112 protein-coding genes and 4 tRNA genes (2 of these 116 only partly in view) are annotated in these 113,289 nt (G+C 71.6%); 94 read left to right on the forward strand and 22 right to left on the reverse strand.

Features of this window, described 5'->3' with window-relative positions; genetic code table 11:
* The 16 genes from hutU to BJ958_RS05120 form a co-directional block, all read left to right on the forward strand.
* On the forward strand, nt 1-503 hold the end of the coding sequence (gene hutU / locus BJ958_RS05045; RefSeq protein WP_179725832.1) for a urocanate hydratase. Its footprint begins 1,174 nt before the window's first position; 503 of the gene's 1,677 nt are visible here — the last part of the coding sequence; its start codon lies off the left edge, out of view; the stop codon is at nt 501-503.
* Nucleotides 504-509: 6 nt separating this feature from the next.
* A complete protein-coding gene (locus BJ958_RS05050) occupies nt 510-1,733 on the forward strand; it encodes an allantoate amidohydrolase (protein ID WP_343052571.1) in 1,224 nt (407 codons plus the stop codon).
* The gene (locus BJ958_RS05055; RefSeq protein ID WP_179725833.1) at nt 1,730-3,040 is read left to right on the forward strand and encodes a formimidoylglutamate deiminase; all 1,311 of its coding nucleotides are present in this window, start codon (nt 1,730-1,732) and stop codon (nt 3,038-3,040) included. Before BJ958_RS05050 ends, BJ958_RS05055 begins: the two co-directional genes overlap by 4 nt.
* A complete protein-coding gene (gene hutI / locus BJ958_RS05060) occupies nt 3,037-4,185 on the forward strand; it encodes an imidazolonepropionase (protein ID WP_179725834.1) in 1,149 nt (382 codons plus the stop codon). Before BJ958_RS05055 ends, hutI begins: the two co-directional genes overlap by 4 nt.
* 27 nt (nt 4,186-4,212) lie before the next feature.
* Nucleotides 4,213-4,776 carry a DM13 domain-containing protein gene (locus tag BJ958_RS05065; RefSeq protein WP_179725835.1) on the forward strand — a complete coding sequence of 188 codons (564 nt, stop codon included), beginning with the start codon at nt 4,213-4,215 and terminating at the stop codon, nt 4,774-4,776.
* An 18-nt stretch (nt 4,777-4,794) separates the two neighbouring features.
* Nucleotides 4,795-5,757, forward strand: a complete 963-nt coding sequence (locus BJ958_RS05070) for a DUF389 domain-containing protein (RefSeq protein ID WP_179725836.1) — start codon at nt 4,795-4,797, stop codon at nt 5,755-5,757.
* A 22-nt stretch (nt 5,758-5,779) separates the two neighbouring features.
* The gene (locus BJ958_RS05075; protein ID WP_179725837.1) at nt 5,780-6,040 is read left to right on the forward strand and encodes a hypothetical protein; all 261 of its coding nucleotides are present in this window, start codon (nt 5,780-5,782) and stop codon (nt 6,038-6,040) included.
* Nucleotides 6,041-6,113: 73 nt separating this feature from the next.
* Nucleotides 6,114-6,662, forward strand: coding sequence for a DinB family protein (locus BJ958_RS05080; protein ID WP_179725838.1), 549 nt, complete (start codon nt 6,114-6,116; stop codon nt 6,660-6,662).
* On the forward strand, nt 6,659-6,853 hold the full coding sequence (locus BJ958_RS05085; protein WP_179725839.1) for a DUF3046 domain-containing protein: 195 nt from the start codon (nt 6,659-6,661) through the stop codon (nt 6,851-6,853). Before BJ958_RS05080 ends, BJ958_RS05085 begins: the two co-directional genes overlap by 4 nt.
* Nucleotides 6,850-8,130: an MFS transporter gene (locus tag BJ958_RS05090; protein WP_179725840.1), complete on the forward strand. Its 1,281-nt coding sequence runs from the start codon at nt 6,850-6,852 to the stop codon at nt 8,128-8,130. Before BJ958_RS05085 ends, BJ958_RS05090 begins: the two co-directional genes overlap by 4 nt.
* A gap of 194 nt (nt 8,131-8,324) precedes the next feature.
* Complete coding sequence (recA, locus tag BJ958_RS05095) at nt 8,325-9,377, forward strand: recombinase RecA (protein WP_179725841.1); 1,053 nt, start codon at nt 8,325-8,327, stop codon at nt 9,375-9,377.
* 4 nt (nt 9,378-9,381) lie between these two features.
* Nucleotides 9,382-9,933 (forward strand): regulatory protein RecX, encoded by a 552-nt coding sequence (locus BJ958_RS05100; protein WP_179725842.1) that lies wholly within the window; start codon nt 9,382-9,384, stop codon nt 9,931-9,933.
* Complete coding sequence (locus tag BJ958_RS05105) at nt 9,923-10,435, forward strand: phosphoribosyltransferase family protein (RefSeq protein WP_179725843.1); 513 nt, start codon at nt 9,923-9,925, stop codon at nt 10,433-10,435. Before BJ958_RS05100 ends, BJ958_RS05105 begins: the two co-directional genes overlap by 11 nt.
* 1 nt (nt 10,436) lies before the next feature.
* Nucleotides 10,437-11,294 carry a PPK2 family polyphosphate kinase gene (locus tag BJ958_RS05110; protein WP_179725844.1) on the forward strand — a complete coding sequence of 286 codons (858 nt, stop codon included), beginning with the start codon at nt 10,437-10,439 and terminating at the stop codon, nt 11,292-11,294.
* Complete coding sequence (locus BJ958_RS05115; RefSeq protein ID WP_343052573.1) at nt 11,291-12,073, forward strand: HipA family kinase; 783 nt, start codon at nt 11,291-11,293, stop codon at nt 12,071-12,073. The genes BJ958_RS05110 and BJ958_RS05115 overlap by 4 nt, the downstream gene beginning before the upstream one ends.
* Nucleotides 12,070-12,480 carry a DUF3037 domain-containing protein gene (locus BJ958_RS05120; RefSeq protein WP_343052574.1) on the forward strand — a complete coding sequence of 137 codons (411 nt, stop codon included), beginning with the start codon at nt 12,070-12,072 and terminating at the stop codon, nt 12,478-12,480. Before BJ958_RS05115 ends, BJ958_RS05120 begins: the two co-directional genes overlap by 4 nt.
* Before the next feature lie 104 nt (nt 12,481-12,584).
* Here BJ958_RS05120 and BJ958_RS05125 read toward each other — a convergent pair whose 3' ends face one another.
* From BJ958_RS05125 to BJ958_RS05135, 3 genes are all read right to left on the reverse strand, one after another.
* On the reverse strand, nt 12,585-13,328 hold the full coding sequence (locus BJ958_RS05125) for a sirohydrochlorin chelatase (protein WP_179725846.1): 744 nt from the start codon (nt 13,326-13,328) through the stop codon (nt 12,585-12,587).
* Nucleotides 13,329-13,359: 31 nt separating this feature from the next.
* Entirely contained in the window at nt 13,360-14,106 is a 747-nt protein-coding gene (locus tag BJ958_RS05130; RefSeq protein ID WP_179725847.1) for a phosphoadenylyl-sulfate reductase, read from the reverse strand.
* A gap of 199 nt (nt 14,107-14,305) precedes the next feature.
* Nucleotides 14,306-16,024 (reverse strand): nitrite/sulfite reductase, encoded by a 1,719-nt coding sequence (locus BJ958_RS05135; RefSeq protein WP_179725848.1) that lies wholly within the window; start codon nt 16,022-16,024, stop codon nt 14,306-14,308.
* A gap of 424 nt (nt 16,025-16,448) precedes the next feature.
* Here BJ958_RS05135 and BJ958_RS05140 point away from each other — a divergent pair, with 424 nt between their 5' ends.
* A complete protein-coding gene (locus tag BJ958_RS05140) occupies nt 16,449-17,900 on the forward strand; it encodes a glycine hydroxymethyltransferase (protein ID WP_179725849.1) in 1,452 nt (483 codons plus the stop codon).
* Between the two features lies 1 nt (nt 17,901).
* Here the strand turns inward: BJ958_RS05140 and BJ958_RS05145 are convergent, their stop codons facing one another.
* Entirely contained in the window at nt 17,902-18,594 is a 693-nt protein-coding gene (locus BJ958_RS05145; protein WP_179725850.1) for a response regulator, read from the reverse strand.
* A complete protein-coding gene (locus BJ958_RS05150; RefSeq protein WP_343052575.1) occupies nt 18,591-20,180 on the reverse strand; it encodes a sensor histidine kinase in 1,590 nt (529 codons plus the stop codon). Before BJ958_RS05150 ends, BJ958_RS05145 begins: the two co-directional genes overlap by 4 nt.
* 136 nt (nt 20,181-20,316) lie before the next feature.
* Here BJ958_RS05150 and BJ958_RS05155 point away from each other — a divergent pair, with 136 nt between their 5' ends.
* A complete protein-coding gene (locus tag BJ958_RS05155; protein WP_179725852.1) occupies nt 20,317-21,651 on the forward strand; it encodes a cation:dicarboxylate symporter family transporter in 1,335 nt (444 codons plus the stop codon).
* On the opposite strand, the gene BJ958_RS05160 is transcribed toward BJ958_RS05155, so the two are convergent.
* Entirely contained in the window at nt 21,639-22,769 is a 1,131-nt protein-coding gene (locus BJ958_RS05160; protein ID WP_179725853.1) for a phosphotransferase, read from the reverse strand. The genes BJ958_RS05155 and BJ958_RS05160 overlap by 13 nt on opposite strands.
* An 88-nt stretch (nt 22,770-22,857) precedes the next feature.
* On the opposite strand from BJ958_RS05160, the gene BJ958_RS05165 reads away from it, so the two are divergent.
* The 7 genes from BJ958_RS05165 to BJ958_RS05195 all read left to right on the forward strand — a co-directional run bounded on the left by BJ958_RS05165 (nt 22,858) and on the right by BJ958_RS05195 (nt 27,407).
* Entirely contained in the window at nt 22,858-23,811 is a 954-nt protein-coding gene (locus tag BJ958_RS05165; RefSeq protein ID WP_179725854.1) for a YihY/virulence factor BrkB family protein, read from the forward strand.
* A 9-nt stretch (nt 23,812-23,820) separates the two neighbouring features.
* The gene (locus tag BJ958_RS05170; RefSeq protein WP_343052576.1) at nt 23,821-24,936 is read left to right on the forward strand and encodes a potassium channel family protein; all 1,116 of its coding nucleotides are present in this window, start codon (nt 23,821-23,823) and stop codon (nt 24,934-24,936) included.
* Between the two features lie 146 nt (nt 24,937-25,082).
* Nucleotides 25,083-25,256: a hypothetical protein gene (locus tag BJ958_RS05175; RefSeq protein ID WP_179725855.1), complete on the forward strand. Its 174-nt coding sequence runs from the start codon at nt 25,083-25,085 to the stop codon at nt 25,254-25,256.
* A gap of 83 nt (nt 25,257-25,339) precedes the next feature.
* Nucleotides 25,340-25,723 (forward strand): hypothetical protein, encoded by a 384-nt coding sequence (locus BJ958_RS05180; RefSeq protein ID WP_179725856.1) that lies wholly within the window; start codon nt 25,340-25,342, stop codon nt 25,721-25,723.
* 31 nt (nt 25,724-25,754) lie between these two features.
* Nucleotides 25,755-25,964 (forward strand): hypothetical protein, encoded by a 210-nt coding sequence (locus tag BJ958_RS05185; RefSeq protein ID WP_179725857.1) that lies wholly within the window; start codon nt 25,755-25,757, stop codon nt 25,962-25,964.
* 608 nt (nt 25,965-26,572) lie between these two features.
* On the forward strand, nt 26,573-26,977 hold the full coding sequence (locus BJ958_RS05190; RefSeq protein ID WP_179725858.1) for a YjbQ family protein: 405 nt from the start codon (nt 26,573-26,575) through the stop codon (nt 26,975-26,977).
* Nucleotides 26,978-26,999: 22 nt separating this feature from the next.
* Entirely contained in the window at nt 27,000-27,407 is a 408-nt protein-coding gene (locus tag BJ958_RS05195) for a YccF domain-containing protein (protein ID WP_179725859.1), read from the forward strand.
* Between the two features lie 225 nt (nt 27,408-27,632).
* Here BJ958_RS05195 and BJ958_RS05200 read toward each other — a convergent pair whose 3' ends face one another.
* Complete coding sequence (locus tag BJ958_RS05200) at nt 27,633-28,853, reverse strand: alanine racemase (protein ID WP_179725860.1); 1,221 nt, start codon at nt 28,851-28,853, stop codon at nt 27,633-27,635.
* On the reverse strand, nt 28,850-30,127 hold the full coding sequence (locus BJ958_RS05205) for a D-arabinono-1,4-lactone oxidase (protein WP_179725861.1): 1,278 nt from the start codon (nt 30,125-30,127) through the stop codon (nt 28,850-28,852). Before BJ958_RS05205 ends, BJ958_RS05200 begins: the two co-directional genes overlap by 4 nt.
* A 131-nt stretch (nt 30,128-30,258) precedes the next feature.
* Here BJ958_RS05205 and BJ958_RS27620 point away from each other — a divergent pair, with 131 nt between their 5' ends.
* The gene (locus tag BJ958_RS27620; protein WP_246319009.1) at nt 30,259-31,461 is read left to right on the forward strand and encodes an MFS transporter; all 1,203 of its coding nucleotides are present in this window, start codon (nt 30,259-30,261) and stop codon (nt 31,459-31,461) included.
* Entirely contained in the window at nt 31,419-32,354 is a 936-nt protein-coding gene (locus BJ958_RS27630; protein WP_343052822.1) for a LysR family transcriptional regulator, read from the forward strand. Before BJ958_RS27620 ends, BJ958_RS27630 begins: the two co-directional genes overlap by 43 nt.
* Before the next feature lies 1 nt (nt 32,355).
* Here BJ958_RS27630 and BJ958_RS05215 read toward each other — a convergent pair whose 3' ends face one another.
* Genes BJ958_RS05215 through BJ958_RS05225 form a run of 3 tightly spaced genes read right to left on the reverse strand, consistent with a single transcriptional unit; the run spans nt 32,356 to nt 36,082 of the window.
* Complete coding sequence (locus tag BJ958_RS05215; protein WP_179725863.1) at nt 32,356-33,237, reverse strand: intradiol ring-cleavage dioxygenase; 882 nt, start codon at nt 33,235-33,237, stop codon at nt 32,356-32,358.
* Entirely contained in the window at nt 33,234-34,289 is a 1,056-nt protein-coding gene (locus BJ958_RS05220) for an iron-containing alcohol dehydrogenase (protein ID WP_179725864.1), read from the reverse strand. Before BJ958_RS05220 ends, BJ958_RS05215 begins: the two co-directional genes overlap by 4 nt.
* On the reverse strand, nt 34,286-36,082 hold the full coding sequence (locus BJ958_RS05225) for an FAD-dependent oxidoreductase (protein ID WP_179725865.1): 1,797 nt from the start codon (nt 36,080-36,082) through the stop codon (nt 34,286-34,288). The genes BJ958_RS05220 and BJ958_RS05225 overlap by 4 nt, the downstream gene beginning before the upstream one ends.
* Nucleotides 36,083-36,188: 106 nt before the next feature.
* Between BJ958_RS05225 and BJ958_RS05230 the strand changes: the two genes are divergently transcribed.
* Entirely contained in the window at nt 36,189-37,115 is a 927-nt protein-coding gene (locus BJ958_RS05230; RefSeq protein WP_179725866.1) for a helix-turn-helix domain-containing protein, read from the forward strand.
* Nucleotides 37,116-37,130: 15 nt separating this feature from the next.
* Nucleotides 37,131-37,730 carry a TMEM175 family protein gene (locus BJ958_RS05235; RefSeq protein WP_179725867.1) on the forward strand — a complete coding sequence of 200 codons (600 nt, stop codon included), beginning with the start codon at nt 37,131-37,133 and terminating at the stop codon, nt 37,728-37,730.
* 3 nt (nt 37,731-37,733) lie between these two features.
* Here the strand turns inward: BJ958_RS05235 and BJ958_RS05240 are convergent, their stop codons facing one another.
* Genes BJ958_RS05240 through BJ958_RS05255 form a run of 4 tightly spaced genes read right to left on the reverse strand, consistent with a single transcriptional unit; the run spans nt 37,734 to nt 41,599 of the window.
* Nucleotides 37,734-38,129, reverse strand: a complete 396-nt coding sequence (locus tag BJ958_RS05240; protein WP_179725868.1) for a response regulator — start codon at nt 38,127-38,129, stop codon at nt 37,734-37,736.
* Nucleotides 38,126-39,670 (reverse strand): AMP-binding protein, encoded by a 1,545-nt coding sequence (locus tag BJ958_RS05245; protein WP_179725869.1) that lies wholly within the window; start codon nt 39,668-39,670, stop codon nt 38,126-38,128. The genes BJ958_RS05240 and BJ958_RS05245 overlap by 4 nt, the downstream gene beginning before the upstream one ends.
* Before the next feature lie 10 nt (nt 39,671-39,680).
* Complete coding sequence (locus tag BJ958_RS05250) at nt 39,681-40,805, reverse strand: DUF5938 domain-containing protein (RefSeq protein WP_179725870.1); 1,125 nt, start codon at nt 40,803-40,805, stop codon at nt 39,681-39,683.
* 5 nt (nt 40,806-40,810) lie between these two features.
* On the reverse strand, nt 40,811-41,599 hold the full coding sequence (locus BJ958_RS05255; RefSeq protein WP_179725871.1) for an SDR family NAD(P)-dependent oxidoreductase: 789 nt from the start codon (nt 41,597-41,599) through the stop codon (nt 40,811-40,813).
* 164 nt (nt 41,600-41,763) lie between these two features.
* Here BJ958_RS05255 and BJ958_RS05260 point away from each other — a divergent pair, with 164 nt between their 5' ends.
* On the forward strand, nt 41,764-42,402 hold the full coding sequence (locus BJ958_RS05260) for a TetR/AcrR family transcriptional regulator (protein ID WP_179725872.1): 639 nt from the start codon (nt 41,764-41,766) through the stop codon (nt 42,400-42,402).
* Nucleotides 42,403-42,488: 86 nt separating this feature from the next.
* Here the strand turns inward: BJ958_RS05260 and BJ958_RS05265 are convergent.
* The 3 genes from BJ958_RS05265 to BJ958_RS05275 all read right to left on the reverse strand — a co-directional run bounded on the left by BJ958_RS05265 (nt 42,489) and on the right by BJ958_RS05275 (nt 42,774).
* A tRNA-Val gene (locus BJ958_RS05265) sits at nt 42,489-42,563 on the reverse strand.
* Between the two features lie 17 nt (nt 42,564-42,580).
* A tRNA-Cys gene (locus BJ958_RS05270) sits at nt 42,581-42,651 on the reverse strand.
* 50 nt (nt 42,652-42,701) lie between these two features.
* Nucleotides 42,702-42,774, reverse strand: a tRNA-Gly gene (locus BJ958_RS05275).
* A 145-nt stretch (nt 42,775-42,919) separates the two neighbouring features.
* On the opposite strand from BJ958_RS05275, the gene BJ958_RS05280 reads away from it, so the two are divergent.
* Nucleotides 42,920-43,747, forward strand: coding sequence for an aminotransferase class IV (locus tag BJ958_RS05280; RefSeq protein WP_179725873.1), 828 nt, complete (start codon nt 42,920-42,922; stop codon nt 43,745-43,747).
* 3 nt (nt 43,748-43,750) lie between these two features.
* Here the strand turns inward: BJ958_RS05280 and BJ958_RS05285 are convergent, their stop codons facing one another.
* Together BJ958_RS05285 and BJ958_RS05290 are read right to left on the reverse strand one after the other, a co-directional pair.
* A complete protein-coding gene (locus tag BJ958_RS05285) occupies nt 43,751-44,236 on the reverse strand; it encodes an anthrone oxygenase family protein (protein WP_179725874.1) in 486 nt (161 codons plus the stop codon).
* On the reverse strand, nt 44,233-45,411 hold the full coding sequence (locus BJ958_RS05290) for a GAF domain-containing protein (RefSeq protein WP_179725875.1): 1,179 nt from the start codon (nt 45,409-45,411) through the stop codon (nt 44,233-44,235). The genes BJ958_RS05285 and BJ958_RS05290 overlap by 4 nt, the downstream gene beginning before the upstream one ends.
* 93 nt (nt 45,412-45,504) lie before the next feature.
* Between BJ958_RS05290 and BJ958_RS05295 the strand changes: the two genes are divergently transcribed.
* The 4 genes from BJ958_RS05295 to BJ958_RS05310 all read left to right on the forward strand — a co-directional run bounded on the left by BJ958_RS05295 (nt 45,505) and on the right by BJ958_RS05310 (nt 50,581).
* The gene (locus BJ958_RS05295; protein WP_179725876.1) at nt 45,505-47,328 is read left to right on the forward strand and encodes a flavin-containing monooxygenase; all 1,824 of its coding nucleotides are present in this window, start codon (nt 45,505-45,507) and stop codon (nt 47,326-47,328) included.
* Between the two features lie 83 nt (nt 47,329-47,411).
* A tRNA-Val gene (locus BJ958_RS05300) sits at nt 47,412-47,483 on the forward strand.
* 125 nt (nt 47,484-47,608) lie between these two features.
* Complete coding sequence (locus BJ958_RS05305; RefSeq protein WP_179725877.1) at nt 47,609-50,227, forward strand: PKD domain-containing protein; 2,619 nt, start codon at nt 47,609-47,611, stop codon at nt 50,225-50,227.
* A 78-nt stretch (nt 50,228-50,305) separates the two neighbouring features.
* On the forward strand, nt 50,306-50,581 hold the full coding sequence (locus tag BJ958_RS05310) for an excalibur calcium-binding domain-containing protein (RefSeq protein WP_179725878.1): 276 nt from the start codon (nt 50,306-50,308) through the stop codon (nt 50,579-50,581).
* Here BJ958_RS05310 and BJ958_RS05315 read toward each other — a convergent pair.
* Nucleotides 50,578-51,111, reverse strand: coding sequence for a Dps family protein (locus tag BJ958_RS05315; RefSeq protein ID WP_179725879.1), 534 nt, complete (start codon nt 51,109-51,111; stop codon nt 50,578-50,580). The two genes, BJ958_RS05310 and BJ958_RS05315, sit on opposite strands and share 4 nt — an antisense overlap.
* Before the next feature lie 151 nt (nt 51,112-51,262).
* Between BJ958_RS05315 and thrS the strand changes: the two genes are divergently transcribed.
* The 26 genes from thrS to BJ958_RS05445 all read left to right on the forward strand — a co-directional run bounded on the left by thrS (nt 51,263) and on the right by BJ958_RS05445 (nt 75,716).
* Nucleotides 51,263-53,245, forward strand: coding sequence for a threonine--tRNA ligase (thrS, locus tag BJ958_RS05320; RefSeq protein ID WP_179725880.1), 1,983 nt, complete (start codon nt 51,263-51,265; stop codon nt 53,243-53,245).
* 3 nt (nt 53,246-53,248) lie between these two features.
* Nucleotides 53,249-54,244, forward strand: coding sequence for a glycoside hydrolase family 25 domain-containing protein (locus BJ958_RS05325; protein WP_179725881.1), 996 nt, complete (start codon nt 53,249-53,251; stop codon nt 54,242-54,244).
* Nucleotides 54,245-54,284: 40 nt separating this feature from the next.
* Nucleotides 54,285-55,031, forward strand: a complete 747-nt coding sequence (locus BJ958_RS05330) for a TetR/AcrR family transcriptional regulator (protein ID WP_179725882.1) — start codon at nt 54,285-54,287, stop codon at nt 55,029-55,031.
* Nucleotides 55,028-55,576: an HIT family protein gene (locus BJ958_RS05335; RefSeq protein ID WP_179725883.1), complete on the forward strand. Its 549-nt coding sequence runs from the start codon at nt 55,028-55,030 to the stop codon at nt 55,574-55,576. The genes BJ958_RS05330 and BJ958_RS05335 overlap by 4 nt, the downstream gene beginning before the upstream one ends.
* A 53-nt stretch (nt 55,577-55,629) precedes the next feature.
* Nucleotides 55,630-56,271 (forward strand): phosphatidylinositol phosphate synthase, encoded by a 642-nt coding sequence (gene pgsA, locus BJ958_RS05340; RefSeq protein WP_179725884.1) that lies wholly within the window; start codon nt 55,630-55,632, stop codon nt 56,269-56,271.
* A gap of 132 nt (nt 56,272-56,403) precedes the next feature.
* Nucleotides 56,404-57,297 (forward strand): pyridoxal 5'-phosphate synthase lyase subunit PdxS, encoded by an 894-nt coding sequence (gene pdxS / locus BJ958_RS05345; RefSeq protein WP_179725885.1) that lies wholly within the window; start codon nt 56,404-56,406, stop codon nt 57,295-57,297.
* 220 nt (nt 57,298-57,517) lie between these two features.
* Nucleotides 57,518-58,063: an alternate-type signal peptide domain-containing protein gene (locus tag BJ958_RS05350; RefSeq protein ID WP_179725886.1), complete on the forward strand. Its 546-nt coding sequence runs from the start codon at nt 57,518-57,520 to the stop codon at nt 58,061-58,063.
* Nucleotides 58,064-58,076: 13 nt separating this feature from the next.
* The gene (locus BJ958_RS05355) at nt 58,077-58,805 is read left to right on the forward strand and encodes a signal peptidase I (protein WP_179725887.1); all 729 of its coding nucleotides are present in this window, start codon (nt 58,077-58,079) and stop codon (nt 58,803-58,805) included.
* 19 nt (nt 58,806-58,824) lie between these two features.
* Complete coding sequence (locus BJ958_RS05360) at nt 58,825-59,484, forward strand: hypothetical protein (protein WP_179725888.1); 660 nt, start codon at nt 58,825-58,827, stop codon at nt 59,482-59,484.
* On the forward strand, nt 59,477-60,079 hold the full coding sequence (locus BJ958_RS05365; RefSeq protein WP_179725889.1) for a SipW-dependent-type signal peptide-containing protein: 603 nt from the start codon (nt 59,477-59,479) through the stop codon (nt 60,077-60,079). Before BJ958_RS05360 ends, BJ958_RS05365 begins: the two co-directional genes overlap by 8 nt.
* Nucleotides 60,079-61,086: a signal peptidase I gene (locus BJ958_RS05370; RefSeq protein ID WP_179725890.1), complete on the forward strand. Its 1,008-nt coding sequence runs from the start codon at nt 60,079-60,081 to the stop codon at nt 61,084-61,086. The genes BJ958_RS05365 and BJ958_RS05370 overlap by 1 nt, the downstream gene beginning before the upstream one ends.
* 67 nt (nt 61,087-61,153) lie before the next feature.
* Nucleotides 61,154-61,789: a hypothetical protein gene (locus tag BJ958_RS05375; RefSeq protein ID WP_179725891.1), complete on the forward strand. Its 636-nt coding sequence runs from the start codon at nt 61,154-61,156 to the stop codon at nt 61,787-61,789.
* 10 nt (nt 61,790-61,799) lie between these two features.
* On the forward strand, nt 61,800-62,498 hold the full coding sequence (locus BJ958_RS05380) for a hypothetical protein (protein ID WP_179725892.1): 699 nt from the start codon (nt 61,800-61,802) through the stop codon (nt 62,496-62,498).
* Nucleotides 62,495-63,874 carry a LamG-like jellyroll fold domain-containing protein gene (locus tag BJ958_RS05385; protein WP_179725893.1) on the forward strand — a complete coding sequence of 460 codons (1,380 nt, stop codon included), beginning with the start codon at nt 62,495-62,497 and terminating at the stop codon, nt 63,872-63,874. Before BJ958_RS05380 ends, BJ958_RS05385 begins: the two co-directional genes overlap by 4 nt.
* Nucleotides 63,871-64,719 carry a S24/S26 family peptidase gene (locus BJ958_RS05390; protein ID WP_179725894.1) on the forward strand — a complete coding sequence of 283 codons (849 nt, stop codon included), beginning with the start codon at nt 63,871-63,873 and terminating at the stop codon, nt 64,717-64,719. The genes BJ958_RS05385 and BJ958_RS05390 overlap by 4 nt, the downstream gene beginning before the upstream one ends.
* Complete coding sequence (gene pdxT / locus BJ958_RS05395) at nt 64,685-65,257, forward strand: pyridoxal 5'-phosphate synthase glutaminase subunit PdxT (protein ID WP_179725895.1); 573 nt, start codon at nt 64,685-64,687, stop codon at nt 65,255-65,257. The genes BJ958_RS05390 and pdxT overlap by 35 nt, the downstream gene beginning before the upstream one ends.
* 60 nt (nt 65,258-65,317) lie before the next feature.
* Entirely contained in the window at nt 65,318-66,178 is an 861-nt protein-coding gene (locus tag BJ958_RS05400) for an acyltransferase family protein (RefSeq protein WP_179725896.1), read from the forward strand.
* A gap of 16 nt (nt 66,179-66,194) precedes the next feature.
* Nucleotides 66,195-66,962 (forward strand): YebC/PmpR family DNA-binding transcriptional regulator, encoded by a 768-nt coding sequence (locus tag BJ958_RS05405; RefSeq protein WP_179725897.1) that lies wholly within the window; start codon nt 66,195-66,197, stop codon nt 66,960-66,962.
* Nucleotides 66,963-67,041: 79 nt separating this feature from the next.
* On the forward strand, nt 67,042-67,566 hold the full coding sequence (ruvC, locus tag BJ958_RS05410; RefSeq protein WP_179725898.1) for a crossover junction endodeoxyribonuclease RuvC: 525 nt from the start codon (nt 67,042-67,044) through the stop codon (nt 67,564-67,566).
* A complete protein-coding gene (gene ruvA, locus BJ958_RS05415) occupies nt 67,563-68,156 on the forward strand; it encodes a Holliday junction branch migration protein RuvA (protein ID WP_179725899.1) in 594 nt (197 codons plus the stop codon). Before ruvC ends, ruvA begins: the two co-directional genes overlap by 4 nt.
* Nucleotides 68,157-68,167: 11 nt before the next feature.
* Nucleotides 68,168-69,247 (forward strand): Holliday junction branch migration DNA helicase RuvB, encoded by a 1,080-nt coding sequence (ruvB, locus tag BJ958_RS05420; RefSeq protein WP_179725900.1) that lies wholly within the window; start codon nt 68,168-68,170, stop codon nt 69,245-69,247.
* A gap of 119 nt (nt 69,248-69,366) precedes the next feature.
* Nucleotides 69,367-69,702, forward strand: coding sequence for a preprotein translocase subunit YajC (gene yajC, locus BJ958_RS05425; RefSeq protein WP_273517124.1), 336 nt, complete (start codon nt 69,367-69,369; stop codon nt 69,700-69,702).
* Nucleotides 69,703-69,704: 2 nt separating this feature from the next.
* Nucleotides 69,705-71,552, forward strand: a complete 1,848-nt coding sequence (gene secD / locus BJ958_RS05430; protein ID WP_179725902.1) for a protein translocase subunit SecD — start codon at nt 69,705-69,707, stop codon at nt 71,550-71,552.
* The gene (gene secF, locus BJ958_RS05435; protein WP_179725903.1) at nt 71,552-72,820 is read left to right on the forward strand and encodes a protein translocase subunit SecF; all 1,269 of its coding nucleotides are present in this window, start codon (nt 71,552-71,554) and stop codon (nt 72,818-72,820) included. Before secD ends, secF begins: the two co-directional genes overlap by 1 nt.
* Before the next feature lie 4 nt (nt 72,821-72,824).
* The gene (locus BJ958_RS05440) at nt 72,825-73,385 is read left to right on the forward strand and encodes an adenine phosphoribosyltransferase (protein WP_179725904.1); all 561 of its coding nucleotides are present in this window, start codon (nt 72,825-72,827) and stop codon (nt 73,383-73,385) included.
* Between the two features lie 21 nt (nt 73,386-73,406).
* Entirely contained in the window at nt 73,407-75,716 is a 2,310-nt protein-coding gene (locus BJ958_RS05445) for a RelA/SpoT family protein (protein ID WP_179725905.1), read from the forward strand.
* 53 nt (nt 75,717-75,769) lie between these two features.
* Here the strand turns inward: BJ958_RS05445 and BJ958_RS05450 are convergent, their stop codons facing one another.
* Complete coding sequence (locus tag BJ958_RS05450; RefSeq protein ID WP_343052578.1) at nt 75,770-77,008, reverse strand: DUF349 domain-containing protein; 1,239 nt, start codon at nt 77,006-77,008, stop codon at nt 75,770-75,772.
* 46 nt (nt 77,009-77,054) lie between these two features.
* Between BJ958_RS05450 and BJ958_RS05455 the strand changes: the two genes are divergently transcribed.
* The 33 genes from BJ958_RS05455 to pyrF form a co-directional block, all read left to right on the forward strand.
* Nucleotides 77,055-77,777: an MBL fold metallo-hydrolase gene (locus BJ958_RS05455; protein ID WP_179725906.1), complete on the forward strand. Its 723-nt coding sequence runs from the start codon at nt 77,055-77,057 to the stop codon at nt 77,775-77,777.
* A gap of 7 nt (nt 77,778-77,784) precedes the next feature.
* Nucleotides 77,785-79,146, forward strand: a complete 1,362-nt coding sequence (gene hisS / locus BJ958_RS05460; protein WP_179725907.1) for a histidine--tRNA ligase — start codon at nt 77,785-77,787, stop codon at nt 79,144-79,146.
* Nucleotides 79,143-80,912 carry an aspartate--tRNA ligase gene (aspS, locus tag BJ958_RS05465; protein WP_179725908.1) on the forward strand — a complete coding sequence of 590 codons (1,770 nt, stop codon included), beginning with the start codon at nt 79,143-79,145 and terminating at the stop codon, nt 80,910-80,912. The genes hisS and aspS overlap by 4 nt, the downstream gene beginning before the upstream one ends.
* A 147-nt stretch (nt 80,913-81,059) precedes the next feature.
* On the forward strand, nt 81,060-82,085 hold the full coding sequence (locus BJ958_RS05470) for an ABC transporter permease (protein WP_179729995.1): 1,026 nt from the start codon (nt 81,060-81,062) through the stop codon (nt 82,083-82,085).
* 91 nt (nt 82,086-82,176) lie between these two features.
* Nucleotides 82,177-83,919 (forward strand): ABC transporter substrate-binding protein, encoded by a 1,743-nt coding sequence (locus tag BJ958_RS05475; RefSeq protein WP_179725909.1) that lies wholly within the window; start codon nt 82,177-82,179, stop codon nt 83,917-83,919.
* Between the two features lie 99 nt (nt 83,920-84,018).
* On the forward strand, nt 84,019-85,035 hold the full coding sequence (locus BJ958_RS05480; protein WP_179725910.1) for an ABC transporter permease subunit: 1,017 nt from the start codon (nt 84,019-84,021) through the stop codon (nt 85,033-85,035).
* Nucleotides 85,036-85,049: 14 nt separating this feature from the next.
* Nucleotides 85,050-86,141: an ABC transporter ATP-binding protein gene (locus BJ958_RS05485; RefSeq protein ID WP_179725911.1), complete on the forward strand. Its 1,092-nt coding sequence runs from the start codon at nt 85,050-85,052 to the stop codon at nt 86,139-86,141.
* A gap of 41 nt (nt 86,142-86,182) precedes the next feature.
* Nucleotides 86,183-87,373 carry an ABC transporter ATP-binding protein gene (locus BJ958_RS05490; RefSeq protein ID WP_179729996.1) on the forward strand — a complete coding sequence of 397 codons (1,191 nt, stop codon included), beginning with the start codon at nt 86,183-86,185 and terminating at the stop codon, nt 87,371-87,373.
* A gap of 120 nt (nt 87,374-87,493) precedes the next feature.
* On the forward strand, nt 87,494-88,810 hold the full coding sequence (locus BJ958_RS05495) for a replication-associated recombination protein A (protein ID WP_179729997.1): 1,317 nt from the start codon (nt 87,494-87,496) through the stop codon (nt 88,808-88,810).
* Between the two features lie 11 nt (nt 88,811-88,821).
* Nucleotides 88,822-89,376, forward strand: a complete 555-nt coding sequence (locus tag BJ958_RS28955; protein ID WP_179725912.1) for a hypothetical protein — start codon at nt 88,822-88,824, stop codon at nt 89,374-89,376.
* Nucleotides 89,373-89,636, forward strand: a complete 264-nt coding sequence (locus BJ958_RS28960) for a DUF6167 family protein (protein WP_179725913.1) — start codon at nt 89,373-89,375, stop codon at nt 89,634-89,636. Before BJ958_RS28955 ends, BJ958_RS28960 begins: the two co-directional genes overlap by 4 nt.
* Nucleotides 89,637-89,721: 85 nt before the next feature.
* The gene (gene alaS, locus BJ958_RS05510; RefSeq protein ID WP_179729998.1) at nt 89,722-92,403 is read left to right on the forward strand and encodes an alanine--tRNA ligase; all 2,682 of its coding nucleotides are present in this window, start codon (nt 89,722-89,724) and stop codon (nt 92,401-92,403) included.
* On the forward strand, nt 92,403-92,873 hold the full coding sequence (ruvX, locus tag BJ958_RS05515) for a Holliday junction resolvase RuvX (protein WP_179725914.1): 471 nt from the start codon (nt 92,403-92,405) through the stop codon (nt 92,871-92,873). Before alaS ends, ruvX begins: the two co-directional genes overlap by 1 nt.
* Nucleotides 92,866-94,017 carry an endolytic transglycosylase MltG gene (gene mltG, locus BJ958_RS05520; RefSeq protein WP_179725915.1) on the forward strand — a complete coding sequence of 384 codons (1,152 nt, stop codon included), beginning with the start codon at nt 92,866-92,868 and terminating at the stop codon, nt 94,015-94,017. The genes ruvX and mltG overlap by 8 nt, the downstream gene beginning before the upstream one ends.
* A gap of 10 nt (nt 94,018-94,027) precedes the next feature.
* Nucleotides 94,028-94,843 (forward strand): shikimate dehydrogenase, encoded by an 816-nt coding sequence (locus BJ958_RS05525; protein WP_179725916.1) that lies wholly within the window; start codon nt 94,028-94,030, stop codon nt 94,841-94,843.
* A gap of 10 nt (nt 94,844-94,853) precedes the next feature.
* Complete coding sequence (locus BJ958_RS05530) at nt 94,854-95,552, forward strand: A24 family peptidase (protein WP_179725917.1); 699 nt, start codon at nt 94,854-94,856, stop codon at nt 95,550-95,552.
* 24 nt (nt 95,553-95,576) lie between these two features.
* Entirely contained in the window at nt 95,577-96,755 is a 1,179-nt protein-coding gene (gene aroC, locus BJ958_RS05535; RefSeq protein WP_218865614.1) for a chorismate synthase, read from the forward strand.
* Entirely contained in the window at nt 96,752-97,276 is a 525-nt protein-coding gene (locus BJ958_RS05540) for a shikimate kinase (RefSeq protein ID WP_273517144.1), read from the forward strand. The genes aroC and BJ958_RS05540 overlap by 4 nt, the downstream gene beginning before the upstream one ends.
* On the forward strand, nt 97,273-98,388 hold the full coding sequence (gene aroB, locus BJ958_RS05545) for a 3-dehydroquinate synthase (protein WP_179725919.1): 1,116 nt from the start codon (nt 97,273-97,275) through the stop codon (nt 98,386-98,388). The genes BJ958_RS05540 and aroB overlap by 4 nt, the downstream gene beginning before the upstream one ends.
* Nucleotides 98,389-98,390: 2 nt before the next feature.
* A complete protein-coding gene (locus tag BJ958_RS05550; RefSeq protein ID WP_179725920.1) occupies nt 98,391-98,837 on the forward strand; it encodes a type II 3-dehydroquinate dehydratase in 447 nt (148 codons plus the stop codon).
* Nucleotides 98,838-98,908: 71 nt separating this feature from the next.
* Nucleotides 98,909-99,475, forward strand: a complete 567-nt coding sequence (gene efp, locus BJ958_RS05555; protein ID WP_179725921.1) for an elongation factor P — start codon at nt 98,909-98,911, stop codon at nt 99,473-99,475.
* 8 nt (nt 99,476-99,483) lie between these two features.
* Complete coding sequence (gene nusB / locus BJ958_RS05560; protein ID WP_179725922.1) at nt 99,484-99,891, forward strand: transcription antitermination factor NusB; 408 nt, start codon at nt 99,484-99,486, stop codon at nt 99,889-99,891.
* Between the two features lie 128 nt (nt 99,892-100,019).
* Nucleotides 100,020-101,399, forward strand: a complete 1,380-nt coding sequence (locus BJ958_RS05565) for a dihydrolipoyl dehydrogenase family protein (protein WP_179725923.1) — start codon at nt 100,020-100,022, stop codon at nt 101,397-101,399.
* A gap of 53 nt (nt 101,400-101,452) precedes the next feature.
* Nucleotides 101,453-102,622, forward strand: coding sequence for a MinD/ParA family ATP-binding protein (locus BJ958_RS05570; RefSeq protein WP_343052579.1), 1,170 nt, complete (start codon nt 101,453-101,455; stop codon nt 102,620-102,622).
* A 176-nt stretch (nt 102,623-102,798) separates the two neighbouring features.
* Nucleotides 102,799-102,969, forward strand: coding sequence for a CsbD family protein (locus BJ958_RS05575; RefSeq protein WP_179725924.1), 171 nt, complete (start codon nt 102,799-102,801; stop codon nt 102,967-102,969).
* 247 nt (nt 102,970-103,216) lie between these two features.
* Entirely contained in the window at nt 103,217-103,783 is a 567-nt protein-coding gene (gene pyrR, locus BJ958_RS05580) for a bifunctional pyr operon transcriptional regulator/uracil phosphoribosyltransferase PyrR (RefSeq protein WP_179725925.1), read from the forward strand.
* Nucleotides 103,780-104,712: an aspartate carbamoyltransferase catalytic subunit gene (locus tag BJ958_RS05585; protein ID WP_179725926.1), complete on the forward strand. Its 933-nt coding sequence runs from the start codon at nt 103,780-103,782 to the stop codon at nt 104,710-104,712. The genes pyrR and BJ958_RS05585 overlap by 4 nt, the downstream gene beginning before the upstream one ends.
* Nucleotides 104,709-105,995: a dihydroorotase gene (locus tag BJ958_RS05590; protein WP_179725927.1), complete on the forward strand. Its 1,287-nt coding sequence runs from the start codon at nt 104,709-104,711 to the stop codon at nt 105,993-105,995. Before BJ958_RS05585 ends, BJ958_RS05590 begins: the two co-directional genes overlap by 4 nt.
* Nucleotides 105,992-107,122 carry a glutamine-hydrolyzing carbamoyl-phosphate synthase small subunit gene (carA, locus tag BJ958_RS05595; RefSeq protein WP_179725928.1) on the forward strand — a complete coding sequence of 377 codons (1,131 nt, stop codon included), beginning with the start codon at nt 105,992-105,994 and terminating at the stop codon, nt 107,120-107,122. The genes BJ958_RS05590 and carA overlap by 4 nt, the downstream gene beginning before the upstream one ends.
* Entirely contained in the window at nt 107,122-110,421 is a 3,300-nt protein-coding gene (gene carB / locus BJ958_RS05600) for a carbamoyl-phosphate synthase large subunit (RefSeq protein WP_179725929.1), read from the forward strand. The genes carA and carB overlap by 1 nt, the downstream gene beginning before the upstream one ends.
* Complete coding sequence (locus BJ958_RS05605) at nt 110,418-111,443, forward strand: quinone-dependent dihydroorotate dehydrogenase (RefSeq protein WP_343052580.1); 1,026 nt, start codon at nt 110,418-110,420, stop codon at nt 111,441-111,443. Before carB ends, BJ958_RS05605 begins: the two co-directional genes overlap by 4 nt.
* Nucleotides 111,444-111,525: 82 nt before the next feature.
* Nucleotides 111,526-112,686, forward strand: coding sequence for an alpha-hydroxy-acid oxidizing protein (locus tag BJ958_RS05610; RefSeq protein WP_179725930.1), 1,161 nt, complete (start codon nt 111,526-111,528; stop codon nt 112,684-112,686).
* Nucleotides 112,683-113,289, forward strand: partial view of an orotidine-5'-phosphate decarboxylase gene (gene pyrF / locus BJ958_RS05615; RefSeq protein WP_179725931.1) — the 5' portion only. The gene runs 218 nt beyond the window's last position; 607 of the gene's 825 nt are visible here — the first part of the coding sequence; the start codon lies at nt 112,683-112,685; its stop codon lies off the right edge, out of view. The genes BJ958_RS05610 and pyrF overlap by 4 nt, the downstream gene beginning before the upstream one ends.

The raw sequence follows: 113,289 nt of genomic DNA on the forward strand, positions 1-113,289 counted from the left end.
ACAAGTGGATCGGCATGGCCCAGGAGCGGGTCCACTACCAGGGCCTCCCGGCGCGCATCTGCTGGCTGGGATACAAGGAGCGCCACCTGGCGGGCCTGAAGTTCAACGAGATGGTCAAGAGCGGCGAGCTCAAGGCCCCGATCGTGATCGGCCGCGACCACCTCGACTGCGGCTCGGTCGCCTCGCCGTACCGCGAGACCGAGTCCATGCTCGACGGCTCCGACGCCATCGCCGACTGGCCGTTGCTCAACGCCATGACCGCGGTCGCCTCGGGTGCCACCTGGGTGTCGCTGCACCACGGCGGCGGCGTCGGCATGGGTCGCTCGATCCACTCCGGCCAGGTCTGCGTCGCCGACGGCACCGAGCTCGCTGCGGCGAAGATCGAGGCCGTGCTGACCAACGACCCCGGCATGGGCGTCATCCGCCACGTCGACGCGGGCTACGACCGCGCCATCGAGGTCGCTGCCGAGCGCGGCGTCCGGATCCCGATGCAGGAGGGCTGATCCACCGTGGACCAGGTTGCTGACTTCGAGCAGATGTGGCGTGACCTCACGCCCATCGGACGCTCGGCGTCCTCCGGCGGCTACTTCCGCCAGCCGTGGCACGCGGCCGAGCTCGAGCTCCGTGCGTGGTTCCGCGAAGCGGCCACCGCACGTGGCCTCGAGGTCGAGGAGGACCCGTTCGGCAACCTGGTCGCGTGGTGGGGGCCGGCGGCCGACTTCGCCGCCACCGGCAAGATCCTGACCGGCTCCCACCTCGACTCCGTCCTCGACGGGGGCGCCTACGACGGCCCGCTCGGTGTCGCGTCCTCCTTCGCCGCGCTCGACCTGATGCGCGAGCGCGGCGTCCGGCCGACCCGGCGCCTCGGCGTCGCGGCGTTCGTCGAGGAGGAGGGCTCGCGCTTCGGCCGGGCCTGCCTCGGCTCCCGGCTCGCGGTCGGCGCCACGACGTGGGCCGACGCAGCTGAGCTCACCGACCGCGAGGGCGTCCGCCTCGGCGACGTCATCGAGGGACCCGCCGACGGCGCAGGGTCGACCATGCTCGACGGCGTCGCCACCTACGTCGAGCTCCACGTCGAGCAGGGCCGCGGCCTGATCGACCTCGACGCGCCGGTCGGCGTCCACGACGCGATCTGGCCGCACGGCCGCTACCGCTACGACATCGCCGGTCGCGCCGACCACGCGGGCACCACCCGGATGGAGGACCGCGTCGACCCGATGCTCACCTACGCGATGACCGCGCTCGCCGCCAACAAGCAGGCGCGCGTGCAGGGCCAGCGCGCCACCTTCGGCCGCATCGACGTACGGCCCAACGGCACCAACGCGGTGCCCTCGCACGTCACCGGCTGGCTCGACGCCCGCGCCGAGTCCGACGCAGCCCTCGCCGCCCTGGTGGGCGAGATCGAGCGCCAGGCCACCGAGCGCGCCGAGCGCGACGGCACCACCGTCACGGTCACGGCCGAGTCGGTGAGCGGCGAGGTCGCCTTCGACGTCGCGCTGCGCGACGAGCTCGCGGGACGCCTGGGGGGCGTTCCGATCCTGCCGACCCAGGCGGGGCACGACGCCGGCATCCTGCAGGACGCGGGCATCCCCACCGCCATGCTGTTCGTCCGCAACCCGTCGGGCGTCTCGCACTCGCCGTACGAGAGCGCCGAGATGGCGGACTGCCTCGCCGGCGTCACCGCCCTCGCGGACTCCTTGACGGGCCTGGTGACCGCGCAGGTGACGGCATGACCGCCTTCCTGCTCGAGCACGCGTGGGTCGACGGCCGCGTGCAGGACACCGTCCGGGTCGAGGTCGAGCACGGCCGGATCACCTCGGTCGTGCCCGACGCGACCGAGACCGGCCTACCGCTGCGGGGACTGACCCTGCCCGGCTTCGCCAACACCCACAGCCACGCCTTCCACCGGGCGCTGCGCGGTCGCACCCAGACCGACCGCGGCACCTTCTGGACGTGGCGCGAGCAGATGTACGCCGTGGCCGGGCGCCTCGACCCCGACACCTACTACGAGCTCGCCAGGGCGACCTACGCCGAGATGGTGGCCGCGGGCTACACGTCCGTGGGGGAGTTCCACTACCTGCACCACCAGCCCGACGGGACGCCGTACGACGACCCGAACGCGATGGGCAACGCCCTGCTCGCCGCGGCCCGTGACGCCGGCATCCGGATCACGCTGCTCGACACGCTCTACCTCTCGAGCGGCTTCGGCGCCGCGCCGGAGGGCGTCCAGCAGCGCTTCTCCGACGGCACCGCCGAAGCCTGGCAGGAGCGGGTCTCCGCGCTCGCGCCGCTGACCGGTGCCGACGCGATGATCGGCGTCGCCGCCCACTCGGTGCGCGCGGTGCCGGCCGAGTCGCTCAAGGCCTTCGCGCCGTACGTCGAGGGTGGGGTGCCGGTCCACGTGCACCTGTCCGAGCAGGTCAAGGAGAACGCCGACTGCGTCGCCGCGCACGGCGTGACCCCGACCCGCCTGCTCGCCGACCACGGCTTCCTGGGCCCGATGACCAGCGCGGTCCACGCCACGCACCTGAGCGACGAGGACATCCGGCTGCTGGGCGAGGCGCGTGCGTTCGCGTCCTTCTGCCCGACCACCGAGCGCGACCTCGGCGACGGCATCGGACCGGCGCGCCCGCTGCAGCAGGCCGGCTCGATCCTGACCCTCGGCTCCGACAGCCACGCGATCATCGACGCGTTCGAGGAGATGCGTGCGGTCGAGATGAACGAGCGCCTGGCCAGCCAGGCACGCGGCCACTGGACCGCGGCCGAGCTGCTCCTCGCCGGCACCGCCGACGGGCACCGCAGCCTCGGCTTCGCCGACGCCGGCGAGATCGCGGTCGGCCAGCGCGCCGACCTCGTCACCATCGACCTCGCCTCACCGCGCACCGCAGGAACGGGCGGCGACGAGCACACCGCCGTCTTCGCCGCCGGCGGGGCCGACGTCACCCATGTCGTCGTCGACGGCACGGTGGTCTTCGACGGCAACCACGACCAGGTGGGCCGCTCGCTCGCCGACGCGATCGGAAAGGTCTGGAACGCATGAGCCTGCTCATCACCAACATCGGCGAGCTGGTCACCAACGACCCGGGTGCCGACGACCTGCTCGGCGTGCGCACCGACGCCGCCGTCGTCGTCGCCGACGGCGTCGTGTCGTGGGTCGGCCCCGCGGCCGAGGCACCCGCCGCCGACGAGGTCTTCGACGCCCAGGGCCGCGCGGTGATCCCCGGCTTCGTCGACAGCCACAGCCACCTCGTGTTCGCCGGCGACCGGGCCCTGGAGTTCCAGGCCCGGATGGCGGGCGAGTCGTACGCCGCCGGCGGCATCCGAACCACCGTCGCCGCGACCCGCGCCGCCAGCGACGACCAGCTCGCTGCCGGGGTCGCGCGTCACGTCGCCGAGATGCGCCGTCAGGGCACCACCACGCTGGAGATCAAGTCGGGCTACGGCCTCTCGGTCGACGACGAGGCCCGCTCGCTCGAGGTCGCGCGCCGGTTCACCGACGAGACGACGTTCCTCGGTGCCCACGTCGTCGCACCCGAGTACGCCGACGACCCCGCGGCGTACGTCGACCTGGTCACCGGCCCGATGCTCGAGGCCGCCGCCCCGCACGCGTCGTGGATCGACGTCTTCTGCGAGCGCGGCGCGTTCGACGAGGACCAGGCCCGCACCATCCTGGCCGCCGGTGCGGCCGCGGGCCTGCGCGGCCGGCTCCACGCCAACCAGCTCGGCGAAGGCCCCGGCGTCCGGCTCGCCGCCGAGCTCGGCCTGACCGCGGTCGACCACTGCACCTACCTCACCGACGACGACGTCCACGCGCTGCGCGACGCAGGCACGGTCGCGACCCTGCTGCCGGGCGTCGAGTTCAGCACGCGGCACCCCTACCCGTCGGGTCGCCGGCTGATCGACGCCGGCGTCACCGTCGCGATCGCCAGCGACTGCAACCCGGGCTCGTGCTACACCAGCTCGCTGCCGTTCTGCATCGCGCTGGCCGTGCGGGAGATGGGCATGACGCCGGGCGAGGCCGTGTGGGCCGCGACCGCCGGTGGCGCCGCCGCCCTCGGCCGCACCGACGTCGGGGTGCTGGTGCCCGGCGCCCGCGCCGACCTGGTCCTGCTCGACGCGCCGACCCACGTGCACCTGGCCTACCGGCCCGGCGTGCCGCTCGTCGCGCGCACCTGGAGCGCCTGACCCGGCCGCTCATCTAGGGTGGGCGCCATGAGCCGCCGACGCGCGACCTGGCTGGCGATCGCGGGTGTCCTGGTCGTCGTGCTGGTCGCCGCGCTCGCGGTCTTCGAGCCCTGGCTGCTCGTCGTCGACCGCACCGCGGACGACGGCGACGAGCCCGCCGCGGTCGTCGGCACGGCGACCGGCGGGATCGCCGACACCGCCGTGCCGTCGGCGCCCGGGGAGGAGCTGACCCGGGTCGTGCTCGCCTCGGCGGAGTTCATCGACGGCGAACACGGCACCACCGGCCGGGCCACCGTCTACCGCCGCAGTGACGGCAGCCGCTACCTGCGCATCGAGGACCTCGCCACCTCCAACGGCCCGGACCTCCACGTCTGGCTCACCGACAAGCCGAGCGGCGGCTCGTGCGACGGGTGCCGCGACTCGTGGGGCATCTACGACGACGACGCGTACGTCCGGCTCGGCGAGCTCAAGGGCAACCGCGGCAGCCAGAACTACGAGATCCCCGCCTCCGCGGACCTGGCCGCGATGCGCTCGGTCGTGATCTGGTGCGACCGCTTCAACGTGGCCTTCGGCACCGCCCCTCTGGCCTGAGTTCTCTAGCCTGACCCCGTGCAGCACCTGCGGATCACCTCGCCCCGTGACCTGACCCCGGCCGTCGTCGACGCACTGAGGGCCGACCCCGCGGTCACCAGCCTCACCTGCGTGCACGGCGCGTCCCTGGTGCCCGAGGGCGACGTGGTCGAGGCCGACGTCCCCCGGGAGGCGGTCAACGACGTCGTCGACGCGCTCCGCGGGATCGGCGTGCCACGGGAGGGCTCGATCCACGTCGTGCCCGTGGCCACCTGGCTCTCGCAGCCCGCGCTGGATGCGGAACGTCGTACGCCGGGCTCCTCGGCCGACTCCGTCGTCTGGGCCGACGTCACCCAGCGCGCGTTCGACGAGTCCGAGCTGAACTGGACGTTCCTGACCTTCATGAGCCTGGCGACGCTGATCGCGAGCATCGCGATCGTCCTCGACTCGCAGATCCTGGTGATCGGCGCGATGGTGCTCGGGCCGGAGTTCGTGCCGGTGGCGGCCCTCGGGCTCGCCCTCGTCCGGCGCCGCCCCACGCTGTTCCGGTACGCCGCCCGCTCGCTCCTCGTCGGGTTCACGGTCGCGATCCTGGTCACGATGCTGGCAGCGTTCGCCGCGCGTGGCCTCGGCTGGATCACCGTCGACCAGGTGACCGCGCCCCGGCCCGGCACCGCCTTCGTCTACACCCCCGACAAGTGGTCCTTCATCGTCGCCGTCATCGCGGCGGCGGCGGGTGCGCTCTCCCTGACCTCCGCCAAGGTCGGCGGCCTGTCGGGCGTGTTCATCTCGGTGACCACCATCCCGGCCGCCGGAAATGTCGCGTTGGGACTGGCGTTCGGGCTCCCGGACGAGATCCGCGGCAGCCTGCTCCAGCTGCTCCTCAACATCGCGGGCATGGCCGCCGCGGGCTGGTTGACGCTCGCCTTCCAGCAGGCCGTGTGGAGCAGGATGTCCGCGCGACGCGCCCACCTCGTCGCCCGGATCCGCAGGCACGGCTGACGACTCCCGCTAGCGTGCCTGCATGGAGCGGGACGAGGAGCAGGACGAGCACCGCGCGCAGCTGGACCGGCTGCGGTTCGTGCAGGCCGTCGCGGAGCACGCGACCCAGGTGGTCGCACTGATCACCCGCGCCCGCAGCGTGGACGAGGCGGTCGTGACGGTCGCGCGCCTCCTCGACGTCGACGAGGTGACCGTCATGTCGGGGCTCGCGCAGTTCAACCTGCTCGCCCTGACCCGGCCCGCCACCGAGCGACGCGCGGCGCTGCTGGCCGAGCCGTCCTGAACTGGCAGGCCTTCGACGGGCGGTGGCGGGATATCCCTCGCCCGGTGGGCGCCGCGGCCGGGAGGATGGGGCCATGACGACTGAGCAGGCCGCCGAGATCACCCCGGACACCAAGGACTGGACCTGGGTGCTCGACCGCCCGTGCCCCGACTGCGGGTTCGACCCCGCCGCGGTCGACCGGGTCGCCTTCGGTGACGCGATCCGCGACAACACCGACTTCTGGGTGGCCGTGCTCGCCGACCCCCGCGCCGGGGAGCGGCCCGAGCCGACGGTCTGGTCGCCGACCGAGTACGCCTGCCACGTCCGCGACGTGCACCGCGTCTTCCTCGGCCGGGTCGAGCAGATGCTCGCCGAGGACGACCCGCGCTTCGCCAACTGGGACCAGGACGAGACCGCCGTCGCGGAGCGGTACGACGAGCAGCGGGCCGCGGACGTCGTCCCCGACCTGGTGGCGGCCGCCGACGCCGTCGCCGACGCCTACGACCGGGTCGCCGAGGACGCCTGGGGGCGTCCGGGACGGCGCAGCAACGGCAGCCTCTTCACCGTCGAGACCCTCGGCAGCTACCACCTGCACGACCTGGTGCACCACCGCTGGGACGTCCGGTGGATCATGGGCGAGTGAGGCACACCGAGTTCTGGGCACGCATGGAGCGCAACCTCGGTGAGGCCTACGCCCACGTGTGGGCCGACAGCTTCGTGATCGGGACGCTCGACCACCGCACCCCGAGCGAGGCGCTGGCCGCCGGCGTCTCGCCCAAGGAGGTCTGGCGCGCGGTCTGGGAGGTCCGCGAGCTGCCGGACAGCGAGCGATGACCGACGTCGCCGAGCCCGACCTGGTCCTGGGCGGCGTGCAGCGGCGCACCGTTCGCGTCCTCGTGCTCACCCAGGCCGTCGGGGCCGTCGGCATCACCATCGGCATCGCCACCGCCTCCCTGCTCGCGCGCGACCTGTCGGGAGCGGAGTCGATGGCCGGACTGGCCCAGACGGCCCAGGTCCTCGGCGCCGCGGTCATCTCCTTCCTGCTGGCGCCGCTGATGGCACGGCGGGGCCGCCGTACCGGGCTGATGACGGGGTACGTCGTCGGCTCGGCCGGTGCGCTGACCGCGGTGCTCGCCGGGGTGGCCGGCTCGATGGTGCTGCTGCTCGTCGGGGCGATGATGCTCGGCGCGACCACCTCGGCCAACAACGCCGCGCGGTACGCCGCCACCGACCTCGCCACCGACGACAACCGCGCCCGCTCGCTGTCGCTGGTCGTGTGGGCCACCACGATCGGCGCCGTCGCCGGACCGAACCTCACCGGACCGGCCGGGTCCTTCGCCGACGCGGTCGGCATCCCCGAGCTGACCGGCCCGTTCGCGATCGGCGCGATCGGCATGCTCACCGCGGCCGTCCTCGTCGGCCTGCTCCTGCGGCCCGACCCGCTGCTCACCGCCCAGCAGGCCGCGTCGCGGACCGCACCGGGCGTCGTACGGACGGGCTCGTCGTGGAGCCGTGCCGCCGCGACCGTGCGCGAGCGCCCGGTCCTCGGCTACGCGATCGCCGGGCTGGCGCTCACCCACGCCACGATGATCGGCGTGATGACGATGACGCCGCTGCACATGGAGCACGGCGGCTCGGGGCTCGAGGTCATCGGCATCGTCATCAGCGTCCACGTGCTCGGCATGTTCGCCTTCTCGCCGTTCGTCGGCATGCTCGCCGACCGGGTCGGTCGCCCGCCCGTGCTGGCCGCCGGGGGAGTCGTCCTGCTTGCCGCGCTCGTGCTCTGCGCGTCCTCGCCGGCCGGCATGTCCTGGGAGGTGACGGCCGGGCTGTTCCTGCTCGGCGTCGGGTGGTCGCTCGCGATGGTGTCGGCGTCCACGCTCGTCGCCGAGCACGCGCCGCTCGACGTGCGCACCGACGTGCAGGGCGTCTCCGACCTCGTCATGGGCCTGACCGCCGCCGCAGCCGGCGCGGTCGCCGGCGTGGTCGTCGGTGGCGCCGGCTATCCCGCCCTGGCGCTGGGGAGCCTGCTGCTGGTCGTCGGCGTCCTCGGCTGCGCGGCCCGGGCGATCGCGGAGTCGCGCGGCGCCGCGACACGCCGGCTCGCCTGACGCGACTTCGAACACGTGTTCGGCTAGGTTGGTACCACGGCAGCGGCCGGACCGATCGAGTCCTTCGGCTGTCCACAGGTACGACGTCCGGGCGGGTTGTCCACACCCACGGCACGACTGATCAGGTTGTGTCGGGACCTCGCCCTAGCGTCGCCGACGTACCTGGCTCACCACGACACGAAGGACTGAGGACCATGGCTGGAGACGACCGGCAGAAGGCGCTCGAGACCGCCCTGCTCAACATCGAGAAGCAGTACGGCAAGGGATCGGTGATGCGGCTCGGCGACGACTCGCGGGCCCCCCTCGACGTGATCCCGACCGGCTCGATCGCGCTCGACGTCGCGCTCGGCATCGGTGGCCTCCCGCGTGGCCGCGTGGTGGAGATCTACGGCCCGGAGTCCAGCGGTAAGACCACCGTCTCGCTGCACGCCGTCGCCAGCGCCCAGGCCGCCGGCGGCATCGTGGCCTTCATCGACGCCGAGCACGCGCTCGACCCCGAGTACGCCAAGGCCCTCGGCGTCGACACCGACGCCCTCCTCGTGTCGCAGCCCGACTCCGGTGAGCAGGCCCTCGAGATCGCCGACATGCTGATCCGCTCCGGCGCCCTCGACCTGATCGTCATCGACTCGGTCGCCGCGCTCGTGCCCCGCGCCGAGATCGAGGGCGAGATGGGCGACAGCCACGTCGGCCTGCAGGCCCGCCTGATGAGCCAGGCGCTGCGCAAGATGACCGGTGCCCTCAACCAGTCCAAGACGACCGCCATCTTCATCAACCAGCTGCGCGAGAAGATCGGCGTCATGTTCGGCTCGCCCGAGACCACCACCGGTGGTCGCGCGCTGAAGTTCTACTCCTCCGTGCGCCTCGACGTCCGCCGCATCGAGACCCTCAAGGACGGCACCGACATGGTCGGCAACCGCACCCGGGTCAAGGTCGTCAAGAACAAGGTCGCCCCGCCGTTCAAGCAGGCCGAGTTCGACATCATGTACGGCAAGGGCATCTCCCGCGAGGGCAGCCTGATCGACGTCGGCGTCGAGGCCGGCCTGATCCGCAAGGCCGGCGCCTGGTACACCTACGAGGGCGACCAGCTCGGCCAGGGCAAGGAGAACGCCCGCACCTTCCTCAAGGACAACCCCGACCTGGCCAACGAGCTGGAGAAGAAGATCCTCGAGAAGCTCGGCGTCACCCCCACCGTCGACGGCGACTTCAACGACCTCTCCGACGAGCCGATCGGCGTGGATTCGTTCTGATCGCATGCGCGACGAGGAACCCCCCGAGGACGACGGCTGGACCGAGGACGCCGACCCCGAGTCGGTGGCCCGCAAGATCCTCCTCGACCAGCTGAGCATCAAGGCCCGCAGCCGCAAGGAGCTCGAGGACCGACTCGCCCGCCGCAACGTCCCGGTCGACGTGACCGCCCGCCTCCTCGACCGCTTCGAGGAGGTCGGGCTGGTCGACGACGAGGCCTTCGCCCGCGCCTGGGTCGAGGGCCGGCAGCGCAGCCGCGGCCTCGCCACGAAGGCCCTGGCCGCCGAGCTGCGTCGCAAGGGCGTCGACGACGACACCACGAAGACGGTGCTGGCCGAGGTCGACCCGGCGCACGAGGAGGAGACCGCCGCGGTCCTGGTCCGCAAGAAGCTGCGCAGCATGCGCGGCCTCGAGCCCCAGGTCGCCACGCGCCGCCTGGTCGGGATGCTGGCCCGCAAGGGCTACTCACCGGGTGTCGCGTACGCCGTGGTCCGCCGCGAGATCGGGGCCGCAGCGGAGTCGCTGGACGCCGGTGCAGAATGGGCGGGTGACGACTGACGCGGCGCCGGCGCCCGAGCGCGAGATCTTGACCTACGACCTCTTCGGCACCGCCGTGCGCGACCTCGCGCAGCAGGTCGTCGACGACGGCTTCGAGCCGGACATCGTGCTGGCGATCGCCCGCGGCGGGCTGGGCCTCGCGATGGGCCTGGGCTACGCGCTCGACGTGAAGAACCTGTCGGCGGTCAACGTCGAGTTCTACACCGGCGTCAACGAGCGGCTCGACGTACCGATGATGCTGCCGCCGACGCCGGCCGCGATCGACCTGACGGGCATGAAGGTGCTCATCGCCGACGACGTCGCCGACACCGGCAAGACCCTCGAGGTGGTCCGCGACTTCTTCGTCGACCACGTGGCCGAGGCCCGCACCGCGGTGATCTACGAGAAGCCGTGGACGGTGATCCGACCGGAGTACGTCTGGCGCCGTACCGACGCCTGGATCGACTTCCCCTGGTCCTCGACCCCACCCCTGGTCGACCGGCGCGGCGGCCAGGCCCACTGACATGGCCTTCCCCCTCTCGGACCTGACGTCCACGCTGCGCGTCGCACCCGGCCCGATCGACCTGGGCAAGATCGAGACCGATGCCGCCCCCGGCTTCGACGGCGACAAGAAGGACGGCGAGGCCGCGCTCGCCGAGCTCGGCCCCCAGCTCGCGGAGCTGCAGGAGCGGTTGTTCGCCGACGGGAAGTCCGGCGGTCGCCGCTCGGTCCTGCTCGTGCTGCAGGGCATGGACACCTCCGGCAAGGGCGGCACGCTGCGCTCGACCGTCGGCCTGGTCGACCCGCAAGGCGTGCGGATCACCTCGTTCAAGGCGCCCAGCGAGGACGAGCGTGCCCATGACTTCCTGTGGCGGATCACCAAGGCGCTGCCACCGGTCGGCCTGATCGGCGTCTTCGACCGCTCGCACTACGAGGACGTGCTCATCGCGCGCGTGCGCGAACTGGCGCCGCCGGAGGAGATCGAGCGGCGCTACGACGCCATCAACGCCTGGGAGGCCGAGCTCGCGGCCGAGGGCACGACGATCATCAAGTGCATGCTGCACATCTCCGCGGCCGAGCAGCAGGCACGGCTGCTGGCGCGGCTCGACGACCCGACCAAGCACTGGAAGTACAACCCGGGCGACGTCGACGAGCGCGAGCTGTGGCCGGCCTACCAGGAGGCGTACGAGATCGCGATCGCGCGCACCAACACCGAGGTCGCACCCTGGCACGTGATCCCGGCCGACAAGAAGTGGTACCGCAACCTGGCGATCGGCACGCTGCTCCACGACGCACTGCGGGCCTTCGGCCTGGACTGGCCGGAGGCCGACTTCGACGTCGAGCACGAGAAGCAACGCCTGCTCGACGAGAAGCCGCTGTGAGCGGCCGGATGGAGCAGGTCAAGGTCACCCGGTACGTCACGCCGCTGCGCGAGGGCGGCAGCCTGCCCGGCATCGTCGAGGCCGACGACCTCGGGACCTACGTGTGCAAGTTCCGTGGCGCCGGCCAGGGCACCCGGGTGCTGGTCGCCGAGGTCGTGGTGGCGGGCATCGCCCGGCTGCTCGACGTACCCACGCCCGACCAGGTCGTGCTCGAGCTCGACCCGGAGATCGCGCGCTACGAGGCCGACGAGGAGGTGCAGGACCTGATCAACGCCAGCACCGGGCTCAACCTCGGCATCGACTTCCTGCCGGGCTCGTTCGGCTACGACCCGACGAGCACCCCGGACGCCGAGCTGGCCGGCCGCGTGCTCTGGCTCGACGCGTTCACCGCCAACGTCGACCGCAGCTGGCGCAACCCCAACCTGCTGGTCTGGCGCGGCACCCTGCAGGCCATCGACCACGGCGCGTCGCTCTACTTCCACCACTCCTGGTCCGGCGGCCCGGGTGACCCGGCCCGCTTCGCGGCGCAGCCGTACGACGCCTCCGAGCACATCCTGCGCGGATTCGCCGAGCAGGCGCTCGCCCAGGACGCCGACCTCGCGGCCCGGCTGACTGACGACGCGCTGACCCAGGTGCTGGCCGACGTGTGCGACGACTGGCTGGAGCCGGTGCCCGGCGCGGAGACACCCGACGCCCTGCGGGAGCGGTACGTCGCCTTCCTCGCCGCGCGGCGCGACGGCGGCCGGGCATGGCTGCCCGCGGCGGAGATGGCCTCGTGAAGCCGTACCAGTACGTCACCCTGCGCTGCGTCCCGCGGGTCGAGCGCGAGGAGTTCGTCAACGTGGGCGTGGTGCTCTACTGCCCGGCCGAGGACTACCTCGGCGTCCGCTCGTCGGTCGACGCCGACCGGATCCGGGCCCTCGACGTCGACGTCGACGTCGCCTCGGTGCAGGCCGCGCTCGACGCGGTCGACCGGGTCTGCCGCGGCGAGGCGCACGCGGGCTTCGGCGTGGGCGTGCGCGCGACGGCGTACGGCTCCCGCGCCGAGAAGGACGACGCCAGCACCCGCTTCGGGTTCCTCAAGGCGCCGAAGAGCACCGTGCTGCAACCCGGCCCGGTCCACGGCGGCGTCACGTCCGACCCGGCCCGCACCCTCGAGCACCTGCTGGAGCAGCTCGTCCTGTAGCGAGGCCGACATAACGCGAACCTGGACGACAGAACTCGCGCTTGGACGAGGATGCTTCCTCGTCCAAGCGCGAGTTTCACCGGCCGGCCGGTGAAACTGACCTGTCAGACAGGAACGAGCTCGACCGCCCCGACGGCGTAGCGGGCGAGGATGGTGCGGGCGATCTCCGGGTGGGCACCGAGCGGCTCGGAGACAGCGACGGCGCCGGCCTCGAGGGCGAGCTCGGTGGCCCGGTCGACCAGGTTGCCGGGGGCCAGGAACAGCGAGGCGACGGCGATGTGGCGACGGCCCTCGGCGCGGAAGGCCCGCACCGCCTCGCCGGTCGCCGGCGGAGCGCTGGTGGCGTACGCCGCCGTGACGGGCAGCTTGTGGTGCGCACCCCACAGCCGGGCGAGCCGGGCGACGGCCTGGTTGGCCAGCGGGTCCGACGTGCCGGCGGCGGCGAGCACGAGCGCGTCGAGCTCGCGCACCCGGGCGTCCTTGAGGGCGTCGCGCAGACGCTCGTCGAGCACCTCGAGGAAGCGCGCCTCGAGGCCGAGCACGGCCGTGGCGCGGATCTGCAGGCCGGGGTGGCGCGTCGTCGCCTCGGCGATCACCTCGGGCACGTCGACCCGGGCGTGGAAGGCCTCCACCAGCAGCAGCGGTACGACGACGATCTCGTCGTACCCCGCCTTCACCAGCCGGTCCACCACGGTGTGGAAGCTCGGCTTGGCGAGGTCGAGGAACGCCTTCTCGATGCGCAGGTCGGGACGCAACGCCTTCGTCGCGTCGACGAGCGCAGAAACGGTGGCGGCCGAGCGCGGGTCGCGGCTGCCGTGGGCAAGGGCGATGAGTGCCGGAGCGGTCATCGGGTCCCCCTTTCCTCCGGGATGCGGGCGGTCATGAGTGGATCCCGCATTCGGTCTTGTTGGTGCCGGCCCAGCGACCGCTGCGCGGGTCCTCGCCGGGGGCGACCCGGCGGGTGCACGGCGCGCAGCCGATCGACGGGTAGCCGTCGTAGACGAGCGGGTTGACGAGCACGCCGTTCTCGGCGATGTAGCGCTCGACCTGCTCGTCGCTCCACCGGGCGATGGGGGAGACCTTGACCTTCTGCTTCTTGGCGTCCCAGCCGATCACCGGTGCGATCACCCGGTTGTGCGTCTCCGCGCGGCGCAGGCCGGTGGCCCACGCGTCGTACTGCGCGAGGGAGTCGGCCAGCGGCTTGACCTTGCGCAGGGCGCAGCACAGGTCGGGGTCGCGCTTGTAGAGCTCGGGTCCGTACTCGGCGTCCTGCTCGGCGACGGTCTGGACCGGAGTGATCGAGATCAGGTTGACGTTCATCGTGGCCGCGACGGCGTCGCGGGTGCCGATGGTCTCGACGAAGTGGTAGCCGGTGTCGAGGAAGACGACGTCGACGCCGGGCACGACCTTTTCGGCCAGGTGCGCCAGCACGGCGTCACCCATCGAGGAGGTGATGCAGAAGCGCTCGCCGAAGGTCGCCGCGGCCCACTCGATGATGACCTCGGCGGGGGCGAGCTCGAGCTCTGCGCCCCAGTGGGACACGAGCTCGCGGAGCTCCTCAGGGGACCGGCCGGCGGTGTGCGACCCGCGGAACTCGCGGGCGGCACGCGTGGTGGCGGTGGTCATGAGGCACCTCCTTCTTCGTTGGCTGTGGAGTGAGTTCGGGTGTCGGACGCCCGGTTGATGAGGCCGAGCAGCTCGACCTTGAAGGCTCGGCGGCACCCCCGGCATTCCCAGCCGGTGGGCTCGTGCGGCCACAGGTCGGTCTCGCCGCAGTACGGGCAGTGGTACGGCACCGCCCGCGACGACACCGACTCCTCGGACATCAGACGGACTCCAGCGCCTTCTCGCCGCGCAGCAGGTCCTCGTCGGCACGGTGGACCCAGGCGTCGAACGCCTCGCCCTCGGTGCGGTCGGCGAGGTAGTTGCCGACGACCGTCGAGATGTAGTCGTCGAGGCCCTTGCTGGTGACCTTGTGGGCGCGCAGCTTCCGGCCGAAGTTGGCCCGCAGCCCGATCGCGCCGCCGAGGTGCACCTGGAAGCCCTCGACCTGCTCGCCGTTCTCGTCGACGACGAGCTGGCCCTTGAGGCCGAAGTCGGCGACCTGGGTCCGGGCGCAGGCGTTCGGGCAGCCGTTGACGTTGATGGTGATCGGGGTGTCGAGGTCCGGGAACCGCTTCTCGAGCTCGTCGACCAGGTCGCGGGCGCGGTTCTTGGTGTCGACGATGGCGAGCTTGCAGAACTCGATGCCGGTGCAGGCCATCGTGTTGCGGCGCCAGGCCGACGGACGCGCGGACAGGCCGATCTCGTCGAGCCGGTCGAGCAGTGCGTCGACGACGTCGCCGGCCACACCGATGAGCACGATCTTCTGGTACGGCGTGAGGCGGGCCCCGGCGACGCCGTACTCGTCGAGCAGGTCGGCGAGCTGCACCAGCAGCGTGCCGGAGACGCGGCCCGCGGTGGGCGCGACGCCGACGTAGAAGTTGCCGTCCTTCTGCTCGTGCACGCCGATGTGGTCGCGGTGACCGACGGGCGACTCGGGGGAGGCGAGGGTCTCGAGCTTCTTGCCGAGGTACTCGTTCTCCAGGACCTCGCGGAACTTCTCGACACCCCAGTCGGCGACGAGGAACTTCAGCCGGGCCCGCGAGCGCAGGCGGCGGTAGCCGTAGTCGCGGAAGATGCCGGCCACGCCGGACCAGACGTCCGGGACCTCGTCGAGCGGGATCCACACGCCGAGCTTCTGGGCGAGCATGGGGTTGGTGGACAGCCCGCCGCCGACCCACACGTCGAAGCCCGGGCCGTGCTCGGGGTGGACGGTGCCGACGAACGAGACGTCGTTGGTCTCCGGCGAGACGTCGTGGCTCGGGTGCCCGGTGAGCGCGGTCTTGAACTTGCGGGGGAAGTTCGAGAAGTCCTTGTTGCCGATGAACCGGCGCTCGATCTCCTCCAGCGCCGTGGTGCCGTCGATGATCTCGTCCTTGGCGACGCCGGCGACCGGCGAGCCGAGGAACGGTCGGGGCGAGTCGCCGCACGCCTCCAGCGAGTGCAGTCCGACCGCCTCGAGGCGCTCCCAGATCTCGGGCACGTTCTCGATCTCGATCCAGTGGTACTGGATGTTCTCGCGGTCGGTGACGTCCGCGGTGTCGCGGGCGAAGTCGACGCCGATCTGGCCCAGCGCGCGCACGGCGGCGGGGGAGAGCAGCTTGCCGTCGGAGCGGACCCGCATCATGAAGTAGCGGTCGTCCAGCTCCTCCTCTTCGAGCGCGCCGGTCCTGCCGCCGTCGATCCCGGGCTTGCGCTGGGTGTAGAGGCCCATCCAGCGGAACCGCCCGCGCAGGTCGGCGGGGTCGATGGAGTCGAAGCCCCGCTTAGAGTAGGTGTAGAGGATCCGGTCCAGCACGTTGAGCGGGTCGTCGTCCTTCTTGGACTGCTCGTTCTTGTTGAGCGGCTCGGTGTAGCCGAGGGCCCACTGGCCCTCCGCGCGCTTCGGGCGCGGGATCTCGGTGAACTTGGCTCGCTCGGGCTTGAAGCGCAGGTCAGGCATGCGGAGAGGAGGTCCTTCGCTGATGGGTACGCCCGGATGTGTGGGCGTGCGGCTCGGGTGGATGCGGCGGCGACGTCAGCGAGGCCAACACATCATGCTGCGCGTGCGCCCGAAGTCCACGTGGCGTCGAACCACGAGGTGCGCATGGGTGGCAGCAGTGACCATGTCAATGAGTCTCATCCCTCGGACGGCCGGTCCACAAATCCGAATCTCATTATCTGGATGGCGGTCCCAGAATGTGGACGGAATGCCCGCCTGCACCGCCCGTTCAGGCGGGACCTGCGATGCACGTCACACCAGGTGCCGCCTGCCAGCGCGCCAGCACACCGGCAGCACCCGGGCGCGCCGGCGCCCTGCCGTCGCACGGCCCGGGGCGACCCGGCCGTCCGCCGAGCAGGACCCGGCACGCCCTAGGCTGTGCGCCATGAGCGACAACTCCCTCAACGGCGCCCTCGTCAGCAGCGCGTACAACCAGGCCCTCGAGGTCATCGCCTCCGTCGAGCCGCGCATCGCGGACGCGACGCGCCAGGAGCTCGCCGACCAGCGAGCGTCGCTCAAGCTGATCGCGAGCGAGAACTACGCATCGCCGGCCGTGCTGCTCACCATGGGCACCTGGTTCAGCGACAAGTACGCCGAGGGCACGGTCGGCCACCGCTTCTACGCCGGCTGCCAGAACGTCGACACCGTCGAGGCGCTCGCGGCCGAGCACGCCCGCGAGCTGTTCGGTGCCGAGTACGCCTACGTCCAGCCGCACTCCGGCATCGACGCCAACCTGACGGCGTACTGGGCGATCCTGGCCCACCGGGTCGAGGGCCCGTGGCTGGAGAACGCCGGCGTGAAGAACATGAACGACCTCTCCGACGCCGACTGGGAGAAGCTGCGCCACGAGCTCGGCAACCAGCGCCTGCTCGGCATGAGCCTCGACACCGGCGGCCACCTCACCCACGGCTTCCGCCCGAACATCAGCGGCAAGATGTTCCACCAGCAGCAGTACGGCACCGACCCCGAGACCGGGCTCATCGACTACGACGCCCTGCGGGCCAAGGCCAAGGAGTTCAAGCCGCTCATCCTGGTCGCCGGCTACTCGGCGTACCCGCGCCGCGTCAACTTCGCCAAGATGCGTGAGATCGCCGACGAGGTCGGCGCCACCTTGATGGTCGACATGGCCCACTTCGCCGGCCTGGTGGCCGGCAAGGTGTTCACCGGCGACGAGGACCCGGTCCCGCACGCCCACGTCGTCACCAGCACCTCGCACAAGTCGCTGCGCGGCCCGCGCGGTGGCTTCATCCTCGCGACCGAGGAGTACGCGCCGAGCGTCGACCGCGGCTGCCCGATGGTGCTCGGCGGTCCGCTCTCGCACGTGATGGCCGCCAAGGCCGTCGCCTTCGCGGAGGCCCGCACGCCCGCCTTCCAGACCTACGCCCAGGCCGTCGCCGACAACGCCAAGTCGCTGGCCGAGGGCCTGCAGAAGCGCGGCACCAAGCTGGTCACCGACGGCACCGACAACCACATCGTGCTCCTCGACGTGTCGTCCTTCGGCCTCACCGGTCGTCAGGCCGAGTCGGCACTGCTCGACGCGGGCGTCGTCACCAACCGCAACTCGGTCCCGTCCGACCCGAACGGCGCCTGGTACACCTCCGGCATCCGGATCGGCACCCCGGCGCTGACCAGCCGCGGCTTCGGTGGCGCCGAGTTCGACGCGGTCGCCGAGCTGATCGTCGAGGTCCTCAAGAACACCACGCCGGGCACGACGTCCGCCGGTGCGCCCTCCAAGGCCTCCTACGTCCTCGCGGACGGCGTGGCCGACAAGGTCCGCTCGGCGTCGGCCGAGCTGCTCGACAAGCACCCGCTGTACCCGGGCCTCGACCTGGCGTGACTCACCTCCACGAGTAGCTGACCTCGGGCCGCCCGCCGCTCGCGCCGTACCTCAGGCCGCGGGCGGCGAGGCCCTGGTCGGCGAGGTGCTCGAGGTAGCGACGCGCGGTGACGCGTGAGCTGCCGACGGCGGTGGCGACCTCGCTCGCCGACAGGTCGCCGTCGGCATCGCGCAGCGCGGCCGTGACGGCGCGCAGCGTCTCGGTGCTCATCCCCTTGGGGAGCGGGGCGGTGGCGCTGGGGCGCAACGACCCGAGCAGCCGGTCGACCTCGTCCTGCACCACCTCGGCCGGGGCAGCCTCGAGCTCGGCGCGGTAGGCGGCGTACTGCTCGAGCTTGGCGCGGAAGGTCGCGAACGTGAACGGCTTGAGCAGGTAGAGCACGACGCCCTGGCCCACGGCCTGGCGCACCACCTGGGTGTCGCGCGCGGCGGTCACCGCGATCACGTCGCACAGGTGCCCGGCGCCGCGCAGCCCGGCCAGCAGGCCGAGCCCGTGGGTGTCGGGCAGGTTCATGTCGAGCAGCACCAGGTCGACCGGCGCGCCGGCGTCGCGGGCGGCGTCCAGGGCCCGCGCGGCCTCGCGGGCCGAGCGGGCGATGCCGGCCAGTGTGAAGCCCGGCACCCGCCCGACGTACGACGCGTGCGCCTCGGCCGCCAGCTCCTCGTCCTCGACGACGAGCACTCGCACGCTCACGATGCCGCTCCCGCGCGCAGGGTGACCGTGAACTCCGCGCCTCCGAGGGTGGAGCGGGCGACGGTGACGTCGCCGTCGTGCTTGCGGGCGACCTGGACGACGAGCGCGAGGCCCAGGCCGCGGCCGGTGCCGGGCTCCGCCTTCGTGGTCCAGCCCCGGTCGAGCACCCGCTCGGCTGCGTCCGCGTCGAGGCCGGGGCCGCTGTCGCCCACGCGCACGACGAGTGTCCCGGCGTCGCCCTCGAGGGCGACCGCGACCCGGCGCGGGTCGGCGAGGGCGACGGCGTCGAAGGCGTTGTCGACCAGGTTGCCGACGACGGTGACCAGGTCGCGGGCCGAGATGCTGGTGCCCGCCGGGACGGTGCCGGTGATCGCGAGGTCGATGCCACGCTCGGCGCCCTCGGCGGTCTTGCCGAGCAGCAGCGCCGCCAGCACCGGGTCCTCGACGGCGCCGACGACCTGGTCGGTCAGCAGCTGGGCGACGTGCAGCTCGGACGTCGCGAACTCGACCGCGTCGTCGGGGCGACCCATCTCGATGAGGGACACCACGGTGTGCAGCCGGTTGGCGGACTCGTGGTTCTGCGAGCGCAGCGACTCGGTGAGGCGTCGTACGACCTCGAGCTCGCCGGTCACCGAGCGCAGCTCGGTGTGGTCGCGCAGCGTGACGACGGACCCGACGTCACGGCCGTCCCAGCGAGCCGGCGCGGCCGACACGACGAGCATCCGCTCGCCGGCGAGGTAGAGGTCGTCGGACTCCGCGGTGCGCCCACGCGCGGCGGCGACCAGGCCGGGTGCCAGGCCGAGGTCCTCGACCGGCCGGCCGACGACGTCCTCGGGCAGCGCCAGCAGCCGACGCGCCTCGTCGTTGACGAGCTGGACGCGGCCGGCTCCGTCGAGGAGCAGCAGCCCCTCGCGCACGGAGTGCAGGACCGCGGAGTAGTACTCGTACATCCGCGCGAGCTCCTGCTCGCCCATCCCGTGGGTGACCCGGTGCAGCCGTCGGCCCAGCAGCCACGCGCCGGCGAGGCCGAGCAGCAGCACCAGCAGCCCGCACAGCACCACGACCGTCACGTCGCGCCGCAGCCCGCGGTCGATGTCGCTGACCGTGATCCCGACCGACACCAGCGCCACGACCCTGCCACCGTCCTCCACCGGTACGACGGAGCGCACCGACGGTCCGAGCGTGCCGGTGTACTGCTGGGTGAAGACCTCGCCACGGGGCGCGCCGCCGAGGTCGCCGACGAACCTCCCGCCGATCTTCGTCGGGTCGGGGTGCGTGAAGCGGGTGCGGTCCAGGCCCATGACCACGACGAAGTCGGTGTCGGTGTCGCGGCGGACCTGCTCGGCCCAGGGCTGCAGCTCGGCGGTCGGGTCGGTGCTGCGCAGCGCCTCGCGGACGGCGGGGGAGTCGGCCACGGTCTGGGCCACGGCGACCGCGCGCTGGGTCGCCCGGCTGCGGGAGTCGCGCCGGGCGTCGTAGGACGCCATCAGGATGCCGACCACGACGAGCAGCAGCACCGTGCCGACCTGCAGCACCAGCACCTGGCGGGCGACCGGGCGGTCGCGGAGCAGGCGGGGTCGGGGCACGTCGCCATTCTCGCCCAGCCGGGGGCCGTCGGTGTGACGTGCGCCACGAACACAACGAACACAACGGTGACGGTCGTCACGACCGGTCGCAGAGTGGCGTCGTACCCCAGCCAGACCAGGCGATACCGGAGGAACCATGACCACCACGGCGCGCGGCGCGCGGACGCACTACCTCTATCTCGCGGTGATCGGCGCGGTGCTGCTCGGCATCGCGACCGGCCTGCTGTTCCCCGGCTTCGCCGTCGAGCTCAAGCCGCTCGGCGAGGGCTTCGTGAACCTCATCAAGATGATGATCCAGCCGGTCATCTTCTGCACGATCGTCCTCGGCGTCGGGTCCGTCGCCAGTGCGGCCAAGGTCGGCCGCGTCGGCGGCCTGGCGCTCGGCTACTTCCTGGTGATGTCGACCGTCGCGCTGTCGATCGGCATGCTGGTCGGCAACCTGCTGCAGCCCGGCGACGGCCTGCACCTGAGCGCCGAGGCGGCGGCCACGGCGCACGAGAAGGCGGCCGAGGGCCACGCCGACACCACGGCGTTCCTGCTCGGGATCATCCCGACCTCGCTGTTCAGCGCGCTCACCAGCGGCAGTGTCCTGCAGACCCTGCTGGTCGCCCTGCTCGTCGGCTTCGCGCTCCAGCGGATGGGTGCGACGAGCGCCCCGATCATCACCGCGGTCGGTCACCTGCAGCGACTCGTGTTCCGGCTGCTGGCCATGATCATGTGGGCGGCGCCGGTCGGTGCGTTCGGCGCCATGGCCGCGGTGACCGGCCAGGGCGGCGTCGACGCGCTGAAGAGCCTGGCGGTGCTGATGGTCGGCTTCTACATCACCTGCGTGCTGTTCGTGGTCGTCGTGCTCGGCACGCTGCTCAAGGTCACCACCGGGATCAACATCTTCGCGCTGCTGCGCTACCTGGGCCGCGAGTTCCTCCTCATCCTCGCCACGTCGTCCTCGGAGTCCGCGCTGCCCCGGGCGATCGCCAAGCTGGAGCACGCCGGTGTCGACAAGACCACGGTCGGCGTCGTCGTCCCGACCGGCTACTCGTTCAACCTCGACGGCACCGCGATCTACCTGACGATGGCCTCGATCTTCATCGCCGAGGCGATGGGCACGCCGCTCGCCCTGGGCGAGCAGGTCTCGCTGCTGCTGTTCATGATGATCGCCGCCAAGGGCGCCGCGGGCGTCACCGGCTCCGGCATGGCCGTGCTGGCCGGCGGGCTGCAGTCGCACCGCCCGGAGCTGGTCGACGGCGTCGGCCTGATCGTCGGCATCGACCGGTTCATGTCCGAGGCCCGCGCGCTGACCAACTTCGCCGGCAACGCCGTCGGCACCGTCCTGGTCGGCCACTGGACCGGCGGCATCGACCGGGCCCGGCTGGACCGCGTGCTCGCCGGCGAGGAGCCGTTCGACGAGACCACGATGCTCGACGACCACGCCCCGCAGGCCGAGCCCGAGCGGGTGCCTCAGCCGGTCTGATCGACCAGGTCCAGGCTGTGGCGGGCGATGGCTGCTCTCGTGGCGGCCATCGCCCGCAGTGCGTCCGTGGGCTCCTGGTCGAGCACCTCGAACGGGATCGCGGACAGCCCGCTGAAGATCAGCAGGTGCAACGCGTGAGCCCGGCGGACCGCCTCGATGCCGAGGTCGACGCCCTCGGCGACCAGGCCGTCGACGTACGCCGCCAGGCAGGCCTCGTCGCGCTCGGCGAGCCCGTCCGCGGAGCCGCGCCCGAGCTGGACCTCGCCGACGAGCAGCTGGCCGAGGTCGAACCCGACGGGCAGCGCCATGAAGAAGCCGAAGTCGATCAGGGTGAAGCCGTCGCGGTCCGGTCGGACCAGCAGGTTGTTGGGGCAGGCGTCGCCGTGGCCGACCAGCTCCGGCTGCGCGAGCAGCTCCTCGGTGAGGCGGGGGAGGTCGTCGACAGCGGCCAGCAGCCGGGGACGGAGGTCGGTGAACGCGCCGGCGACCAGCGGGTGGCGCCACACGCCCTCGTCGGCGAGGATCGGCAGCACCTGGTGGCCCACACGTCCGTCGACGTAGCTGCGGACGTCCCACTCGTCGCTCCCGATCCGGGCCAGCGCCCGGATGCCGGGGCGTGCCGCGAACCGGCCGAGCAGGTGGGCGGCGTGCCGGTAGCGGTCGAGGTCCCAGACCGCGTCGACGGTCGGCACCACCTCGAGCCACACGCTGTAGGAGCAGCTGTCGATGTCGTGGACGCCGAGGGCGCGGGGCATCGCCAGCCCGGGCGGCAGGTGGTCCGCGAGGTCGGAGGCGTAGACCCTGCCCTCGGTGCGCCACGGGACCACGCCGGCCGCCCACTCCCGCACCTCGGGCGGCACGCTCTCGAAGAGCGGCGAGCGCGACCACTCGTGGACCTGCTTCACGAAGAGCCGGAAGTCGTGGGCGTGGCCGTCGACGGCGGCGGTGCCGCGCACCCACCAGCGGCCACCGGTGGTGATCGCGGGCAACGCGTAGTCGACCACCTCGGCGTACGACGAGACGAGCTCGACGTCGTCCACCCCGAGGAGCTCGGCGAGCATCGCAGCGAGCAGGTCGTCGCCGACGTCGGCGGCACCGAGAGCGGATCGGTCGTGCACGGTGGCCTCCTACAGCGACGCAGATCACCCGATCGTAGGGCCGTGCGGGTCCCCGGGGCACCGGCTCCGGGCCGCTAGCGTGAAGCCCATGGCGGACGACTCGGGCACCCAGGTCGTGCTGCCCTGGCACCGTCGCCTCGCCCGCCTGGTGTGGCGCCTGGTCGTCACGACGGCGAGCTCGTGCCTGAAGTACCGCGTCACCGGCCTCGCCGCCGAGGCAGCCTTCTTCGCCGTCGTCTCCGTGCCGCCGCTGATCTTCGCGCTCGCCGGCGGCGTCGGCTACGTCACCGAGCACTTCACCGCCGCCCAGGTCGAGGAGGTGCGACGCGCAGTCGTCGACCTGTTCTCGCGCTTCCTCACCGACACGGCGGTCAACAAGGTGATCAAGCCGACCATGGACGACGTGCTGCGCGGCGGCCGCTTCGACGTGATCTCGCTCGGGTTCGTGCTCGCGCTGTGGTCCGGGTCGCGCGCGCTCAACGTCTTCGTCGAGACCATCACGATCATGCACGGGCTCGGCGGGCACCGGGGGATCGTGCGGACCCGCGCCCTGTCGTTCGTGCTCTACATCCTCGCGGTCGTCACCGGCGCGATCACGCTGCCGCTGGTCGTCGCCGGCCCCAGGCTGGTGCGCTCCTGGCTGCCGAACCGGGCCGAGTTCCTGATGCAGTTCTACTGGCCGCTGATCATCGTGCTGTGCGTGTGCTTCCTCGCCACGCTCTACCACGTGTCCGTGCCGGTGCGGACCAGCTGGAGCTTCAACCTGCCGGGCGCGGTGTTCTCGATGACCAGCTGGATCGTCGGGTCCTACCTGCTGCGCTGGGTGCTCACCGTGACCGCCGAGGACTCGCACTCGATCTACGGTCCGCTGGCCGCGCCGATCGCGATCCTGGTGTGGCTCTACATCGCCGCGCTGGCCGTGCTGATCGGTGCGGGCGTCAACGCATCCTTCGACGAGGTGTTCCCCCAGGAGGCCACGCAGCGGGCGCGCCGGGAGCTGCTGGACCGCCTGCTGCGTCGTACCCCGGACCCGGTGGAGTAGGTTCCCGCCGTGGGCGTGCTGAGCGGAGGACCGGCCGAGACCCCCCTGACGGGGCAGGTCGCGCTGCCGGAGCGGATCCGGTCGCCGTGGTGGCAGCTGGGACGCCGCCTGCTGCTGGCGTTCGCGATCCTCGCCGGCACCGTGCTGCTGGTCTACCTCGACCGCGAGGGGTACCGCGACACCGGCGACGCGACCGCGGCCGACCCGAACGGCACCATCTCGCTGATCGACTCGGTCTACTACACGACGGTCACGCTGAGCACGACCGGCTACGGCGACATCTCGCCGATCAGCGACGGCGCCCGCCTGGTCAACGCCTTCATCATCACGCCGGCCCGCATCGGGTTCCTGGTCCTGTTGATCGGCACCACGCTCGAGGTGCTCGCGCAGCGCAGCCGCGAGCTCTTCCGCATCTCTCGTTGGAGGAAGCAGATGGGACACCACGTCGTGGTGATCGGCTACGGCACCAAGGGCCGCAGTGCCGTCGAGACGCTGGTCGGCAACGGGCTCGACCGCGAGCACGTCGTGGTCGTTGACCCGAGCCCGGTCGCCCTTGCCGACGCGCACGCCGACCAGCTCGCCGTCGTCACCGGCGACGCGACCCGCCGCGGCGTCCTGCAGCGCGCGGGCGTCGCGGAGGCCGACCAGGTCATCATCACGACCGGTCGCGACGACTCCAACGTGCTCGCCGCCCTGACGGTGCGCCAGCTCAACCCCGACGCCTGGATCGTCGCGGCCGTGAGCGAGCAGGAGAACGCCCCGCTGATGCGCCAGTCCGGCGCCGACTCGGTCATCACCTCCTCCGACGCCGTCGGCCGGCTCCTCGGCCTCTCGACGCTCTCGCCGACGCTGGGCACGGTGATGGAGGACCTGCTGACCTACGGCGAGGGTCTCGAGGTCGCCGAGCGCGAGCTGCTCGTCAACGAGGTCGGCATGCCGCCCCAGTCGCTGCCCGACCAGGTGATCGCGGTGATCCGTGACGAGAAGGTCTACCGCTACTTCGACCCGGTCGTGACCCTGCTCGCGCGTGGCGACCGGCTGGTCGTCGTGCGCCCGGCCAAGGAGCTGCCGTGGGCGCCGCGTCCCGGCACCCACGACGAGGACTTCGCCACCGACGAGGACTGACCCGGGCCCGGTCGGGACCCTCGCCGGGACCACTGGTCCTCCCGGACTACACGGGTCGCCGACGACCGTCCTGACCTGCGGGTCGATCGGTCCGAACCCCGTGGCGCCGCGCGACATCGGGTGGGCGAACCGGCAGTGTTGGCCGCATGGGGAAGGACTTCGGACCGTGGGTGCGCCACGACTGGTGCCCACGCTGCTACCGGCTGACGGAGCAGACGCGCTGGTACCGCCGGCTGCTGGGGGAACCGCCCGACCAGCACGAGCGGCGGGTGCGCTGCAACGAGTGCTCGGCCGACCTCGACCACGCCGCGGCCAGCTGATCCCGGGCGGCTGAGGCCGCAGGGTTGCGCTCGGGGGATCGGGTACTGCGCGTGCGTAGCCCGTATCCGAGGAGGAGGCACCCATGCACCGCAAGAGCACGGCCGAACTGCTGAGGGACGACCTGCGCGACCTCGTCGACGCCGTCGTGCCCGACGTCGAGTCCGCGGTCCACAACGTGGCGGAGAAGGCCCCGCCCCTGATCCACCACGGCCGTGCGGCGGCCATGGAGAAGGGCGCGCTCGCGGCGACCTCGCTCGCGCGACGGATCCCCGACCCGGTCCTCGACCGGCTGCCGGACACCGTCTCGGACCGCATCCCGCAACCGCACCGCCGCCGCGGCCGGGCGCTGGTGGTGCTCGGCGTGCTCGGCGTCCTGGGGGCGGCCGCCGCCGTGGTCGCGCGTCGTCGGCAGGCCCCGCCGGAGCGTCCGGTCGCGACCGGGATCGAGGAGCAGAGCCCGTCCTGACGTATTCGAACATGTGTTCTATTCTGGCCTCATGGCGGGGGTTCGACACGTGTGGGTCCGGCTGGCGTTCGTGCCGGTCGAGCTGCCCGGACTGGTCCTCCACTGGCGCTCCACCGACCACGGCTGGGAGGGCCTGGTGGCGTACGTCGACCGGGAGGGCCGGACCGTGACCGACTGGCTGGCGGCCACTGCCCTGCGGCCCGTCCCGCTCGAGCAGAAGGGCGGCGCGCCGGCTCCGTGACCGCGCCCGGACCGACCACGGAAGTCGTGCGGCGTCATCTCGCCGATTTCGCCCCGCGTGGCGGTTCGGGCCACTACTCTCGGTCCCGGTTCCCCAACCACAGCGTGCCCGACGAACCCCACACTCGCCGGGCACCAGGCGCCCTGCCCGGCCATGCCGGGCAGGGCGTTCCCCTTGCCGGCCGATGGCCAGCCGATCGTCGGCATGGTTGCCGGCCTGCTAGTCGGCACGGTTGTCGGCATGGGCACTTCGTGACGCGGCGGGTAAAGCCTTCGAGAAGTTCGCTCCCGGCCTCCCGTCGCAGACCTATGGTGAGCGAGGACCAGACGAGTCTCGGGACCGGTCCGGTCGCGACGATGAAGGGATCCCGCGCATGGCGATCGTGCGACGTACACCGCCCGGTGCGGCTCCCTGCATCCCTCCTTCCCCGGCTCGTGGTTGTTCCCTGCGACGAGCCGGCCGTGGTGAGGCGTCCCCACTCAGCCTGACCATGGGCGGGTGCTCTCCGGGAGACCACTGAGTGCCTGTCGGACCCGGGAGATCCGGGTGTCTGCTCCGTCGCAGGAAGAGCGCACCTGTGACGGAGCAGACGACGACATGATGGTCCCGTGGACACCGAGACCCGCACCTATCGCACGGGCGACCGCGACGTCGTCCTCGACCTGACCCGCGACTGCGCGAGGTTCGCGGCCGGCCGTGGCGACGGCCTGCTCCACGTCTTCGTCCCGCACGCCACCTGCGGCCTCGCGATCCTCGAGACCGGCGCCGGCAGTGACGACGACCTGCTCTCCGTGCTCGGCGAGCTGCTGCCCGCCGACGACCGCTGGCTGCACCGTCACGGCACCCGCGGCCACGGCCGTTCGCACGTGCTTCCGGCCCTGGTGCCGCCGTACGCCACGGTCCCGGTGCTCGACGGTCGCCTGGCGCTCGGCACCTGGCAGAGCATCTGCCTGGTCGACCTCAACGTCGACAACCACGAGCGCGAGGTGCGGTTCAGCTTCCTCGCGGGCTGAGCGCCTCCGTAGGCTCGCCACCATGAAGGTGCTGCTCAACGTGATCTGGCTGGTCCTGTGCGGGTTCTGGATGTTCCTCGGCTACCTGACCGCCGGCGCGCTGTGGTGCATCACCATCATCGGCATCCCGTTCGGGCTGGCGTCCTTCCGGATCGGCTTCTTCGCGCTGTGGCCGTTCGGGCGCACGGTCGTGGTCAAGCAGAGCGCTGGCATCGCGAGCGGGATCGGCAACGTGCTGTGGCTGGTGCTCTCCGGGATCTGGCTGGCCATCGGCCACGTCGTCACGGGTGTGCTGCTGTGCCTCACGGTGATCGGCATCCCGCTCGGGGTGGCCAACTTCAAGATGATCCCGGTCAGCCTGCTGCCGCTCGGGCGCGAGATCGTGCCGACCGACCGGGCCGGCGCCGTGCTGGCGGGGGCCCGCTTCTGAGCGGGCCCGGCCGGTCGGGAATGCCCGCGCCGGTCACGTGGTTGTGGACATCAGCTGGTCCGAGATCATGCCCCCGGGCCTCACCCTTCGCCGCTGAGAGCGGCCACTCGCCGAGAGGCGGCTGACGGGGCCAGCCGGCAGCACCGCGCAGCCACCCGCCGGGCAGTCCCCGGTCCGGGTGGCTGCGCGCGTCTGCGACGCAACCGACACGCGTTCCTCCTCGACTCAGAGGAACGCGTGTCCCTCTCCGCGGTACGTCGCGACGCTGGCGACGAGCTTCCCGTCGTCGACCAGGTGCAGCTCGTTGACCCGCTCGCACACCTCGCCCGCCTTCGCGTGCCGGAACCAGACCCGGTCGCCGACCCGGAAGTCGGCGGCGTTGGTGAGCGGGGTCTGCGCCTCGCCGGCACCCTCCATCGACGTCAGCCGCAGCCCGGGCGGCCACACCGGCGTGGGGAGCCGGTCCGGGCCGGGGACGCCGCTGGCGACCCAGCCACCGCCGAGCACGGTGGCGATGTCGGGTGCCGGACGTCGTACGACACTGGTGACGAAGTACGCCGCGGGCCGGGGCTGGAAGCGGCGGTACCCGTCGAACAGGGTGGGGCAGTAGAGCCCCGACCCGGCGGCCACCTCGGTGACTGCGTCCTCGGCGACGGTCGTCTCGATGCTGCCGGTGCCGCCGCCGTTGACGAACTCAAGGTCGACGACCTCACGCACCGCAGCCACCGCGGCGCCCCGGCGGCGGGCCAGCTCGGCGATCGAGGTCGCCTGGATCGCCCGGACCTGTGCGCGGTGCAGCAGGGAGCCGGTGTTGTCGCCCAGGCCGGCGACCTGTCCCTCGTAGGCCATCATGCCGACCAGCCGGACCCTCGGGCGGGCGGCGATCGCGAGAGCGGTGCGGCGGGCGGACTCGGGAGCGTGGACGGGGGAGCGGCGGGTGCCGAGGTGCAGCCGGCCCTGCAGCAGTCGCAGCGACGCGTCGAGGTCGAGGCAGACCCGGATCGGCGGCGCGCCCGCAGGCAGGGCGCTCTCGATCAGGTCGACCTGCTCCGTCGAGTCGACCATCAGGGTCACCCTGGCGGCCAGCCGCTCGTCGCTCGCGAGCTCCTGGATCGCGTGCACGTCGGCGGTGGGATAGCCGACCACGACGTCGTCGCAGGTCCGTGCCAGCCAGAGCGCCTCCGGCAGGGTGAGGGCGAGGATGCCCGCGTAGCCGTCGAGGTCGAGCACCGCGTCGCTGATCGCACGGCAGCGCACCGACTTGGTCGCGAGCCGCACCGGCTTGCCGGCGGCCCTGCTCACCAGGGAGCGGGCGTTGGTGGCGAGCGCGCCGAGGTCGACGACGGCGTACGGCGGCTCGAGGTGGGCCGTCGCCGCGGCGAGCGCGGCGACGCTGGCCGCGGGCGTGGTGACGGCCGCGAGGTCGAGGACCCGGGTGGTGGTCATCCGAAGATCCGCTCGACGTGGGCGTTGGTGAACACGCCGTCGGGGTCGAAGCGCTTGCGGACGTCGAGGAAGGCGTCGAACTCGGGGTAGAGCCCACGCAGGGCCTCCGCGCCCAGGGTGTGCCGCTTGCCCCAGTGCGGGCGTGCGCCGTACGCCGCCGCGATCTCCTCGATCGCCGAGAAGTACTCCTGCCAGGCCATGCCGGCGTACGCGTGGGCGGCGATGTACGCCGTCGGGCGGCCGTACGACGGGCTCAGCATCGACTCCGTGTCGGCGGCGACGAAGCGCACCTCGAGCGGGAAGTTCACCTCGAACCTGCGGCGCTCGATCATCGCGAGGACGTCGGTGAGCGCCTCGGTGACGGCCTCGCGCGGGAACGCCCACTCCGTCTCGGTGAACCGGACCAGCCGCGGGCTGGAGAACACGCGGTGGCTGACGTCGACCCGGCTGGAGGAGCCGGCGAGCCGGGTGACGGCGCGGTTGAGCCGCGGGATCGCCGACGGGTAGCGGCGCCCGGCGCGGCACACCAGGTCGAGCACACGGTTCTCGACGATCACCTCGTCGAGGTAGGCCCCGACCCTGCCGCGGGTGCTGATCGGCTCGTCGGTGCGGTTGAGCTCCTTGGTGAGCGCGTCGTCGGCGTGCGGGAAGACGAAGAGCTCGAAGTGGTCATTGCCGTCGGCGTACGCGTCGAGCTCGGCGAGGACCTGGCTCAGCGGGAGCCGGTCACGTCGCTCGTGGAGGCGGAAGGACGGCACCGTGCGCAGGGTGTACGCCGTCACGACGCCCAGGGCACCGACGCTGACCCGGGCCGCGCGCAGGTCGTCGCCGGCGACCTCGACGACCGTGCCGTCGGCGGTGACCAGCTCGGCCGACTCGACCAGCGTGGCGAGGTTGCCCAGCTTCGCGCCGGTGCCGTGGGTCGCGGTCGAGATGGCGCCGGCCGTGCTCTGCACGTTGATGTCGCCGAGGTTGGCGAGGGCCAGGCCGTGGTCGTCGAGCAGGTCGTTGAGGTCGTGCAGCCGGGTGCCGGCGGCGACCCGGACCAGGCCGGTCACGCGGTCGACGTGGTGCAGTCCGGTCAGCCTGTCGAGGGAGACGAGGGTCCCGTCGGTGACGACGTTGTCGCCGAAGGCGTGCCCGGCGCCGACGACGCGGACGACCTGGCGGCGCTCGGCAGCGCTGCGGACGGTCGAGACGACCTCGTCGACGGACGACGGCAGGGCGCGCCGAGCCGGGGTGCAGCTCTGGTCGCCGGTCCAGTTCTTCCACATGGCCACCACCCTGCCCCGGCCCGCCGTACCGGTGAAGCACGGGAATCCGCACCCACTCACACCATCGCGGTTGTCAATCCGGGATGGGTGGTTGTTTCCGCGCCAGGGGTGGGCGGGGTCACGCTCCTCCCATGGCCGCGACCGAACCGCACCCCCGCTCGAGCTGGGCCGTCCTCGCGGCGTTCGCCGTCGTCGGCGCCGTGACCCAGCTGCTCTGGCTCACCTACGCGCCGGTCACGACCGTGGCCGCCGACCACTACGGTGTCTCCGAGGGGGCGATCGGCTGGCTCGCGAACGTCTTCCCGCTCTTCTACGTCGTCCTCGCGATCCCCACCGGCCTGGCCCTCGACCGCTGGCTGCGCCCGACCCTGGCGCTCGGCGCGGTGCTCACCGCGCTCGGTGCGTGCGTGCGCCTGGCCGGCGACGACTTCGGTACGGCCCTCGCGGGCCAGACCCTGATCGCCGTCGCCCAGCCCCTCGTGGTGACCGCCACCTCGGCCGTCCCGGCGCGCTACCTGCGCGCCGACGACCGCCCGCGCGGCATCGCAGCCGCCTCCGCCAGCACCTTCGCCGGCATGATCCTGGCCTTCCTGCTCGGCACCGTGGTCAGCCTGCACGCCGCGCTGGTGATCGGCGCGGTGGCCGCGGTGGCTGCTGCGTTCGTGCTGCTCGTCGTGCTCCGCGAGGCGCCCGGGTTCGTGCCCGAGCAGCCGGCGACCGGCTTGGCGGACTTCCGCGCGGCCTGGCGCAACCCGGTGGTGCGCCGGATGTGCGTGCTGGTGCCGGTCCCGTTCGGCACCTTCACCGCCCTCACCACCTGGGGCCAGCCGCTGCTCGAGCCGGCCGGCGTCAGCAGCGACCGGGCGGGTCTGCTCCTGCTGCTCAACGTCACCGCGGGCGTGATCGGCTGCGCCGTCGTACCGGTGTGGGCGGCGGACCGGGGCCGCCAGCGCGAGGCCGTCCTCGCCGGCGTGCTGGCGGCCGTCGCCGGGTGTCTCGTCCTCGCGGGCCTCCCGGGGATGGGCACGGGGCTCGGTGCGTTCGTCGTGGTCGGCGTGCTCCTGCTGCCCGCCCTGCCGATCGTGCTGGAGCTGAGCGAGCGTGCGTCCGGACCGTCCGCCGGTGCCGCAGCGGGGCTGGTCTGGATGGCGGGCCAGCTCGGCGCGCTCGTCGTCACCGGTCTCGCCGGCCTGCTGGTCGACGCCCCGGCCGCGGCGTTCGCGTTCCTGGCTGCCGTCACGCTCCTCGCGCTGCCGGCTCTGCCGACAGGACATGCCCTAGCATCACGGACATCGACCTCCAGACACGCAAGCTCCGCTACTTCCTCGCGGTAGCCGACGAGCTCCACTTCAGCCGCGCGGCCGCCCGCGTGTTCCTCACGCAGCAGGCGCTGAGCCGCCAGATCAAGGAGCTCGAGGAGGAGCTGGGCGTCCAGCTCTTCGAGCGGACCACGCGCAGCGTCGCGCTGACGCCGGCCGGGGAGTCCTTCCTCGTCGCGGTCCGCGACGTCCTGGAGCGCCTCGACGACGCGGTCGCCGCAGCTCGTCGTACCGACCGGTTGCTGAGCGGGCGGATCCGGCTCGGCTTCATCCCCGGCGCCGCGCTCGAGCTGACCGCCCCGATCATGACGGCCTTCCGCGCGGCGTACCCGGACGTCGAGGTGCAGATGCGGGAGTTCCCCGCCAACGACCCGTCGGCCGGCCTGGCCTCCGGCGTCACCGACGTCGCGTTCATCCGGCTGCCGCAGGGGACCCAGCGGATCGAGACCGAGGTGCTCTTCACCGACCCGGTCGTCGCGATGGTCGCCGAGACCCACCCGCTCGCGACCCGCACCTCGGTCTCGGCACGTGACCTGGTCGCCCATCCGCTGACGCTGTCCGACACGACCGACGAGGTCTACCGCGCCTTCTGGGGCCTGTACGACGCCCGCTCGAGCCCGGGGGCCTTCGTCGCCGTCTCCTCGGTCACCGAGGAGACGTCCCTGGTCTCCGCGGGCGCGGCGATCGGGGTCACCGGCGCCGCGGTGATGACCTACGCGCCGCTGCCCGGCGTCCGGTTCCTCCCGGTCGAGGACTGGCCGGGCTCGCAGGTCGCCGTCGCCTGGCACGTGGGCGAGCGCTCGGCTGCCGTCGCGCGCTTCGTCGACACCGTGTGCGCCGTGCGGGACCGCGAGCGGGAGGTGGTCGAGCGGATCGAGGCGCGCGGCCGGATCGAGCCGAGCACCTGATCTAGGCCGGGGCCAGCACGATGTCGAAGCGCACCCGCGACCAGGCGCCGTCGACCACCCGGTCACCGGGAGCCGGGGTGCCGGCCGGCTGCTGCTCGAACCTCTTCACCAGCGATTCCTTCACGCCGAAGACCGAGTCGCTCTCGAGCAGCTCGTCGCCCTCGACGAAGATGTGCGTGACCAGCGTGCGCTGTCCGGGCGCGGTGACCATGAAGTGCAGGTGCGAGGCGCGCATCGGTGATCGGCCGGTGGCGGCGAGCATCCGGCCGACCGGGCCGTCGTCCGGGATCGGGTACGGCGTGGGCCTGATCGCCCAGAACGCATAGCTCCCGTCTTGCCCGCTGAACAGGTGGGCGCGGGCGGCCGTCCGGTCGTCGTCGTACTGGACGTCGTAGAAGCCGTTGTCGTCGGCCTCCCACACCTCGATCCGCGCACCCGCGACGGGACGGCCGTCGGTGTCGGTGACGGTGCCCTCGACCCAGCACGGCTCACCGGCGGCGTCGCCGGCGATGTCGCCGCCGGACTCGATGCGCGGCGAGCCGTCGACGAAGAACGGCCCGAAGACGGTGGCCTCGGTGGCGTCGCCGTGAGCCTCGTTGTTCATCGCGATGGTCTGCATCGAGGCGCCGAGGACGTCGGAGAGCAGGATGAACTCCTGCCGCTTGTCGTCGGTGATGTGGCCGGCGTCGGTGAGGAAGCCGATGCCGGCCTCCCACTCGGCCTCGGTGAGCCGCACCTCGCGCAGGAAGGCGTGCAGGTGCCGGGTGAGCGCCTGCACGACCTCCTTGAGCCGCGGGTCGGCCGTGGCGTCGAAGGAGCGCAGGACGCGCTCGACCAGGTCCTGCTCGCGGGCCTGCTGCTCGGCGGAGACGGGCGTGCTCATGCGGGATCGGCTCCTTCCCAGACCGCGCGCAGGAGCGCGGTGAGGTTCTCGGTGGTGACCGGTGTCGGGTTCGATGGTGGTACGACGGGCAGGACGGCCGCCACCGCGTCGGCGACCTGGTCCTCGCGGAATCCGTGGTCGCGCAGCGCCCTGGGCGCACCGACCTTGGTGCGCAGCCGCTCCAGGCCAGCCAGGGCGGTGGGTGCGCCGAAGGCCGCAGCGAGCCGGGCGTCGGCCCGGGGCGCGTTCGGCACGTTGAGCGCGAGCACGTGCGGCAGCACGGCTGCGTGGGTCTGGGCATGCGGGAGGTCGTAGCGACCGCCGAGCACGTGGCAGATCTTGTGGTGCAGGCCGGACCCGGCGGACGCGAAGGCGACGGCAGCGAGGTAGGCGCCGTGGATGGTCTGCTCCCGCCCCTCGAGCGAGCGCGGGTCGGCGACGACCGCGGGCAGCCCGGCACACAGGGCCCGGGCGCCCTCGGTGGCCAGCGCCGCGTTGATCGGGTCGGCGCGCGGTGCCCACAGTGAGTCGACGCAGTGGGCAAGGGCGTTGAGGCCGCTGGCCACCGACAGGTCCACGGACAGGCCGGTCATCAGCGTGGCGTCGTACACCACGGCGCGAGGGAGCACCCGCCGGTCGACCCCGGTCGTCTTCACCGAGCCCTCGGTGAGGCCCCAGACGTCGGTGGCCTCGGAGCCGGCGTAGGTCGTCGGCACCGCGATCACCGGGAGGCCCGTGGTGAGCGCGACCGCCTTGCCGAGCCCGGTCGTCGAGCCGCCTCCGACGGTGACCACCACGTCGACCTGCGCGTCGGCCGCAGCGGCGCGGGCGCGCTCGGCGACCTCGACGGGGACGTGCATCACCACCTCGTCGAACGTCAGCACCACGGGCAGTCCGGCGGTGACCGTGGCGGCGAGGGCGGCCTCCCGGTCGGAGGCGATCACCATGACCCGGGTGGCGCCGAGCGCGGCGACCTCCTCGGCGACGGCGGCTGCGGCCTCGCCGGACGCGAGCCGCACCCGCTGCGGCAGGGTGTCGTGGACGTACTTCACGCGTCCCTCCCCAGCACCGTGCTGAGCGCGGCGTGGAGCGCGGCCTCGGGGTCGTCGGCGAGGGTGTGGGCGCGCCAGGCGACGTGCTTGTCGGGGCGGACCAGCAGCGCTCCGCTCTCCTCGACCTCGCGCAGCTTGGACCAGTCGTAGTAGAGGTCGGTGACCGCGCGGCCGGGGCCGATCACCACGCTCGTCAGCGCCACGCCGAGCGCTGCCGCCACCTTCTCCGCCGCCGGTGCCCAGTCCTCGCCGGCGACGCCGGTGATCAGGGTCCAGCGGTCGTACGGCGCGAGGTCCATCATCGCGCGCTTCGCGACGTTGTCGCCGACCCACGCGTGCGGCAGGTGGGCGCCGGGCGAGGTGGACATGACGTGGTAGAGGTCCTCGTCCGGGCTCGGTGCCGGCCGGGTGCCGTCGGAGACGATCGCCCGCGACTCGTAGAACTGCCCGAGTTCCACGCCGTGGGCGTTGAACTCGTAGTTCTTGCGGTCCATCGCCGAGACCAGGGCGGCCCGCCGGGCCGCGCCCTCGGGGGTGTTCTCCTTGCGCTGCTCGATCATCGCGGCCATCGCGGCCGGATCGGTGAGCCCGGTGATGCCGAGCGCATCGAAGATCTCCGCGAACTCGCGGGCGCTCCGGTTGGCACGGGTGACGATCCGCTTCGCGACCGGTGCCCGCTCCTCGGAGTAGCTCTCCAGCAGGCTCGGGTCGGCCTCGCCCCTGAGGACCGCGGCCAGCTTCCAGGCCAGGTTGTAGGAGTCCTGGACCGAGGTGTTCGAGCCGAGGCCGTTGCTCGGCGGGTGCCGGTGGATCGCGTCGCCGACGCAGAACACCCGTCCGCGCTGCAGGTGCGTCGCGTACATCTCGTTGACGCCCCACAGCGAGTAGCCGGTGATCTCAGGCTCCAGGTCGGGCATCCCGAGCAGGTCGCGGACGATGCGCGCCGCCTCGGCGTCGTCGAGGTGGGGCGGCTCCTCGTTGATGTCGTAGCCCCAGACGATCAGCCACTCGTCCCACGGCCGGACCATGCGGACCAGTCCGGTGCCGATGCCGCCGACGTTGGAGCCGGGCTGGATGACCCAGTAGAGGACGGAGGGCCGGTGGTCGACGTACTGGCTGATGTCGGCCTTGAAGGTGATGTTCATCGACCCGGCGATGTCCATCGCGCCCTCGAAGGGCAGGTCGATGTCGGCGGCGACCTTGGACCGTGCGCCGTCCGCGCCGACCAGGTAGCGGCAGCGGATCGTGTACTCGTGGCCGGTGAGCCGGTCGCGGACCCGGACGTCGACCTTGTCGTGGTCCTGCACGTGGGAGAGGTACTCGGTCGAGAAGCGAGCCTGGGTGCCGCGCTCGGTCGCGTTGCGGACCAGGATCGGCTCCAGGTAGGTCTGCGGGATGTCGACGGTCAGGCACGGCGAGGCGAGCTGGTAGTCGGCCTCGCGGTCGGGACGGGTGCCCCAGGTGTGGATCCGGCCGATCTCCTCGCCGGCGATGCTCGTGCAGAACACGGTGTCGCCGCACAGCTCGTGCGGCGTCGCGTCGGCGAGCACCTGCTGCTCGATGCCGAGGTCGCGGAAGACCTCCATCGCGCGCTGGTTGGTGATGTGGGCGCGCGGGGTGTTCGCGGTCCAGCGGTACTTGGTGATCATGATGTTCGCGACGCCGAGGGTGCTCAGGAAGAGCGCCGCCGCGGCGCCGCCGGGGCCGGAACCGACGACCAGCACATCGGTCTCGACCACGTCCTCGACCGCGGGCAGCTCGGTGTCGGCGATCCCGTCGTTGAACTCAGCCATGTCCCGAGGGTGGGGCCGCTGCTGTGGCGGCCGCCACAGCAGCGGGCGGCGATGGCGGAAATGCGCACCCCTGGCGCATTGATGGTTGACGTGTCATCCTTTCTGCATGCGAGTGGTTCCGGAGGCTCGGACGTTCGAGGTCGGCGACGCGGCCGACGTCGGTGCCTGGGAGCGCCACAATGCCGAGGCGCTGGTCGAGCTCGCCTGCGTGATCCCCGCCGGTTCGTTCCGAGCGCGGGAGGTCAACGTCCAGGTCGACCGGCTCCGCCTGGCGCACGTGACCGGTACGCCGCACACGGTGGCTCGCGACGCCGCCCTCGTGGAGTCGCGGCCGGTCGACGCGATCGCGGTGTACGCGGCGCTGCGCGGTGAGGCGCTGCTCGAGTCGGGCGGGCGCCGCCGGGTCGTCCGCCCCGGCCAGCTGCTGGTCTGCGACGCCGACCGCCCGTTCCTGCGGGGGTTCGGGCACGGGCTGGAGGAGCTCGCGGTGACCGTCCCGCGGGCGGCCTTCGCCGAGCTCACCGGTCTCGACTCCGTTGCCGAGCCGCTGGTGGTCGACGCGGCCGGCGCCGGCGCGGACCCGCACGCCCGGGCGCTGGTCCGGCTGGTCGGCCGCTCGGTGGCGGCCGACGTACGGGTCCCGGCGGACGAGCGCGCCGTCCTCGAGCTGGTCTCGGTCCTCGCCACCGGATCCCGCGGACCCTTGGCGCTCGCCCACCGCGCCGCCGCCCGCGCGTACATCGACGACCACCTCACCGACCCGACCCTGTCCGCAGCCTCCGTCGCCGCCGGCGCCGGCATCAGCGAGCGCCAGCTTTCCCGCGTCTTCGCCGACGCCGACACGTCGCTCCCTCGCCAGATCCTCGCCCGCCGCCTCGACCTGGCCCACGCCCTGCTCGCCTCCGGTGCCGCCGCCCGGACCGTCGACGTGGCTGCGCGCTGCGGGTTCGCCTCCCCGTCGTACTTCTCCCAGGCGTTCCGCCGGCGCTTCGGCCTGAGCGCGGGCGAGGTGCGGCGCAACGCGGCCTCGTGAACCTAGGCTCCGTGCATGCACACCGGTCGTCTCGAGGCGTTCAGCGACGGCGTCCTCGCCATCGCCATCACCGTCATGGTCCTGGAGCTCCGGCCGCCGGACGGCGATGACTGGCACGCACTGCTGCACTCGACGGGGCTCGGGCTGCTCACCTACATCCTCAGCTTCGTCTACATCGGCATCTACTGGAGCAACCACCACCACCTGTTCCAGCTGGTCGAGCACGTCGACGGCGCGGTGCTCTGGGCCAACCTGCACCTGCTGTTCTGGCTCAGCCTCTACCCGTTCACCACCGCCTGGCTCGACGAGAGCCGGATCGCGGAGGTCCCGACGATCGTCTACGGCATCAACCTGCTCGGCGCCGCCCTCGCCTACTACGTGCTGCAGCTCGTCGTCGAGCGCACGCCCTCCGGTCAGCGCACGAAGGAGGCGCTGGGCAACGACCTCAAGGGCAAGCTCTCGCCCGTCCTCTACGTCACCGGCATCCTGCTCGCGCTGTGGGAGCCGGTCGTCGGGCTCGTGCCGATGGTCGTGGTCGCCGCGATGTGGTTGGTGCCGGACCGGCGGGTCGAGCGGTTCCTGGCGGGGGAGCGGGGAGAGGGCTCGGGAGCCTGACCCTCAGGGGTGGCCGGCGAGCCGGTTCGCGAGCGCGTCGACGACGTCGCCGGGGTGGTGGATCTTGTCGAACGACCGGTGGATGCCGACCTCGACGAGGACGGCGGGGTCGATCTCGGCGGAGCTGTAGGTGATGACGACCAGCTCGGGGTGGTGGGCGCGGAGCCGGGGGATGAGGTCCAGCCCGCTCATGTCGGGAAGGTGGATGTCGCAGATGGCGGCGTCGAGCCGGCCCTCGGTGCTGAGCTGCAGCGCCGTCAGGGCGTCCCCGGCGGCTCCCGCGAGCGAGAGGGCCGCCGTCGAGCCGACGAGCTCGGACAGGACGAGGAGGAGCAGCGGGTTGTCCTCGACCACGAGGACGGAGGACGTGCGGTCCACGACCACGTCGGGCGTGCTCATGCCAGCTGCTTCTTGATCTCGGTCTTGAGCACCTTGCCGACCTTCGACCGGGGCAGGTCCTCCCACACCTCCACCTGCTTGGGGGTCTTGACGCTGCCGATCCGCTCCTTCACGAACGCCTGCACCTCGGCGGCGAGGACCGACTGCCCGGGCCGCAGCTGCAGGACGGCGGTGAGGCGCTCGCCCCACTTGTCGTCGGGAAGCCCGACCACCGCGCAGTCGGCGACGGCCGGGTGGGCCATCAGGGCCTGCTCGACCTCGGTCGAGTAGACGTTGAAGCCGCCCGTGATCACCATGTCCTTCGCCCGGTCGACGATGTGCAGGAAGCCCTCGTCGCCGGGGTCGGTGCTCAGGTAGCCGATGTCACCCGTGTGGTGCCAGCCGTACGCCGACGCCTCCGCCGTCGCCGCCGGGTTCTTGTAGTAGCCGCGCATCACCAGCGAGCCACGCACCACGATCTCGCCGCGCTCGCCGTCGGGCAGGAGGCGGCCCTCGTCGTCCATGACGGCGACCGTCACCAGCGGCGCCGGTCGCCCGGCCGACGACAGCCGCTCGACCGCGATCGAACCGTCGTCGCGGAAGTGGTCGCTCGGTGCCATGGTCGAGATCATCATCGGTGCCTCCGTCTGGCCGAAGAGCTGCGCCATCACCGGGCCGACCCGGGTCAGCGCCTCCTCGAGGCGCCGCGCGGACATCGGCGCCGCGCCGTACCAGAAGCACTGCAGGCTGCTCAGGTCCGTGGCGTCGAGGTCCGGGTGGTCGAGCACCATGTAGACCAGCGTCGGCGGCAGGAACGTGTGCGTCACCCGGTGCTCGGCGATCGCGGCGAGGAAGCCGCCGACGTCGGGGGCCCTCATCACCACGATCGAGCCACCCGAGGCCAGCACGGGGAAGCACAGGACGCCGGCGGCGTGGGTGAGCGGCGCGAGGGCGAGGTATGTCGGCCGGGCGGGTCGGGCGGGCCACGGGTAGCCGATCAGGGTCAGTGCGGTCATCGTCTCGAGGTTGGTGCCGGTGAGCATCACGCCCTTGGGGCGACCGGTGGTGCCGCCGGTGCCGACGATCATCGCCAGGTCGTCGTCGGCCGGCCGGTCCACCGGTTCGACGCCGCAGGCGAGGAACTCCTCCCAGCCGAGGGCCCAGTCGACGGCGCCGTCGAGGCAGACCAGGGTCGTCACGGCCGGCAGGTCGCCGCGGATCTGGTCGACCAGGCCGGCGTACGACGCCTGGAAGACCAGCGTGGTGCACTCGAACAGGTCGAGCAGCTCGCGGTTCTCCGCTGCCTCGTTGCGCGGGTTGATGGGGCACCACACGGCGCCGGCGCGGCTGATCCCGAACACGCAGGTGAACGCGACCGGGTCGTTGGAGGCGAGCACCGCCACCTTGTCGCCGGGCGCCACGCCCCGCCCTGCGAGGGCGGACGCGATCCGGTCGGCGAGCCCTCTCACCTCGCCGTACGTCAAGGTCCGCCCGTCGCAGACCAGGCAGGGGGCGTCCCCTCCCAGCGACGCCCCCTTGTCCAGGTAGTCGACCAGCCGCACCGGTGGCTCCTCAGCCCTCGACGGTGAGCACCGGCTCGGAGACCAGGCCGAACGCACGCAGCTGGCCCAGGAGCGCGCGGTGACCGAAGGCCTTGCAGCCCGACGCGAACCCGACCCGCAGCGGCGGCTGCTGGAGCAGCGAGTACGCCGCGTAGGCCTGCAGCAGGCCGGTCTGCTTGTAGTTCTGGTTGCCGTGGATCACGCAGTGGGCCCGGCCGAGCGGGCCGGAGGCGTGCACGGAGTCGAGTGACTTGTTGAGCCGCGGGTTCTCCCGCGGCGGCATCTGGTTCATCACCTGCGCGGCGGTCGCGGTGAGGGCGGCGTCGCGGTCGGCCTCGTTCATGTCCTTGGTCGCCTCCAACGCCCCGGCCACGATCTGCGGGACGCCGTTCATCAGGGCAGCGTTGAAGACGCCGCCCTGGGCCTTGCAGTTCGCGACCCGCGGGTCCTTGCGGTACCAGACCGGGTGCGAGGTGCCGCCCCACGGCAGGGACAGGGCGAGCTCGTGCTGGCCGGGCACGACGAGCGGGACCAGGCCCTGGGTCGGGTCGAACTCGACGTACTGGTTCTGCTGGAGGTAGTGGGCCCTCGACGTCGCGGCGTTGACCAGGATCGTCTGGGTCGAGGCGATCGTGGGGGATCCACCCCAGAACACCGCGATGTCGAGGGAGTCGAGGCCCGGCTTCTCGAGGCACAGCTCGGCGGCGATCTCGCCGGTCGTGTACATCTGAGCGATGCCGGGGGAGAGCAGCAGGCCGGCACCCGCGAAGTCCGAGCCCCAGCGCTCGTCGCAGGTGATCAGCCAGTCCTGCTCGCCCGTGGTGTCGAGGTAGTGGGTGCCCGCCGCGAGGCAGGCCTCGACGACCTCGGGTCCGTGCTTGCTGAACGGGCCGACCGTGTTGCACACGACCGAGGCACCGCGGAACAGGTCGCTCAGTGCGTCGACCGAGTGGGCGACCTCGACGATCTCGTAGTCGGCCGTCTCGATCCCGGGGACGTTGGCCTCCATGGAGGCCTTGAGCTTGCCGCCGTCACGACCGGCGGCCACGAACGGGACGCCGAACTCACGCAGGTACTCGCAGATCAGGCGGCCGGTGTAGCCGGACGCGCCGTAGACGATCACGGGCTTGGTCATCGCGCTCACATCCCCATTCCGCCGTCGACCGGGAGGCCGATGCCGTTGACGAACCGTGCCCGGTCGGAGGCGAGGAAGACGACCGCGTCGGCGATCTCGTCCTCGGTGGCCAGCCGACCCGACGGGGTCAGGGCGACCACCCCGGCCACGGCCTCCTCGGGCGAGGGGAACAGGCCGAGCGTGGTCATCTCGTTGGCCAGGCCGGCGCCCATCTCGTTGGGCACCAGGCCGGGGTAGACGCAGTTGACCCGGATGCCGAGCCCGAGCTTGCCGCTCTCCATCGCCGCGATCCGGGTGATCCGGTCGACCGCGGACTTGGAGGCGGAGTACGCCGACAGCGCGGGGAAGGCGATGGTCGCAGCGACCGAGGCGATGTTGATGACGACGCCGCCCTTGCCGGCCGCGCCGCCGGGGCCCATGGTGCGGAAGGCGTGCTTGACGCCGAGCGAGGTGCCCACGACGTTGACGTCGAAGATCCTTCGCACGACGTCCGGGTCCAGGTCGACGAAGAGTCCGGCGATCTCGATGCCGGCGTTGTTGACGAGGATGTCGAGCCCGCCCGTCTCGCGCACGGCCTGGGCGACCGCCGCCTCCCAGGAGGCGTCGTCGGTGACGTCGAGGTGGACGAAGGCGCCGCCGATCGACGAGGCGACCTCCTTGCCCTTCTCGTCCTGCAGGTCGGCGACCACGACGGTCGCGCCCGCCTCGGTCAGGAACTCGGCGAACTTCCGGCCGAGGCCTTGGGCTCCGCCGGTCACCAGGGCGGTTCGCCCGGCCAGCTCGGATGTGGTCATGGGAGTGACTCCTTCATCGGGTTCGTCGGCCTCGTCGGTGCCGCGTGTGATGCAGGACACACAACTCCCGATGCTTGACGACTGTCAAGACTTTTCTGGTCATCTGCCCAGAGAAATCTGGTCACCTGTCAAGGAGGGCCGGGGATCGGGTAGTGTCCGGCGACATGACGACTGCCACGGCGCGTCGTACGCCCGCCGACAAGCACGACGAACGCCGTCGCGCCCTGGCCGACTCCGCCCTGCGGACCCTCGGCGAGCTCGGCTACGCGCGTGCCAGCCTGCGGGAGATCGCGAACAACTCCGAGTTCTCCCACGGCGTCGTCCACTACTACTTCCACGACAAGCTCGAGCTGATCGTCTACTGCGTGCGCCAGTACAAGGCGACCTGCGTGCACCGCTACGACGGCGTCGTCGCCGACGCGACCACCCCCGAGGGCCTGGTCGAGGGCTTCGCCGAGAAGCTGGTGGAGACGATCGTCGACGAGGCCCCGATGCACCGCCTCTGGTACGACCTGCGCTCCCAGAGCATGTTCGAGGAGAGCCTGCGCGAGGCCGTCCTCCAGATCGACCAGACCCTCGAGGACATGGTCTGGCGGGTGGTGTCGACCTACGCCGAGCTCGCCGGCCGAGCCGTCGCGATGACGCCCCATGTCACCTACGGCCTGCTCGACGGCCTGTTCCAGCAGGCCCTGCTCGCTCACCTGTGCGGACGCGAGGCAGCGCTCGACGACCTCCGTGCGCAGGTCGTGGAGCTCATGCCGGTGTTGCTGGCCCCGGAGGGCCCGACCGCCACGGGTGCGTGAGCGCCGCCGCGCGTGCGGAGGTCGTGCGGCCAAATGAAGAAACCGGCCGATCCGTGGGATCGAGCCGGTTCTTAGCCTGGAAAGGCTGGTGGGCGATACTGGGTTTGAACCAGTGACCTCTTCCGTGTCAAGGAAGCGCGCTACCGCTGCGCCAATCGCCCCTGTGGAGTTGTCTGTGAGGTGGGTACGGGATTTGAACCCGTGTACACGGATTTGCAGTCCGTTGCCTCGCCTCTCGGCCAACCCACCGCGGCGGCCCTACGCACTGGCCTGGTCAGGCAGTGGGTCTGACCACTCCGAGCGGACGACGAGGCTCGAACTCGCGACCTCAACCTTGGCAAGGTTGCGCTCTACCAACTGAGCTACGTCCGCATCGCACCGCCTTGCTTGCCTTTCGGCCCGCCCTGCGGTGCGTTGAGAACATTAGCCGATCCGGTGAACCGCGCCAAAACGGGGGTCCACTTCCGGCATGTCGCCGGTTCCTCGGGGGTGGATCGGGGCCTTCTACGCTGGCTCCATGCGCGTGTGGATCAACGGCCGAGTCCTGTCCGACCCGATGGCCCCGGCGGTGCCGGTGACCGATCACGGGCTCACCGTCGGCGACGCGGTGTTCGAGGCGGTCAAGGTCGTCGACAGCCAGCCGTTCGCTCTGCAGCGTCACCTCGAGCGCCTCGAGCGGTCGGCGGCGGGGCTGGGGCTCGTGGGCCTCGACACCGACGCCGTACGACGGGGAGTGGCCTCCGTGCTCGACGGCGACGCCATGCCGCTGGGCCGGCTGCGGATCACGGTCACGGGCGGCAATGCGCCGCTCGGCAGCGGGCGCGGTGACGACCCGCTGACGACGATCGTGGTGGCGGCACCGATGGATCCCGCGCCCGAGACGACCGCGGTGATCACGGTGCCGTGGCCGCGCAACGAGCGGGGACCTCTGGCCGGGCTGAAGACGACGTCGTACGCCGAGAACGTGGTCGCGCTGGCCGCCGCCCGCGAGAAGGGCGCGAGCGAGGCGGTCTTCGCCAACCTCGCCGGCCACCTGTGCGAGGGGACCGGCACCAACGTCTTCTACGTGGTCGACGGCGAGGTGCGGACGCCGACGCTGGCGAGCGGCTGCCTGGCCGGGGTCACCCGGGCGCTGGTGCTCGAGTGGTTCGGTGCGACGGAGGTCGACGAGCCGATCGACGTCGCCGCGAACGCCGACGAGGTCTTCCTGGTCTCGACGACCCGCGACGTGCAGGGCGTGCACCGCTGGGACGACCGCACCCTCGAGGCGCCCGGCCCCGTCACGAAGCAGGCCGCAGCACTCTGGCGGGAGCGGGAGGGGGAGCTGCTCGGCCTCGACCGCTGAGGCTCAGCGACCTGCGAGCAGGGCCACGCACGACGCCACGAAGGCCGCGACGTCCAGCACCACCCGGACGTTGTTGGCCCGCACCCACCGCGCCTCCGAGAACTCGGACCGAGCCGCGGCCACGTCGATCGTCGCCGGGGCGCCGGCAGCCTTGAGCCGGTCGTTGAGCGGCAGGTGCACGGCGAACGTGATCGCCACGACCACCAGGTGCAGGAACAACGCGGCGAGCAGCCAGCCGAGCGCCGAGCGCCAGGGGGCCGACAGACTCAGCAGCGCGGCGACGGCGAGCAGCACGGGCGCGCCGATGAAGCTGCCCAGCAGGAACACCGGGTTGATGATCGCCCGGTCCAGGGCCTGGAAGGCGCCGACGAACGTGCGGTCGTCGGTACGGCGCAACCCCGGCATCACCGTGTGCGCGTAGAGCAGGAACACACCCGCGGACAGGCCGGTGCTCACGGTCGCCAGCACCAGGACGACGTCGCGGGTCATCGGGTCCCGGTGCCGACCACGCTGAGGGACACGCCCTCGCCGAGCCGGTAGGGGTTGGTCGCAAGAAGCGCACCGAGGACCCGGCGCATCCGCGAGATCTCGGCGCGGACGGTCACCTGGCGCCCGCTGTCGCCGTAGAGCACCTGGCTCAGCCGGCCGGCGGACACACCGCCCGCGCCGGCCGCGGCGATGGCGGCGAGCAGCTCGGCGTGCCGCGGTGTGAGCGCGACCCGCCACGGCGAGTCGCCCCCGCGCACCTCGAGGGTGGCGGGGGTGGCGCCGAGGTCGAGCACCGCCGAGAGCATGTGCGCAGACGCGGACGGACGGATCAGCCACCCGCCACGCAGCCGCTCGGGCAGGCACAACCCGAGACCGGGGACGGCGAGCGCCCGGTCGGGCTGCGGCGCCTCGACCCGGTCGCGCACGGCGACCCCCTGGTGCGCGGCCACCCAGCCGTGGTCGTCGACCACGAGCAGCGGGCCGTTGGCGCCGGAGAGCAGCGGCTCCGCCGTACGCCTCAGCTGGTCGAGTCGCTCCTCGTGGTGGCGCCACAGCCGGGCCTCGGCGAGCCGGACCGACGCGGTGACCAGGGCCTCGATCGCGGGATGCAGCGTGAGGGCGGGGCCGCTGACGTCGACGATGCCGAGCAGCGAACCGTCGATCGGGTCGTGGATGGGGGAGGCCGTGCAGTACCAGGGCACCTGGGCGTTCTCGAAGTGCTCGGCCGAGAACAGCTGCACCGGCGCGGCCTCCGCGAGCGCGGTGCCGATCGCGTTGGTGCCGACCGCGGCCTCGGTCCAGGTCGCGCCGTCGGTGAAGCCGAGCCCGTCTGCCTGCCGCTTCACCCGCGGCGACCCGCTGCGCCAGAGCACCACGCCGTCGGCGTCGGTGACGACCACCAGGTAGTTGGATGCGTCGGCGGCGCTGAGCAGCAGCTCGCGGATCTCGTCGATGACCAGCGAGAGACGCGACGTGCGACGGCGCTCCTCGACCTCCGAGGGCGGCAGTGGGTCACGCCCGTTGCGGCCGTCGGGGTCGATGCCGAGGCTCAGCACGCGGGTCCACGAGCGCGCCACGACCGCCCGCGGCCGCTCGGGCGGCGCGGACCCGGAGAGCACCGCGTCGTGGATCCGGACCAGGTCGCGGGCCCGCATCGCGAGGTCGTGCGTGGCCATGCCACCACCGTAGGCGGTGCGGTGTGATCGGGGCCACATGCAACAACGTGCAACGGTTCCCGGCGACGGCCCGCCGGAGGTCGACTTCTCCGCATGACCCAGCTCGACGACCGGCCCGTCACCACGGCCGACACCGACCCCGCCACCGCCTGGTTCGCGGCCTTCGAGGACGCCCTCGAGGCCCGCGACATCGACCGCGCCGCCGGCCTGTTCGCCGCGACCAGCTTCTGGCGCGACCTGATCGCCTTCTCCTGGAACCTGACCACCGTCGAGAACCCCGACGGCGTCGCCGACCTGCTCGCGCACACCCTCGACCGGGTCGACCCGCGCGGCTTCCGGCTCACCGAGCCGGCCGACACCGCCGACGGCGTCACCACCGCCTGGTTCGAGTTCGAGACGTCCGTGGGCCGTGGCCGCGGCCTGGTCCGGGTGGTCGACGAGGACGGGCCCAAGGCGTGGACCTTCCTCACCACCCTGTACGAGCTCAAGGGTCACGAGGAGCCGAAGGGCGTACGCCGCCCGATGGGTGCGGTGCACGGAGCCACCAAGGAGCGGGTGACCTGGCTGGAGAAGCGCCAGGCCGAGGACGCCGCGCTCGGCGTCGACACCCAGCCCTACGTCCTCGTCGTCGGCGGCGGCCAGGGCGGGATCGCCCTCGGAGCGCGGCTGCGCCAGCTCGGCGTACCCGCCCTCGTCATCGACAAGCACCCGCGCCCGGGCGACCAGTGGCGCAACCGCTACAAGTCGCTGTGCCTGCACGACCCGGTCTGGTACGACCACCTGCCGTACCTCAAGTTCCCCGACAACTGGCCGGTCTTCGCGCCCAAGGACAAGGTCGGCGACTGGCTGGAGTTCTACACCCGGGTGATGGAGGTGCCGTACTGGTCGAACACGGTCGCCACCAAGGCGTCGTACGACGAGGCCACGGGGGAGTGGACCGTCCACCTCGAGCGCGAGGGCAGGCCGCTCGTCCTCAAGCCCACCCACCTGGTGATGGCGACCGGCATGTCCGGCAAGCCCAACATCCCCGTCGTCCCCGGCGCGGACGTCTTCCAGGGCGAGCAGCACCACTCCTCGCAGCACCCCGGACCGGACGCGTACTCCGGCAAGAAGGTCGTCGTGATCGGCAGCAACAACTCGGCCTTCGACATCTGCGGTGCGCTGTGGGAGACCGGGGCCGACGTGACGATGGTGCAGCGCTCGTCCACGCACATCGTCAAGAGCGACACCCTCATGGACATCGGCCTCGGCGACCTCTACTCGGAGCGTGCGGTCGAGAACGGCGTCACCACCGAGAAGGCCGACCTGATCTTCGCGTCGCTGCCGTACAAGATCATGCACGAGTTCCAGATCCCGCTCTACGACAAGATGCGCGAGCGCGACCAGGACTTCTACGATCGGATGGCCGCCGCCGGCTTCGACCTCGACTGGGGCGACGACGGGTCCGGCCTGTTCATGAAGTACCTGCGCCGCGGCTCGGGCTACTACATCGACGTCGGTGCCGCCGAGCTGGTGGCCAACGGCGACGTCAAGCTCGCCCACGGCCAGGTCGACCACCTGACCGAGACCTCCGTCGTGCTGGAGGACGGGACGGAGCTCCCCGCCGACCTGGTCGTCTACGCCACCGGCTACGGCTCGATGAACGGGTGGGCGGCGGACCTGATCAGCCAGGAGGTCGCCGACAGGGTCGGCAAGGTCTGGGGCCTCGGCTCGGACACCACCAAGGACCCGGGCCCCTGGGAGGGCGAGCAGCGCAACATGTGGAAGCCGACCCAGCAGGAGAACCTCTGGTTCCACGGCGGCAACCTGCACCAGTCGCGCCACTACTCGCTCTACCTGGCCCTGCAGCTCAAGGCCCGGCACGTCGGCATCGACACCCCGGTTCACCGGTTGCAGGAGGTGCATCACCTCGGCTGACACGTCCTGATGCGATCCCGATGTGAACCGCGGTCGTGAGATGCGTTAGAGTCTCCGACCGCGGTTCCTTCGGGTCCGCGTCCGGGCGATTGGCGCAGTGGTAGCGCGCTTCGTTCACACCGAAGAGGTCACTGGTTCGAACCCAGTATCGCCCACCGGAGATCCACCAGAGCCGCACTCGCCGAGTGCGGCTCTGGTGCATTTCACCGGCTCACCCGGCCTCCCGCTTCACCGAATCGGGGTATGCGCGAGCCGCGGCGGCGTTCCTAGTGTCGAAGCCATGAAGCTCCCAGCCGCGGCGGCTGTCGTGCTCGGCGCGACCAGCCTTGCCCTCGTCCCCACGCCACCGTCTGCCACGGCCGCGGTGCCGACCGTGGTGGCGAGCCTGGTGCAGAACATCTCGACGGCGGGCTGGTCGACCCCGCTGCCCGACCCGGCGGGCATCACCTACCTGCCGGGGCGTGACCACCTGCTGCTCTCGGACTCCGAGGTCGACGAGACGCCGGTCTTCCAGAACGCGAACATCGTGGAGATCACCCGGACCGGCACGATCGTGGACCGCGGCGTCACCACGGCGTACAGCAAGGAGGCCGCGGGAATAGGTCACAACCCGTCGAACGGCCACGTCTTCGTGTCCGACGACGACCAGTTCCGGGTGCACGAGATCACCGTCGGGGCCGACGGCCGCTACGGCACCGCCGACGACGGGCACACCTTCATCAACACGGCCGCGTTCGGGAGCACCGACCCGGAGGACGTGACCTACTTCCCGCCGACCGGCGAGCTGTTCGTGCTCGACGGGGCCGACAACGACGTGCACCGTGTCTCACCGGGCCCCAACGGCGTCTTCGACGGCGTCGCGCCGACGGGTGACGACACCGCGACGGAGTTCGACATCCAGCGGTACGGCGCCGAGGACCCCGAGGGCATCGGCTACCACCCGGGGCGGGGCACGCTCGTGGTGGTCGACAGCACCTCGGACCGGATCTACGAGCTCAACCGAGACCTGGTCCTGGTCTCCCAGATCGACATCGGCGCCTCCAACCAGGTGTTCGCGGCCGGGGTGGCCGTGGCCCCGGCGAGCAACGACCCGAGCCGCTACGACTACTACGTGGTCGACCGTGGCATCGACAACGACGTGGCGCCCAACGAGAACGACGGCCGGCTCTACGAGCTGCGCGCCGACCTGCCGCCGATCGGCAACCTGGCGCCGGTGGTCGACGCCAGCCCGGACGCGCCCGTCGAGGTCGGCACGCCGATCGACCTGAGCGCCACGGTCCGCGACGACGGCGTGCCGGCGGCCGCGACCCTGCAGTGGAGCACCGTGTCCGGCCCGGGCGCCGTGGGCTTCTCGGCACCCACCCAGCCACAGACCAGCGCCACCTTCACCACCCCGGGCAGCTACGTCCTGCGGGCCACGGCGACCGACGGCCAGCTCACCGGCTCCGACGACGTCACGATCACCGTCGTCGCCCGCGGGGCACCGCGCCCGCTTGACACCCCGGTCGCCAAGGCCTTCGACGACGTCGAGCAGAGACCGACCGGCTTCGCCGACTGGCTGGGTGCGACGTTGAACATCCCCAACGCGGGCACCACCAGCCAGACCATCGGCCTGCGGTTCGCGGACCTCGCCGTGCCGGTCGGCGCGACGATCACCGAGGCGTGGATCCAGTTCGCGGCCAGCGGCTCGACCAGCACTGCCACGTCGGTCCAGGTGCGGGGCATCGCGGCCGACGACACCCCGACCTTCACCACCTCGTCCACCACCGTGTCGTCCAAGCCGAAGACCACGGCGCAGGTCGCGTGGAGCCCAGCGGCGTGGACGTCCGGGCAGCGCGGCGCGGCACAGCGCACGACCGACCTGAAGAGCATCGTCCAGGAGGTCGTCAGCCGACCCGGGTGGCGGCAGGGCAACGCCCTGGCCTTCGCGATGACCGGGTCCGGCGAGCGCCGGGCGTCCTCGCACGACGGTCCGACCCCGCCCGTGCTGCACCTCGCCTACACGGTGCCCCAGCAGCAGGACACGCCACCGACGGCGGCCTTCACCTCGAGCTGCAGCGCGCTCAGCTGCAGCTTCGACGGATCGGGCTCGTTCGACGCCCAGGGCCCGCTGGCCTCGCTGCAGTGGTCCTTCGGGGACGGAGGCACCGCCACGGGCGCGCTGACCAACCGCACCTACGCCGCCCCCGGGACCTACGACGTCTCGCTGGTCGTGACCGACTCGGCCGGGCAGACCGGCACCGTGACGCACCAGGTGAGCGTCGGCGACAGCACGCCGATCGGCTTCCGGGCCGTCACCCGGACCAACGTCAACAGCACCGCCCCGTCGGTGACGGTGCCGGCCGCCGTACGCGACGGGGACGCGATGCTGCTCTTCGCGACCATCAACGTCACGACACTCACGGTGACCCCGCCCGCCGGGTGGACCCAGCTGGCCGACTTCGTGACGGGCTCGCAACGGACCCTGCTCTGGCGGCGGGTCGCGACTGCCGGCGACGCGGGCACGCCGGTGGGCGTGCAGCTCAGCGGCTACGCGAAGGTCGCCCTCCAGCTCGCCGCGTACGCCGGCGCCTCGCGCACGACGCCCGTCGCCCTCGTCGCCACCCGCGGCGACCCGGCCAACACCCTCGACCACCCGACCCCCGCGGTCGCGGTGAACGGCGCCGGTCGCTGGGTGGTCTCGTACTGGGCCGACAAGTCGTCCGCGACGACCGACTGGCGCCCACCGGCCGGCGTCGCCGTCCGCGACGAGACGATCGGCACCAGCGGCGGTCACGTCGACGCCCTTCTCGCCGACGGCGGGGGAGCGGCACCCGAGGGGACCTCACCCGCGCTGACCGCCTCGACCGACGCGTCGAGCCGGGCGGCGATGATCACGGTGGTGCTGCAGCCGGGATGACCGGGAGCAGCACAGGGACCGTCCCGATCTGCCGCGTTCGCCGGACAGGGCGGCGTCGCCGACCTACGCTCCAGCGCCATGAAGAGCCACCGTCTCGCCGCTGTCCTCGCCACCGCCGCCCTGCTGGCTCCCGCCTCGCTGGTCCTCGCCGGCCCGGCCGACGCGGCCGGACCGAAGACCTACCGGAACTGCACGGCGCTCAACAAGGACTACCCGCACGGCGTCGGCAAGCCGGGCGCGGTCGACAAGACCTCGGGGACGAGGGTCACGAGCTTCACCCGCAACGCCAAGCTCTACCGGGCCAACGCCAAGAGCGATCGCGACAAGGACGGGATCGCCTGCGAGAAGGCCTAGCCCCGGCCCTCGCCCCGGTCCGTGCTGAGCCGCCCGCCGGTGTCCTCCAGGTGTGCGCGGACGAACCAGTGGAACAGCTCCAGCTGCTCGGTCTGCCCGATGAACATGTCCTGGGTGACCAGGTCGAGGTCGTCGAGCTCCTTGATCCCGTCGCGGTACGACGAGATCACGCCCGCGTAGACGGCGTCGAGCGCGGCGAGGTGCTGCTGGGTGGTGCCGCGACCGACGTCGTAGTCGTCCCACGGCCGGCGGCCGACCAGGCCGCCGGGCGTGCCCTGGGGTGAGCCGCCGAGCGTGGCGATCCGCTCGGCGAGGGCGTCGGCGAAGCCGCGCACGGTGTCGACCTGCGGGTCGAGCATCTCGTGGACGGCGATGAAGTGCGGGCCGACGACGTTCCAGTGCACGTGCTTGAGCGTGAGGTGCAGGTCGGTGCAGGCGTCGAGACGGCTCTGCAGGAGCTCGACGACGCGTGCGGCAGTCTTCTCGTCGAGGCCGGGAGCGGTGAAGTGCAGGGTCGGGGTGGAAGCCATGGCCCATCGGTACGCGCTCGGCGCGGGTTCACACGGTCGCCGCGACGGGTCGCCGAACTGCCGCGCGGGGCACCCGGTCGGCTCGGTACGATCGTGACCCGGTGCGTCGTCCGGTCGCGCCGCCATCCACGTCTCACCGAGGAGTCCTTCCGTGCCCGACATCAAGGTCGCCGTACTCAGTCCTGACGCGCGCCAGGAGGAGACGGTCACCACGGGCACCAAGGCCTGGGAGCTGTTCCGCGACGACGCCGACGTCATCGCCGCCCGTGTCGGCGGTCAGCTCAAGGACCTCTCCTACGAGCTCGCCGACGGCGACGAGGTCGAGGGCGTGCTGATCGGGAGCCCCGACGGCCTCGACATCCTGCGGCACTCCACCGCCCACGTGCTGGCGCAGGCGGTGCAGCAGGTGTTCCCGGAGGCCAAGCTCGGGATCGGTCCGCCGATCCAGGACGGCTTCTACTACGACTTCGACGTCGAGACCCCGTTCGTGCCCGAGGACCTGGTCAAGCTCGAGACCGCGATGCGCAAGATCGTCAAGGAGAACCAGCGCTTCGACCGCCGGGTCACCACCGACGAGGACGCGCTGGTCGAGCTCGCCGACGAGCCCTACAAGGTCGAGCTGATCGGTCTCAAGGGCAGCGCCGGCGAGGCGGCCGAGGGCGCGAGCGCCGAGGTCGGGGCCGGCGAGCTGACCATCTACGACAACATCAACCGCAACGGCGAGGTCGCCTGGAAGGACCTCTGCCGGGGCCCGCACCTGCCGACCACGAAGCGGATCCCTGCGTTCAAGCTGATGCGCAGCGCCGCGGCGTACTGGCGCGGGGACGAGAAGAACAAGCAGCTCCAGCGCATCTACGGCACCGCCTGGCCCAGCAAGGAGGAGCTCGAGGCCCACCTGCACCGCCTCGAGGAGGCCGAGCGCCGCGACCACCGCAAGCTCGGCCGCGAGCTGGACCTGTTCTCCTTCCCCGACGAGATCGGCTCCGGCCTGCCGGTGTTCCACCCCAAGGGTGGTGTGATCAAGCGGGAGATGGAGGACTACGTCCGCCGCCGGCACATCGAGGAGGGCTTCTCGTACGTCGGCACGCCCCACATCTCCAAGGACGGCCTGTTCCACACCTCCGGCCACCTGCCGCACTACGCCGACACGATGTTCCCGCCGATGGAGTTCGAGGGCGCGAACTACCAGCTGAAGGCGATGAACTGCCCGATGCACAACCTGATCTTCAGCAGCCGCGGGCGCTCCTACCGCGAGCTGCCGCTGCGGCTGTTCGAGTTCGGCAGCGTCTACCGCTACGAGAAGTCCGGCGTGATCCACGGCCTGACCCGGGTGCGCGGCTTCGCCCAGGACGACTCGCACTCCTACTGCACTCCCGAGCAGGCCCCGGCCGAGGTCAAGCACCTGCTCGACTTCATGCTGAGCGTGCTGCGCGACTTCGGCCTCGACGACTTCTACCTCGAGCTGTCGACGCGCGACGACAGCAAGGCCGACAAGTTCATCGGCAGCGACGAGGACTGGGCGACCGCCACCGCGATCCTCGAGCAGGTCGCCACCGAGTCGGGCCTCGAGCTCGTCCCCGACCCGGGAGGCGCGGCCTTCTACGGCCCGAAGATCTCGGTCCAGGCCAAGGACGCCATCGGTCGCACCTGGCAGATGGGCACGGTCCAGTACGACTTCAACCAGCCCGCGCGGTTCGGCCTGGAGTACACCACCTCCGACGGCTCCAAGCAGCAGCCGGTCATGATCCACTCGGCGAAGTTCGGCTCGATCGAGCGCTTCCTCGGCGTCCTCGTCGAGCACTACGCGGGCGCGTTCCCTCCGTGGCTGGCCCCGGTGCAGGTCGTCGGCATCCCCGTGGCCGATGCGTTCACCGACTACCTCTACGAGGTGACCGACCAGCTCAAGGCGCGAGGGATCCGGGTCGAGGTCGACGAGTCGGACGACCGGTTCCAGAAGAAGATCCGCAACGCGCAGCTGCAGAAGGTCCCGTTCATGCTCATCGCCGGCGGCGAGGACGTGGAGAAGGGCGCGGTCAGCTTCCGCTACCGCGACGGGCGCCAGGACAACGGCGTGCCGATCGACGAGGCCATCGCCCGCGTCGTCGCCGTGGTCGAGTCCCGCGAGCAGGTCTGAGCGATGGTCGCCGGCGGTCGTCGTACGGCGCTCGCCTGCGCCACCGCGGCGCTCGCCGCCGTGCTGACGGGATGCGGCGGGTCCACGCCCTCGGGTGCCCCGCCGCTCCCGCCGACCAGCACGCCGACCGCCACCGACACCGCCGTCGACGGTGCGCCGGGCGGTGACGCCGGCGACCCGGGCGCGGACGCGAGCGACCTCGCCAAGCTGGCCGAGGAGGCCGCGCGCAACGCCGGCAAGGGCCCCCCGAGCGACATCGCACCCCGCGACGGCGAGGTGCTCGGCGGCGACGTCAGCTGGCCCCAGTGCCCGCCCGGCACGGGCATCCCCGAGAAGCAGGGCAAGGGCCTGCCGATGCCGCTGCCCGAGGCGGAGTTCGTCGTCCTCGGCCTCACCAACGGCCCCGGCTTCACGCCCAACCCCTGCCTGGCCGACCAGGTCGCCTGGGCCAAGGCCAACGACGTCCTCGTCTCGGTCTACGCCGTGTCGAGCTACCCCAGCGCCGAGACGGTCAAGAAGTACGGCGCCGACGGACCGTACGACGCCACCGACCGACTCGGGAAGCTGCGCAACGTGGGCTACCAGCAGGCGCGCTTCAACATCGGCACCATGGGCCAGGTCGGGGTGGTCAGCCCGATCGTGTGGATCGACGTCGAGCCGGTGCCGAACTTCGACTGGAGCACCGACCTGAAGGCGAACGCCGCGGTGATCGAGGGCGTGGCGCGGGGCTACGCCGACGCCGGCTTCGCGATCGGCGTCTACTCCACGCCCCACCTGTACCGCCGCGTCGTCGGCGACCTCAGCCTCGGCGGGGTGCCGGAGTGGCGGGCCGCCGGCCAGACGTCACGCGACGAGGCGCTTAACCGGTGCGGACCCGACTGGTCCATCCAGGGCGGCACCGCCGTCATGGGACAGTGGGTGGAGCAGCAGCGCGACCTGAACCTCACCTGCCCGGGGATCGCGGCCGACCTCGGCCGCTGGTTCCACCGGTTCTCGTGACCGGGCTCGTGCACGTGGGGCGACGTGAGAGGGTTTCGTCATGACCTCGGAGGGTGTGGACACCGAGCCGCTCGACGGGCGTCGGCGGCGCTGGCAGGAGCACAACCAGGTGCGCCGCCAGGTGATCATCGACGCGGCGATCGCCGTGCTCGAGCGCCAGGCGCCGGGCGAGGAGGTCCAGGTCCAGGCGGTCGCCGACGAGGCGGGCATGAGCCGCACGGTCATCTACCGCCACTTCGAGGACCGCTCCGACCTCGACCGCGCCGTGCAGCGGGAGATCTGCGACCAGGTCGGCGGTGAGCTGCTGCCCGCGCTGTCCTACGACGGGACGCCGGACCAGATCATCCACCGCATCGTCGGCAGCTTCATCCGCTGGGCCGAGGCCCACCCCACGCTGTACTGGTTCGCCGAGCGGGACCTCGCCGGCTGGGGCCCGAGCCCGCTCAGCCAGGCGGTCGAGCAGGTCGCCGAGGGCATCGAGGGGATCATGGCCATCGTCGTCGCGGCGTTGGGCGTCGAGCTCACCGACGACGACCGAGCCGCCCTCGACCCGTGGGTGTTCGGCATGATCGGCGCCGTGTTCGCCGCGGTCCGCCGCTGGCTCGAGCGCCCCGTCCGCGAGCCCGGCATCGAGGCCTGCATCAGCATCCTGTCCGAGTCGATCTGGCTGCAGATCAACGGGATGGCTCTCTCCCGCGGCCTCAACCTGCCCGACCTGCCGGTGGCCGAGCTGCTCCAGGCACTCGGCCCGGCCGACGGGGAGTCCGGCTCCGAGGGCGGCGCATGAGCCCCACCACCGGGCCCGACGGGCTCGACCGGCTCTGGACGCCGCACCGGATGGCCTACGTCCGCGGCGAGGCCGACGACCAGGCGGAGGCGCAGCCGGCGCACGCCGACCCGCGGCCGGCCTGCCCGTTCTGCCGGATCACCGCCGACCCGGCGACCTCCACCGACGACGAGCTGGTGGTGGTGCGGGGGCGCACGGCGTACGTCGTGCTCAACCTGTACCCCTACAACCCCGGCCACCTGATGGTGCTGCCCTACCGCCACGTCGCCGACTACCTCGACCTCGACGACGAGGAGACCGACGAGGTGACGGCGCTGACCAAGGCGGCGCTGCGCACCATCCGCTCGGTCTCGCAGCCGCACGCCTTCAACGTCGGGCTCAACCTCGGCGGCGCCGCGGGCGGGTCGCTGTCGGGACACCTGCACCAGCACGTCGTACCGCGCTGGTCGGGCGACGCGAACTTCATGACCGTCATCGGCGGCACCAAGACCCTGCCGCAGCTGCTGGGGGAGACCCGCGACCTGCTGGCCGCGGCCTGGCACTGAGCCGGTGGTGACGATGGGGTCCACCAAGTGACCATCGAGTAGGTTCCTGACCCGTGTTGGAGCGCTTCAAGGAGTTCTGGGCCGGGACCGTGCTGCACCCCGTGGTGCGGCTGTTCATCCGGCTGGGCATCAGTCCCGACGCGGTCACCCTCGTGGGCACCATCGGTGTCAGCGCCGGTGCCCTGATCTTCTTCCCGCAGGGCGAGCTGCTCGTCGGCGTCCTGTTCATCACGGCGTTCGTCTTCAGCGACCTGATCGACGGCCGGATGGCCCGTGAGACCGGCCGGGTCTCGAAGTTCGGCGCCTTCTGGGACTCCACCCTCGACCGGATCGGCGACGGCGCGATCTTCGGCGGCCTCGCCCTCTACTTCGCCGGCACCGGCAAGGACCAGGGCGACAGCTACCTCTACCTGTGCGTGACGCTGTGGTGCCTGGTGATGGGCTCGGTCACCTCCTACGCCCGCGCCCGTGCCGAGTCCCTCGGCATGGACGCCAAGGGCGGCATCGCCGAGCGCGCCGACCGGCTCGTCTCGATCCTCGTGATGACCGGTCTGGGAGCGCTGCTCGACCTGCCGATCCTGATGTACGTCACGCTCTGGGCGCTCGCCCTCGCGAGCACCTACACGGTGGTCTTCCGGGTGCTGAAGGTGCGCCGCCAGGCGCTCGCCGCCGAGGCCGGCCCCTCCGGCTCCTGAACCCTCCGGCGCGCCCGAGGCCGCGGCGCACGAACATGTGGTGAAGCCTCTCTCGCGGCGCTGCCGGAAGGCGGTGTCCGCGCCGCCTCCCCGGCGTCGGGAGGACGCACCTCGCGCCGTACGATTGGTCACATGAGCGAGCAGCAGGAGCACGGCACCACCCGAGTCAAGCGCGGCATGGCCGAGATGCTCAAGGGTGGCGTCATCATGGACGTCGTCACCCCGGAGCAGGCGAAGATCGCCGAGGACGCCGGCGCGGTGGCCGTCATGGCGCTGGAGCGGGTCCCCGCGGACATCCGCGCCCAGGGCGGCGTGTCGCGGATGAGCGACCCCGACATGATCGACGGCATCATCGAGGCCGTCTCGATCCCGGTGATGGCGAAGGCCCGGATCGGCCACTTCGCCGAGGCCCAGGTGCTGCAGTCCCTCGGCGTCGACTACATCGACGAGTCCGAGGTCCTCACGCCGGCCGACTACGCCAACCACATCGACAAGTGGGCCTTCACGGTTCCCTTCGTCTGCGGTGCGACCAACCTGGGTGAGGCGCTGCGCCGGATCACCGAGGGCGCCGCCATGATCCGCTCGAAGGGCGAGGCCGGCACCGGCGACGTCTCCAACGCGGTCACCCACATGCGGACCATCCGTGCGGAGATCCGTCGTCTCGGGTCGCTGGCCGACGACGAGCTGTACGTCGCCGCGAAGGAGCTCCAGGCGCCGTACGACCTGGTCGTCGAGGTCGCCCGCACCGGCACGCTGCCGGTCGTGCTGTTCACCGCCGGCGGCATCGCCACCCCGGCGGACGCGGCGATGATGATGCAGCTCGGTGCCGAGGGCGTCTTCGTCGGCTCGGGCATCTTCAAGTCGGGCAACCCCGCCCAGCGTGCCGAGGCGATCGTGAAGGCCACGACCTTCTTCGACGACCCCGACGTGGTCGCGAAGGTCTCGCGCGGCCTGGGCGAGGCCATGGTCGGCATCAACGTCGAGGAGATCCCGCAGCCCCACCGCCTGGCCGAGCGCGGCTGGTGACCCCGGGCGGGCCCTGCCCGCCCCGTGCATGACACCCCGAGGGTGTGGCGACGCGTGAGCGTTGCCACACCCTCGGTAAAATTCTGGGCCTTTCGTCCCGATTCCCACCCGCCGACGCGCCCACCCGTGCTTGCCTTCGTCCTGGATCGCGGGGCGCTCCCTGCGCCGCGACCATGACGAACCAGACCTGGGGACAACAGGCATGGGGACTGGAGATTCGATGAAGAAGACGACGAAGGGCGCGCTCGCGGCAGGAACCGCAGCCGTCCTGCTCATGGGTGGTGCGGGCACCCTGGCCTACTGGACCGACAGCGACACCGTCACCGGGTCGAGCATCACGAGCGGCCACCTGAGCCTCGACGCCTCGGCGTGCCAGGGCACCACCGGCTGGCTGCTCGAGGGCGCTCCCTTCGACCCCTCGACCGGGACGCTGATCCCCGGCGACACGCTGAGCAAGACCTGCAACGCCGTGGTCAACGTGAAGGGCACCCACTTCACCCAGGTCGACATCCAGGCGACCGCGCCGAACGGCCCCGCCGCCGCCGCTCCGTGGGACGAGCTGACGGTCGCTGCGACGGTCAACGGCTCGACGACCGGCGCCAACAACGTCGCCGTCAGCCAGGGCGCCAACAACATCCCGGTCTCGATCACGGTCACCTGGCCGTACGGCCCCAGCGCCGACAACGACCTGAACGGCGACCTGACGACCGCGCTGGGCAACATCGCGATCACCGCTGTCCAGGACCACAAGGCCGACCCCAACTGATCCACGCCGGCCGTTGTTCTCGTGGATCCGGCAGGTCGTCGCCTGGCTGGTGATCATCGGTGTGGTCGTCGTCCTGGCCGCCGCGGTCGTCGTACCGCGGCTCGCCGGGGCGACGCCCTACACAGTGCTCACCGGCTCGATGCGGCCGGACCGTCCGCCGGGAACGCTGGTCGTCGTCAGGCCGGTCGATCCCGACGACCTTGCGGTGGGGGACGTCGTCACCTACCAGCTCGAGTCCGGGGAGGCGACGGTGGTCACCCACCGGATCGTCGCCATCGGGAACCAGCTGGACGGAGACCTGGTGCTCACCACGCAGGGCGACGCCAACGACGTGCCCGACCGGGAGCCGGTCAAGCCGGTCCAGGTCCGGGGACGGCTGTGGTACTCGATCCCGTACCTCGGCTACGTCAACAACGCCCTGAGCGGGAAGCAGCGTCAGGTCGCCGTGCTGGTCGTCTCGACCGGCCTCGTCGGCTACGCCGCATTCATGTTCGTCGGTGCGGTCAGGGACCGGAGGCGGGGGCGGCTCGCTCCGGCATCCGGCGACGCAGCCGCCGACACCCCTGACGACATCGAGATCACCGACAACACCGACGACATCACCGAGCCAGACGCGGTACCGGTCGCACGACCCGAACCGCACCAGCAGCGGGGCCTGCGTGGTCCGCTGCTCGCCGCGATCCTCGTCGTGGCGGCCGTGCTCCTCCTGCTCCGCCGCCACACCGGGCGCGGACGCGACTGACAATCCAGGAAAGGTCCTCATGATCCGCCGATTCGCCTCGCTGGTCGCCGCAGCCGTGCTGGCTGTCTGCGCGTCGGCTGCGCCGGCACGTGCGGACGGTGAGATCGGCCTGAGCAGCGACGGGGTCACCTGGGTACGCCAGCTGACCACGCCGCTGTACGACGCCGGCTTCGCCTGGGTCCCGGGTGACGTCGAGGAGCGCAGCTTCCGGGTCCGCAACGACGGCCCTTCGGCGGGTGAGCTCACCGTCGACGTCGTCGCCGGCGATCCCCAGGCGTTCCTCGCCTCGCCCGACCTCCTGCTCGAGGCCCGGGTCGGCTCGGGCCCGTGGGTCGAGGTCGTGCCAGGCACGACGCACCTCCAGCCGGCTGTCCTGGACATCGCGAAGGGTGCCGACACCAGCGTCACCGTGCGCGGCACCCTCCGCGCCGAGACGACGGGCCACATGGACGAGATCGCGCCGTTCGAGGTCCGCGTGACGATGTCCGAGGACGGCGACGTCGGTGGCCAGGAGGAGGGGGAGGACGACGGTGAGGTCAACGGCTCCGCGGCCCTGCCCGACACCGGAGGTCCCTTCGGCGTCGGCGTCATCTGGCTGGCCGCCGGTCTCGTCGGCGCCGGCATCGCCCTGGTGCGGCCCGGTCGCCGCCAGCGGACGGAGGTGGCCGACCGTGGCTAGGCACGACGCGCGGCACCGCGCGGACCGCGCAGGATGGTTCGGTCAGGGCCGGACCAGGGCGTTGCTGTCCGCCGGCCTGCTGCTGGGGACGGGGGCGGTCGCGACCTCGGCGTACTGGACCGACCACGAGACCGTGACCGGCGCGCCGCTGCACAGCGGGTCCCTGCACGTCGACCTCGAGTCGAACTTCCGCGTGAAGCCCGAGACGATCAGCAACTGGGCGGACCTCAGCCTGGCCAACCTGGTCGACGGCACCAGCCGCGCCGGGATCATGACGGTCAAGAACAACAGCCGTGGTCACGCGAAGCTGTCCTACCGGGTCCAGGCCGGCGCGACCAACGCCCTCGGCGGGGCGCTCAAGCTCACCGTGCGGCGTGGCGGCACCGTCAGCAGCGGCACCTGCACCGGGGGCACCCTCATCGGCAGCGCCGGGGCGACGCTCAACGGCTTCAACCAGGCCATGGACCTCACGCTCACCCCCGGGCAGTCGCACGACCTCTGCCTCCAGGTCAGCCTGCCGGCCGGCTCGAACATCGCCCCCAGCGCGACCTCCACGGTGACCTTCACCTTCCCCGCCAAGCAGGAGCCGTCGTGATGTCCGGTACGAAGCGGGTCGCGCGCGAAGCGCTGCTGTGGGTCGGAGGAGCGCTCGGCGCGCTGTGCCTGCTCTCCCTCGTGGCCGGGTGGGCGCTCAGCATGACGCCCCTGGTCTTCTCCTCCGGCTCGATGAGCCCGGCGTACGACGCCGGCGCGCTCGGCATCGCGCGCCAGGTCGACGCGGCCGACCTCGCCGTCGGCGACGTCGTCAGCGTCCACGACGACGCCGGCACCCGGGTCACGCACCGCATCGTCGCGATCGAGGACCAGGGTGGGCGCGCCGTGCTCACCCTGCGCGGCGACGCGAACACCGTCCCGGACGTCCAGACCTACGCGGTCGCCTCGGCCGATCGGGTCGTCCTCGGCGTCCCCTACGCCGGCTACGTGCTCAATGCCGCCGCGAGCCCGTTCGGCCTCGCTGCCGCCGCCGTGCTGGCAGCGGGGGCGCTGCTGGCCGGGTTCGGCCGCGGGCGGCGCCTGGTCCCGGTCGGGCTCGTGGCGACGGTCGTCGCCGGCGTCGGGCTCGGTCTCACCGGGGTGACGCCGTGGGCGTTCACGTCGGCGTACTGGACCGACTCGGCCAGCGCCACCGTCGCCGCCTCCACCCCGGCGGCGGTCACGCACCAGCAGCCGACCTGCACCTCGAACGAGGGGAGCGGACAGAACAAGCAGCAGGCGACGCTGACGTGGCCGTCGGTCGGGACGCAGTACGAGTACTACTGGGAGCTGTGGAAGGGGACGAGCCCCGGCGGCGCGCTGTACGCCACGAGTGCTCCGACCGGCTCCTCGAACCCGATCGGTCCGTCGAGCAGCGGCAGCACGGTCACCTTGACCTTCGGCGAGGTGATCGCCTCCGGCGGTGGCGGGAACGACAACTTCTACGTGAAGGTGTGGACCCGCCTGGCGAGCAACCACACCAACGTCGGCTCGCCGACGACGACCCTGCTGCACTCCGGACCGCGCCCCAACGGCCCGAACTGGTGGATGTACTGCGGCAGCGCCTGAGCGCCCGGGGACAAGCGCCCGGGGACAAAAGTCCTCAACCGGACTCCAGCGGGGCCGATGAACCGGCATGACCACCCCGCGTCCCCGTGACCGGCGGCGTCGCCGGAGCCTCGTGCTCGCCGCCGCGGGAGCGACGGCTGCGGTCATCCTGGTCCTCGGCATCAGCGGCACCCTGTCCAGCTGGACCAGTGCGATCATCACCAACGACGACAACACCGTCGAGGCGGCGCAGTCGCTGGTCCTGCAGGAGACCGGGCCCGGCAACGTCGTGTGCACCTCCACCGACGGAGGCGGGTCGGGCAACAGCGCCACGTGCTCGACGATCGACAAGTACGGCGGCACCGCCGTCCCGCTCGGTCCCGGTGACCACCAGACGGTGACCGTCAGCCTCGAGAACACCGGCACCGGGAGCGGCGCGCTGACGCTGGCGCCCGGCTCCTGCGTCACCTCGGCCGGCAGCCCGTCCGCGTCGGCCGACCTGTGCGACGTCGCCACGGTGACCGTCGCATGCACCACCCCGAGCACCGTCGACACGACGGCCACCCCGGTCGCGTTGTCCGCGCTCGCCCAGCTGTCGGTCGTGACGACGCTGGCCGCGGGGGAGTCCACCGACTGCACCTTCGACGTCGCGCTGCCCGCCTCCGCCTCACCGCAGGTCGGTGGCCAGGTGGCGACCCAGCCGCTGGTCTGGACGCTGAGCTGAGGAGGCTCGCATGGCATCGCACGCATCTCGCAGGCACGCCGACCGTCGACGTCTCCGTCCCGGCCCGAGGGGCCTCGTGCTCGGTGCCTGTGCGCTGGCCGCCGCGTTGCTCGGCCTGAGCGTCAGCGGCACGCTGTCCGACTGGACCAGCGCGATCATCTCCAACAGCACGAACACCGTCGCGAGCAGCACGGCGGTGATCCTGCAGGAGGTCGGTCCCGACGGGACCGTCGCGCACGCCTCGCAGACCTGCCGCTCGAGCGACGGCGCAGCGAACAGCGCGACCTGCACCACGATCAACAAGTACGGCGGCACCACCTCTCCGCTGAGCCCCGGCGGCAGCCAGGTCACCGACGTCGTGTTCACCAACCTCGGGGCGGCCAACGCGTCCAGCTTCGTGCTGACGCCCGGCACCTGCACGTCCACCCCGGCGACCGGTACGCCGACGCCCAACAACCTCTGCACCACGGACCTCACGGTCGCGGTGAGCTGCTCGAACGGGTCGACGTACGCCGGCGGCTCGGCCTGGACCGACCTCGTCTACCCGGCCGGAGCGGCCGCGAGCATGCCGACGCTGACCCACGCCGCAGGACTCGCCTCCGGCGCGTCCGCGACCTGCCGGTTCACCGTCGCGCTGCCCGCCAACGCCTCGGTGCTCGACCAGGGGCTGACAGTGAGCCACCCCTTGAGCTGGACGCTGAACAAGTGACCCGGCCGGGCCGGTGGACGCTCCTCGTCGGGGGAGTCGCGCTGCTCGGCCTGGTCGCAGGGACGTCGGGCACCCTGTCCGGCTGGACCGTCGGGTCGGTCGCCAACGACACGGACACCACCGCCGTCGGCTCCCTGTCGGTCACCCACGCCTACGGCGCGACGACCTGCACGGGTGGGCCGCGGACGGCCTCCGTGACCTGCAGCCCGACCCTCACCCCGGCAGCGGGCGCCCCGGCCAGCAGCACCGACGCGATCACCAACAGCAGCGGCCGCGCGATCACGCAGAGCCTGACCGCCGCGTCCTGCGCGCCCGTGCGCCACACCAACACCCAGCAGGCGAGCGACCCGATGCTGCCCCGCAACAGCGTCGCCTTCCGGCAGGCCGACCCGTGGGGGACGACGGCGGCTGCGACATTCAGCGGCTCCGGGTACGCGACCGACATCGTCGGCACCAACGGCTCGGGACTGCTCGGGCTGCTGTCCAACAGCTACAGCATCGGCGTCTGGTTCAAGGCCGCGGACAGCCAGGGGGGCGGCCTGTTCAGCCTCGACGCCAGCCTGTCGAACGCGACCTCCGCGACCGGCAACCCGATGGTCTGGCTCGACACCACCGGGCACGTGGGCTTCTCGGCCAACGGCACCCTCGGCCTCAACATCACCGGGTCCAGCCCGGCGTCGTACGGCTCCGGCTGGCACCTCGCCGTCCTCACCGTCGACACCACCGGCGTGATCACGCTGACCAAGACCGTGAAGCTGTACGTCGACGGGGCCCTCGTGGCATCGGGCTCCGGCCTCACCCTGCTGACCAGCACGACCGGCTACTGGCACCTGGGCTGGGCCGACTTCACCGGCCTCACCGCGCCGACCTCGACCTACTTCCACGGCTCGCTCGCCGGCGCCTTCGTCAACCAGAGCACCGCACTCAGCGCGGCGACCGTGTCGTCCCTGCACACGGCCGCATCGGCGAACGCGTACCGCACCACCGCGTCGGGGCTCAGCGGGACCGCGTCGCTGTGGATGCTGGACGACGACGGCGTCACGACGTACGCCGGCGCCCTGCCGGGCGTCATGGCGAACCCGTGCAGCCAGGTCAACGTCGGCCTCACCTTCACCAACCCGGCGGCCAGCGTCGCGTCGACCAGCCTCACCAACCTGGTCGCGCCCGGCAACAACCCCCGCACCGTCGCGGCGCCCGCGGCCGGCCAGACCCAGGGGCTGACACTCAGCACCACCCGCGGCGCGGGCTACAGCACCGACATCACCGGGCTGAGGCTCTACGTCCCGCTGACCTTCACCTACGGCACCAGCCCCGCCACCGGGTGGACGATGGCGCTGCAGTGGAGCGGGGACCCGGGGGACGTGTTCCTGGCATGAACGCCCGCCGCCTGCTCCTCGCGCTGCACTGGTCGCTGCTGGCCGTGCTGGTGGCAGGGGTGGTCGTGGCCGGGGCCTGGCGGCTGGGCGGCGGACGGTGGGAGCGGGTCGAGACCGCGTCGATGGGCACCGTCGCGCCGGTCAACACGCTGCTGTGGGTCGAGCCCGTCGACGCTGCCTCGCTGCGGGTGGGGGACTTCGTCACCTTCCACCCGCCCGGGCACGACGAGGTCAGCTACAGCCACCGGATCGCCGCGGTCCACCCGGACGGCACCTTCGAGACCCAGGGCGAGATCACCGCCCCCGACCCGTGGCGGCTCAGTGCCGACGACCTGGTCGGACGGGTCGTGATGCGCTGGTACGGCGTCGGCTGGCTGGTCGTCGCCGCTCCCGTGCTCCTCGCCGGCGGGCTGCTGGTCTGGCTCGTCGTGGCCTCGCTCCGCGACCGCTCGTGGCGCCTGCCCGTCGCCATCGTCGGCACCGCGCTCGTCCTGAGCGTCGCGATCGTCGTGCACCGGCCGCTGGTGCGGGCCCAGCAGCTCGGGTTCGGCGAGGTGCCGGGCGGTGCGCGGGCGACGTACGTCTCCACCGGGCTGGCCCCGGTCCGGCTCCAGGCCCACCGCGGCCCCCACGTCGACCTGCGCGACGGCGAGGTGGGATCCGTGCTCATCACGCACCGCGACCACGAGGGCCGCTACGGCATCTCGATGAGCCCGCGGATCCCGCCGTGGTGGTGGATCGTGCTCGTCGCGGCCTGCTTCCTGCCCTCGCTGGCGAGCCTCGCGAGGCCCGGCCCTAGGATCGGTGCCCATGCCCTCGATCGGAGTCTTCGCGCTGCAAGGTGACGTGCGCGAGCACCTCCAGACCCTCACCGCCCTCGGCGCCGACGCCTTCTCCGTGCGCCGCCCGAGCGAGCTCGAGCGCTGCGACGGCCTGGTGCTCCCGGGAGGCGAGTCGACCACCATGGCCAAGCTGGCCCGGACCTTCGAGCTGCTCGAGCCGCTGCGCGCCCGGGTGCGCGAGGGCATGCCGACCTTCGGCACCTGCGCCGGGATGATCATGCTGGCCGACCGGATCGAGGGCGGTACCGCCGACCAGGAGACCATCGGCGGGCTCGACGTCACCGTGCGCCGCAACGCGTTCGGCCGCCAGGTCGACTCCTTCGAGGCCGACCTGCCCTTCGCCGGCCTCGCCGACCCGGTCCACGCGGTGTTCATCCGCGCCCCCTGGGTCGAGCGGACCGGTCCCGACGTCGAGGTCCTCGCGCAGTCGCAGGGCCACCCGGTCGCCGTACGCCAGGGACACCTGATGGCGACCTCCTTCCACCCGGAGGTCGACGGCGACGGACGGGTGCACCGCTACTTCCTCGACATCGTCGGTTAGTTCTCCCGGCGTTCCCGGTGCCGTCGCCGGGACGACGTCGTGACAGGCCATCGTCGGCGGGTGCGCCAGCAGTGGGTCGACGGAGTGCGTGGACTCTGCGTCGTGGCCGTGGTCCTCTTCCACGCCGAGCTGGTGGCCGGCCCGCTGCTGTGGCTGTCCGCGATCAACCAGGACCTCGCCCACGTCCGGATGCCGCTGCTGATGGGCCTGTCCGGGCTGCTCCTGGCCCGCTCGCTCGCGAAGGGCCCGCGGCGTCACCTGGTCGGCAAGGCGCGCGCGGTCCTGTGGCCGTACGCCGTGTGGGCGAGCCTCGACCTCGCCCAGGTCTGCGTCCACCTGCTCGCCACCGGCGAACCGCTGCCTTCCGACCTGGCCCGGCTGGCCCTCTACAACCCGTCCGGCTACCTGTGGTTCCTGGCCTTCCTCTTCTGCTACCACGTGCTCGCCACACCGCTGCCGCCCTGGCTGCGCAGCATCGGTGGGCCTGCACTGGTGCTCCTCGGCGGCACCCTGGCGCCGGGCGACCTGCACCGGTTCGTCACCCTCGCCGGCTGGTTCCTCGTCGGCGACCTGCTCGGCCGCGTCGTGGGGCCGCGGGTGCCGGGTGTCGTGACCGACCTCGTCGGACGGATCCGGTGGGGGATCCTGGCCGCCGTCGGGCGACAGTCGGTCGTCTACTACGCCTGCCACCTGGTCGTCATGGTGCACGCCGTCCGCCTGGTCCACCAGGCCGGGGTGACCGAGCCTCGGCTGGCCGTTCCCGTGGCGGTCGTCGTACCGCTGGCGGTGGGGGCGCTGCTCGTCCGCCTGCGCCGTCACCGCTGGGCGGACGCGCTGTTCGTGTGGCCACGGGTAGACTCCACGGCCGGCACCGAGCAGAGCGGTGCGGCGGTCGCCCCAGCGGCGCCGAGTCGCACCTAGACCAAGAGGGACGGGTATGTCTGGCCACTCCAAGTGGGCGACCACGAAGCACAAGAAGGCCGCGATCGACGCCAAGCGCGGCAAGCTCTTCGCGAAGCTGATCAAGAACATCGAGATCGCCGCGAAGATGGGTGGCCCCGACCCCTCCGGCAACCCCACGCTCTTCGACGCCATCCAGAAGGCGAAGAAGCAGTCGGTGCCCAACAAGAACATCGACTCCGCGGTCAAGCGCGGCGGCGGCCTCGAGGGCGGCGGCGTCGACTACGAGACGATCATGTACGAGGTCTACGGGCCGCAGGGCGTCGCGCTCCTCGTCGAGTGCCTCACCGACAACCGCAACCGCGCCGCGATGGAGGTCCGCACCGCGGTCACCCGCAACGGCGGCACCATGGCCGACCCCGGCTCGGTCTCGCGACTGTTCACCCGCAAGGGCGTCGTCGTGGTCGCCAAGAGCCAGGAGGCCAAGGAGGTCTCCGAGGACGACCTGCTCGAGGCCACCCTCGACGCGGGCGCCGAGGAGGTCGCCGACCTCGGCGACAGCTTCGAGGTCCAGTCCGAGGCCACCGACGTGGTCGCGGTCCGCACCGCGCTGCAGGACGCCGGCATCGACTACGACTCCGCCGAGGTCCAGTTCGTCGCGACCATGGACATCCCGGTCGCGGACCCGACCGCCGCCGGCAAGGTCTTCAAGCTGGTCGACGCGGTCGACGACCTCGACGACGTGCAGAACGTCTTCACCAACGCCGACATCCCCGACGACGTCCTCGACCAGCTCGAGGACTGACCCGGCGTGTCCCGCCTCCGTGGCGGGACCCGGTCGTCTACCTTGGTTCCGAACACATGTTCGGACGGAAGGTGACGACGTGCGCGTGCTCGGGATCGACCCGGGGCTGACCCGCTGCGGCCTCGGCGTGGTCGAGGGCTCGATCGGGCGCCCGCTGGCGCTGGTCGACGTCAGCGTGGTGCGTACGTCGGCCCAGCTGGCCGTGCCCGAACGACTGGTGACCATCGAGCGGGGCATCGACGCCCGCCTCGACGAGTACCAGCCCGACGCGGTCGCGATCGAGCGGATCTTCGCCCGCTCCGACGTCAGCACGATCATGGGCACCGCCCAGGCCGCCGGCATCGCGATGGTGTGCGCGGCCCGGCGCGGGCTGCCCGTCGCGCTGCACACGCCCAGCGAGGTGAAGGCCGCGGTGTCCGGCAACGGCCGTGCCGACAAGGCCCAGGTGGGCGCGATGGTCGCCCGGATCCTGCGGCTCGACGCGGCCCCGAAGCCGGCCGACGCCGCCGACGCGCTCGCCCTCGCGATCACCCACATCTGGCGCGGCGGGTCGCAGGCCCGCATCGACGCGGCCTTGGCTGCCGCAGGAAGGAAGGCTCGATGATCGCCTTCGTCCGCGGCCAGGTGGCCGCCCTCACCCTCACCAGCGCCGTCGTCGAGGTCGGGGGAGTCGGCCTCGAACTGATGTGCACCCCGGGCACGCTCGCCCAGCTGCGCACCGGCTCCACGGCGACGCTGCCCACCAGCATGATCGTGCGCGAGGACTCACTGACCCTCTACGGCTTCGCCGACGAGGAGGAGAAGACGATCTTCGAGCTCGTCCAGACCGCCTCGGGCGTGGGACCGAAGCTGGCCCAGGCCATCGTCGCGGTGCTCTCGCCCGACGGCGTGCGCAACGCGATCGCCTCCGACGACGTCCGGACCCTGACCAAGGTGCCCGGCATCGGGCAGAAGGGCGCCCAGCGGATCATCCTCGAGCTCAAGGACCGCATCGGCGTCGCGCCCGGCACCACCACCGGGAGCACGCTCGCCGACGCGGCCTGGCGCGACCAGGTGCACCAGGGCCTGGTCGGCCTGGGCTACAACGCCAAGGACGCCGACAAGGCCGTCGACGCGGTCGCCGGCGAGGCCGGCGCTGCTCCCGACGTACGAGCGCTGCTGCGGGCCGCCCTCCGTTCCCTCTCCAAGGCCTGAGAGGCTGAGGGATGCCCTTCCACGAGGACGAACTCGAGGCGGCGGAGGACGTCCACCTCCGCTCGCTCACCGCTGCCGAGGCCGAGGGCGACGAGCGCGCGGTCGAGGCCGCCCTGCGCCCGCGCAGCCTGGACGAGGTGGTCGGCCAGGCGCGGGTGCGCGACCAGCTCGGCCTGGTCCTCGAGGCGGCCCGGCAGCGCGGGCGGGCGCCCGACCACGTGCTGCTCTCCGGGCCGCCCGGACTCGGCAAGACCACGCTGGCGATGATCATCTCCCACGAGATGAACGCGCCCCTGCGGATCACCAGCGGCCCCGCGATCACCCACGCCGGCGACCTCGCCGCGATCCTCTCGGGCCTCAACGAGGGCGAGGTGCTCTTCGTCGACGAGATCCACCGGATGTCGCGCCCGGCCGAGGAGATGCTCTACCTCGCCATGGAGGACTTCCGGGTCGACGTCGTGATCGGCAAGGGACCCGGCGCGACGGCGATCCCGCTCGAGCTGCCGCCGTTCACCCTGGTCGGCGCCACCACCCGGGCCGGCCTGCTGCCCGGCCCGCTGCGCGACCGGTTCGGCTTCACCGCCCACCTGGAGTTCTACGAGCCCGACGAGCTCGACCGGATCGTGCGCCGCTCGGCCGACCTGCTCGGCGTCGACCTCGCGTCCGAGGGCTCCGCCGAGATCGCCGGCCGCTCCCGCGGCACGCCGCGCATCGCCAACCGGCTGCTGCGCCGGGTCCGCGACTACGCCCAGGTGCGTGCCGACGGGGTCGTCACCCGACCGGTCGCCCAGGCTGCCCTCGACCTCTACGAGGTCGACGAGCTGGGACTGGACCGTCTCGACCGGGCCGTGCTCGAGGCGCTGTGCCGGCGCTTCGGCGGGGGACCGGTCGGCGTGTCCACCCTGGCCGTCGCGGTCGGCGAGGAGCGCGAGACGGTCGAGGAGGTCGCCGAGCCCTTCCTGGTCCGCAACGGCTTCCTCGCCCGCACCCCGCGCGGGCGGATCGCGACCCCCTCCGCCTGGCTCCACCTCGGGCTGACCCCGCCCGCGCTGCCCTACGACGAGGCAGGGCCGACCCTCTTCGAGGACTGAGCCGCGCGGATTCCGTTGTCGATCCGTGCGGTGCAAGGGTCCGTGGCTACACTGACCGGCGGTCCCGGGGACGGCTTCGTCCTGCGGTGTCCGTCCGTGCCCTTTGGAGAGGTTTGTCTGTGAAAGACGCTGCGTCCCTGCTGCCGATCGTGGCGATCGCGGCCATCTTCTGGCTGCTGATCATCCGCCCCGCCTCGCGCCAGCGCAAGGAGGCCGCCTCCCTGCAGGCGGCCCTCACCGTCGGTGACGACGTGATGCTGACGTCCGGCATCTTCGGCACCGTCACGGCGGAGGCGGACGACCACCTCGAGCTCGAGATCGCCCCCGGAGTCGTGATCCGGGTGGTGCGCGGTGCGGTCGCCTCCGTGCGCCGCGACGCCGAGTCGGCACCGGACGCCTCCGAGACCGACTCCCACGACCTGACCGACCGTCCCGACGACGAAGAGGAGCGCTGAGCATGGCGTCCCGCCGTCCGCGCCCTGGGCGCCACCTGATCGTCTTCTTCCTGGGCCTGGCCGTGCTCTACGGCCTCACTGCGCTCTCGCAGGCGGGGGTCAAGGACCCCGACACGCCGTGGCGGCCCGCGCTGGGCCTCGACCTGCAGGGCGGTACCCGGATCACGCTGACCGCCGAGAAGGCTCCGACCAAGGAGAACCTCGACGAGGCGCGCCGGATCATCGACCAGCGCGTCAACGGCTCCGGTGTCGCCGAGGCCGCGGTCACCACCCAGGGCGGCCGCAACATCGTGGTCGAGGTGCCCGGCAAGACCAAGAACCGCAACCAGCTCGAGGAGACGGTCAAGCGCCAGGCGCAGCTCCGCTTCCGACTGGTCGCCTGCTCCGACCAGCGCCCCGCCTCCTGCGACACCTCCGGTGCCAGCACGAGCGGCATGGGCCTGGGCCGCGCACCGCTCTCGCTCGCCGAGGACGACCCGACCGACACGCCGTCGGACGCCGCCACCGACACCGCCACCGGCACCGACACCGCGTCGGGCACGCCCGCCACGGACGCCCCGGCGACCGACGCGCCGAGCGGTACGCCGACCGACGGCGCCACCGGTGCCCCGACCGCCGACGACCCGGGCGGCGACGGCAAGGCGTGGACCGTGAAGGACGACATCGCCTGGTCCCGCAGCCCCGACCAGGCCGCGATCGCCCTGTTCAACAGCTACACCTGTGACGCCAAGGGCGTCGTGGTCGACGCCGACGGCAAGCCCGCCGACCAGGCTGACGACCCGGACAAGCCGCTCGTGGCCTGCTCGGAGCCCGAGAAGGACGCCAAGGGCGAGCTGAAGACCCCGCCGATCAAGTTCCTGCTCAGCCGGTCCGTGGTCGAGGGCACCGAGCTCGACAACGCCAGCGCGCAGACCCCGCAGAACGGTGTCGGCTGGGTCGTCGCCATCGAGATGGGCAACAGCAAGGACCGCGCGCACCCCAAGGGCTCCGCCGGTGCCTCCTCGGACTTCGAGGCCGTCTCGCGTGCCTTCGCCGGGACCGACGAGCAGTTCGCCGTCGTCCTCGACGGCACGGTGCTCACCTACCCGGTGATGAACAGCGTGATCACCGACGGTCGCTCGCAGATCGAGGGTGACTTCACCGAGCAGGAGGCGCTCGACCTCGCCAACAGCCTCAAGTTCGGTGCGCTGCCGATCAAGTTCAACGACAAGCAGACCTCCGTCGAGGAGATCGGCCCGTCGCTGGCCGGCAACCAGCTCTCCGCCGGCCTGACCGCGGGCGCGATCGGCCTCATCCTGGTGATGCTCTACTGCCTCTTCTACTACCGCGGCCTCGGCCTGGTGGTCGTGAGCTCGCTGTTCGTGGCGGCGTCGATCACCTACGCGCTGGTGCTGCTGCTGAGCAAGACGGCCGGCTTCACGCTGACCCTGCCCGGCATCGCCGGTCTCGTCATCGCCGTCGGCATCACCGCCGACTCGTTCGTCATCTTCTTCGAGCGCATCCGTGACGAGATGCGTGAGGGCAAGTCGATGCGGGTCGCGGTCGAGACCGGGTGGGCCCGCGCCCGGGTCACCCGGGTCGCGGCCAACACGGTCCAGATCCTCTCGGCGCTGGTGCTCTACATCTTCGCCACCGGTGCGGTGAAGGGCTTCGGCTTCGCGCTCGGCCTCACCACGCTCATCGACCTCGCGGTGCTGTTCTGGTTCACCAAGCCGATGGTGTCCTGGCTCGCGCAGTTCAAGGCGTTCAACTCCGGGCACAAGCTGTCCGGCCTCAGCAAGGAGACGCTGGGCATGGACATCACGCCCTCGCGCCCCCGTCGTACCGCCGTCACTGGAGGTGACGCCTGATGGGCAAGATGTCCCAGCTCGGAAACGAGCTGTACCAGGGCCGCAAGTCGATCAACTTCGTCGGCAGGCCGTGGCTGTTCTACGCCATCTCCGGTGCGCTGGTCGCGCTCGCCGTCCTGGTGCTCTTCGTCAAGCCGCTCAACATGGGCGTCGAGTTCACCGGCGGCACGACGGTCTCCGTCCCGGTCGGCGCGGGCAAGGCCACCCAGTCGGCGGCCGACGACCTGCGCTCGCAGGTCGCGGACTCCGGGATCCAGAACGCCGAGAACCCGACGGTCACGACCGAGGGCGACTCGGCGCTGGTGATCCAGGTCGAGAACCTCAGCGAGAAGCAGCGCAGCGAGATCGCGGCACTGGTCCACAAGGAGTTCCCGAGCGTCGCCGAGAACGACCTGTCCGTCCAGGACATCGGCCCGAGCTGGGGGCAGGAGGTCGCCAAGCGGGCCGCCATCGGCGTCGGCATCTTCCTGCTGCTCGTCGTGCTCTTCATCTGGGGCTACTTCCGCGAGTGGCGGATGTCGGTCGCGGCGCTCATCGCGCTGATCCACGACGTCATGCTGACCGTCGGCGTCTACGCGCTCTCGGGCTTCCAGGTGACGCCCGCGGCGGTCACCGGTGTGCTCGCGATCCTCGGCTTCTCCCTCTACGACACCGTCGTCGTGTTCGACAAGATCAAGGAGAACACCACCGTCCTCCGCAAGAACACGCAGTCGTACGCCGACGCGGCCAACCTCGCGGTCAACCAGACCCTGGTGCGCTCGATCAACACCTCGATCGTCGCGCTCATCCCGATCGGCGCGATCCTCTACGTCTCCGCGGTCCAGCTCGGTGCGAGCTCGCTGCAGGACCTCGCGCTCGCGCAGTTCGTCGGCATGGGCGTCGGTGTCTACTCGTCGGTCATGCTCGCCCCGCGCGTCCTGGTCCACCTGAAGATGCAGGAGACCGAGATGCAGGTCCAGGCGCGCCGCGCCAAGGCCAAGCAGCGAGCGCTCGCCGACCGGTACGCCTCGGTCCCCGTCGCCACCGACGACGCGCCGGTCGCCGGCCGCCGCATCGACGACCCGGACGCGATCCCGGACGAGCTGCTCGACGAGGAGCTCGAGATCGAGGTCGACGACACGCCGGTCGCCCGCCGCGCAGGCGCCAGCACGGACGCCGTCGGCAAGGGCCGCGTGGTCCCGACCAGCACCCGTCCGGTCAACGAGAGCGGGAGCTCCGGTCGCAAGCAGCCGGTGCGCCAGGCGCGGTCCAAGCGCGGCAAGAAGTAGCGCGGTGACCGTTCGCGACGACGTCCGCGAACGCGCGGTCGAGGCCCTCACCCGGCTGGTCCGCGACATCGAGGACTTCCCCGAGCCCGGCATCGTCTTCAAGGACATCACGCCGCTGCTGGCCGACCCCGCCGGTTTCGGTGCGGTCGTCGAGGCGATGGCCGCGGCCGGCCGCGACGAGAACGGCGCCGTCGTCGTCGACAAGGTCGTCGGCATGGAGGCCCGCGGGTTCATCCTCGCGGCCCCCGTGGCGCTCGCCCTCGGCGTCGGCTTCGCGCCGGTCCGCAAGGCCGGCAAGCTGCCGCACGACACGCACCAGGTCGACTACGCCCTCGAGTACGGCGAGGCGGTGCTCGAGCTCCACCGGGACGCCGTCGCGCCGGGGGAGCGGGTGCTGCTCGTCGACGACGTGCTCGCCACCGGCGGCACCGCGGGAGCCACCTGCGACCTGGTCCGTCGTTGCGGCGCGGATCCGGTCGGGTTCGCCGTCCTGATGGAGCTGGGGTTCCTCGACGGTCGGGCCGCGCTCGGTGAGGTTCCCGTGCATGCGCTGCAGCGGATCTGAGGCCAGCACTAGACTGGCGCCATGACCGAGGAGCGCACGACGCCACGGGTGCCGACGGCGCCGACCCCGGTCCCCAGCGAGACCGGCGGCGGACGCGGTGTCCGCGCCCGGCTGGCCCGGATGGGCAGCCGCAGCCAGGTCGGGAACCCGGTCCTCGAACCGCTGTTCCGCGCGGTCCGGGCCAACCACCCCAAGGCCGACCTCCAGCTGCTCGAGCGCGCCTACCTGACCGCCGAGCGGCTGCACGCCGACCAGAAGCGCAAGAGCGGCGACCCCTACATCACCCACCCGCTCGCGGTGACGACCATCCTCGCCGGCATCGGCATGACCGAGCCGACCCTGGTGGCCGCGCTGCTGCACGACACGGTCGAGGACACGCCGTACACCCTCGAGGAGTGCCGCCGCGACTTCGGTGACGAGGTCGCCCTGCTCGTCGACGGCGTCACCAAGCTCGACAAGGTCGTCTACGGCGAGTCCGCCAACGCCGAGACGATCCGCAAGATGATCGTCGCGATGTCGCGCGACATCCGGGTGCTGGTCATCAAGCTCGCCGACCGGCTCCACAACATGCGGACCCTGCGCTTCGTCAAGCAGTCCACGCAGGAGCGCAAGGCCCGCGAGACGCTCGACATCTATGCGCCGCTGGCCCACCGGCTCGGCATGAACACCATCAAGTGGGAGCTCGAGGACCTCGCCTTCGCGACCCTCCACCCGAAGATCTACGACGAGATCGTGCGGCTGGTCGCCGAGCGCGCGCCCTCGCGCGACTCGTTCCTCGCCGAGGTCATCTCCCAGGTCGAGAAGGACCTGCGCGAGGCCAAGATCAAGGCGACCGTCACCGGCCGGCCGAAGCACTACTACTCGATCTACCAGAAGATGATCGTCGGCGGCCGCGACTTCTCCGACATCTACGACCTCGTCGGCATCCGCATCCTCGTCGAGGAGGACCGCGACTGCTACGGCGTCCTCGGTGTCCTCCACTCGCGGTGGAACCCGGTCCTGGGCCGGTTCAAGGACTACGTCGCGATGCCGAAGTTCAACATGTACCAGTCGCTGCACACGACGGTCATCGGTCCGCAGGGCAAGCCCGTCGAGATGCAGATCCGCACCTTCGCCATGCACCGACGGGCCGAGTACGGCGTCGCGGCGCACTGGAAGTACAAGGAGGACGGCCGGGCCGGCAACGACACCGACAAGCCCGGCGACCTCGACGACATGAGCTGGGTGCGTCAGCTCCTCGACTGGCAGAGCGAGGTCGAGGACCCGGGCGAGTTCCTCGAGTCCCTGCGCTTCGAGATCAACCAGGCCGAGACCTACGTCTTCACGCCGCGCGGCGACGTGATCGCGCTGCCGTCGGGCTCGACACCCGTGGACTTCGCGTACGCCGTGCACACCGAGGTCGGCAACCGCACCATCGGCGCCCGGGTCAACGGCCGCCTGGTGCCGCTCGAGTCGACCCTCGAGAACGGCGACGTGGTCGAGGTGTTCACCTCCAAGGCCGAGGGTGCGGGCCCGTCCCGCGACTGGCTGAACTTCGTCAAGTCGCAGCGCGCGCGCTCCAAGATCCGCCAGTGGTTCACCAAGGAGCGGCGCGAGGAGGCGATCGAGCGCGGGAAAGACGAGATCGCCAAGCTGATGCGCAAGGAGGGCCTGCCCCTCAAGCGGCTGCTGTCCCACGACTCGCTCACCCTGGTCGCCTCGGCGTTCCGGCTCACGGACGTCAGCGCGCTCTACGCCGCCGTCGGCGAGGGCAACCTCGGCGCGCAGACCGTCGTACGCAAGGTCATCGAGCTCCACGGCGGCGACGAGGGGGCCCAGGAGGACCTCGCCGAGGCCGTCACCATCACCGGTCGCCGCGGCCGCCCCCGCCGTCCGACGAGCGGCGACGCCGGCGTCATCGTGACCGGATCACCCGACGTCTGGGTCAAGCTCGCCAAGTGCTGCACCCCGGTCCCGCCCGACGCGATCCTCGGGTTCGTCACCAAGGGCGGGGGAGTCTCGGTGCACCGCAAGGACTGCACCAACGCCGCCAGCCTGCTCGCCCAGCCCGAGAAGCTGGTCGACGTCGAGTGGGCCCCCACCGGCCAGTCGACCTTCCTGGTCAACATCCAGGTCGAGGCCCTGGACCGCTCCCGGCTGCTCTCCGACATCACGATGGTGCTCTCGGACGCCCACGTGAACATCCTCTCGGCGAACCTGACCACCTCGCGCGACCGCACCGCCAAGTCCCGCTTCACCTTCGAGATGGCCGACGCCAAGCACCTCGACACGGTCCTCAACGCCGTCCGCTCCGTCCCCGGCGTGTTCGACGCCTACCGCGTCACCCAGTAGCGCGATTGCTGCATGGATCCCCGGATGTCCGGGGACCCATGCAGCCAGCGGGCTCAGCTGAAGTCGGCGGACGCCTTCTTGGCCATCTCGAGGAACGACCGGCGCCCCTCGAGGTTCTCCTCCAGCTCCCGGACCTTCTTCTCGTCACCACGGGCGCGGGCGGCGTCGAGCTTGGCCTCGGCCTCGGCGATGGCGGCCTCGAGCTTGGAGACCATGTCGTCGGCGCGGGCCGACTTCTCGGGGTCCGTACGACGCCACTGGTCGTCCTCGGCACGGCGGATGACCTGCTCGACGGCGCGCATGCGGCCCTCGAGGTCCTTGATCCGGTCGCGCGGGACCTTGCCCGCCTCGTCCCACTTCTCGGCGACGGCGCGGAACGCGGTCTTGGCGGCGGCCAGGTCCCCGGAGGCCTCGAGCTGAGCAGCGATCGCCTCGGCCTCCACCAGCAGCTCCTCCTTGACCACGGCGTTCGCGGCGAACTCCGTGTCGAGGGCGGCGTTGGCCGCGTCGCGGGCGCCGAAGAAGGTGTCCTGTGCGCCGCGGAAGCGGCGCCAGAGCTCGTCGTCGACGGCCTTGGGAGCGGGGCCGGCTGCCTTCCAGTCGCGCATCAGGTCGCGGTAGCGGCCCGACGTCGGTCCCCAGTCGGTCGACGACGCGAGAGCCTCGGCCTCGGCGACCAGGCGCTCCTTGACGACCCGGGCGCCCTCGCGCTTCTCGTCCTGCTCGGCGAAGTGCGACTTGCGTGCCTTCGTGTACGCCGAGCGCGCGGAGGAGAAGCGGCGCCACAACTCGTCGTCGGCGGCCTTGTCGATGCGGGGGAGCTTCTTCCACTCCTCGAGCAGCTCGCGCAGCCGGTTCGCGCCGTTGCGCCAGTCCCGTCCGGAGGCGATCTTCTCGGCCTCGCCGGCGAGTCGCTCCTTCTCGGCTCGCGCGTCGGCGACGCGCTGCGCCTTGGCGGCGCGCCGGGCGTCGCGCTGGGTGGCGATGACCGGGCCGAGCTCGTCGAGCTTGCGCACCAGGGCGGCGATGTCTCCGACGGCGTGGACGTCGACGAGCTGCTCGCGCACGAGCTTGACCGATGAGGTCGCCTCCTCGGGCGACAGCACGCCGGTCAGCACCCGTTGGTGGAGCAGGTCCACCTCGAGCGCGAGGTTCTCGTACCGCTTGGTGTAGAAGGCCAGGGCCTCCTCGGGTGTCGCGTCAGGCATCTGCCCGACCGCTCGCTCGCCATCGGTCGTCTTCACGTAGACGGTGCCGTCGTCGTCGACGCGGCCCCAGTCGGAGGTAGTCACAGTGGCCCATGCTAATCAAAGCCGGAGCGCTCGATAGGCTGGGCCGGTGCTGATCGCCGCTTTCCCCGCCGGACCGTGGGGCACCAACTGCTACGTCGCGGCCACCGCACCCGGCGCCGAGTGCGTCGTGATCGACCCCGGGAAGGACGCCGCGGCCGGCGTCGCCGAGGTCGTCCGGGAGCACCGGTTGAAGCCCGTGGCCGTCTTGCTGACCCACGGACACATCGACCACATGTGGTCGGTGACCCCCGTCGCCGGGACCTACGACGCCACCGCGTGGATCCATCCGGGCGACCGGCACCTGCTCACCGACCCGATGGCCGGCATCTCGCGCGAGTCGGCCGCCATGCTGCTCGGCGGCGACTACGAGTTCACCGAGCCCGACGACGTGGCCGAGCTGGCCGACGGCGCCAGCCTCGAGCTCGCTGGTCTGCACTTCCTCGTGGACCACACGCCCGGCCACACCGAGGGCTCGGTCACCTTCCGCACTCCCTGGGAGCAGGGCCCCGACATCTCCGAGGTCATGTTCTCCGGCGACCTTCTCTTCCAGGGCTCGATCGGTCGCACCGACCTGCCCGGCGGCGACCATGCCGCGATGCTGCGCTCGCTGGCCACCAAGGTGCTGCCGCTGGCCGACGACGTCGTCGTCCTGCCCGGTCACGGCGAGCAGACCTCCATCGGCCGCGAGCGCGCCACCAACCCGTTCCTGCTCGACCTCCTCGACTCCGGCCCCGGCAACGTGGCCGGTCGAGTCACCCGAGGACTGTGATCCCCTGATGGCCAAGCCGACTCCGCTCAGCGGATTCCCCGAGCTCCTCCCTGCCCAGCGTTACGTCGAGCAGCAGGTCGTCGCGACCCTCGCGCGCACCTTCGAGCTGCACGGGTTCGCCAACATCGAGACCCGCGCCGTCGAGCCGCTCGACCAGCTGCTGCGCAAGGGCGACACCTCCAAGGAGGTCTACGTCCTGCGCCGCCTGCAGGAGGACGACAGCTCGAAGGACAAGGGGATCGGGCTCCACTTCGACCTCACCGTCCCGTTCGCGCGCTTCGTGCTCGAGAACGCCGGCAAGCTCGAGTTCCCGTTCCGCCGCTACCAGATCCAGAAGGTGTGGCGTGGCGAGCGGCCCCAGGAGGGCCGCTTCCGCGAGTTCACCCAGGCCGACATCGACATCGTCGGACGCGACACGCTGCCGTTCCACCACGACGTCGAGGTCGCCCGGGTGATGCTCGAGGCGCTCGGCCGGCTGGACTTCCTGCCCGGCTTCCGGCTCCAGGTCAACAACCGCAAGCTGATCCAGGGCTTCTACGCCGGCCTGGGCCTCGACCCCGACGGCATCGACGAGGTGATGCGCCTGGTCGACAAGCTCGACAAGCTGCCGGTCGAGAAGGTCCGCGACATGCTGCTCGCCGAGGCCGGGGTCAGCGAGGACCAGGCCGACAAGGCGCTGGCGCTCGCCACCATCAAGGCGACCGACGACTCGTTCGTCCAGCGGGTCCGCGACCTCGGCGTCAGCCACGAACTCCTCGACGAGGGCCTCGACGAGCTGGCGACCCTGGTCCGCTCCTGCGCGCCGCTGGCGACCGAGCGCACCCGGATCGAGGCCGACCTCTCCATCGCGCGCGGCCTGGACTACTACACCGGCACGGTCTTCGAGACCCGCCTCGACGGCTACGAGTCGCTCGGCTCGATCTGCTCCGGCGGTCGCTACGACGCGCTCGCCTCCGACGGCCGTACGACCTACCCCGGCGTCGGCATCTCCCTCGGCCTCAGCCGCCTGCTCGTCACCCTCATCCAGCGTGGCGTGCTCACCGCTGACCGTTCGGTGCCCAGCGTGGTGCTGGTCGCGGTCACCGACGAGGAGTCGCGCGCCGACGCCGACGCGATCGCCACCGCCCTGCGGGCCCGCGCGATCCCGTGCGAGGTCGCGCCCACCGCGGCGAAGTTCGGCAAGCAGATCCGCCACGCCGAGCGGCGTGGCATCCCGTACGTCTGGTTCCGCCAGGACGACGGGACGAGCGAGGTCAAGGACATCCGCTCCGGAAACCAGGTCGCCGCCGATCCGGCGACGTGGGAGCCTCCGAACGAGGACCTGCGCCCGCAGGTCGTCACCACCATTGATGAAGGGGAATCCAAGTGATCCGCACCCATGTCGCCGGCGACCTGACCGTGCCTGCGAACGTCGGCGAGACCGTCACCCTCACGGGGTGGGTGGCCAACCGGCGCGATCACGGCGGGGTGGCCTTCATCGACCTGCGCGACGCCTCGGGCGTGGTCCAGGTCGTCATCCGTGACCCCGAGGTGGCGCACCCGCTGCGCAGCGAGTTCTGCCTCAAGGTCACCGGCGAGGTGGTCGAGCGCACCGAGGGCAACATCAACCCCAACCTGCCGACGGGCCACTACGAGGTCGTCGCCAGCGACGTCGAGGTGCTCAGCGCCGCAGCGCCGCTGCCGTTCCCGATCAGCGACCACGTCGAGGTGGGGGAGGAGGTGCGCCTCAAGCACCGCTACCTGGACCTGCGCCGCAGCGCGCCGGGCAACGCGATCCGGTTGCGCAGCAACGTCAACAAGGCCGCCCGCGACGTGCTGGCCAGCCACGACTTCGTCGAGATCGAGACGCCGACGCTGACCCGCAGCACTCCCGAGGGCGCCCGTGACTTCCTGGTGCCCGCGCGCCTCCAGCCGGGCAGCTGGTACGCCCTGCCGCAGAGCCCCCAGCTGTTCAAGCAGCTGCTCATGGTCGCCGGCATGGAGCGCTACTACCAGATCGCGCGCTGCTACCGCGACGAGGACTTCCGCGCCGACCGCCAGCCCGAGTTCACCCAGCTCGACATCGAGATGAGCTTCGTGACGCAGGACGACGTGATCGCCCTGGGCGAGCAGATCGTGGCCGCGCTGTGGAAGCTGATCGGGTACGACGTCCCGCTTCCCCTGCCGCGCATGACGTACGCCGACGCGATGGCCCGCTACGGCTCCGACAAGCCCGACCTGCGGATGGGTCTCGAGCTCGTCGAGTGCACCGACTACTTCAAGGACACCCCGTTCCGGGTCTTCCAGGCGCCGTACGTCGGCGCCGTGGTGATGCCGGGCGGCGCGAGCCAGCCGCGCAAGCAGCTCGACGCGTGGCAGGAGTGGGCCAAGCAGCGCGGTGCGAAGGGCCTGGCGTACGTCCTGGTCCAGGAGGACGGCGAGCTCGGCGGTCCCGTGGCCAAGAACATCACCGACGAGGAGAAGGCCGGCCTGGCCGCTCACGTCGGTGCCCGGCCCGGTGACTGCATCTTCTTCGCCGCCGGTCCCGTGAAGTCCAGCCGCGCGCTCCTCGGCGCTGCCCGCCTCGAGATCGGCCGTCGCGGCGGTCTCCTGGACGAGAACGCCTGGAGCTTCCTGTGGGTCGTCGACGCGCCGCTCTTCGAGCCCGCTGACGAGGCCACGGCGGCCGGCGACGTCGCGGTCGGTGGGGGAGCCTGGACCGCGGTCCACCACGCCTTCACCAGCCCGCAGGACCTCGACTCCTTCGACACCGACCCCGGCAACGCCCTGGCGTGGGCCTACGACATCGTCTGCAACGGCAACGAGATCGGCGGCGGCTCGATCCGTATCCACCGCGAGGACATCCAGAAGCGGGTCTTCGAGGTGATGGGGATCGGCGAGGCCGAGGCGGAGGAGAAGTTCGGCTTCCTGCTCGAGGCGTTCAAGTTCGGCGCGCCCCCGCACGGCGGCATCGCCTTCGGCTGGGACCGCGTGGTGGCGCTGCTGGCCGGCACGGACTCCATCCGTGACGTCATCGCCTTCCCGAAGACCGGCGGCGGCTACGACCCGCTGACCGCCGCCCCGGCACCGATCACGCCGGAGCAGCGGAAGGAAGCCGGTGTGGACGCCCGTCCGGCGGAGGAAAACAAGGCCTGAGGCCCGTCCGCAGGACGGTTTGCCGGGCGTCGAGACCAAACCGTTACCGCGTCGCTATCGCCTTGACGCACCTGGTGCGCCTAGTGTCACGGACGGCGCGTGGCCACTGTGGCCCGCGTCGCATCCGTGACACACGGCGAGGTGAAGATGACGATCCCGGGCTCCGAACTGGAGATCCACGAGACCGAGACCCCGATCGAGGACGACTCCGTCGTCTCGGTGGCCGGCCGGTCCCCGACCCAGTTGGCCATCGCCCGCTTCAGGGCCGACAAGCTGTCGATGATCTCGTTCGTGCTGACGGTCTTCATCATCGTCTGCGCGATCGCGGCGCCCATCCTGGTCGCCCTCGGCGTCCTGGCCCCCAACGAGCAGCACCAGGACCTCCTCTCGGCCGACGGCGTCGTGCCCGAGGGAGCGTTCGGTGGCATCTCGTGGAGCCACCCCTTCGGCGTCGACCCCGGTCTCGGACGTGACCTGCTCGCCCGGCTGATGCTGGCGATCACGTCGTCGCTGACCATCGCACTGACCGGAACGGTCCTGACCGTGATCATCGGTGCCGTCCTGGGCATCGTCGCCGGCTTCTCCGGCGGCTTCGTCGACGCGGTCGTCGGCCGGATCATCGACCTGACCCTGTCGTTCCCGCAGACCCTGATGCTGCTGGCCCTGTCGGGACCGGTCGTGGTCATGATGCGCAAGGACATCGCGGAGTTCCCCGGCCTCGGCTTCTTCCACAACGCCGACCTCGCCAACGGCGCCTTCGTGATCGTCATCCTGGCCGCCTTCGGCTGGCCGCCGGTGGCGCGCGTCGTGCGCGGCCAGGTGCTCTCCATCCGCGAGCGGGAGTTCATCGAGGCGGCCCGCCTGCTGGGCGCGTCGCGGAGCCGGCTGTACTTCAAGGAGGTGCTGCCCAACGTCTGGGCGCCCGTCCTGGTCTACGTCACGCTGCTCGTGCCGGCCTACATCTCGGCCGAGGCCGCGTTCAACTTCCTCGGCGTCGGCATCAAGCCGCCGACCCCCACCCTCGGCAACATCTTGTCCGACTCGGTCAGCTACACCAGCGCCGACCCGACGTACTTCTTCCTTCCCGGCGCCCTGCTCGCCCTGATCGTCGTGGTGTTCAACCTCGTCGGCGACGGCGCCCGCGACGCGCTCGACCCCAAGTCGCACCGATAACAGACCTCAGTGCTCCGCCGACATCACACGGGACCCGGAGCACTGCGGCGCCGGCCGGGCCGGCGTCACTCACCGAAAAGGAGATAGTTGGATGGCCTTCAAGAAGCCATTGGCTGCCGTGGCCGCCACGGCGCTCGCGGCGACACTCGCCGCGTGCGGTGGTGGCAGTGACGACGGCAACAACAACAGCGGGAGCAGCGGAGGCAAGGCGGAGAAGGGTGGCAACGCCATCTTCCTCGTCGGTGTCCGCAACGTCGAGCACTGGGACCCCCAGCGCATGTACATCGGCCGCGACCTCAACAACTCGGGCCGGCTGTTCTACCGCAGCCTGGTGGCGCTGCCCGCCTCCAACGACCCGAAGGAAGGCACCACGCCGGTCGCCGACCTCGCCACCGACACCGGTACCACCACGGACGGCGGCAAGTCCTGGAGCTTCACCGTCAAGGACGGCGTGAAGTGGGAGGACGGCAAGGACATCACGTGCGAGGACTTCAAGTACGGCGCGTCGCGCAACTTCGCGACCGACGTGATCATCGGTGGTCCCGCCAACTACCTGTTCACCTACCTGGACATCCCCACCGGTGACGACGGCCTGCCGCAGTACAAGGGCCCGTACACCAAGAAGGGCCAGGACCTGTACGACAAGGCCGTGACCTGCGACGGCAAGACGATCACGTACCGCTTCAAGAAGGCGTGGCCGGACTTCCCGAACTCGATCGCCCAGCTGCGGTACATGGACCCGTACCGCGAGGACCTCGACAAGGGTGACGCGAACAACTTCGCGATCATCTCCAACGGTCCCTACAAGCTGGACGGCACCTGGAAGGAGGGCACCGGCGGCAAGTTCGTCCGCAACGAGAACTGGGACGCGTCGACGGACCCGATCCGCAAGGCCTACCCGGACACCTGGGACTTCCGCGAGGGTGACACCGACGAGGCGATCTACGAGCAGCTGCTCGCCGACTCCGGTGACGCGCAGTACGCCGTGACCGAGCGTCGTCTCCCGCCGGCCCTGTTCAGCCGCAAGGACGAGGCCGGGGACCGCTACACCCAGGTCGAGTCGCCGTACGTCGACTACGTGCTGCCGAACTTCAACTCGCCGGTCTTCAAGGACGCGAACTGCCGCGAGGCGCTCAAGCTCGCGACCGACCGCGCCGCCTGGATCAAGGCCGGCGGTGGCCCGGAGTACTTCAAGGCCGCCGACTCGGTCATCAACCCGAGCGTGCCCGGCTACAAGTCCAACCCGGCCTTCGAGGCCATGGGCGAGTCCGGTGACACCACCGCTGCCAAGGCCGCGCTCGACAAGTGCGCGGCGCCGAAGCCGGTGAAGATCAAGTTCACCTACTCGGGCGGCACCCCCACCTCCGACAAGCAGGCCTCCGCGCTGAAGGCCGGCTGGGACAAGGCCGGTTTCCAGACCGAGCTCGACCCGCTGGAGGACACCTACTACTCCGTGATCCAGAAGCCGGACGCCGACTTCGACGTCACCTGGGGTGGTTGGGGTGCTGACTGGTCCTCCGCGGGCACCGTCATCCCGCCGCTCTTCGACAGCCGCATCAACCTGACCGGCGACTCGAACGGCAATGACTACGGCAACTACAAGGGTGGCCCCGAGGTCAACCAGATGATCGACGACGCCTACGCCGAGCCGGACCTGGAGGCTGCTGCCGACAAGTGGTCCGCTGTCGACGCCAAGCTGGGTGAGGACGTCGCCTACATCCCGCTGGAGATCACGATCTTCAACTTCGTCCACGGTGGCAAGATCACCGGCTACGCCAACAACGTCTCGGTGAACGGCTACGCCGACCTCGCCGTGATCGGCGTGGAGAAGTGACTCTCCGCTAACCACACATGACAGTCGGGGGCCGCCCCCAAGGCGGCCCCCGACTGCCCGTGCCCACCGGCCGTCCTTCCTCCCACACTGAGGTCCCCTGTGCTCGCGTACGTCATCCGCCGGCTCTTCGCCGGCGTGATCATGCTCATCGTGATGAGCATCGTCACCTTCGCTCTGTTCTTCGCCTCACCGATCGACCAGGCGTCCTTCATCTGCGGCAAGAACTGTTCCGCTGCCCAGAAGAAGCAGACCGCTGCGGCCATGGGCTACGACGACTCGTTCGCCAACCAGTGGGTGGACTTCGCCGCCGGCGTCTTCAAGGGCCGCGACTACCCCGACGACCCCAAGCTCCGCGAGACCGCGCCCGAGACCATCGTGCACTGTGACGCCCCCTGCCTGGGCTACTCCCGCGAGCGGGGCGACACCGTCACCAACCTGATCAAGGACACCTTCCCGGTCTCGTTCTCCCTCGCGGTGGCCGCGTTCATCCTGTGGATGGTCGGGGGAGTCCTGCTCGGGGTCACGGCTGCCCTGAAGAAGGGCACCGTCATCGACCGTGGCCTGGTCGGGCTGTCGCTGGTCGCGTACGCCTTCCCGACCTTCTTCGTCGGCCTCGTGCTCTACAAGTTCGTCGCGATCAAGTGGGGGCTCACCGAGATCCCGCGCTACACATCGATCGCCGAGGGTGGCGTCGGCGGCTGGCTCTCCAGCCTGACGCTGCCTGCGATCACCCTCGCCCTGTTCTTCATGGCGGCCTACGTCCGCATGACCCGGTCGTACGTGATCGAGTCGTTCCAGGAGGACTACGTGCGCACCGCCCGCTCCAAGGGACTGCCCGAGCGCACGGTCACCTACAAGCATGCGCTGCGCGCTGCGCTCACCCCGATCGTCACCATGGCGGGCCTCGACTTCGCCGGCCTGATGGGTGGCGCGATCATCACCGAGTCGGTCTTCAACTACCCGGGCATGGGCAAGCTGGCGGTTCGCGCCAGCCAGGACTTCGACCTCCCGACCACCGTCGGCCTGGTCGTCCTGCTGGCGGCCTTCGTCATCCTGGCCAACATCATCGTGGACCTGTTGTACGCCGTCATCGACCCGCGCGTGCGGCTGGGCTGAGAGGAAATCCCGGAATGTCCACCACGTCCCCGTCCCCGCTCCCCACGACGGAGGCGGCCTCGGAGCCGCTGCTCTCCGTCCGTGAGCTCCAGGTCCACTTCCCGACCCAGGACGGCCTGGTCAAGGCCGTCAACGGCCTGACCTTCGACCTCGAGCGCGGCAAGACGCTCGGCATCGTCGGCGAGTCGGGATCCGGCAAGTCCGTGTCCAGCATGGCGATCATGGGGCTGCACCGTGGCACCAACGCCAAGCTCAGCGGCGAGATCGTCCTGGACGGCGTCAACCTCCTCGACATCAGCGCCGAGGAGATGCGCAAGAAGCGCGGCCGCGAGGTCTCGATGATCTTCCAGGACCCGTTGTCCGCGATGCACCCCTACTACACCGTCGGCAACCAGATCGCCGAGGCGTACAAGGTGCACCACAACGTGTCGAAGAAGGTCGCCAAGCAGCGCGCCGTCGAGATGCTCGACCGGGTCGGGATCCCCAACCCCGACAAGCGCGTCAACGACTACCCGCACCAGTTCTCCGGTGGCATGCGCCAGCGCGCGATGATCGCGATGGGTCTGATCAACGACCCCAACCTCCTCATCGCCGACGAGCCGACCACCGCGCTCGACGTGACCGTCCAGGCCCAGATCCTCGACCTGCTGCAGGACCTGCAGCGGGAGTTCAACTCGGCGATCATCATCATCACCCACGACCTCGGCGTCGTGGCGGAGATGGCCGACGACGTCCTGGTCATGTACGCCGGTCGCGCGGTCGAGTACGGCCCGTGCAAGGAGATCCTCACCCACCCGGAGATGCCCTACACGTGGGGCCTGCTCTCCAGCGTCCCCGACCTGACCGGTGACACCGAGGCGCGGTTGATCCCGATCCCCGGCAACCCGCCCAGCCTGCTGAACCCGCCCTCCGGCTGCGCCTTCCACCCGCGGTGCCCGCACCGCGACAAGGTGCCCGGCGACCTGTGCCGGACCGAGCTGCCGATGCTGGTCCCCGGCCAGCGCGGCGAGGCCCACACCAAGCGCTGCCACCTGCCCAACCCCGACGCGATCTATGCGGCCGAGGTGCTTCCGGTCATCGCGCCGGACCTGGCCGAGGAGCTGTGATGACGAACGACACGATCAACCCGGGCTCGGACCCCGAGGGCATGCCCGTGCTGAAGGCGACGGGCCACGGGGCCGCGGTCGCGCCGAGCGGTGCGAAGCCGATCCTCGAGGTCGACCAGCTCCGGATGTACTTCCCGGTCAAGTCGCCGGGCCTGATCCGCCGTACCGTCGGCCAGGTCCAAGCGGTCGACGGCGTCTCCTTCCAGGTCGCTGAGCGCACCTCGCTCGGCCTGGTCGGCGAGTCCGGCTGCGGCAAGTCGACGACCGGTCGCCTGATCACGCGTCTGTACAAGCCGACCGCGGGGGCGATCCGGTTCGAGGGCCAGGACATCGCCCAGGCCGGGCCGTCCGAGCTCAAGCCGCTGCGCCGGGAGATCCAGATGATCTTCCAGGACCCGTACACCTCGCTGAACCCGCGCCAGACGGTCGGCTCGATCGTCGGCGCACCCCTGGCGATCCACAAGGTGCTGCCGAAGGACAAGATCCTGCCGCGGGTCCAGGAGCTGCTCGAGATCGTCGGTCTCAACCCGGAGCACTACAACCGCTACCCGCACGAGTTCTCCGGCGGCCAGCGCCAGCGCATCGGCATCGCGCGTGCGCTGACCCTGCAGCCCAAGCTGCTCGTGGCTGACGAGCCGGTCTCCGCGCTGGACGTGTCGATCCAGGCGCAGGTCATCAACCTGCTCCAGGACATCCAGAACGAGTTCGGGGTCGCGTTCCTCTTCATCGCCCACGACCTCGCGATCGTGCGGCACTTCTGCCCCGAGATCGCGGTCATGTACCTCGGCAAGATCGTCGAGATCGGCGACCGGGACTCGATCTACAACAACGCGCACCACCCCTACACCCAGGCGCTGCTGTCGGCCGTCCCCGACGTCAAGCAGGCCGCCACCGGTGCACGCATCGAGCGGATCCGGCTGCAGGGCGACGTGCCCAGCCCGATCGACCCGCCGTCCGGCTGCCGGTTCCGCACCCGCTGCCCGATCGCCCAGGAGATCTGCGCCCGGCACGAGCCGCCGCTGCTCCAGATCGGTCGCCAGCACAAGGTGGCCTGCCACTTCCCGGGCCGCCTGGGCCAGGCGCCCCACGAGCCGCTGACCGCCGGCCTGCTCGGCGTCGACGCCGAGGGTCGTCCCGACCCGGGCGCCAGCCCGAGCACGGACCTGATCGAGCAGCCCGGGTACGCCGACACCTGGTTCGACCTCGACAACAAGTCGATCGGGCGAGCCTGAGTCCCAGCCCCAGCCCCCGCATCGACGCCGGGGTGTCGTCCCGCCTGACTAGGCTTCGTCATCGTGGATGACGAGCCGCAGCTGTTCGACACCCCGGGCTCGTCCGCAGGCCTCGGGGCGATGGCGTCGGGCGGCTCGCTGGCCGACGCCACGCACTCCTCGGCGCCGCTGGCGGTGCGGATGCGTCCACGCACCCTCGAGGAGCTGGTCGGCCAGGAGCAGCTGCGCGCACCGGGCTCACCGCTGCGGCAGCTGGTCGAGGGCGACCAGTCCCTGTCGTTGCTGCTGTGGGGCCCGCCGGGCACCGGCAAGACCACGATCGCCTCGATCATCAGCCAGCAGACCGGACGGCGCTTCGTCGAGGTCTCGGCGGTCTCCGCCGGGGTCAAGGAGGTCCGCGCCGCGATCGACGCGGCCCGGCGCCAGCTGGTGGCGACGGGTGAGGAGACGGTCCTCTTCGTCGACGAGGTGCACCGGTTCAGCAAGGCGCAGCAGGACGCCCTGCTGCCCGGTGTCGAGAACCGCTGGGTGACCCTGGTCGCGGCGACCACCGAGAACCCGTCCTTCAGCGTCATCTCACCCTTGCTCTCGCGCAGCCTGCTGCTGCGCCTGCAGTCCCTCACCGACGACGACATCGCCGCCGTCCTGGACCTGGCCGTCGCCGACGAGCGGGGTCTCGGCGGCGAGCTGGTCCTCGAGGAGGCGGCGCGTGACCACATCGTGCGCCTCGCCGGGGGAGACGCCCGCCGGTCGCTGACCTACCTCGAGGCGGCGGCCGGGGCCGCCCGCAGCAAGGGCAGCGGCACGATCGACGTGGAGACGGCCGAGACCGCGGCCGACCAGGCGGCCGTGCGCTACGACCGCGACGGCGACCAGCACTACGACGTCGTCAGCGCCTTCATCAAGTCGGTCCGCGGCTCCGACGCCGACGCCGCCCTGCACTACCTCGCCCGGATGATCGAGGCGGGGGAGGACCCGCGATTCATCGCCCGCCGGCTGATGATCCTGGCCAGCGAGGACATCGGTCTCGCGGACCCCACCGCTCTGCCCACCGCGGTGGCCGCCGCCCAGACCGTGCAGCTGATCGGCATGCCCGAGGCCCAGCTGACCCTGGCCCACGCCACCATCGCCCTCGCGGTGGCGCCGAAGTCGAACGCCGTCACCACGGCGATCTTCGAGGCCGTCGCCGACGTACGCGCCGGCAAGATCGGCCAGGTCCCACCCCACCTGCGCGACGCCCACTACGCCGGCGCGAAGACGCTGGGCCACGGCCAGGGCTACGTCTACAGCCACGACGCGCCCTTCGGCGTCGCCGAGCAGCAGTACGCCCCCGACGTGGTCCGCGACGCCGCCTACTACCGCCCGACCGAGCTCGGCGCCGAGGCCGCGGTCAAGCAGCGGTGGGAGCGAGTTCGCCGCATCATCCGCGGCAAGTAGGCTACTTCGTCGTGACCTCCGACCTCGCCGTCCCGACCTGGCTGGTCGTGGTGACCCTCGTCGCCGTCGCGGCGCTCGTGGTCGCGGCGTACCGGCTGTCCCGGTCCGTGCGCCAGGCGCGCAGCCACACCGAGGCGCTGCTCGCCGCAGCAGCGCACGACGCCGACGCGCTGCGCGAGCAGCTCGCCGCCATCGAGGCGGAGCTGCAGGCCAGGCAGGAGGTGGCGCTGCGCCGGGAGCGGACGCCGGTCGCGGTGGTCGACGACCGCGAGTACGTCATCACCGACCTCGGTCAGGAGCACGGCCCGCGGGTCCCCGCGCGCGTCGTGCCCGCGCCGATGTTCGCCGACATCGTGCTGCGCGAGAGCGTCATCAAGACCGCCGCGCTGGCAGCCGGACTGCGCCGCGCGCTGTCGCCGGAGGTCCGCAACCGGATCCGGTTCGAGATGAGACGCGAGGTCAAGCGCTCGCGCAAGGAACGCCGCCTGATGCTCAAGGCGGCCCGGCGCGACCTGGAGTCGCGCCAGCGGGCGAGCCTCCGGGCCGACCTGGAGGTGTCGTCGTGAAGGGCAGCGTCTGGTTCGCAGCCGGCGCGGCCGCCGGCGTCTACGGCATGGTCCGGGTCCGCCGCCTCGCCGAGGCGTTCACCCCCGACGGCATGCGGGACCGGATCGGCGCGGCCGTCCTCGGCGCCCGGATGTTCGGCGAGGAGGTCGCCCGTGGCCAGGCCGCGGCCGAGATCCACCTGCGACAGCGCTTCGACGGCGCGGACGCCGGTCCGCCCCAACTCATGAATCCCCAGCCCAGCAAGGAAGGCACCCGTTGAACCACCCCACGAAGTTCTCCACTTCCCCCGCTACGCTCCTCCAGCGGACAACTTCGCGGGGACCCCGGTGATGAGCGAGCAGTACCTGAGCAGCGCGGAGATCCGCAACCGGTTCCTCGCCCACTTCGAGAACCGCGGCCACACCGTCGTACCGTCGGCCTCGCTGCTGCTCGACGACCCCAACCTGCTCTTCGTCAACGCGGGCATGGTGCCCTTCAAGCCCTACTTCCTGGGTCAGGAGACGCCGCCGTTCCAGCGGGCGACCAGCGTCCAGAAGTGCGTGCGCACCCTCGACATCGAGGAGGTCGGCAAGACCACCCGGCACGGCACGTTCTTCCAGATGAACGGCAACTTCTCCTTCGGCGACTACTTCAAGGAGGGCGCCGTCCAGTACGCGTGGGAGCTGATCACCAACTCCCAGGCCGACGGCGGCTTCGGCTTCGACCCCGACAGGATCTGGGTCACCGTCCTCCCCGAGGACGACGAGGCGCGCGAGGCGTGGAAGCGGATCGCCGGCCTGCCCGACGAACGGATCCAGCCGCGCGGCCTCAAGGACAACTACTGGAACATGGGCGTGCCCGGCCCGGGCGGTCCCTGCAGCGAGATCTACATCGACCGCGGCCCCGAGTTCGGGCCCGACGGAGGGCCCGAGGCCGACGAGGACCGGTTCCTGGAGATCTGGAACCTGGTCTTCATGCAGGAGGAGCTCAGCGCCGTTCGGGCGAAGGACGACTTCGACATCGCCGGCCCGCTGCCCAGCAAGAACATCGACACCGGCATGGGTCTCGAGCGGGTCGCGTACCTGCTCCAGGGCAAGCACAACATGTACGAGATCGACACGGTCTTCCCCGTCATCGAGCGGGCCATGGAGCTCTCCGGCAAGAAGTACGGCGCGCCCGGCGCCGACGGGCACGTCGACGACGTCCGCTTCCGCGTGGTCGCCGACCACGTCCGCAGCTCGCTGATGCTCATCGGCGACGGCGTCACCCCCGGCAACGAGGGCCGCGGCTACGTCCTGCGTCGCCTGCTGCGCCGCGCCGTGCGCAACATGCGCCTGCTCGGCTACCAGGACCCGTCGCTGCCCGAGCTGCTGCCGGTCTCGCGCGACAGGATGGGGGAGAGCTACCCCGAGCTGGTCTCCGGCTGGGACCGGATCGCGCAGATCGCGTACGCCGAGGAGGAGGCGTTCCGCAAGACGCTCCAGGCCGGCACCCAGATCTTCGACCTCGCCGCGGGCGACGTGAAGCAGTCCGGTGCCACCACCATCCCCGGCGACAAGGCGTTCGCGCTCCACGACACCTACGGCTTCCCGATCGACCTGACCCTCGAGATGGCCGCCGAGGCCGGCCTCAGCGTCGACGAGCCGGGCTTCCGGCAGCTGATGGCCGAGCAGCGCGAGAGGGCCAAGGCCGATGCGCGCGCCAAGAAGGGCCAGCACGCCGACACCGCGGTCTACCGCGACATCCTCGACGCCAACGGCCCCACCGAGTGGCTCGCCTACGAGACCCTCGAGACCGAGTCGAAGCCGCTCGCGCTGCTGCGCGAGGGCGTCGCCGTGCCCGTGCTCGCGACCGGCGAGATCGGCGAGCTCGTCCTCGACCGCACGCCGTTCTACGCCGAGTCCGGCGGCCAGGTGGCCGATGCCGGTGTCATCGAGTACGAGGGCGGTGCCCTCGAGGTGCTCGACGTCCAGCGCCCGGTGCGCGGCCTCGTGGTCCACCAGGTCCGCGTCGTCGACGGCGAGCTCCCCGCGGACGCGAGGCTGCTGCACGCGAAGGTCGACCCGCAGTGGCGCATCGGCGCCCGGCAGGCGCACTCCGGCACCCACATCGTGCACGCCGCGCTGCGCGAGGTGCTCGGACCCACCGCTCTGCAGTCCGGCTCCTACAACCGACCGGGCTACCTGCGCCTCGACTTCGGCTGGCTCAACGCGCTCTCTCCCGACCAGGTCCGCGAGATCGAGCAGGTCTCCAACAACGCGCTGCGCGCCGACCTGCCCGTCGGCTGGCAGTACATGACGCTCAGCGAGGCCAAGGACTGGGGCGCGATCGCCCTCTTCGGCGAGACGTACGACGACCAGAAGGTCCGCGTCGTCGAGATCGGCGGTCCCTGGTCGCGTGAGCTGTGCGGTGGCACGCACGTCGACCACTCCAGCCAGGTCGGCACCATCGTGGTCACCAGCGAGGCGTCGGTCGGCTCCGGCAACCGCCGCATCGAGGCGCTGACCGGCGTCGAGGGCTTCGACTACCTCGCCCGCGAGCGTGACGTGGTCGGCCAGCTCTCCACGCTGCTCAAGACGCAGCCCGGCGACCTCGTCGGCCGGGTCGGCGACCTCGTCGAGCGGCTCAAGCAGAGCGAGAAGGAGATCGAGAGGATCCGTCTCGCCCAGCTGCTGTCCGGCGGTGCCGCGCTCGCCGAGGGCGCCATCGACGTCAACGGCGTGCGGTTGGTCGCCCAGCGTCTCGACGGCGCCAGCGGCGGCGACGTGCGCACCCTCGCGACCGACGTCCGGGCCCGCCTCACCGGTGACGCCCCTGCGGTCGTCGTGCTGATCGGCGCGGCCGACGGCAAGGCGGCGATCGTCGCCGCGCTCAACGACGCGGCCCAGGCGCGTGGCCTCGCGGCCGGTGACCTGGTGCGCGCGGCCGCTCCGTTCCTCGACGGCAAGGGCGGCGGCAAGGCCGACCTGGCGCAGGGCGGCGGCACCGACGTGTCCCGCATCGACGAGGCGCTGGCCGCCGTCACCGCAGCGGTGGCCGGCAGCTGATGCGCCACGGCGTGCGGCTCGGCGTCGACCCGGGCGACGCCCGGATCGGCGTCGCCCGCAGCGACCCGTCCGGGATGCTCGCGACCCCGGTCGAGACGGTGCGCCGCGGCAAGGGCGACCTGCGCCGCATCCACCAGATCCTCGCCGAGGAGGACGCGGTGGAGGTCGTGATGGGCCTGCCGCGCTCGCTCGGCGGCGGCGAGGGGCCGGCGGCGCTCAAGACCCGCGAGTTCGCCGTACGCCTGGCGAGGCGGATCGCACCGGTCCCGGTGCGCCTGGTCGACGAGCGGCTCACCACCGTGACGGCGGAGGCTATGCTGCGCGACCAGCGCAAGGGAGCGAAGCGCCGAGCCGTGGTCGACCAGGTCGCAGCCGTCGTCATCCTCCAGCAGGCGCTGGACGCAGAACGCGCGACCGGCACCCCTCCGGGGGAGCTGGTGAACCCCACGCCCGAGGAGACGCATGACTGAGCCGCTGCCCGAGCACGTCGAGGACGCAGGTCACGACCTGCTCCCCGGTACGGCGGCCGGTGGTCGCCGGCGGGCCGAGAAGCGACGTCGGGGCGGGTGCCTGCCGATGCTGCTCGTGGTGGTGCTGTTCTGCGGCATCGTCGCCTGGTTCGCGCGCGGTGCGATCGCCGACGTCAAGGACATGTTCGCCGGCCCCGAGGACTACGCCGGGCCGGGCAGCGGCGAGGTCACCTTCGTCATCGACCCGGGCCAGTCGGTCTCCTCGATGGGTGCCGAGCTCGAGGACCTCGGGGTCGTGAAGTCCTCCGAGGCGTTCGTCGACGCCGCGGCCAAGAACAGCAGGTCCACGAAGATCCAGGCGGGCACCTACCTGCTCAAGAGCAGGATGAAGGCCGCCGACGTCGTCACGATCCTGGTCGACCCCTCGCAGATCGCCCAGGACACGGTGACCGTCCCCGAGGGCAAGCGGACCTCGGACATCGTCAAGATCCTCGCCAAGAAGACCGACTTCAAGGCCAAGCAGTTCCAGGCGGTGCTGGCCGACCCGGCCGCGCTCGGCCTGCCCCCGTCGGCCGGCGGCAACCCGGAGGGCTACCTGTTCCCGGCGACCTACACGATCACCCCGAGCGACACGCCGCAGACGATCCTCGCGGCGATGGTCGCCAAGGGACAGTCGGTGATGACCGACCTCGGTCTCGACGCCCAGGCGCAGGCGCTCGGGCTGACCGCCCACGAGGTGCTGACGGTCGCGAGCATGCTGGAGTTCGAGGCCAACCGCACCGAGGACTACCCGAAGGTGGCCCGGGCGATCTACAACCGCCTCGACAAGGGGATGGCCCTGCAGTCGGACGCGACGGTCGCCTACGCGAACGGCCTCTCCGGCGAGGTGTGGACCACCTCGGCGCAGCGCGACATCGACTCGCCCTACAACACCTACGCCCACACCGGCCTGCCGCCGGGCCCGATCGGCAACCCCGGTCAGGCGACCATCGATGCTGCGCTGCACCCTGCCGACGGGCCGTGGCTGTACTGGGTGGTGGTCAACCTGAAGACCGGCGAGACCGTCTTCTCGACCACGCTGGCCGAGCACAACGCCGCCACCGAGCGGCTGCGCGAGTACTGCAAGACCTCCGACGCCTGCTGATGGGGTGCCGATGAGGTGCGCGGTCCTGGGCGACCCGGTCGCCCACTCGCTCTCGCCGACCCTGCACCGGGCGGGGTACGCCGCACTCGGCCTCGACGCGACGTACGACGCCGTGCGGGTGCCGGCCGGCGAGCTCGCCGGCTTCGTGGCCGGACTCGGCGCGGAGTGGCGGGGCCTGTCGGTGACCGCCCCGCTCAAGCGGGAGGCGCTGGCACTGGCCGACGAGGTCTCCGACCTCGCCGTGCTGGCCGGCGGCGCCAACACCCTCGTGCGGACCGCGTCCGGGTGGCTCGCCGACAACACCGACGTGCCGGGCGCGGTGGCGGCGATCCGGGAGCGCCACGCCGGCGCGTTGACCGTGGCGACCGTCCTGGGCGGCGGCGCGACTGCCGCCAGCGTCGGCCTCGCGCTCGCCGACCTGGGCATCGCACAGATCACCGTCGCGGCCCGCAACCCGGCGAACGCCGCCGAGGCCGTGGCCGCGGTCGAGCGGCACCCGTCGGCGCCGCGGGTGGTCGTCGTACCGCTGGACGAGGTGGGAGCGACGGGCGACGCCGGGGGAGTCCTGGTGTCCACCGTGCCGGCCGCCGCGCAGACCGACGACCTGGTGGCCCGGGTGCTCCCGGCCGCGGTGGTCTTCGAGGTGACCTACAACGAGTGGCCCACGCCGCTGGTCGCCGCGGCGCTGTCCTCCGGCGCCACCGTCGTGTCCGGGATGGACCTGCTCGTCCACCAGGCCGTGCTGCAGTTCGGCATGTTCACTGGTCACGACGGGCCACTCGACGCCATGCGCTCGGCGGGCGAAGCCGCGCTCGCGGCTCGGTAGGTTCGTGGCCATGGAGTGGGTGCCCGCGCTGGCCTGCGCGCTCGTCGGCGCGGCGCTCGGGCTGCTGGTCCCGTGGCTGGTCGCGCTGTGCCCCGAGCCGGAGCACGACCCGAGCGAGAACCCCGAGGACTACCCCGACCACGTGCCGTTCGCCGAGCTCGCCGTCCGTCCCGGCCTGCGGCTGCGCAGCGTCGTCGCGTGCGGGCTCGCGTCCGGGGTTCTCGGTCTCGTGCTGGGGTGGAGCTGGGGACTGCTCTGGCTGCTCGTCCTCGTGCCGGTCTGCTGCGCGCTGACGGTGATCGACTACGTCACCTGGTACCTCCCGTCGCGGCTGATCCGGCCGTCGTGGCTGGTGACCGGTGCCCTCGTCGGCGCCGTCGCGGCGATCCTCGGCGAGCCGCAGGTGGCGCTGTGGGGGCTGATCGGCTTCCTCGGGCTCGGCGGCTACTACGGTCTGATCCGGCTAGTCAGCCCGCGTGCGATGGCCGGCGGTGACGTCCGCCTCGGTGCGCTGCTCGGCATCGCTCTCGGTCCGTTCGGTGCGCCCGTGCTGCTCGCGTCGGTGCTCGCTGCCGCCATCCTCGGCGTGCTGGGCACGGTGCCGATGCGGCGCAGCGGCACCATGATCCGCCGGCGGGTGCCCTACGGTCCGTTCCTCGTGCTGGGTGGGCTCCTCGCCGTCGTCGTGGGACAGGTCCTCGGCGCCTGAGCCCACCGTGGGAGACTGGTGCCCATGTTGCGCTGGCTGACTGCGGGGGAGTCCCACGGCCCCTCCCTGGTCGCGATCCTCGAGGGCCTGCCGGCCCACGTCGAGGTCACGACCGATGACATCTCCGACTCGCTCGCCCGACGACGCCTCGGCTACGGCCGCGGCGCCCGGATGAAGTTCGAGGCCGACGAGGTCACCATCACCGGCGGTGTGCGGCACGGTCGCACCCAGGGTGGTCCGGTCGCGATCCAGGTCGGCAACACCGAGTGGCCGAAGTGGGAGACCGTCATGGCGGCCGACCCGGTGGATCCCGCCGTGCTCGAGGCGCAGGCCCGCAACGCCCCGCTCACCCGCCCGCGGCCCGGCCACGCCGACCTCGCCGGCATGCAGAAGTACGACTTCCCCGACGCCCGCCCGATCCTCGAGCGCGCGTCGGCCCGCGAGACCGCGGCCCGCGTCGCGCTCGGCCGGGTGGCCAGCAACTTCCTCGAGCAGGCCACGGGCGCTCGGATCGTCAGCCACGTGCTCGAGATCGGCGGCGTCCGCACGCCGTCGCGCGAGCTCCCGACGCCCGACGACGTCGCGCGCCTCGACGCCGACCCGGTGCGCTGCCTCGACGCCGACGGCTCCAAGCTGATGGTCGAGCGGATCGACCAGGCCCACAAGGACGGCGACACCCTCGGTGGCGTCGTCGAGGTGGTCGTCCACGGACTCCCGCCGGGCCTGGGCTCCCACGTCCACTGGGACCGCCGCCTCGACGCGCGGCTGGCGGGCGCGCTGATGGGCATCCAGGCGATCAAGGGCGTCGAGGTCGGCGACGGCTTCGAGCTCGCCGCGACCCCGGGCTCGCTCGCCCACGACGAGATCGTCCCGACCGAGGAGGGCCTGCGGCGTGTGTCCGGCCGCTCGGGCGGCACCGAGGGCGGCATGACCACCGGCGAGGTGCTCCGCGTCCGGGCGGCGATGAAGCCGATCGCCACCGTCCCGCGCGCCCTGCGCACGGTCGACCTCGCCACCGGCGAGGAGGCGGTCGCCCACCACCAGCGCTCCGACGTCTGTGCGGTCCCCGCGGCCGGCATCGTCGCCGAGGCGATGGTCGCGCTGGTGCTCGCCGAGGCGGTGCTGGAGAAGTTCGGCGGCGACTCGGTCCAGGAGACGCGCCGCAACGTGCAGTCGTACCTCGACACCCTCCGGTTCAAGTGACCGGTGCGGGCGGGCCGCGTGCGGTCCTGATCGGCACCATGGGCGCCGGCAAGACCACCGTCGGCCGGCTGCTCGCCGAGCGGCTCGGGGTCGGGTTCGCCGACACCGACGAGCTGATCGAGGCGCAGCACGGCAAGACCGTCCAGGACATCTTCGTCGAGGACGGCGAGGCGACCTTCCGCGCACTCGAGCGGGCCGCGGTCGCGCGGGCGCTCGACGAGAGCGACGGCGTGCTGTCGCTCGGCGGCGGCGCGGTGCTCGACCCGTCGACCCAGGCCCTGCTCGCCGCCCACCGGGTCGTCTTCCTGCGCGTCGGTCTCGCCGACGCCGTCAAGCGGGTCGGCCTCGGCTCCGGGCGCCCGCTGCTGCTCGGCAACGTCCGCGCCCGCGTCAAGCAGCTCCTCGACGAGCGCGCGCCGGTGTACGCCGGCCTGGCCCGGATCACCGTCGACACCGACGGCCGCGAGCCGGCGGAGATCGCCGCCGAGATCGTCACCGCCCTGCAGGGAGACCCCGCATGACCGAGCACACCGCCACCCCCACCGTCATCCCGGTGACCGCCGCGGCGCCGTACGACGTCGTGGTCGGGCACGGCGTCCTCGACCGGCTGCGCGGACTCCTGCCCGCCGGCGTCCAGCGGGTCGCGATCATCACCCCCGAGTCGCTCGAGGACCTGCTCGAGCCGTTCGCCGACCTGCTCGAGGGGCTCGACGTCATCGTGCTGCAGGTGCCCGACGGCGAGGAGGCGAAGAACTGGGAGGTCGCCGCGGCCTGCTGGGAGTCGCTCGGCGAGGAGGGCTTCACCCGCTCCGACGCCGTCGTCACCCTCGGCGGCGGTGCGACCACCGACCTCGGCGGCTTCGTCGCCGCCACCTGGTTGCGCGGGGTCGCGGTCGTCCACGTCCCGACCACCGTGCTCGCGATGGTCGACGCCGCGGTCGGCGGCAAGACCGGCATCAACACCCCCGCCGGCAAGAACCTCGTCGGCTCCTTCCACGAACCCGTCGGCGTGCTGTGCGACCTCGCGCTGCTCGAGACCCTCCCGCGCGCCGAGCTGGTCGCGGGTCTCGGCGAGGTCGTCAAGTGCGGCTTCATCGCCGACCCGCGGATCCTCGAGCTGGTCGAGCAGACCGCGCCCGAGGAGCTCACGGCCGGATCGCCGGTGCTGCGCGAGCTGGTCGAGCGGGCCATCCGGGTCAAGGCCGAGGTCGTCGCCGGCGACCTCAAGGAGACCGGGGGCCGCGACGGCCATCCCGGCCGCGAGGTCCTCAACTACGGCCACACCCTGGCCCACGCCATCGAGAAGGCGACCGACTACTCGATCCGGCACGGCGAGGCGGTCGCGCTGGGCTGCGTGTTCGTCGCCGAGCTCGCCGCCCGCGCCGGTGCGCTCGCGCCGGAGGTCGTCGACCGGCACCGCGCCGCGTTCGGCCGCGTCGGCCTGCCGACCTCGTGGAGCGGTGCCGACTTCGACACCCTGCTCGCCACCATGCGGGTCGACAAGAAGGCCCGGGGCAACCAGCTGCGCTTCGTCGTCCTCGAGGACCTCGCACGCCCCGTCGTCCTCGCCGGGCCGTCGGAGGACGACCTGCGAGCGTCGTACGCCGCCCTGTCGGGTCTGCAAGGATCCTGACCATGGGCAAGCAAGAGGTCTACGTCCTCAACGGGCCGAACCTGAAGCGGCTGGGCCGCCGGCAACCGGAGATCTACGGCTCCACCACGCACTCCGACCTGGCGAGGCTGCTGAGCGGCTGGGGCAAGGACTACGGTCTCGACGTCCGCTTCCAGCAGACGAACCACGAGGGCGAGATGCTCGACTGGCTCAACGACGCGGCCGACTGGTCGTGGCCGGTGGTGCTCAACGCCGGTGCCTGGACCCACTACTCCTACGCGCTGTACGACGCCTGCGCGCAGCTGACCGCCCCGCTCGTCGAGGTCCACATCAGCGCGCCGTCCAAGCGACCCGAGGAGTTCCGGCACACCTCGGTCATCACCCCGCACGCCGCGAAGGTGATCGAGGGCGAGGGCATCGACGGCTATCGGCAGGCGCTCGAATTCATCGCAGCACAGGGCGCCCACTAGACTCGTCTGCTGGCCCCGCGTCGACTCGCGGAGCCACCCGATCTTTCGACATCTCGACAGAAGGCTGACGCATGGCAACGACGAACGACCTCAAGAACGGCATGGTGCTGAACCTGGAGGGCCAGCTCTGGCAGGTGGTCGAGTTCCAGCACGTGAAGCCGGGCAAGGGCCCTGCGTTCGTCCGCACCAAGCTCAAGCACGTCGAGTCGGGCAAGAACGTCGACAAGACGTTCAACGCCGGCACCAAGGTCGAGACCGCCACGGTCGACCGCCGCTCGTTCCAGTACCTCTACAACGACGGCACCAACTTCGTCTTCATGGACGTGCAGGACTACGACCAGATCGAGGTCGACCCCGCGATCGTCGGCTCCGCCGCCGGCTTCCTCCTGGAGAACCAGGAGGTCATCCTGGCCACCAACGAGGGCCGCGTGCTCTTCATCGAGATGCCCGCCTCGGTCGAGCTCGTCGTCTCCTACACCGAGCCCGGCGTCGTCGGCGACTCGGCCACCGGCCGCACCAAGCCCGCCACGCTCGAGACCGGCGCCGAGATCCAGGTGCCTCTCTTCATCGAGCAGGGCGAGAAGATCAAGGTCGACACCCGCGAGGGCGGCTCGTACCTCTCGCGCGTGAAGGGCTGATCACCCTCGTGGGAGCCCGGACCAAGGCCCGCAAGCGCGCCCTCGACGTCCTGTACGCCGCCGACCTGCGCGGTGAGACGGGCGTCGAGGCGCTCGAGCGGGTCATCGCCGAGGGCGAGCCCCCGGCGAACCCCTACACCGCCGTGCTCGTGCGCGGCGTCTCCGAGCGCCGCGAGCGGATCGACGAGGTGCTGCAGGAGTTCTCCACCGACTGGAGCCTGGCCCGGATGCCCGCGGTCGACCGCAACGTGCTCCGCATCGGCGTCTGGGAGCTGCTCTGGGCCGACGACGTGCCCGACACCGTCGCCGTGACCGAGGCCATGGGCCTGGTCCGCGAGTTGTCGACCGACGAGTCGCCGTCGTTCGTCAACGGCGTCCTCGGTGCGATCCAGCGCAAGAAGGCCACGCTCGTCTGAGCGTGGTCTGACCAGTTGCGGTTTGGGACCAATCCGCGACAATTCTGGGCGTTTCGCTGCGGTCTGTGCCCAATCGGCGGTGCCGGCGACGCTGGTCGGCACCTTGCGGGGTGTGTCAGGGTGGCGCCATGACAGGCCAGCTGGAAGCCGACGTCGTCGTCATCGGGCTCGGGCCCGGCGGTGAGCACCTCGCCGCCTCGTTGGCCCGGGCCGGGCTCTCGGTGGTCGGTGTCGACCGCCGCCTCGTGGGCGGCGAGTGCCCCTACTACGGATGCATCCCGTCGAAGATGATGATCCGCGCGGCCGACGCGCTCGCCGAGGCACGGCGGGTCGCGGTGCTGGCGGGTTCCAGCGACGTCCGGCCCGACTGGACCGTCGTCGCCGACCGGATCCGCGACGAGGCCACCGACGACTGGGACGACAAGGTCGCCGTCGAGCGACTGGAGAACGCGGGCGCGCGTTTCGTGCGCGGCCACGGCCGGCTCGCCGGACCCGGCCGCGTCGTGGTGACCACCGACGACGGCGAGGTCACGGTGACCGCGCGGCGTGGGGTGGTGCTGAACGCCGGCACCGAGCCCGCCGTACCGCCGATCGACGGGCTCGCCGGCACGCCGTACTGGACCAACCGGGACGCCGTGCAGCTGCGGGAGCTGCCCTCGAGCCTCGTGGTGCTCGGAGGGGGAGCGATCGGGTGCGAGCTGGCGCAGGCCTTCTCCCGGTTCGGGGTCGAGGTCACCGTGGTCGAGGCAGGGGAGCGGATCCTCGGGCCCGAGGAGCCGGAGGCCAGCGGCGTCGTGGCTGCGGCGCTCGACGCCGAGGGGATCGTGGTGCGCGCGGGTGTCGGCGTGAGCTCCGTGAGCCACGACGGAGCGTTCCGCATCGGCCTCGCCGACGGTACGACGATCGGCGCCCAGGCGCTGCTGGTGGCCGCGGGGCGGCGTACCAACCTCGCGGACATCGGCCTCGACACCGTCGGCCTCGACCCTGCCGTGCGCTCGATCGACGTCGACGAGCGGATGCGGGTCGCGGGCGCCGACGGGTTGTGGGCGATCGGCGACATCACGGGCAAGGGTGCCTTCACGCACATGTCGATGTACCAGGCGAACGTCGCGATCCGGGACCTCACCGGTGAGGACGGGCCGTGGGCCGACTACCGTGCCGTCTCGCGCGCCACCTTCACCGACCCCGAGGTCGGCTCGGTGGGACTGAGCGAGGACCAGGCGAGGCGTGCGGGGATCCGGGTCGGCATCGGTACGGCGGCGCTGCCGGAGTCCAGCCGCGGCTGGCTGCACAAGGTCGGCAACGACGGGCTGGTCAAGGTGGTCGTCGACCTCGACCGCGACGTGCTGGTCGGCGCCACCGCAGTGGGACCGGCGGGCGGCGAGATCATCGGCATGCTGGTGACCGCCGTCCACGCGGAGGTACCGCTCGCGACGCTGCGCGGGATGCACTTCGCGTACCCGACTTTCCACAGGGCGATCGAGACCGCGCTCTCCGCCGTGTCGTGAGGGTCACGTCGGGGTAGGTTGGCGCACGACCGCTGCCTATCTCGGAGGTACACGTGAGTCACTCCTCGACCGACCCCCTGACCGGCCCGTTGGACGGACCGCTGACCGACCACCTGTCCGACCCGCTCACGGACCCGATCGCACCGCCGCCCAGTGCACCGCGCGGGGCACCTCCGGTCGGTCCGCCGCCGCCTCCTCCGGTCGGCGGGCATCCGGTCGGCCCGCCGCCGCCGAGCCCGCCGCCGGTTGCCGTACCCGAGGGCGACGCGCCGGCGGAGCCGCGGCGCTTCATGACCGCGACCGACTTCCTCGACCGCCGCGACAACGAGGCGACGCTGGGCCCGGCGACGTGGGGCTGGCGTGGTCGGGTACGCCGCTGGTCCGGCGGCCTGATCAAGCCGGCGATGGGCGCCGCGGAGCGTTCCTACGAGGCCGACCGGGCTGCGATCCAGAAGGACTTCGACGGCCCGCGCACCATCGCCTTCGTCAACCCGAAGGGCGGCGCGGCCAAGACCACCGGCGTACTGGCCGCGGGCTACACCTTCGGCACCGTGCGGGGCGGCGGCGTGATCGCGTGGGACAACAACGAGACGCGTGGCACTCTCGGGATCCGCGGCACCCGCAGCACCCACCGCAACACCACCCGCGAGCTGCTCGAGGACCTCGGGCGGTTCGCGGACGTCTACCAGTCCCGGATCGGCGACCTCGGCGCCTTCGTCCGCTCCCAGGGAGACGCGCACTTCGACGTCCTGGCCTCCGACGAGCGCCCGGACGTCACCGGCGTCATCCACGCGACCGACTTCGCCGACGTCCATGCGTTGCTGGAGCGGTTCTACCGGATCCTGCTGATCGACACGGGCAACAACCTCAGAGCCGAGAACTGGCTCGCCGCCGCCGGTGCCGCCGACCTCCTCGTCGTGACCAGCACCATCCGCGAGGACACCGGCTACAGCGGCCTGTGGATGCTCGACGCGCTGCAGGACGCCGGCCACGAGAACCTCAAGTACAAGACGATCACCGTGCTCTCCGACCCGAGCCCGAAGGTCGACGAGGCCCTCGCGCGTGACCTGGTGCAGGTCTACGAGCAGCGCACCCGTGGCGTCCACCGCGTGCCCTACGACCCGGCACTGGTGTCGGGCTCGGTCGTGCCCTATGCCCAGCTGTCCGCCGAGACGCGGCGCTCGTGGCTGCGGGCGTGCGCGGCGATGGCGACGGCTCTGTAGGCGCTCTGCCCGGAGCCCTCCCGTGTCGTCGATTGGGCACAGACTGCACGTCCTGGTCGTCGAATGTTGCGGTTTGGGACCAAACCGCAACGTCCACGAGCGGCGTACCCCGGATCGAGACCCTGACGTCGGGTACCTCCCGCGGGTCAGCAGACCGACGACGAGAGGAGCCCGCGATGGGTCTCGACGACAAGCTGGACAACGCGTTCGAGGAGAAGAAGGGCGAGACCAAGGAGGCGGTGGGCAAGGCCACCGACGACGAGGACCTCGAGGCCGAGGGCAAGGTCGACAAGGCCAAGGGCAGCATCAAGCAGGCCGGCGAGAAGGTGAAGGACGCCTTCAAGTAGGCCGACCTGCGCTCGCGGAGGGACCTGGCGTGGCCGGGTCCCTCCGTTGCGTCGTGGTCAGACCAGTCGTCGATTGGGCACAGACCGCACGCCGTGGCCCCGAATTGTTGCGGTTTGGGACCAAACCGCAACGCGTGGCACACCGATCCCGGTTCGCGCAGAGCAGGGGCCAGCGGGTAGGGTGAGCGTCAGTTCGACATCCTTTAACGAGCCGTCCCGTGAGGCGGAGAAGGAGGGCCGTTCAGCCTTGCCTGCACAGCAGAACCCGAAGGCACACGATGGCACCGACGCGGGTCGCGTCGTCCTCGACGCCGGCGACATCAGCCGGGCGTTGATCCGCATTTCCCACGAGATCCTCGAGCGCAACAAGGGCGCCGAGGATCTTCTTCTTCTCGGGCTCCACACCCGCGGCGTCCCGCTGGCCCGTCGTCTGGCCGACAACATCGCCCAGGTCGAGGGTACGACGGTCGCCACCGGCGAGCTCGACGTCACGATGTACCGCGACGACCTGCGGTCGAACCCGACCCGCGCGCCGCACCGCACCCAGGTGCCGGCCGGCGGGATCGACGGCAAGACGGTCGTCCTGGTCGACGACGTCCTCTACTCCGGGCGCACCATCCGGGCCGCGCTCGACGCGCTCTCGGACCTGGGCCGGCCGGCGGTCGTGCGACTGGCGGTGCTGGTCGACCGGGGCCACCGGGAGCTCCCGATCCGTGCCGACCACGTCGGCAAGAACCTGCCGACCGCCCGCAGCGAGCGCGTCAGCCTGCGGCTGGTCGAGACCGACGGCGAGGACGAGGTGCGCATCCAGTGAACAAGCATCTGCTGAGCATCGACGACGTGAGCGCCGAGGACATCCAGGAGATCTTCACGACGGCGGCGGAGATGCACGACGTGCAGCACCGCCAGGTCAAGAAGCTCCCGGCGCTGCGCGGCCGCACGGTCATCAACCTGTTCTTCGAGGACTCCACCCGCACCCGGTCGAGCTTCGAGATCGCCGGCAAGTGGCTCTCCGCCGACGTGATCAACCTGTCCGCCAAGGGCAGCAGCGCCAGCAAGGGCGAGTCCCTGCGCGACACCGTGCTGACCGTGACGGCGATGGGCATCGACGGCCTGGTCGTGCGCCACATGGCCAGCGGCGCGGCCGAGCAGATCAGCCGCTGGATCGACGTACCGGTCATCAACGCCGGCGACGGCACCCACGAGCACCCCACGCAGGCGCTGCTCGACGGCTACACGCTGACCCGCAAGCTCGGCACCCTCGAGGGCAAGCACGTCGCGATCGTCGGCGACCTGACCCACAGCCGGGTGTTCCGATCCAACGTCAAGAGCCTCACCAAGCTGGGCGCCACGGTCACCGCCGTCGCCCCGCCGACGCTGATGCCCTCCGGCGTGGGCGACTGGTCGAAGGCGGCGGGCTTCGCCACCAGCTACGACCTCGACGAGGTGCTGCCGCAGGCCGACGCCGTGATGATGCTGCGCGTCCAGCGCGAGCGGATGAGCGGCGGGTTCTTCCCGACCGCCCGTGAGTACACCGTCGGCTACGGCCTCACGCGCGACCGGCTGGCCGTGCTCAAGCCCGGTACGCCGATCCTGCACCCCGGCCCGATGAACCGCGGGCTGGAGATCTCCGCGGACGCCGCCGACGCCCTGGACTCGGTCGTGCTCGACCAGGTGTCCGCCGGTGTCGCCGTCCGCATGTCCGTGCTCTACCACCTGCTCGCCGGTGAGGAGACCTCATGAGCATCCTGATCAAGGGCGCCACCCTGCCCGACGGTACGACGACCGACGTCCTCGTCCAGGACGGCACCATCGCCGAGCTCGGCGCGCTCTCGACGAGGGCCGACCGGACGATCGACGCCGACGGGCTGCGCCTGCTGCCCGGCCTGGTCGACCTGCACACCCACCTGCGCGAGCCCGGCCGCGAGGACGCCGAAACGGTGCTCACCGGCTCGCGCGCCGCCGCGGTCGGCGGCTACACCGCCGTCCTCGCGATGGCCAACACCAACCCGGTCACCGACACCGCCGAGGCGGCCGAGCGGGTCCACGACCTCGGCCGCGCGGCCGGCCTGGTCGACGTGCAGCCGGTCGGTGCGGTCACCAAGGGCCTGGCGGGCGAGGAGCTCGCCGAGCTGGGCCTGATGGCCCGCAGCCGCGCGAAGGTCCGGGTCTTCTCCGACGACGGCAAGTGCGTCCACGACCCGCGCGTGATGCGCCGGGCGCTGGAGTACGTCAAGGCGTTCGGCGGTGTGGTCAGCCAGCACAGCCAGGACCCGTCGCTGGCGGGTCCCACGGCCTGCTGCCACGAGGGCGAGCTCTCCGGGCAGCTCGGCCTGCCCGGCTGGCCCGGCGTCGCCGAGGAGGTCATCGTCGCCCGCGACGTGATGCTGGCCCGCCACACCGGCAGCCGGGTCCACGTCGCCCACGTGTCCACCGCCGGCAGCGTCGAGGTGGTCCGCTGGGCCAAGGCGCAGGGCATCGACGTGACCGCCGAGGTCACGCCCCACCACCTGCTGCTCACCACCGACCTGCTCACGGGCTACGACCCGACGTTCAAGGTCAACCCGCCGCTGCGTCCCGACGAGGACGTGCGGGCGCTGCGCGAGGCGCTGGCCGACGGCACCATCGACGCCGTCGCCACCGACCACGCGCCGCACGCCCGCCACGACAAGGAGCACGCCTTCGTCGACGCGGCCTTCGGCATGCTCGGCCTCGAGACCGCGCTGCCGGTCGTCACAACGGTGATGGTCGAGTCCGGCCTGCTCGACTGGGCCGGCGTGGCCCGGGTGATGAGCGTCAACCCGGCCCGGATCGCGAGCCTCGACGGTGAGCACGGCCGGCCGATCGCCGTCGGCGAGCCCGCCAACCTCACCCTGGTCGACCCCACGACGAAGGTCGTCGTCGACCGCGCAGCCAGCGTCTCGCTGAGCCGCAACAACCCCTGGCACGACCGCAAGCTGACCGGTCGCATCGTCGCCACGCTGCTGCGTGGCACGCCGACCGTTCTGGAAGGAGCGCTCGCATGAGCACCCCCGCACTGCTCGTCCTCGAGGACGGCCGCACGTTCCACGGCGAGGCCTACGGCGCCGAGGGCGAGACCTTCGGCGAGGCCGTCTTCAACACCGGGATGACCGGCTACCAGGAGACGCTGACCGACCCGTCGTACCACCGCCAGGTCGTCGTGATGACGGCTCCCCACATCGGCAACACCGGCGTCAACGACGAGGACCCGGAGTCGAAGCGGATCTGGGTCGCCGGGTACGTCGTCCGCGAGCCCGCCCGGATCCCCAGCAACTGGCGCTCGCGCCGCTCGCTCGACGACGAGCTCAAGGCGCAGGGCGTCGTCGGCATCTCCGGCATCGACACCCGCGCGCTCACCCGCCACCTGCGCGAGCGCGGCGCGATGCGGGTCGGCATCTCCACCGTCGAGACCGACCCGGCGAAGCTGCTGGAGAAGGTCAAGACCTCCGCCGAGATGTCCGGCGCCAACCTGTCCGAGGCCGTCTCCACCAGCGAGGCGTACGTCGTCCCGGCCCAGGGCGAGAAGCGGTTCACCGTGGCCGCCCTCGACCTCGGCATCAAGGACATGACGCCGCAGCGGATGAGCGAGCGCGGCATCGAGGTCCACGTCCTGCCCGCCACGGCGAGCATCGACGACGTCCTCGCCGTCGGCGAGGACGGCCCCGACGGCCTGTTCTTCTCCAACGGCCCGGGCGACCCGGCCGCGACGACGGGCCAGGTCGAGCTGCTCCGGCAGGCCCTCGCGCAGGACCTGCCCTACTTCGGCATCTGCTTCGGCAACCAGCTCTTCGGACGTGCGCTCGGCTTCGGCACCTACAAGCTGAAGTACGGCCACCGCGGCATCAACCAGCCGGTGATGGACCTGACCACCCGCAAGGTCGAGGTCACCGCGCACAACCACGGGTTCGCGGTCGACGCCCCGCTCGACGCGCCCACCGAGACGCCGTACGGCACCGCCACGGTCAGCCACGTGTGCCTCAACGACGACGTCGTCGAAGGCCTCGAGCTGCGCACCCCGGAGGGGAAGCTGAAGAGCTTCTCCGTCCAGTACCACCCGGAGGCCGCCGCCGGCCCGCACGACGCGGCGTACCTCTTCGACCGCTTCACCACGCTCCTGGAGGAGAACGCCTGATGCCGAAGCGCGAAGACATCAAGTCCGTCCTGGTCATCGGCTCCGGCCCGATCGTCATCGGCCAGGCCTGCGAGTTCGACTACTCCGGGACCCAGGCCTGCCGGGTGCTCAAGGAGGAGGGCCTGCGGGTCATCCTGATCAACTCCAACCCGGCCACGATCATGACCGACCCGGAGTTCGCCGACGCGACCTACGTCGAGCCGATCACCCCGGAGTTCGTCGAGAAGGTCATCGCCAAGGAGCGCCCCGACGCGATCCTGCCGACGCTCGGCGGGCAGACCGCGCTCAACGCGGCCATCGCCGCCCACGAGAGCGGCGTGCTGGAGAAGTACGGCGTCGAGATGATCGGCGCGAGCTTCGAGGCGATCCACCGCGGCGAGAACCGCGAGCTGTTCAACGCGATCGTGCACAAGGTCGGCGGCGAGGTCGCCCGCTCCTTCGTGTGCCACTCGATGGAGGAGGTCGAGAAGGCGGCGGCCGACCTGGGCTTCCCGATCGTCGTGCGCCCCTCCTTCACCATGGGCGGGCTGGGCTCCGGCATCGCCTACGACGAGGAGGACATGCACCGCATCGCCGGTGCCGGCCTGTCCGCGTCGCCGACCACCGAGGTGCTGATCGAGGAGTCGATCATCGGGTGGAAGGAGTACGAGCTGGAGGTGATGCGCGACAAGGCCGACAACGTCGTCATCATCTGCTCGATCGAGAACTTCGACCCGATGGGCGTGCACACCGGCGACTCGATCACCGTCGCGCCCGCGATGACGCTGACCGACCGCGAGTACCAGCACCTGCGCGATCTCGCCATCGGCATCATCCGCGAGGTCGGCGTCGACACCGGCGGCTGCAACATCCAGTACGCCGTGAACCCCGCCGACGGCCGGGTCATCGTCATCGAGATGAACCCCCGCGTGTCCCGCTCCTCGGCGCTGGCGTCGAAGGCCACCGGCTTCCCGATCGCCAAGATCGCGGCGAAGGTCGCGGTCGGCTACACCCTCGACGAGATCCCCAACGACATCACCCGGGAGACCCCGGCCTCCTTCGAGCCGACCCTCGACTACGTGGTGGTGAAGGTCCCGCGGTTCGCGTTCGAGAAGTTCCCGACCGCCGACCCGACGCTGACCACCCACATGAAGTCGGTCGGCGAGGCGATGGCCATCGGCCGCAGCTTCACCGAGGCGCTCAACAAGGCGCTGCGCTCGCTGGAGAACAAGCACGCGCCGTTCGACTGGGCCTCCCCGGTCGGTGACAAGGACACGCTGCTCGAGGCCATCAAGGTCCCGCACGACGGCCGCCTGCAGGAGGTGATGCAGGCGATCCGCGCCGGCGCGACCCAGGAGGAGATCCACGACGCCACGAAGATCGACCCGTGGTTCGTCGACCAGGTCTTCCTGATCGACGAGGTCGCCCAGCAGGTCGCTGCGACCGAGACGCTCGACGCCGGCGCGCTCCGGCTGGCCAAGAGGCACGGCCTCTCCGACGCCCAGATCGCGGCCATCCGCGGCCTGCAGGAGTCCGAGGTCCGCATCGCCCGGCAGACGCTCGGTGTCCGGCCGGTCTTCAAGACCGTCGACACCTGCGCCGCCGAGTTCGCCGCGGCCACGCCGTACTACTACTCCTCCTACGACGAGGAGTCCGAGGTCCAGCCGCGTGCCGAGGGCAAGCAGGCCGTGATCATCCTCGGCTCGGGCCCGAACCGGATCGGCCAGGGCATCGAGTTCGACTACTCGTGCGTCCACGCCAGCCTCGCCCTGGCCGAGGCCGGCTACGAGACGATCATGGTCAACTGCAACCCGGAGACGGTCTCGACCGACTACGACACCTCGGACCGGCTCTACTTCGAGCCGCTCACGATGGAGGACGTGCTCGAGATCTACGAGGCCGAGAAGGCCGCCGGCCCGATCGCCGGTGTGATCGCGACCCTCGGCGGCCAGACCCCGCTCGGGCTCGCGCAGGGCCTGCAGGATGCCGGTGTCCCGATCGTCGGCACCAGCCCCGAGGCGATCGACCTCGCCGAGGAGCGCGGCGCCTTCGGCCGCGTGCTCGCCGACGCCGGCCTGGTCGCGCCCAAGCACGGCACCGCGGTGTCCTACGACGAGGCGCAGGCCATCGCCCACTCGATCGGCTACCCGGTGCTGGTGCGGCCGTCGTACGTCCTGGGCGGGCGCGGCATGCAGATCGTCTACAGCGACCAGGCGCTCGAGGCCTACATCAACGCCGCGACCGAGATCAGCCCGGACCGGCCGGTGCTGGTCGACCGGTTCATCGACGACGCGGTCGAGATCGACGTCGACGCGCTGTACGACGGCACCGACCTGTTCCTCGGCGGCGTGATGGAGCACATCGAGGAGGCCGGCATCCACTCCGGCGACTCCTCGTGCGCGCTGCCGCCGATCACCCTCGGCAACGCCGAGATCGCCCGGATCCGCGAGGCCACCACGGCCATCGCCAAGGGCGTGGGCGTGCGCGGCCTGATCAACATCCAGTTCGCCCTGGGCGCCGACGTGCTCTACGTGATCGAGGCCAACCCGCGTGCCTCGCGCACGGTCCCGTTCGTCTCCAAGGCCACCGGCACCCAGCTCGCCAAGGCCGCGGCCCGGCTGATGCTGGGGGAGTCGATCGCCGAGCTGCGCGCCTCCGGCGTGCTCCCGGCCGAGGGCGACGGCGGCACCCTGCCCGCCGACTCGCCGATCGCGGTCAAGGAGGCGGTGCTGCCGTTCAACCGGTTCCGCACCAAGGACGGCCAGTTCGTCGACACCGTGCTGGGACCGGAGATGAAGTCGACCGGCGAGGTCATGGGCTTCGACGCGGACTTCGGCACCGCGTTCAGCAAGTCGCAGGCTGCGGCGTACGGCCCGCTGCCGACCTCGGGCAAGGTGTTCATCTCCATCGCCGACCGCGACAAGCGCACCATGATCTTCCCGACCCGGGTGCTCGTCGACTACGGCTTCGAGATCCTCGCGACCCAGGGCACCGCCGAGGTGCTGCGCCGCAACGGCATCCAGGCCACCGTGGTGCGCAAGCACTTCGAGGGCAGGGGTCCCGACGGCGAGCCCACCGTCGTCGACATGATCCTGGCCGGCGACATCGACCTGATCGTGAACACCCCGTACGGTTCGACGACGTCGTCGGGCGGCGGCGGGGACTCCCGCATCGACGGCTACGAGATCCGGTCCTCGGCCGTGCTGACCGGGACGCCGTGCATCACCACGGTGCAGGGCCTCGCGGCCGCGGTGCAGGGCATCGCCGCTGTGCGGGCGGGCTCGATCGGCGTGCGGTCCCTGCAGGAGTGGAACGCGTGAGGCTCTACGACAAGGTCTTCGAGCACGTCCTGGTCCGGATGGACGCCGAGAAGGCGCACCACCTGACCTACGACGCGCTGCGGGCCGGCGGTCCGGTGCTCTCCCGGGCGCCGATCCCCGGCTCGGCCCCGGTCGAGGCGATGGGGCTGAGGTTCCCCAACCGCCTCGGCCTCGCACCGGGCTTCGACAAGAACGCCCAGGTCTACGACCGGATGGGTGCCTTCGGGTTCGGGCACGTCGAGATCGGCACGGTCACCGCGCTGGCGCAGCCCGGCAATCCGAAGCCGCGGCTGTTCCGGCTGCCCGAGGACCGGGCGATCGTCAACCGGATGGGCTTCAACAACGACGGCGCCACGGCGGTCGCGGCACGACTGGCCGAGCGCAAGCGCAAGCCCGGTGGGCTGGTGCTCGGTGTCAACATCGGCAAGTCCAAGGTCGTGCCCGACGACGACCAGGCCGCCGTCGAGGCCGACTACGAGACCTCGACCCGGCTGCTCGCGCCGCACGCCGACTACCTCGTGGTCAACGTGAGCTCGCCCAACACGCCGGGCCTGCGCAACCTGCAGGCGGTCGAGAAGCTCGCGCCGCTGCTGGCGCACGTGCGTCGTACCGCTGACGAGGTGACCTCCGCGCCGCTGCCGCTGCTGGTGAAGATCGCGCCCGACCTGTCCGACGACGACGTCCTCGCCGTCGCCGACATGGCGCTCGACCTCGGCCTGGCCGGGATCATCGCGACCAACACCACGATCTCCCGCGAGGGCCTGCGCACGCCGGCCGCCCAGGTCGAGGCGATCGGCGCCGGCGGCCTGTCGGGCGCGCCGCTCACTGCGCGCTCGACCGAGGTGCTGCGGCTGCTGCGCGGCCGGGTCGGGCCCGACCTGACCCTGATCGGCGTCGGCGGGATCAGCACGCCCGAGCAGGCCCGGGAGCGGGTCGCGGCCGGTGCGAACCTGGTGCAGGCCTACAGCGCCCTGATCTACGGTGGCCCGATGTGGCCACGACAGATCTTGCGCGCGCTGTGATGGGTCTCGATACGCCGGTCGCCTGCGCGGCTACTCGACCTCCCCGCCCGATCCGCCTCCTCGCAGGCTCGGAGGCGGGGCGGTGAGCTTCGGGGACTACCAGATCGAGCTCTACCTCGGGGCTCTCGGCGGGGTGCTGCCCGCCCACCCCTTCGACTACTCCGACCTGGAGGCGCGTGCCCTCGCGGCGCTGCCGCCCGAGCTGCGCACGTACGTCGCCGGGGGAGCCGGCGACGAGGCGACCCAGCGCGCCAACGTCGCTGCGTTCCAGCGCTACGCGCTCGTGCCGCGGATGCTCCGCGCGCCGGCCGAGCGCGACCTCTCGGTCGAGCTGTTCGGCCGCACGCTGGCCAGTCCGCTGCTGCTCGCGCCCGTCGGTGTCGTCGGGATCTGCACGCCCGACCAGCACGGCGACGTCCACGCCGCGGAGGTGGCGGCCGCGACCGGCGTACCGCTGATCGGCTCGACGCTGATGAGCGACCCGCTCGAGGACGTCGCCGCCGCGGCGGGCGATGCGGGCAAGTGGTTCCAGCTCTACACCCCGAGGAACCGCGACCTCGCGGCCAGCCTGGTGCAGCGGGCCGAGAAGGCCGGCTACGAGGCGATCGTGATCACCCTCGACACCTGGGTGCCGGGTTGGCGGCCGCGGGACCTGGCCAGCGGCAACTTCCCGCAGCTGCGCGGCAAGGCGCTGGCCAACTACACCTCGGACCCCGTCTTCCGCGAGATGACCGGCCCCGATCCGGACCCCGGCACGGTCGTGATGACCTGGGTCGGCACGTTCGGCCACCCGGTCACCTGGGAGGACCTGCCCTGGCTGCGGTCCCTGACCGACCTGCCGATCGTGCTCAAGGGCATCTGCCACCCCGACGACGCCCGGCGCGCCCTCGACGAGGGCGCCGACGGCATCTACTGCTCCAACCACGGCGGCCGGCAGGCCAACGGCGGGGGAGCGGCGCTCGACTGGCTGCCCGACGTCGTGACGGCGGTCGACGGCCGCGCGCCCGTCGTGTTCGACTCCGGCGTCCGCACCGGGGCCGACGTCGTCAAGGCGCTCGCCCTCGGCGCCGACGCCGTGGCGATCGGCCGGCCCTACGTCTACGGACTCGCCCTGGGCGGCGTACCCGGCGCGGTCCACCAGGTCCGCGCCCTGCAGGCCGAGGCCGACCTGATCATGGCCGTCGACGGCTATCCCACCCTGGCCGACCTCGGCCCCGACGCCCTGCGGAGGATTCCCTCATGACCTTCGGCGCTCGTCTCCGTGCAGCCGTGGCCGACCGCGGCCCGTTCTGCGTCGGGATCGACCCGCATGCCGCGCTGCTCCGGGACTGGGGGTACGACGACGACGTCGCCGGGCTCGAGCGGTTCGCCCTCGGCGCCGTCGAGGCGGTCGCCCCCCACTGCAGCATCGTGAAGCCCCAGTCGGCGTTCTACGAGCGCTTCGGCAGCCGCGGTGTGGCCGTCCTCGAGCGGGTCATCGCCGAGTCCCGCGCCGCCGGTGCGCTGGTGCTGCTCGACATCAAGCGCGGCGACATCGGCTCCACCTCGCAGGCCTACGCCGACGCGTACCTCGACCCCGCCTCCCCGCTCGCGAGCGACGCCGTCACGGTGAGCCCGTTCCTGGGATTCGGCTCGCTGCAGCCCTTCGTCGACACCGCACTGAAGTTCGACGCGGGCCTGTTCGTGCTCGCCGCGACGTCCAACAAGGAGGGCCCCGAGGTGCAGGAGGCCGTCACGGACGGCCGCAGCGTGTCGGGCACGATGCTCGACCACCTGCGCCGGCTCAACGCCGACGCGACCCCGCTCGGCTCGTTCGGTGCCGTCGTCGGCGCCACGCTCGAGGACG

Source organism: Nocardioides kongjuensis (assembly GCF_013409625.1).
Classification (GTDB): domain Bacteria; phylum Actinomycetota; class Actinomycetes; order Propionibacteriales; family Nocardioidaceae; genus Nocardioides; species Nocardioides kongjuensis.

What these genes read in the sequence shown, in the direction of transcription:
- BJ958_RS05055 (WP_179725833.1), top strand. Translation starts at nt 1,730, where the DNA reads ATGACCGCCTTCCTGCTCGAGCACGCGTGGGTCGACGGCCGCGTGCAG.
- hutI (WP_179725834.1), top strand. Translation starts at nt 3,037, where the DNA reads ATGAGCCTGCTCATCACCAACATCGGCGAGCTGGTCACCAACGACCCG.
- BJ958_RS05065 (WP_179725835.1), top strand. Translation starts at nt 4,213, where the DNA reads ATGAGCCGCCGACGCGCGACCTGGCTGGCGATCGCGGGTGTCCTGGTC.
- BJ958_RS05075 (WP_179725837.1), top strand. Translation starts at nt 5,780, where the DNA reads ATGGAGCGGGACGAGGAGCAGGACGAGCACCGCGCGCAGCTGGACCGG.
- BJ958_RS05080 (WP_179725838.1), top strand. Translation starts at nt 6,114, where the DNA reads ATGACGACTGAGCAGGCCGCCGAGATCACCCCGGACACCAAGGACTGG.
- BJ958_RS05090 (WP_179725840.1), top strand. Translation starts at nt 6,850, where the DNA reads ATGACCGACGTCGCCGAGCCCGACCTGGTCCTGGGCGGCGTGCAGCGG.
- recA (WP_179725841.1), top strand. Translation starts at nt 8,325, where the DNA reads ATGGCTGGAGACGACCGGCAGAAGGCGCTCGAGACCGCCCTGCTCAAC.
- BJ958_RS05100 (WP_179725842.1), top strand. Translation starts at nt 9,382, where the DNA reads ATGCGCGACGAGGAACCCCCCGAGGACGACGGCTGGACCGAGGACGCC.
- BJ958_RS05110 (WP_179725844.1), top strand. Translation starts at nt 10,437, where the DNA reads ATGGCCTTCCCCCTCTCGGACCTGACGTCCACGCTGCGCGTCGCACCC.
- BJ958_RS05125 (WP_179725846.1), bottom strand. Translation starts at nt 13,328, where the DNA reads ATGACCGCTCCGGCACTCATCGCCCTTGCCCACGGCAGCCGCGACCCG.
- BJ958_RS05130 (WP_179725847.1), bottom strand. Translation starts at nt 14,106, where the DNA reads ATGACCACCGCCACCACGCGTGCCGCCCGCGAGTTCCGCGGGTCGCAC.
- BJ958_RS05135 (WP_179725848.1), bottom strand. Translation starts at nt 16,024, where the DNA reads ATGCCTGACCTGCGCTTCAAGCCCGAGCGAGCCAAGTTCACCGAGATC.
- BJ958_RS05140 (WP_179725849.1), top strand. Translation starts at nt 16,449, where the DNA reads ATGAGCGACAACTCCCTCAACGGCGCCCTCGTCAGCAGCGCGTACAAC.
- BJ958_RS05155 (WP_179725852.1), top strand. Translation starts at nt 20,317, where the DNA reads ATGACCACCACGGCGCGCGGCGCGCGGACGCACTACCTCTATCTCGCG.
- BJ958_RS05165 (WP_179725854.1), top strand. Translation starts at nt 22,858, where the DNA reads ATGGCGGACGACTCGGGCACCCAGGTCGTGCTGCCCTGGCACCGTCGC.
- BJ958_RS05175 (WP_179725855.1), top strand. Translation starts at nt 25,083, where the DNA reads ATGGGGAAGGACTTCGGACCGTGGGTGCGCCACGACTGGTGCCCACGC.
- BJ958_RS05180 (WP_179725856.1), top strand. Translation starts at nt 25,340, where the DNA reads ATGCACCGCAAGAGCACGGCCGAACTGCTGAGGGACGACCTGCGCGAC.
- BJ958_RS05185 (WP_179725857.1), top strand. Translation starts at nt 25,755, where the DNA reads ATGGCGGGGGTTCGACACGTGTGGGTCCGGCTGGCGTTCGTGCCGGTC.
- BJ958_RS05195 (WP_179725859.1), top strand. Translation starts at nt 27,000, where the DNA reads ATGAAGGTGCTGCTCAACGTGATCTGGCTGGTCCTGTGCGGGTTCTGG.
- BJ958_RS05200 (WP_179725860.1), bottom strand. Translation starts at nt 28,853, where the DNA reads ATGACCACCACCCGGGTCCTCGACCTCGCGGCCGTCACCACGCCCGCG.
- BJ958_RS05205 (WP_179725861.1), bottom strand. Translation starts at nt 30,127, where the DNA reads ATGTGGAAGAACTGGACCGGCGACCAGAGCTGCACCCCGGCTCGGCGC.
- BJ958_RS27620 (WP_246319009.1), top strand. Translation starts at nt 30,259, where the DNA reads ATGGCCGCGACCGAACCGCACCCCCGCTCGAGCTGGGCCGTCCTCGCG.
- BJ958_RS05215 (WP_179725863.1), bottom strand. Translation starts at nt 33,237, where the DNA reads ATGAGCACGCCCGTCTCCGCCGAGCAGCAGGCCCGCGAGCAGGACCTG.
- BJ958_RS05225 (WP_179725865.1), bottom strand. Translation starts at nt 36,082, where the DNA reads ATGGCTGAGTTCAACGACGGGATCGCCGACACCGAGCTGCCCGCGGTC.
- BJ958_RS05230 (WP_179725866.1), top strand. Translation starts at nt 36,189, where the DNA reads ATGCGAGTGGTTCCGGAGGCTCGGACGTTCGAGGTCGGCGACGCGGCC.
- BJ958_RS05235 (WP_179725867.1), top strand. Translation starts at nt 37,131, where the DNA reads ATGCACACCGGTCGTCTCGAGGCGTTCAGCGACGGCGTCCTCGCCATC.
- BJ958_RS05240 (WP_179725868.1), bottom strand. Translation starts at nt 38,129, where the DNA reads ATGAGCACGCCCGACGTGGTCGTGGACCGCACGTCCTCCGTCCTCGTG.
- BJ958_RS05250 (WP_179725870.1), bottom strand. Translation starts at nt 40,805, where the DNA reads ATGACCAAGCCCGTGATCGTCTACGGCGCGTCCGGCTACACCGGCCGC.
- BJ958_RS05255 (WP_179725871.1), bottom strand. Translation starts at nt 41,599, where the DNA reads ATGACCACATCCGAGCTGGCCGGGCGAACCGCCCTGGTGACCGGCGGA.
- BJ958_RS05260 (WP_179725872.1), top strand. Translation starts at nt 41,764, where the DNA reads ATGACGACTGCCACGGCGCGTCGTACGCCCGCCGACAAGCACGACGAA.
- BJ958_RS05280 (WP_179725873.1), top strand. Translation starts at nt 42,920, where the DNA reads ATGCGCGTGTGGATCAACGGCCGAGTCCTGTCCGACCCGATGGCCCCG.
- BJ958_RS05285 (WP_179725874.1), bottom strand. Translation starts at nt 44,236, where the DNA reads ATGACCCGCGACGTCGTCCTGGTGCTGGCGACCGTGAGCACCGGCCTG.
- BJ958_RS05290 (WP_179725875.1), bottom strand. Translation starts at nt 45,411, where the DNA reads ATGGCCACGCACGACCTCGCGATGCGGGCCCGCGACCTGGTCCGGATC.
- BJ958_RS05295 (WP_179725876.1), top strand. Translation starts at nt 45,505, where the DNA reads ATGACCCAGCTCGACGACCGGCCCGTCACCACGGCCGACACCGACCCC.
- BJ958_RS05305 (WP_179725877.1), top strand. Translation starts at nt 47,609, where the DNA reads ATGAAGCTCCCAGCCGCGGCGGCTGTCGTGCTCGGCGCGACCAGCCTT.
- BJ958_RS05310 (WP_179725878.1), top strand. Translation starts at nt 50,306, where the DNA reads ATGAAGAGCCACCGTCTCGCCGCTGTCCTCGCCACCGCCGCCCTGCTG.
- BJ958_RS05315 (WP_179725879.1), bottom strand. Translation starts at nt 51,111, where the DNA reads ATGGCTTCCACCCCGACCCTGCACTTCACCGCTCCCGGCCTCGACGAG.
- BJ958_RS05325 (WP_179725881.1), top strand. Translation starts at nt 53,249, where the DNA reads ATGGTCGCCGGCGGTCGTCGTACGGCGCTCGCCTGCGCCACCGCGGCG.
- BJ958_RS05330 (WP_179725882.1), top strand. Translation starts at nt 54,285, where the DNA reads ATGACCTCGGAGGGTGTGGACACCGAGCCGCTCGACGGGCGTCGGCGG.
- BJ958_RS05335 (WP_179725883.1), top strand. Translation starts at nt 55,028, where the DNA reads ATGAGCCCCACCACCGGGCCCGACGGGCTCGACCGGCTCTGGACGCCG.
- pdxS (WP_179725885.1), top strand. Translation starts at nt 56,404, where the DNA reads ATGAGCGAGCAGCAGGAGCACGGCACCACCCGAGTCAAGCGCGGCATG.
- BJ958_RS05350 (WP_179725886.1), top strand. Translation starts at nt 57,518, where the DNA reads ATGAAGAAGACGACGAAGGGCGCGCTCGCGGCAGGAACCGCAGCCGTC.
- BJ958_RS05360 (WP_179725888.1), top strand. Translation starts at nt 58,825, where the DNA reads ATGATCCGCCGATTCGCCTCGCTGGTCGCCGCAGCCGTGCTGGCTGTC.
- BJ958_RS05370 (WP_179725890.1), top strand. Translation starts at nt 60,079, where the DNA reads ATGTCCGGTACGAAGCGGGTCGCGCGCGAAGCGCTGCTGTGGGTCGGA.
- BJ958_RS05375 (WP_179725891.1), top strand. Translation starts at nt 61,154, where the DNA reads ATGACCACCCCGCGTCCCCGTGACCGGCGGCGTCGCCGGAGCCTCGTG.
- BJ958_RS05380 (WP_179725892.1), top strand. Translation starts at nt 61,800, where the DNA reads ATGGCATCGCACGCATCTCGCAGGCACGCCGACCGTCGACGTCTCCGT.
- BJ958_RS05390 (WP_179725894.1), top strand. Translation starts at nt 63,871, where the DNA reads ATGAACGCCCGCCGCCTGCTCCTCGCGCTGCACTGGTCGCTGCTGGCC.
- pdxT (WP_179725895.1), top strand. Translation starts at nt 64,685, where the DNA reads ATGCCCTCGATCGGAGTCTTCGCGCTGCAAGGTGACGTGCGCGAGCAC.
- BJ958_RS05405 (WP_179725897.1), top strand. Translation starts at nt 66,195, where the DNA reads ATGTCTGGCCACTCCAAGTGGGCGACCACGAAGCACAAGAAGGCCGCG.
- ruvA (WP_179725899.1), top strand. Translation starts at nt 67,563, where the DNA reads ATGATCGCCTTCGTCCGCGGCCAGGTGGCCGCCCTCACCCTCACCAGC.
- ruvB (WP_179725900.1), top strand. Translation starts at nt 68,168, where the DNA reads ATGCCCTTCCACGAGGACGAACTCGAGGCGGCGGAGGACGTCCACCTC.
- secD (WP_179725902.1), top strand. Translation starts at nt 69,705, where the DNA reads ATGGCGTCCCGCCGTCCGCGCCCTGGGCGCCACCTGATCGTCTTCTTC.
- secF (WP_179725903.1), top strand. Translation starts at nt 71,552, where the DNA reads ATGGGCAAGATGTCCCAGCTCGGAAACGAGCTGTACCAGGGCCGCAAG.
- BJ958_RS05445 (WP_179725905.1), top strand. Translation starts at nt 73,407, where the DNA reads ATGACCGAGGAGCGCACGACGCCACGGGTGCCGACGGCGCCGACCCCG.
- hisS (WP_179725907.1), top strand. Translation starts at nt 77,785, where the DNA reads ATGGCCAAGCCGACTCCGCTCAGCGGATTCCCCGAGCTCCTCCCTGCC.
- BJ958_RS05470 (WP_179729995.1), top strand. Translation starts at nt 81,060, where the DNA reads ATGACGATCCCGGGCTCCGAACTGGAGATCCACGAGACCGAGACCCCG.
- BJ958_RS05475 (WP_179725909.1), top strand. Translation starts at nt 82,177, where the DNA reads ATGGCCTTCAAGAAGCCATTGGCTGCCGTGGCCGCCACGGCGCTCGCG.
- BJ958_RS05485 (WP_179725911.1), top strand. Translation starts at nt 85,050, where the DNA reads ATGTCCACCACGTCCCCGTCCCCGCTCCCCACGACGGAGGCGGCCTCG.
- BJ958_RS05490 (WP_179729996.1), top strand. Translation starts at nt 86,183, where the DNA reads ATGCCCGTGCTGAAGGCGACGGGCCACGGGGCCGCGGTCGCGCCGAGC.
- BJ958_RS05495 (WP_179729997.1), top strand. Translation starts at nt 87,494, where the DNA reads ATGGCGTCGGGCGGCTCGCTGGCCGACGCCACGCACTCCTCGGCGCCG.
- ruvX (WP_179725914.1), top strand. Translation starts at nt 92,403, where the DNA reads ATGCGCCACGGCGTGCGGCTCGGCGTCGACCCGGGCGACGCCCGGATC.
- mltG (WP_179725915.1), top strand. Translation starts at nt 92,866, where the DNA reads ATGACTGAGCCGCTGCCCGAGCACGTCGAGGACGCAGGTCACGACCTG.
- BJ958_RS05525 (WP_179725916.1), top strand. Translation starts at nt 94,028, where the DNA reads ATGAGGTGCGCGGTCCTGGGCGACCCGGTCGCCCACTCGCTCTCGCCG.
- BJ958_RS05530 (WP_179725917.1), top strand. Translation starts at nt 94,854, where the DNA reads ATGGAGTGGGTGCCCGCGCTGGCCTGCGCGCTCGTCGGCGCGGCGCTC.
- aroC (WP_218865614.1), top strand. Translation starts at nt 95,577, where the DNA reads ATGTTGCGCTGGCTGACTGCGGGGGAGTCCCACGGCCCCTCCCTGGTC.
- aroB (WP_179725919.1), top strand. Translation starts at nt 97,273, where the DNA reads ATGACCGAGCACACCGCCACCCCCACCGTCATCCCGGTGACCGCCGCG.
- BJ958_RS05550 (WP_179725920.1), top strand. Translation starts at nt 98,391, where the DNA reads ATGGGCAAGCAAGAGGTCTACGTCCTCAACGGGCCGAACCTGAAGCGG.
- efp (WP_179725921.1), top strand. Translation starts at nt 98,909, where the DNA reads ATGGCAACGACGAACGACCTCAAGAACGGCATGGTGCTGAACCTGGAG.
- BJ958_RS05565 (WP_179725923.1), top strand. Translation starts at nt 100,020, where the DNA reads ATGACAGGCCAGCTGGAAGCCGACGTCGTCGTCATCGGGCTCGGGCCC.
- BJ958_RS05575 (WP_179725924.1), top strand. Translation starts at nt 102,799, where the DNA reads ATGGGTCTCGACGACAAGCTGGACAACGCGTTCGAGGAGAAGAAGGGC.
- BJ958_RS05590 (WP_179725927.1), top strand. Translation starts at nt 104,709, where the DNA reads ATGAGCATCCTGATCAAGGGCGCCACCCTGCCCGACGGTACGACGACC.
- carA (WP_179725928.1), top strand. Translation starts at nt 105,992, where the DNA reads ATGAGCACCCCCGCACTGCTCGTCCTCGAGGACGGCCGCACGTTCCAC.
- carB (WP_179725929.1), top strand. Translation starts at nt 107,122, where the DNA reads ATGCCGAAGCGCGAAGACATCAAGTCCGTCCTGGTCATCGGCTCCGGC.